This window comes from Neisseria elongata subsp. elongata (genome assembly GCF_900113545.1).
Classification (GTDB): Bacteria; Pseudomonadota; Gammaproteobacteria; order Burkholderiales; family Neisseriaceae; genus Neisseria; species Neisseria elongata.
The window spans coordinates 57672-170228 of the sequence record NZ_FOPS01000003.1 but is presented as its reverse complement, the minus strand read 5'-3'; the positions used below and the strand labels follow the sequence as shown (position 1 = coordinate 170228).

Annotated in this window: 110 protein-coding genes, 7 tRNA genes and 7 pseudogenes (2 of these 124 running past the window's edge); 72 read left to right on the top strand and 52 right to left on the bottom strand. The window is 53.9% G+C overall.

Annotation, left to right across the window (positions count from 1 at the left end; translation table 11 throughout):
• The 5 genes from mutY to BM261_RS04375 all read right to left on the bottom strand — a co-directional run.
• Positions 1 to 725, bottom strand: the 5' portion of a protein-coding gene (mutY, locus tag BM261_RS04395; protein ID WP_074895701.1) for an A/G-specific adenine glycosylase. 379 nt of this gene lie to the left of the window's left edge; the window shows 725 of its 1104 coding nt (coding positions 1–725); it begins with the start codon at positions 723 to 725; the stop codon falls past the left edge of the window.
• Between the two features lie 103 nt (positions 726 to 828).
• On the bottom strand, positions 829 to 1473 hold the full coding sequence (gene nth, locus BM261_RS04390) for an endonuclease III (protein WP_074895495.1): 645 nt from the start codon (positions 1471 to 1473) through the stop codon (positions 829 to 831).
• Positions 1470 to 2066 (bottom strand): thermonuclease family protein, encoded by a 597-nt coding sequence (locus BM261_RS04385; RefSeq protein ID WP_074895493.1) that lies wholly within the window; start codon positions 2064 to 2066, stop codon positions 1470 to 1472. The genes nth and BM261_RS04385 overlap by 4 nt, the downstream gene beginning before the upstream one ends.
• 162 nt (positions 2067 to 2228) lie before the next feature.
• Entirely contained in the window at positions 2229 to 2897 is a 669-nt protein-coding gene (gene rpiA, locus BM261_RS04380) for a ribose-5-phosphate isomerase RpiA (protein ID WP_049254703.1), read from the bottom strand.
• Between the two features lie 211 nt (positions 2898 to 3108).
• Positions 3109 to 5049 (bottom strand): PEP/pyruvate-binding domain-containing protein, encoded by a 1941-nt coding sequence (locus BM261_RS04375; protein ID WP_074895491.1) that lies wholly within the window; start codon positions 5047 to 5049, stop codon positions 3109 to 3111.
• Positions 5050 to 5127: 78 nt separating this feature from the next.
• Between BM261_RS04375 and BM261_RS12345 the strand changes: the two are divergent.
• Both BM261_RS12345 and BM261_RS04370 read left to right on the top strand, forming a co-directional pair.
• A pseudogene (locus tag BM261_RS12345) lies at positions 5128 to 5235 on the top strand (IS5/IS1182 family transposase); the annotation flags it as partial.
• An 80-nt stretch (positions 5236 to 5315) separates the two neighbouring features.
• Positions 5316 to 6260, top strand: coding sequence for a hypothetical protein (locus BM261_RS04370; RefSeq protein ID WP_074895489.1), 945 nt, complete (start codon positions 5316 to 5318; stop codon positions 6258 to 6260).
• A 222-nt stretch (positions 6261 to 6482) separates the two neighbouring features.
• Here BM261_RS04370 and BM261_RS04365 read toward each other — a convergent pair whose 3' ends face one another.
• A complete protein-coding gene (locus tag BM261_RS04365; protein ID WP_370446643.1) occupies positions 6483 to 7892 on the bottom strand; it encodes a DEAD/DEAH box helicase in 1410 nt (469 codons plus the stop codon).
• Positions 7893 to 8083: 191 nt separating this feature from the next.
• Between BM261_RS04365 and BM261_RS12640 the strand changes: the two genes are divergently transcribed.
• From BM261_RS12640 to dnaK, 4 genes are all read left to right on the top strand, one after another.
• Positions 8084 to 8251 carry a hypothetical protein gene (locus BM261_RS12640; RefSeq protein ID WP_162817036.1) on the top strand — a complete coding sequence of 56 codons (168 nt, stop codon included), beginning with the start codon at positions 8084 to 8086 and terminating at the stop codon, positions 8249 to 8251.
• A gap of 57 nt (positions 8252 to 8308) precedes the next feature.
• The gene (locus BM261_RS04360; RefSeq protein WP_074895485.1) at positions 8309 to 9475 is read left to right on the top strand and encodes a cytochrome-c peroxidase; all 1167 of its coding nucleotides are present in this window, start codon (positions 8309 to 8311) and stop codon (positions 9473 to 9475) included.
• Positions 9476 to 9602: 127 nt separating this feature from the next.
• On the top strand, positions 9603 to 10154 hold the full coding sequence (gene grpE, locus BM261_RS04355) for a nucleotide exchange factor GrpE (protein WP_074895699.1): 552 nt from the start codon (positions 9603 to 9605) through the stop codon (positions 10152 to 10154).
• A gap of 240 nt (positions 10155 to 10394) precedes the next feature.
• Positions 10395 to 12326 (top strand): molecular chaperone DnaK, encoded by a 1932-nt coding sequence (gene dnaK, locus BM261_RS04350; RefSeq protein ID WP_009311595.1) that lies wholly within the window; start codon positions 10395 to 10397, stop codon positions 12324 to 12326.
• A 120-nt stretch (positions 12327 to 12446) separates the two neighbouring features.
• Here the strand turns inward: dnaK and BM261_RS04345 are convergent, their stop codons facing one another.
• Positions 12447 to 12854: a hypothetical protein gene (locus BM261_RS04345; protein WP_074895483.1), complete on the bottom strand. Its 408-nt coding sequence runs from the start codon at positions 12852 to 12854 to the stop codon at positions 12447 to 12449.
• Positions 12855 to 12978: 124 nt separating this feature from the next.
• Complete coding sequence (aceK, locus tag BM261_RS04340) at positions 12979 to 14751, bottom strand: bifunctional isocitrate dehydrogenase kinase/phosphatase (RefSeq protein WP_074895481.1); 1773 nt, start codon at positions 14749 to 14751, stop codon at positions 12979 to 12981.
• Positions 14752 to 14909: 158 nt separating this feature from the next.
• On the opposite strand from aceK, the pseudogene BM261_RS12340 reads away from it, so the two are divergent.
• A pseudogene (locus BM261_RS12340) lies at positions 14910 to 15020 on the top strand (IS5/IS1182 family transposase); the annotation flags it as partial.
• 91 nt (positions 15021 to 15111) lie between these two features.
• Here the strand turns inward: BM261_RS12340 and BM261_RS04335 are convergent.
• On the bottom strand, positions 15112 to 15948 hold the full coding sequence (locus BM261_RS04335) for a DUF937 domain-containing protein (RefSeq protein WP_070452043.1): 837 nt from the start codon (positions 15946 to 15948) through the stop codon (positions 15112 to 15114).
• 100 nt (positions 15949 to 16048) lie between these two features.
• Positions 16049 to 16684, bottom strand: a complete 636-nt coding sequence (locus BM261_RS04330; RefSeq protein WP_074895479.1) for an MBL fold metallo-hydrolase — start codon at positions 16682 to 16684, stop codon at positions 16049 to 16051.
• A gap of 99 nt (positions 16685 to 16783) precedes the next feature.
• On the opposite strand from BM261_RS04330, the gene BM261_RS04325 reads away from it, so the two are divergent.
• Complete coding sequence (locus BM261_RS04325; RefSeq protein WP_074895477.1) at positions 16784 to 17590, top strand: DNA ligase; 807 nt, start codon at positions 16784 to 16786, stop codon at positions 17588 to 17590.
• A gap of 98 nt (positions 17591 to 17688) precedes the next feature.
• Here BM261_RS04325 and BM261_RS04320 read toward each other — a convergent pair whose 3' ends face one another.
• Positions 17689 to 18408, bottom strand: a complete 720-nt coding sequence (locus BM261_RS04320) for a DUF4190 domain-containing protein (RefSeq protein ID WP_074895697.1) — start codon at positions 18406 to 18408, stop codon at positions 17689 to 17691.
• A gap of 208 nt (positions 18409 to 18616) precedes the next feature.
• Here BM261_RS04320 and gmhB point away from each other — a divergent pair, with 208 nt between their 5' ends.
• Together gmhB and BM261_RS04310 are read left to right on the top strand one after the other, a co-directional pair.
• Positions 18617 to 19198, top strand: a complete 582-nt coding sequence (gmhB, locus tag BM261_RS04315; RefSeq protein ID WP_049248765.1) for a D-glycero-beta-D-manno-heptose 1,7-bisphosphate 7-phosphatase — start codon at positions 18617 to 18619, stop codon at positions 19196 to 19198.
• A complete protein-coding gene (locus BM261_RS04310; RefSeq protein WP_074895475.1) occupies positions 19182 to 19913 on the top strand; it encodes a lysophospholipid acyltransferase family protein in 732 nt (243 codons plus the stop codon). Before gmhB ends, BM261_RS04310 begins: the two co-directional genes overlap by 17 nt.
• Before the next feature lie 110 nt (positions 19914 to 20023).
• Here the strand turns inward: BM261_RS04310 and rng are convergent, their stop codons facing one another.
• From rng to BM261_RS04275, 7 genes and pseudogenes are all read right to left on the bottom strand, one after another.
• On the bottom strand, positions 20024 to 21517 hold the full coding sequence (gene rng, locus BM261_RS04305) for a ribonuclease G (RefSeq protein ID WP_049248764.1): 1494 nt from the start codon (positions 21515 to 21517) through the stop codon (positions 20024 to 20026).
• Positions 21518 to 21702: 185 nt separating this feature from the next.
• Positions 21703 to 22562, bottom strand: a pseudogene (locus tag BM261_RS04300) (EamA family transporter).
• Between the two features lie 64 nt (positions 22563 to 22626).
• Positions 22627 to 25278 (bottom strand): aminopeptidase N, encoded by a 2652-nt coding sequence (pepN, locus tag BM261_RS04295; RefSeq protein WP_074895473.1) that lies wholly within the window; start codon positions 25276 to 25278, stop codon positions 22627 to 22629.
• Positions 25279 to 25283: 5 nt separating this feature from the next.
• Positions 25284 to 25586: a hypothetical protein gene (locus BM261_RS04290; protein WP_074895471.1), complete on the bottom strand. Its 303-nt coding sequence runs from the start codon at positions 25584 to 25586 to the stop codon at positions 25284 to 25286.
• An 84-nt stretch (positions 25587 to 25670) separates the two neighbouring features.
• Positions 25671 to 27710: a hypothetical protein gene (locus tag BM261_RS04285; protein ID WP_143095750.1), complete on the bottom strand. Its 2040-nt coding sequence runs from the start codon at positions 27708 to 27710 to the stop codon at positions 25671 to 25673.
• A 139-nt stretch (positions 27711 to 27849) separates the two neighbouring features.
• Positions 27850 to 28746 (bottom strand): EamA family transporter RarD, encoded by an 897-nt coding sequence (rarD, locus tag BM261_RS04280; protein WP_074895466.1) that lies wholly within the window; start codon positions 28744 to 28746, stop codon positions 27850 to 27852.
• Between the two features lie 182 nt (positions 28747 to 28928).
• On the bottom strand, positions 28929 to 29417 hold the full coding sequence (locus BM261_RS04275; RefSeq protein ID WP_049254725.1) for a GNAT family N-acetyltransferase: 489 nt from the start codon (positions 29415 to 29417) through the stop codon (positions 28929 to 28931).
• 330 nt (positions 29418 to 29747) lie between these two features.
• On the opposite strand from BM261_RS04275, the gene coaD reads away from it, so the two are divergent.
• The 4 genes from coaD (at position 29748) to BM261_RS04250 (ending at position 32877) form a co-directional block, all read left to right on the top strand.
• A complete protein-coding gene (gene coaD, locus BM261_RS04265) occupies positions 29748 to 30260 on the top strand; it encodes a pantetheine-phosphate adenylyltransferase (protein ID WP_074895464.1) in 513 nt (170 codons plus the stop codon).
• 106 nt (positions 30261 to 30366) lie between these two features.
• Positions 30367 to 31656, top strand: coding sequence for an adenosylmethionine--8-amino-7-oxononanoate transaminase (gene bioA, locus BM261_RS04260; RefSeq protein ID WP_074895462.1), 1290 nt, complete (start codon positions 30367 to 30369; stop codon positions 31654 to 31656).
• Entirely contained in the window at positions 31646 to 32329 is a 684-nt protein-coding gene (gene bioD / locus BM261_RS04255; protein WP_074895460.1) for a dethiobiotin synthase, read from the top strand. The genes bioA and bioD overlap by 11 nt, the downstream gene beginning before the upstream one ends.
• Positions 32326 to 32877 carry a DNA-3-methyladenine glycosylase I gene (locus BM261_RS04250; RefSeq protein ID WP_074895457.1) on the top strand — a complete coding sequence of 184 codons (552 nt, stop codon included), beginning with the start codon at positions 32326 to 32328 and terminating at the stop codon, positions 32875 to 32877. Before bioD ends, BM261_RS04250 begins: the two co-directional genes overlap by 4 nt.
• A gap of 53 nt (positions 32878 to 32930) precedes the next feature.
• Here BM261_RS04250 and glmS read toward each other — a convergent pair whose 3' ends face one another.
• From glmS to BM261_RS04230, 4 genes are all read right to left on the bottom strand, one after another.
• A complete protein-coding gene (glmS, locus tag BM261_RS04245) occupies positions 32931 to 34769 on the bottom strand; it encodes a glutamine--fructose-6-phosphate transaminase (isomerizing) (protein WP_074895455.1) in 1839 nt (612 codons plus the stop codon).
• 165 nt (positions 34770 to 34934) lie between these two features.
• A complete protein-coding gene (gene glmU / locus BM261_RS04240) occupies positions 34935 to 36308 on the bottom strand; it encodes a bifunctional UDP-N-acetylglucosamine diphosphorylase/glucosamine-1-phosphate N-acetyltransferase GlmU (RefSeq protein ID WP_074895454.1) in 1374 nt (457 codons plus the stop codon).
• Positions 36309 to 36404: 96 nt separating this feature from the next.
• Entirely contained in the window at positions 36405 to 36662 is a 258-nt protein-coding gene (locus tag BM261_RS04235) for a hypothetical protein (protein WP_049248746.1), read from the bottom strand.
• A 110-nt stretch (positions 36663 to 36772) separates the two neighbouring features.
• Positions 36773 to 37588, bottom strand: a complete 816-nt coding sequence (locus BM261_RS04230) for a LysM peptidoglycan-binding domain-containing M23 family metallopeptidase (protein ID WP_143095749.1) — start codon at positions 37586 to 37588, stop codon at positions 36773 to 36775.
• Between the two features lie 236 nt (positions 37589 to 37824).
• On the opposite strand from BM261_RS04230, the gene BM261_RS04225 reads away from it, so the two are divergent.
• From BM261_RS04225 to BM261_RS04195, 7 genes are all read left to right on the top strand, one after another.
• The gene (locus tag BM261_RS04225) at positions 37825 to 38313 is read left to right on the top strand and encodes an FxsA family protein (RefSeq protein ID WP_074895452.1); all 489 of its coding nucleotides are present in this window, start codon (positions 37825 to 37827) and stop codon (positions 38311 to 38313) included.
• 140 nt (positions 38314 to 38453) lie between these two features.
• The gene (gene dnaJ, locus BM261_RS04220) at positions 38454 to 39569 is read left to right on the top strand and encodes a molecular chaperone DnaJ (RefSeq protein WP_074895449.1); all 1116 of its coding nucleotides are present in this window, start codon (positions 38454 to 38456) and stop codon (positions 39567 to 39569) included.
• A gap of 165 nt (positions 39570 to 39734) precedes the next feature.
• Positions 39735 to 41288 carry a class I adenylate-forming enzyme family protein gene (locus BM261_RS04215; RefSeq protein WP_074895447.1) on the top strand — a complete coding sequence of 518 codons (1554 nt, stop codon included), beginning with the start codon at positions 39735 to 39737 and terminating at the stop codon, positions 41286 to 41288.
• A gap of 143 nt (positions 41289 to 41431) precedes the next feature.
• Positions 41432 to 42169, top strand: coding sequence for a UDP-2,3-diacylglucosamine diphosphatase (locus tag BM261_RS04210; RefSeq protein WP_172459037.1), 738 nt, complete (start codon positions 41432 to 41434; stop codon positions 42167 to 42169).
• A 148-nt stretch (positions 42170 to 42317) separates the two neighbouring features.
• Positions 42318 to 42551, top strand: a complete 234-nt coding sequence (gene rpmB / locus BM261_RS04205) for a 50S ribosomal protein L28 (protein ID WP_040665570.1) — start codon at positions 42318 to 42320, stop codon at positions 42549 to 42551.
• A gap of 31 nt (positions 42552 to 42582) precedes the next feature.
• Positions 42583 to 42738 (top strand): 50S ribosomal protein L33, encoded by a 156-nt coding sequence (gene rpmG / locus BM261_RS04200; RefSeq protein WP_003684373.1) that lies wholly within the window; start codon positions 42583 to 42585, stop codon positions 42736 to 42738.
• A 401-nt stretch (positions 42739 to 43139) separates the two neighbouring features.
• Positions 43140 to 43349 (top strand): TOBE domain-containing protein, encoded by a 210-nt coding sequence (locus BM261_RS04195; RefSeq protein WP_003769892.1) that lies wholly within the window; start codon positions 43140 to 43142, stop codon positions 43347 to 43349.
• 351 nt (positions 43350 to 43700) lie between these two features.
• On the opposite strand, the gene BM261_RS04190 is transcribed toward BM261_RS04195, so the two are convergent.
• A complete protein-coding gene (locus BM261_RS04190) occupies positions 43701 to 44600 on the bottom strand; it encodes a LysR family transcriptional regulator (protein WP_074895691.1) in 900 nt (299 codons plus the stop codon).
• A 188-nt stretch (positions 44601 to 44788) separates the two neighbouring features.
• Between BM261_RS04190 and BM261_RS04185 the strand changes: the two genes are divergently transcribed.
• The 5 genes from BM261_RS04185 to BM261_RS04160 all read left to right on the top strand — a co-directional run bounded on the left by BM261_RS04185 (position 44789) and on the right by BM261_RS04160 (position 48748).
• On the top strand, positions 44789 to 45445 hold the full coding sequence (locus BM261_RS04185; RefSeq protein ID WP_074895445.1) for an NAD(P)-dependent oxidoreductase: 657 nt from the start codon (positions 44789 to 44791) through the stop codon (positions 45443 to 45445).
• A gap of 306 nt (positions 45446 to 45751) precedes the next feature.
• Positions 45752 to 47314 (top strand): TerC family protein, encoded by a 1563-nt coding sequence (locus BM261_RS04175; protein ID WP_074895441.1) that lies wholly within the window; start codon positions 45752 to 45754, stop codon positions 47312 to 47314.
• Positions 47315 to 47492: 178 nt separating this feature from the next.
• A tRNA-Asn gene (locus tag BM261_RS04170) sits at positions 47493 to 47568 on the top strand.
• Positions 47569 to 47770: 202 nt separating this feature from the next.
• Positions 47771 to 47989, top strand: coding sequence for a cell division protein (locus BM261_RS04165; protein WP_074895438.1), 219 nt, complete (start codon positions 47771 to 47773; stop codon positions 47987 to 47989).
• Positions 47990 to 48058: 69 nt separating this feature from the next.
• Positions 48059 to 48748: a M48 family metallopeptidase gene (locus BM261_RS04160; RefSeq protein ID WP_074895436.1), complete on the top strand. Its 690-nt coding sequence runs from the start codon at positions 48059 to 48061 to the stop codon at positions 48746 to 48748.
• A gap of 170 nt (positions 48749 to 48918) precedes the next feature.
• On the opposite strand, the gene BM261_RS04155 is transcribed toward BM261_RS04160, so the two are convergent.
• The 5 genes from BM261_RS04155 to pgsA all read right to left on the bottom strand — a co-directional run bounded on the left by BM261_RS04155 (position 48919) and on the right by pgsA (position 50070).
• Positions 48919 to 49008, bottom strand: a tRNA-Leu gene (locus BM261_RS04155).
• Positions 49009 to 49138: 130 nt separating this feature from the next.
• A tRNA-Cys gene (locus BM261_RS04150) sits at positions 49139 to 49212 on the bottom strand.
• A gap of 40 nt (positions 49213 to 49252) precedes the next feature.
• Positions 49253 to 49328: transfer RNA gene (locus BM261_RS04145), tRNA-Gly, on the bottom strand.
• A gap of 21 nt (positions 49329 to 49349) precedes the next feature.
• Positions 49350 to 49425, bottom strand: a tRNA-Gly gene (locus tag BM261_RS04140).
• Positions 49426 to 49506: 81 nt separating this feature from the next.
• Positions 49507 to 50070, bottom strand: a complete 564-nt coding sequence (gene pgsA, locus BM261_RS04135) for a CDP-diacylglycerol--glycerol-3-phosphate 3-phosphatidyltransferase (protein WP_003769911.1) — start codon at positions 50068 to 50070, stop codon at positions 49507 to 49509.
• Positions 50071 to 50282: 212 nt separating this feature from the next.
• Between pgsA and hpnC the strand changes: the two genes are divergently transcribed.
• Together hpnC and BM261_RS04125 are read left to right on the top strand one after the other, a co-directional pair.
• A complete protein-coding gene (gene hpnC, locus BM261_RS04130; RefSeq protein WP_074895434.1) occupies positions 50283 to 51098 on the top strand; it encodes a squalene synthase HpnC in 816 nt (271 codons plus the stop codon).
• Between the two features lie 74 nt (positions 51099 to 51172).
• Positions 51173 to 52705, top strand: a complete 1533-nt coding sequence (locus BM261_RS04125) for a phospholipase D family protein (protein WP_305728884.1) — start codon at positions 51173 to 51175, stop codon at positions 52703 to 52705.
• A 169-nt stretch (positions 52706 to 52874) separates the two neighbouring features.
• Here BM261_RS04125 and recG read toward each other — a convergent pair whose 3' ends face one another.
• Complete coding sequence (gene recG, locus BM261_RS04120; RefSeq protein WP_114910536.1) at positions 52875 to 54917, bottom strand: ATP-dependent DNA helicase RecG; 2043 nt, start codon at positions 54915 to 54917, stop codon at positions 52875 to 52877.
• A 14-nt stretch (positions 54918 to 54931) separates the two neighbouring features.
• Between recG and BM261_RS12635 the strand changes: the two genes are divergently transcribed.
• Both BM261_RS12635 and tldD read left to right on the top strand, forming a co-directional pair.
• On the top strand, positions 54932 to 55105 hold the full coding sequence (locus BM261_RS12635) for a hypothetical protein (protein WP_162817037.1): 174 nt from the start codon (positions 54932 to 54934) through the stop codon (positions 55103 to 55105).
• Between the two features lie 225 nt (positions 55106 to 55330).
• Entirely contained in the window at positions 55331 to 56776 is a 1446-nt protein-coding gene (gene tldD / locus BM261_RS04115) for a metalloprotease TldD (RefSeq protein ID WP_074895431.1), read from the top strand.
• Positions 56777 to 56863: 87 nt separating this feature from the next.
• On the opposite strand, the gene BM261_RS04110 is transcribed toward tldD, so the two are convergent.
• The 3 genes from BM261_RS04110 to BM261_RS04100 all read right to left on the bottom strand — a co-directional run bounded on the left by BM261_RS04110 (position 56864) and on the right by BM261_RS04100 (position 59214).
• Positions 56864 to 57466 (bottom strand): DUF4112 domain-containing protein, encoded by a 603-nt coding sequence (locus tag BM261_RS04110; RefSeq protein WP_074895429.1) that lies wholly within the window; start codon positions 57464 to 57466, stop codon positions 56864 to 56866.
• Between the two features lie 192 nt (positions 57467 to 57658).
• Positions 57659 to 58090: an acyl-CoA thioesterase gene (locus BM261_RS04105; RefSeq protein WP_074895427.1), complete on the bottom strand. Its 432-nt coding sequence runs from the start codon at positions 58088 to 58090 to the stop codon at positions 57659 to 57661.
• Positions 58091 to 58254: 164 nt separating this feature from the next.
• A complete protein-coding gene (locus tag BM261_RS04100) occupies positions 58255 to 59214 on the bottom strand; it encodes a L,D-transpeptidase (protein WP_074895425.1) in 960 nt (319 codons plus the stop codon).
• A 119-nt stretch (positions 59215 to 59333) separates the two neighbouring features.
• Between BM261_RS04100 and BM261_RS04095 the strand changes: the two genes are divergently transcribed.
• The 7 genes from BM261_RS04095 to carA all read left to right on the top strand — a co-directional run bounded on the left by BM261_RS04095 (position 59334) and on the right by carA (position 66464).
• Positions 59334 to 60662 (top strand): TRAM domain-containing protein, encoded by a 1329-nt coding sequence (locus BM261_RS04095; protein WP_240317857.1) that lies wholly within the window; start codon positions 59334 to 59336, stop codon positions 60660 to 60662.
• Between the two features lie 221 nt (positions 60663 to 60883).
• On the top strand, positions 60884 to 62287 hold the full coding sequence (locus BM261_RS04090; RefSeq protein ID WP_370446642.1) for a 23S rRNA methyltransferase: 1404 nt from the start codon (positions 60884 to 60886) through the stop codon (positions 62285 to 62287).
• 14 nt (positions 62288 to 62301) lie between these two features.
• Positions 62302 to 63411: a response regulator transcription factor gene (locus tag BM261_RS04085; protein ID WP_074895421.1), complete on the top strand. Its 1110-nt coding sequence runs from the start codon at positions 62302 to 62304 to the stop codon at positions 63409 to 63411.
• A 12-nt stretch (positions 63412 to 63423) separates the two neighbouring features.
• Complete coding sequence (locus tag BM261_RS04080; RefSeq protein WP_041961284.1) at positions 63424 to 63960, top strand: GTP-binding protein; 537 nt, start codon at positions 63424 to 63426, stop codon at positions 63958 to 63960.
• A gap of 1 nt (position 63961) precedes the next feature.
• Positions 63962 to 64597, top strand: a complete 636-nt coding sequence (locus tag BM261_RS04075; protein ID WP_074895419.1) for a peptidase M23 — start codon at positions 63962 to 63964, stop codon at positions 64595 to 64597.
• 125 nt (positions 64598 to 64722) lie between these two features.
• Positions 64723 to 65085, top strand: coding sequence for a roadblock/LC7 domain-containing protein (locus BM261_RS04070; protein ID WP_003769955.1), 363 nt, complete (start codon positions 64723 to 64725; stop codon positions 65083 to 65085).
• Between the two features lie 251 nt (positions 65086 to 65336).
• Positions 65337 to 66464, top strand: a complete 1128-nt coding sequence (gene carA / locus BM261_RS04065) for a glutamine-hydrolyzing carbamoyl-phosphate synthase small subunit (protein ID WP_074895417.1) — start codon at positions 65337 to 65339, stop codon at positions 66462 to 66464.
• A gap of 213 nt (positions 66465 to 66677) precedes the next feature.
• Here carA and BM261_RS04060 read toward each other — a convergent pair.
• The 3 genes from BM261_RS04060 to BM261_RS04050 form a co-directional block, all read right to left on the bottom strand.
• A tRNA-Pro gene (locus BM261_RS04060) sits at positions 66678 to 66754 on the bottom strand.
• A gap of 52 nt (positions 66755 to 66806) precedes the next feature.
• Complete coding sequence (locus tag BM261_RS04055) at positions 66807 to 67514, bottom strand: SAM-dependent methyltransferase (RefSeq protein ID WP_074895415.1); 708 nt, start codon at positions 67512 to 67514, stop codon at positions 66807 to 66809.
• Between the two features lie 51 nt (positions 67515 to 67565).
• Positions 67566 to 68171 (bottom strand): Maf family protein, encoded by a 606-nt coding sequence (locus tag BM261_RS04050; protein ID WP_074895413.1) that lies wholly within the window; start codon positions 68169 to 68171, stop codon positions 67566 to 67568.
• A 37-nt stretch (positions 68172 to 68208) separates the two neighbouring features.
• Between BM261_RS04050 and BM261_RS04045 the strand changes: the two genes are divergently transcribed.
• From BM261_RS04045 to BM261_RS04020, 6 genes are all read left to right on the top strand, one after another.
• The gene (locus tag BM261_RS04045) at positions 68209 to 68712 is read left to right on the top strand and encodes a YceD family protein (RefSeq protein ID WP_074895411.1); all 504 of its coding nucleotides are present in this window, start codon (positions 68209 to 68211) and stop codon (positions 68710 to 68712) included.
• A gap of 29 nt (positions 68713 to 68741) precedes the next feature.
• Entirely contained in the window at positions 68742 to 68921 is a 180-nt protein-coding gene (rpmF, locus tag BM261_RS04040) for a 50S ribosomal protein L32 (protein WP_003773931.1), read from the top strand.
• 77 nt (positions 68922 to 68998) lie between these two features.
• Positions 68999 to 69532 carry a phosphoribosyltransferase gene (locus tag BM261_RS04035; protein WP_070454935.1) on the top strand — a complete coding sequence of 178 codons (534 nt, stop codon included), beginning with the start codon at positions 68999 to 69001 and terminating at the stop codon, positions 69530 to 69532.
• Positions 69533 to 69645: 113 nt separating this feature from the next.
• On the top strand, positions 69646 to 70704 hold the full coding sequence (gene plsX, locus BM261_RS04030) for a phosphate acyltransferase PlsX (protein ID WP_074895409.1): 1059 nt from the start codon (positions 69646 to 69648) through the stop codon (positions 70702 to 70704).
• Positions 70705 to 70862: 158 nt separating this feature from the next.
• Positions 70863 to 71822, top strand: a complete 960-nt coding sequence (locus tag BM261_RS04025) for a beta-ketoacyl-ACP synthase III (protein ID WP_074895407.1) — start codon at positions 70863 to 70865, stop codon at positions 71820 to 71822.
• 143 nt (positions 71823 to 71965) lie between these two features.
• Entirely contained in the window at positions 71966 to 72451 is a 486-nt protein-coding gene (locus BM261_RS04020) for a hypothetical protein (RefSeq protein WP_240317858.1), read from the top strand.
• A gap of 5 nt (positions 72452 to 72456) precedes the next feature.
• On the opposite strand, the gene BM261_RS12630 is transcribed toward BM261_RS04020, so the two are convergent.
• Positions 72457 to 72600, bottom strand: coding sequence for a hypothetical protein (locus BM261_RS12630; RefSeq protein WP_159070391.1), 144 nt, complete (start codon positions 72598 to 72600; stop codon positions 72457 to 72459).
• A gap of 80 nt (positions 72601 to 72680) precedes the next feature.
• On the opposite strand from BM261_RS12630, the gene fabD reads away from it, so the two are divergent.
• From fabD to BM261_RS13045, 5 genes and pseudogenes are all read left to right on the top strand, one after another.
• Positions 72681 to 73610 (top strand): ACP S-malonyltransferase, encoded by a 930-nt coding sequence (fabD, locus tag BM261_RS04015; protein ID WP_074895403.1) that lies wholly within the window; start codon positions 72681 to 72683, stop codon positions 73608 to 73610.
• A 109-nt stretch (positions 73611 to 73719) separates the two neighbouring features.
• A complete protein-coding gene (locus BM261_RS04010) occupies positions 73720 to 74295 on the top strand; it encodes a YhcB family protein (protein WP_074895401.1) in 576 nt (191 codons plus the stop codon).
• A 211-nt stretch (positions 74296 to 74506) separates the two neighbouring features.
• Positions 74507 to 75703 carry an acetate kinase gene (locus BM261_RS04005; protein ID WP_074895398.1) on the top strand — a complete coding sequence of 399 codons (1197 nt, stop codon included), beginning with the start codon at positions 74507 to 74509 and terminating at the stop codon, positions 75701 to 75703.
• A gap of 98 nt (positions 75704 to 75801) precedes the next feature.
• Complete coding sequence (gene dapD / locus BM261_RS04000; protein ID WP_074895396.1) at positions 75802 to 76623, top strand: 2,3,4,5-tetrahydropyridine-2,6-dicarboxylate N-succinyltransferase; 822 nt, start codon at positions 75802 to 75804, stop codon at positions 76621 to 76623.
• Between the two features lie 95 nt (positions 76624 to 76718).
• Positions 76719 to 76781 (top strand): annotated as a pseudogene (locus tag BM261_RS13045) (transposase); the annotation flags it as partial.
• Between the two features lie 139 nt (positions 76782 to 76920).
• On the opposite strand, the gene BM261_RS03995 reads toward BM261_RS13045, so the two are convergent.
• Positions 76921 to 77202: a hypothetical protein gene (locus BM261_RS03995; RefSeq protein ID WP_074895393.1), complete on the bottom strand. Its 282-nt coding sequence runs from the start codon at positions 77200 to 77202 to the stop codon at positions 76921 to 76923.
• A 183-nt stretch (positions 77203 to 77385) separates the two neighbouring features.
• Between BM261_RS03995 and BM261_RS03990 the strand changes: the two genes are divergently transcribed.
• From BM261_RS03990 to BM261_RS12335, 8 genes and pseudogenes are all read left to right on the top strand, one after another.
• Entirely contained in the window at positions 77386 to 77937 is a 552-nt protein-coding gene (locus BM261_RS03990; RefSeq protein WP_074895391.1) for a CreA family protein, read from the top strand.
• Positions 77938 to 77979: 42 nt separating this feature from the next.
• Positions 77980 to 78378: a phosphoribosyl-AMP cyclohydrolase gene (gene hisI / locus BM261_RS03985; protein ID WP_074895389.1), complete on the top strand. Its 399-nt coding sequence runs from the start codon at positions 77980 to 77982 to the stop codon at positions 78376 to 78378.
• Between the two features lie 75 nt (positions 78379 to 78453).
• Entirely contained in the window at positions 78454 to 78777 is a 324-nt protein-coding gene (locus BM261_RS03980; RefSeq protein ID WP_074895387.1) for a phosphoribosyl-ATP diphosphatase, read from the top strand.
• Positions 78778 to 78878: 101 nt separating this feature from the next.
• Positions 78879 to 79202: a histidine triad nucleotide-binding protein gene (locus BM261_RS03975; protein WP_070454955.1), complete on the top strand. Its 324-nt coding sequence runs from the start codon at positions 78879 to 78881 to the stop codon at positions 79200 to 79202.
• Between the two features lie 60 nt (positions 79203 to 79262).
• A complete protein-coding gene (gene tatA, locus BM261_RS03970; protein ID WP_003773961.1) occupies positions 79263 to 79469 on the top strand; it encodes a Sec-independent protein translocase subunit TatA in 207 nt (68 codons plus the stop codon).
• Between the two features lie 3 nt (positions 79470 to 79472).
• The gene (tatB, locus tag BM261_RS03965) at positions 79473 to 79976 is read left to right on the top strand and encodes a Sec-independent protein translocase protein TatB (RefSeq protein WP_074895384.1); all 504 of its coding nucleotides are present in this window, start codon (positions 79473 to 79475) and stop codon (positions 79974 to 79976) included.
• Between the two features lie 143 nt (positions 79977 to 80119).
• Positions 80120 to 80860, top strand: a complete 741-nt coding sequence (gene tatC / locus BM261_RS03960) for a twin-arginine translocase subunit TatC (RefSeq protein ID WP_074895382.1) — start codon at positions 80120 to 80122, stop codon at positions 80858 to 80860.
• A pseudogene (locus BM261_RS12335) lies at positions 80859 to 81020 on the top strand (IS5/IS1182 family transposase); the annotation flags it as partial. The gene tatC and the pseudogene BM261_RS12335, both read left to right, overlap by 2 nt.
• A 41-nt stretch (positions 81021 to 81061) precedes the next feature.
• Here BM261_RS12335 and infB read toward each other — a convergent pair.
• Genes infB through rimP form a run of 3 tightly spaced genes read right to left on the bottom strand, consistent with a single transcriptional unit; the run spans position 81062 to position 85823 of the window.
• Complete coding sequence (infB, locus tag BM261_RS03950; RefSeq protein WP_074895378.1) at positions 81062 to 83836, bottom strand: translation initiation factor IF-2; 2775 nt, start codon at positions 83834 to 83836, stop codon at positions 81062 to 81064.
• Positions 83837 to 83850: 14 nt separating this feature from the next.
• Positions 83851 to 85353 (bottom strand): transcription termination factor NusA, encoded by a 1503-nt coding sequence (gene nusA, locus BM261_RS03945; protein ID WP_074895376.1) that lies wholly within the window; start codon positions 85351 to 85353, stop codon positions 83851 to 83853.
• A 38-nt stretch (positions 85354 to 85391) separates the two neighbouring features.
• Positions 85392 to 85823: a ribosome maturation factor RimP gene (gene rimP, locus BM261_RS03940; RefSeq protein ID WP_074895681.1), complete on the bottom strand. Its 432-nt coding sequence runs from the start codon at positions 85821 to 85823 to the stop codon at positions 85392 to 85394.
• A gap of 290 nt (positions 85824 to 86113) precedes the next feature.
• On the opposite strand from rimP, the gene serC reads away from it, so the two are divergent.
• Positions 86114 to 87214: a 3-phosphoserine/phosphohydroxythreonine transaminase gene (serC, locus tag BM261_RS03935; protein WP_074895374.1), complete on the top strand. Its 1101-nt coding sequence runs from the start codon at positions 86114 to 86116 to the stop codon at positions 87212 to 87214.
• 484 nt (positions 87215 to 87698) lie between these two features.
• Here serC and lnt read toward each other — a convergent pair whose 3' ends face one another.
• A complete protein-coding gene (gene lnt / locus BM261_RS03930; protein WP_074895678.1) occupies positions 87699 to 89246 on the bottom strand; it encodes an apolipoprotein N-acyltransferase in 1548 nt (515 codons plus the stop codon).
• A gap of 443 nt (positions 89247 to 89689) precedes the next feature.
• On the opposite strand from lnt, the gene BM261_RS03925 reads away from it, so the two are divergent.
• Both BM261_RS03925 and dapC read left to right on the top strand, forming a co-directional pair.
• On the top strand, positions 89690 to 89893 hold the full coding sequence (locus BM261_RS03925) for a heavy-metal-associated domain-containing protein (protein WP_074895372.1): 204 nt from the start codon (positions 89690 to 89692) through the stop codon (positions 89891 to 89893).
• A 98-nt stretch (positions 89894 to 89991) separates the two neighbouring features.
• Positions 89992 to 91182, top strand: coding sequence for a succinyldiaminopimelate transaminase (gene dapC / locus BM261_RS03920; protein WP_074895675.1), 1191 nt, complete (start codon positions 89992 to 89994; stop codon positions 91180 to 91182).
• Positions 91183 to 91266: 84 nt separating this feature from the next.
• On the opposite strand, the gene BM261_RS03915 is transcribed toward dapC, so the two are convergent.
• The 6 genes from BM261_RS03915 to BM261_RS03890 form a co-directional block, all read right to left on the bottom strand.
• Positions 91267 to 91707 carry a hypothetical protein gene (locus BM261_RS03915; RefSeq protein ID WP_074895370.1) on the bottom strand — a complete coding sequence of 147 codons (441 nt, stop codon included), beginning with the start codon at positions 91705 to 91707 and terminating at the stop codon, positions 91267 to 91269.
• Between the two features lie 136 nt (positions 91708 to 91843).
• Entirely contained in the window at positions 91844 to 92194 is a 351-nt protein-coding gene (locus BM261_RS03910; RefSeq protein WP_074895368.1) for a hypothetical protein, read from the bottom strand.
• 179 nt (positions 92195 to 92373) lie between these two features.
• On the bottom strand, positions 92374 to 93537 hold the full coding sequence (locus BM261_RS03905) for an NnrS family protein (protein WP_074895366.1): 1164 nt from the start codon (positions 93535 to 93537) through the stop codon (positions 92374 to 92376).
• A gap of 93 nt (positions 93538 to 93630) precedes the next feature.
• A complete protein-coding gene (locus BM261_RS03900) occupies positions 93631 to 94323 on the bottom strand; it encodes a hypothetical protein (RefSeq protein ID WP_074895364.1) in 693 nt (230 codons plus the stop codon).
• Positions 94324 to 94363: 40 nt separating this feature from the next.
• Complete coding sequence (gene hisG / locus BM261_RS03895) at positions 94364 to 95014, bottom strand: ATP phosphoribosyltransferase (RefSeq protein WP_070454901.1); 651 nt, start codon at positions 95012 to 95014, stop codon at positions 94364 to 94366.
• An 84-nt stretch (positions 95015 to 95098) separates the two neighbouring features.
• Positions 95099 to 95785: an SCO family protein gene (locus BM261_RS03890; protein WP_074895361.1), complete on the bottom strand. Its 687-nt coding sequence runs from the start codon at positions 95783 to 95785 to the stop codon at positions 95099 to 95101.
• Between the two features lie 222 nt (positions 95786 to 96007).
• Here BM261_RS03890 and BM261_RS03885 point away from each other — a divergent pair.
• The 4 genes from BM261_RS03885 (at position 96008) to fic (ending at position 99708) form a co-directional block, all read left to right on the top strand.
• Positions 96008 to 96092, top strand: a tRNA-Leu gene (locus tag BM261_RS03885).
• A 219-nt stretch (positions 96093 to 96311) separates the two neighbouring features.
• A complete protein-coding gene (locus tag BM261_RS03880) occupies positions 96312 to 97535 on the top strand; it encodes a tyrosine-type recombinase/integrase (RefSeq protein ID WP_074895359.1) in 1224 nt (407 codons plus the stop codon).
• Between the two features lie 117 nt (positions 97536 to 97652).
• A complete protein-coding gene (locus BM261_RS03875) occupies positions 97653 to 97856 on the top strand; it encodes a hypothetical protein (RefSeq protein ID WP_074895357.1) in 204 nt (67 codons plus the stop codon).
• Between the two features lie 742 nt (positions 97857 to 98598).
• Positions 98599 to 99708, top strand: coding sequence for a protein adenylyltransferase Fic (fic, locus tag BM261_RS03870; RefSeq protein WP_074895355.1), 1110 nt, complete (start codon positions 98599 to 98601; stop codon positions 99706 to 99708).
• Between the two features lie 447 nt (positions 99709 to 100155).
• On the opposite strand, the gene folB is transcribed toward fic, so the two are convergent.
• Positions 100156 to 100512 carry a dihydroneopterin aldolase gene (folB, locus tag BM261_RS03865; protein WP_074895353.1) on the bottom strand — a complete coding sequence of 119 codons (357 nt, stop codon included), beginning with the start codon at positions 100510 to 100512 and terminating at the stop codon, positions 100156 to 100158.
• 60 nt (positions 100513 to 100572) lie between these two features.
• Here folB and plsY point away from each other — a divergent pair, with 60 nt between their 5' ends.
• The 4 genes from plsY to BM261_RS03845 all read left to right on the top strand — a co-directional run bounded on the left by plsY (position 100573) and on the right by BM261_RS03845 (position 103867).
• Positions 100573 to 101178: a glycerol-3-phosphate 1-O-acyltransferase PlsY gene (gene plsY, locus BM261_RS03860; protein WP_074895350.1), complete on the top strand. Its 606-nt coding sequence runs from the start codon at positions 100573 to 100575 to the stop codon at positions 101176 to 101178.
• Between the two features lie 92 nt (positions 101179 to 101270).
• A complete protein-coding gene (locus BM261_RS03855; protein ID WP_074895348.1) occupies positions 101271 to 102755 on the top strand; it encodes a patatin-like phospholipase family protein in 1485 nt (494 codons plus the stop codon).
• A gap of 125 nt (positions 102756 to 102880) precedes the next feature.
• Positions 102881 to 103399 carry a thioredoxin family protein gene (locus tag BM261_RS03850; RefSeq protein ID WP_003774021.1) on the top strand — a complete coding sequence of 173 codons (519 nt, stop codon included), beginning with the start codon at positions 102881 to 102883 and terminating at the stop codon, positions 103397 to 103399.
• 39 nt (positions 103400 to 103438) lie between these two features.
• Positions 103439 to 103867 (top strand): EamA family transporter, encoded by a 429-nt coding sequence (locus BM261_RS03845; protein WP_074895346.1) that lies wholly within the window; start codon positions 103439 to 103441, stop codon positions 103865 to 103867.
• Between the two features lie 78 nt (positions 103868 to 103945).
• Here BM261_RS03845 and BM261_RS03840 read toward each other — a convergent pair whose 3' ends face one another.
• A complete protein-coding gene (locus tag BM261_RS03840; protein WP_074895672.1) occupies positions 103946 to 105169 on the bottom strand; it encodes an aspartate kinase in 1224 nt (407 codons plus the stop codon).
• 231 nt (positions 105170 to 105400) lie between these two features.
• On the opposite strand from BM261_RS03840, the gene BM261_RS03835 reads away from it, so the two are divergent.
• Together BM261_RS03835 and BM261_RS03830 are read left to right on the top strand one after the other, a co-directional pair.
• A complete protein-coding gene (locus BM261_RS03835) occupies positions 105401 to 106093 on the top strand; it encodes a tetratricopeptide repeat protein (protein ID WP_074895344.1) in 693 nt (230 codons plus the stop codon).
• Between the two features lie 170 nt (positions 106094 to 106263).
• Positions 106264 to 106917, top strand: coding sequence for a hypothetical protein (locus BM261_RS03830; RefSeq protein ID WP_074895342.1), 654 nt, complete (start codon positions 106264 to 106266; stop codon positions 106915 to 106917).
• Between the two features lie 225 nt (positions 106918 to 107142).
• On the opposite strand, the gene BM261_RS03825 is transcribed toward BM261_RS03830, so the two are convergent.
• Together BM261_RS03825 and BM261_RS03820 are read right to left on the bottom strand one after the other, a co-directional pair.
• Complete coding sequence (locus BM261_RS03825) at positions 107143 to 107841, bottom strand: thiol:disulfide interchange protein DsbA/DsbL (protein ID WP_074895340.1); 699 nt, start codon at positions 107839 to 107841, stop codon at positions 107143 to 107145.
• 26 nt (positions 107842 to 107867) lie between these two features.
• Positions 107868 to 108644 carry an SPOR domain-containing protein gene (locus BM261_RS03820; protein ID WP_074895338.1) on the bottom strand — a complete coding sequence of 259 codons (777 nt, stop codon included), beginning with the start codon at positions 108642 to 108644 and terminating at the stop codon, positions 107868 to 107870.
• 230 nt (positions 108645 to 108874) lie between these two features.
• Between BM261_RS03820 and BM261_RS03815 the strand changes: the two are divergent.
• The 3 genes and pseudogenes from BM261_RS03815 to BM261_RS03805 all read left to right on the top strand — a co-directional run.
• A pseudogene (locus tag BM261_RS03815) lies at positions 108875 to 109729 on the top strand (YifB family Mg chelatase-like AAA ATPase); the annotation flags it as partial.
• Between the two features lie 51 nt (positions 109730 to 109780).
• Positions 109781 to 111472, top strand: a complete 1692-nt coding sequence (locus BM261_RS03810; protein WP_074895334.1) for a hypothetical protein — start codon at positions 109781 to 109783, stop codon at positions 111470 to 111472.
• 133 nt (positions 111473 to 111605) lie between these two features.
• Positions 111606 to 112289: pseudogene (locus tag BM261_RS03805) on the top strand (IS5 family transposase); the annotation flags it as partial.
• A 219-nt stretch (positions 112290 to 112508) separates the two neighbouring features.
• Here BM261_RS03805 and BM261_RS03795 read toward each other — a convergent pair.
• Positions 112509 to 112557, bottom strand: partial view of a metallophosphoesterase family protein gene (locus BM261_RS03795; RefSeq protein WP_240317936.1) — the end only. 551 nt of this gene lie beyond the right edge of the window; the window shows 49 of its 600 coding nt (coding positions 552–600); its start codon lies beyond the right edge, outside the window; it ends in the stop codon at positions 112509 to 112511.

Here is a 112557-nt window from a genome sequence, read left to right as displayed (position 1 = left end):
TTTTTGCGCGGCAGTTCGGCAGTACGGCCTTGGGCTTTGGCTTGGCAGATGTCGCTCATGGGGCAGGCGGTGCAGGCGGGGTTGCTGCGTTTGCATACGGTCGCGCCCAGGTCCATCAGGCCTTGCGTGTAGGCGGGCATGTCGGCGTTTTCGGGCGGCAGCAGGCTTTCGGCCAGTGTCCAGAGGGTGTGTTCGAACTTTTTGTCCTGCGGGTCGCCGTCTTGGACGAAGACGCGGCAGAGTACGCGTTTGACGTTGCCGTCGAGTATGGTTTCGCGTTTGAGGAAGGCAAAGGCGGCAACGGCGGCGGCGGTGCTGCGGCCGACTCCGCACAGCTTTTCCAATTCGGTGCGTTCGGTCGGGAATTGTCCGCCGAAGTCGGCCATGATTTGTTTGGCGGCTTTGTGCAGGTTGCGCGCCCGGCTGTAGTAGCCCAAGCCCTGCCAGAGTGCGAGTATGTCGTCTTCGGCTGCGGCGGCGAGGGCGGATACGGTGGGAAAGGCGGCGAGGAAGCGCGGGTAGTAGCCGGCCACGGTGGCGACTTGGGTTTGCTGGAGCATGATTTCCGACAGCCAGACGCGGTAGGGGTCGCGGCTGTGCCAGGGCAGGTTGTGGCGGCCGTGCTCTTTCTGCCAGTGTATCAGGCGGTCGGCAAAGGAGGGGGGGGAGCCGTCTGAAAGGGCGGTTGCGGGGTTTTCAGACGGCCTATCGGGTGTGTGTGTCATGGTCGGATGTTTTTTGGTTGTCGGGCGGCAAATCGGGTTGGAAGCATTGCCGCTTTGTCGATGGTGCGGGGGCTGCGTTTCAGCTACGCGGAAGCCCATGTTTTCAGACGGCCTGTTCTATGGTTTTGCCTTTGTATTCGCACAGGTCGTTGACGATGCATCGGTGGCAGAGGGGTTTTTGCGCCTTGCAGGTGTAGCGGCCGTGGAGGATGAGCCAGTGGTGGGCATCGAGGATGAATTCTTTCGGGATGACTTTGATCAGTTTGTCTTCCACTTCGCGCACGTTTTTGCCCGGGGCGAGGTTCATGCGGTTGGCGACGCGGAAGATGTGGGTGTCCACGGCCATCGCGGGTTGGCCGAAGGCGGTGTTGAGGACGACGTTGGCGGTTTTCCGCCCTACGCCGGGTAGGGCTTCGAGTGCTTCGCGCGTTTGCGGTACTTCGCCGCCGTGTTTGTCCAATAGGATGCGGCAGGTTTCGATGATGTGTTTGGACTTGGTTTTGTAGAGGCCTATGGTTTTGGTGTATTCCATCACGCCTTCCAAGCCCAAGTCCAGCATGGCCTGCGGGGTGTTGGCCACGGGGAAGAGTTTGGCGGTGGCTTTGTTCACGCCTTTGTCGGTGGCCTGCGCGGAGAGTAGGACGGCAATCAAGAGTTCGAAGGGTGTGGTGTAGTTCAGTTCGGTTTGCGGGTGCGGGTTTTCGGCGCGCCAGCGTTTGAACATTTCTTGGCGGGTTTGTTTGTTCATTGCGGTTGTGCGGTGTGTTGTTGTTTGCGGAACAGCCAGGGCGCGAGGGGTTCGCGCTTCGCCCAAAGGCCGGTGTGTCCGGCTCGGGCGTAGGCTTCGGCGGCGGCGTAGGCGGCGAAATCGGCTTTGGGCTGTTGTTTTTTTGCGATGGAGGTGTAGTGCCAGGCCGCGCCGTTTTCGATTTGGCTCAGGTTGATGTCGAGGCCGTCTGAAAAGAGGTAGGCCACTTCGCGGCCGTAGCGGTCGGTATCGGTTACCTGTACGTCTACGGTTTCATCCGACAGGATGCGGCGCAGGCGGTCGCGTGATTCGATGCCGTGGGCCTGGCCGATTTCGGGTGCGTCGATGTAGGCGAGGCGGACTTTGTGCCTGCGGCCGTCGGTGTCGGTGATGCGGACGGTGTCGCCGTCGTGCACGGACGTTACCCGCCCCCGGTAATGCGTGCCTTGCGGCGCGGGCCGGGAGGATGTGCTGCTGCGGCCGCGTATGGTTTCGGCGGCCGGCGGGGTTTTGAGCCGGGAAAGGATGTCGGACGGTTCGATAAACGCCAGGGCGGCAACGAGGCACAGGGCGGGGATTTTCCAATCGGGCATGGCGCGGGATGCTGGTTCAAAATCAAAGGGGGTATTTTAACCGATATAGCGGGAAACTTCGGCGTCCGGCAGAGGGGTGGGTTTGCGCCCTGTATGTGAAAGGCCGTCTGAAAACCGGATTGCGGGTTTTCAGACGGCCTTTGATGCCTGAATAACGCCTTATCAGCCGCCGACTTTAATCACTTCCACGCCGCCGGCGCGCGCCAGAATCAGCACGTCGGCCGCATCGCGCGCGAACAGGCCGTTTTCGACCACGCCGGTGATTTTGTTCAGCTCGTCTTCCAGTGTCAGCGGGCGCGACAAATCCATGTCGGCCACGTCGAGGATTTCGTTGCCGCTGTCGGTGATGAAGCCGACGCGCAGTTGCGGTTCGCCGCCCAGTTTCAGCAGTTGGCGCGCCACCAGCGAGCGGGCAGAGGGGATGACTTCCACGGGCAGCGGGAATTTGCCCAGGCGCGAAACGTATTTGCTTTCGTCGGCGATGCAGACGAATTTGTCCGACGCGCTGGCGACGATTTTTTCGCGCAACAGTGCGCCGCCGCCGCCTTTAATCATTTGCAGGCTGTGGTTGATTTCGTCGGCACCGTCGATATACACCGCCAGGCGGATGACGTCGGACAGGGTAACTTCGGGGATTTCGTATTGTTCCAGCAGCGCGGAGGTGGCGTTGGAGCTGCTGACCGCGCCTTTGATTTGTTTGCCGCTGGCGGCCAGGGCTTTGATGAAATAATTGACGGTGGAGCCTGTGCCGATGCCGATGTATTCGTTTTCGGGCACAAATTCCACCGCTTTTTCACCTGCCATGCGTTTCAGATCGTCTTGTGTCGCCATGTTTCGCTCCTTTTGTTAACGTTTGGTTGTTCGTGTTTCAAACGGAATCATAACCGAAGGCGCAGGGGCTTGGAAGGCCGTCTGAAAACATATGTTTGAATTGGGTTAAAACTGTTTCGTCCGATGTTCGGCGGCGTTTGCTTCCCGCATTGGAAACGGACAATGCCGAATCGGTTTATTTGCGTTTTCAGACGGCCTCTTCCTTTCCGTGTTACCGCCTGCCGTTTAAATAAGGCCTTGCCTGAAGGATGACGAGTTTTCCGCCCGCGAAAGCCCATTCGATGTCTTGTTCGCCGTTGCCGAAAAGCTGTTTGATTTGCTGGCCGGCTTGGTCGAGGCGGCGGATTTGGTCGTGGTTCATGACGTTGCCGGCGGTTATCGGCACTTCCCTGACGCCGCCGTTTTCATCCAGTTGCAGCGCGGTGGTTTCGTTGGAGGAGCTGAGGCGTTGTACGGCGTCGTTGCGACGGTTGTAAACGGCTTGTTCCGCCACCCGTTTTCCTTCGACCACGCGAATACCCAGCCCGCGTTTGGCGGCGATGTAGGAAGTGTTTTTCTGCGCGGTATCGTAGGGATTGACGGTAACGAGTACGCCGGAGAGGTCGGCATTGATGCTTTGCTGGACGAAGACGCTCATTTTCACGCTGTCGTGCGGCAGTCCGGCGATGCGGCGGGCTTCGTACGCGCTGTAATTGAAGACGGAAGCCCAAGACTGTTTCACTGCTTCTGCCAGCGCGTTTTCGCCGGTTACGTTCGGCACGGTGGTGTACAGTCCCGCGCCGCTGAAATTCGGCAGGTCTTCGGAATTGGACGAGCTGCGGACGAACACGCCTTTGCTGTTTAATTGGCTGCGCCATTGTTCCGCCCATGTACGTTTCCATTCGGACGGGATTTCGGCATCGGTGATTTTTTTCTGCAAGGCGAGCAGGGCGGTGCGGCGTTTGCGGTTGTCGCCGCCGCTTTGTGTTTCAATTTGCGCCAGTGTTGCCGCGTTGATGCCGAGTTTGTCCATCATGGCGCGGTAGTAGGCGAAGGGGATGCAGAATCCGTCGGGGACGTTGCTGCCTGCGATATGGGCGCGGATATGGCCGAGGTTGGCGGCTTTGCTGCCGCAGTAACGGCTGTCTTCACGGCGCAAGTTGGCAAGCGGCCGCAGGCTGTAATCGGAAGTGTCGGGCTGCGGCAGGGAGAGGTCGTCTGAAAATGTTTTGGCGGCTGTGTTTCGGTTGGTTTGGGCGACCCGGTATTGTTTTGCGTCTGCCTCCAATTCGATACGGCGGCCGATATAGGGGGCGAGGATTTTTTCCGCGTCTTTGAGGTAGATGTTGGGAATGCCCCAGCCGCGCGCCAAGACGTTCACATGCGACAGAGCGGTGGACGGTTTTTCGCTGATGATGCCTGCTACGGGCGGCAACACCAGCGGCACTTCTTTCAAGATGATGATGTCGTCCGCACCGACATCGTAAAGGTCATCTTCCTGAGTGATGACGCGCAATGTGCCTACCGCCTTCCCCCTGTGCAACGGTAAATAAGGGAAATTCTGTATCAGGCTTTCTTGGGTTACGAAGGGGACTTTGCTTTGCGCAGCAACGGTTTCCTGCCACAGGGAATTGGTTTTGTAACGCAGCGGGGCGAAGAAACTGTCTTTCAGACGACCTTCTGCCAATTTCAGCAATTCGGGCGTGATTTTGTCGCCTTCCCAAAATTCGTAAACGTATTCTTGAGTGCTGTTCTGCCAACTGATGGTGCCGAACAGGAAGCGGCGGTTCGGGCTGCGGTATTGTTCGAACAATTCTTTGCGCGTCGGCATCGGCTTCAAAATCTCGGCGAGATAGGTTTCGTGCAGGCGGTATTTCGGCGTGTTGATGTAGTCGGTGCGGTTGTTGTCTTCGCGATCGATAAGGAAGAGGACGTGCGGAATTTCGTATTCGCTATCTTGTTCGTAAACGCGCGAAAGCAGGTCGAAATCGGCGCGGCTGCGGATGGCGGACAGCGCGGGCGTTTGCGTTTTAACCGGCGTGGCGGCTTGGCGTTTGTCAGACTCAAAATAAGAAGGCTTGCGCGCAGTCGGCGCGGCGGTATCGGCGACTTCGGCATTGGGATGACAGGCGGCGAGCAGGAACAATAGGGAGAGGCAGACGCTGGTTTTCATGATAATGGCAACGAGAAAAAACGGATTGTAGCAAGAAAAGGTCGTCTGAAAATCAAGCCTGACTCTTTTTTCAGTTTGTATAGTGGATTAAATTTAAATCAGGACAAGGCGACGAAGCCGCAGACAGTACAGATAGTACGGCAAGGCGAGGCAACGCCGTACTGGTTTAAAGTTAATTCACTATACTGCTAGAATCCCGACTTCATTTCCAGCCTGTCGTTTTCAGACGACCCGCCACATTTCTTCGAACAAGCAGGATACAAAACATGAATAAAACCGGATTATTTCTCTCCTTGGCGTTCTTCGCCGCCACCCCGCTTTCCACGGCGGAAACCTCACACTCATCCGGCAAAGGGCGGACACAGGTCAAAAATACGGAAATCATGCAGCGGCATACAAAACAAACGGATGGCAAGCCGCTTGCCGACGGCTTCGGCAGCCTGTCGCGCCAAGATGCGCGCGTACGCGAAATCCTGAGTTTGGTTGCACCTGACGCAGACGTGGAAAAACTGAATATGATGTCGCTGCGGCCTTGGAAAAACGGCCTCCAAGTCGCGCTGGTGTGCCTGAATAAGCATCCGCTTGGCGATTTTTACCGCGAAAACCCGAATCACTACGCGCAATGCGGAGCCGACTCGGGCAACCCCGTCGCTCAAATGACCCTTGCCGTGCTGACAAAGGATGCCAGTGGCAAATTCGCCCTTGCCGCCACGCCTTATACCGAACGTTATGAATATGAAGAAAAAGACGAATTTTATCCGTCCCCCAAACCTGCTATGGAAGGGAAGCGGCAGTTTGTCGTGCAAATCCCCGATGGCGGTTTGCAAATCGTGCTGCCCGCCCGTCTCGATTTTGCCGCTTATCGCCTGAACGATAAAACCGATGCCTTCGGCCTGCGCTTGCAGAACACGGTCGGTTATGCAGGAGGCGGCAGCTTGGAAGAGTTTATGGTGTTGTTTGCCGTTATTGAAGGTCGTCTGAAACCCGTTTTGAACGCCAACACCTTTACGCTTGAGAACATTGCCGGCAGCTGGAATAAGGACGGCACACGCCAGCATGATGTATATACCGACACATACATCCTGAAAATGTCGCCGCAGCAGCATAATGGATTTTACGACATCATTTGGCGAGTGAAGGGCATGAAAAACGGCGAACGGAAAGTCTACCGCTGGGATGTGGAAAAACAGGAGTATGGCAGTTTGGAATAGCAGCGTTGCCGGTTTCCATACAGGATGGCGTATCGGCGGCAGGCATCATGCGAAAGCAGTTGGTATGGTGTTTTGCCTGATTGGGAATCCAATCGCTTTCGGTTTTTGAGGTACGCTGCCGCTTATATATTCTGTTCGTCATGATGGGAATAACAACAAAAGGTCGTCTGAAAACCCTGTTCGGGGTGTTTCAGACGGCCTTTTACTATGGGTGATTTCGGGTTATTTCACGCCGAAATTGGGCTGGACCAATGCACATTTGGCACGTTCGCCGCGCCGGTTGCGGTGGCTGCGGCCGGCAATTTTGCCGCAGGATTCGCCCGGGTCTTTGGGGCGGGATTCTTGCTCGGCGCGGCTGTCGCCGCGTGTGCGCCTTTCGCCGCGGCTGCCTGCCCCGCGTTCCGCACGTTCGCCGCGATGCGGCCTTCCGTTTTCAGACGGCCTTTCTTCCGTACCGCCGTTGTCCCACCAGCGCGGTTCGAAACCTTCGATGCGTTCGATAGGGATGTTGTTGCCGGTGAGCTCTTTGATGGCTTCGAACATTTTTTGTTCGGTTTCGTCCATCAGCGAAATGGCGACGCCGTCCGCCCCCGCGCGGCCGGTGCGGCCGATGCGGTGGACGTAGTCTTCGGGCTGGGTGGGCATTTCGTAGTTGATGACGAAGGGCAGTTCGGCAATATCCAGCCCGCGTGCCGCGACGTCGGTGGCGACGAGGACGCGCAGGTTGCCCTCTTTGAAGGCGGAAAGGGTTTCGAGGCGGGTTTGCTGCGATTTGTCGCCGTGGATGGCCTGGGCGGAGATTTCGCGCCGTTGCAGGTCGCGCGTGACTTGGTCGACGCTTTGTTTGGTTTTGCAGAATACGATGACTTGGTTCATGTCCAAATCGACAATCAGGCGTTCGAGCAGGCGGCGTTTTTGGAAGGTGTCTACGGCAATGACGTGTTGTTCGACGTTGGCGTTGGTGGTGTTTTGCGCCGCCACTTCGATTTGTTCGGGGCTGTTCATGAAGTCGCGCGCCAATTTGCGTATCGGATCGGCGAAGGTGGCGGAAAAGAGCAGGGTTTGGCGTTGTTTGGGCAGCATCTGCATGATGGTGCGGATGTCGTCGATAAAGCCCATGTCGAGCATGCGGTCGGCTTCGTCGAGGACGACGATTTCGACTTTGGAGAAGTTGATGTTCTTTTGTTTGACATGGTCGAGCAGGCGGCCGACGGTGGCGACGACGATTTCGCAGCCGGCACGCAAATCGGCGGTTTGTTTGTCCATGTTTACGCCGCCGAAGAGTACGGTGTGCCGCAGGGGCAGGTTTTTGATGTAGGCCTGCACGTTTTGGTCGATTTGGTCGGCCAGTTCGCGGGTAGGGGTGAGCACCAGCATCCGAACGGGGTGCATGGCGGGGGAGGTGGAAGCGGTGGCGAAGCGTTTGAGCCGCTCGAGGCTGGGCAGCATGAAGGCGGCGGTTTTGCCGGTGCCGGTTTGCGCGGCGGCCAGGAGGTCGTGTCCGGCAAGGGCTTTGGGAATGGCGGCGGCCTGAATCGGCGTGGGGTTTTCGTAGCCTTGCTCGGTGAGGGCGGAAACGATTTCCTGTCCGAGGCCTAAGGAGGAAAAGGGGTTCATTGTTTGTTCCTTCATGGTATTCAGACGGCCTCGGGCTTTCGCGCGGCGGCGGAAAGGGCAAGGCCGTCTGAAAATAATCTGCGGTATTCGGTTGCGGCGGTGCCGCCCTGTGGGACGGACGGGGAACGGCTGCCGGAAGGCTGTCATTATGCCATAAAAGCCGTTGCTGCGTTTTGAGGCCTCGGCAGGGTCGTGCCGCACCGGCAATGGCAGAGATTGCCTGCGGCTATGGCGGTGAAAAAGTTGATTTTACGCAAAAGTATATTGTCGGGCCGTTACTATACTTTTGTAAAAAAGCACAAGCCGGTTTGCCGGTGAATGCGGGAAAAACAGGAGAAACGCTTCCTCAAGGACGTTCAACCTATAAAACCTAAAAGGAACATATGATGAACTACCAAAATCCTCGCCGTCTGGTTCTGCCCTGAGCCGTATTGTTTGCCCTTGCCGCCTGCGGCGGTCAGAGTAACGAAGCACCGAAAGCGGCTCCGGGTGCTTCCGAGGCCGCCGTTCAGACGGCCTCTCCTGCTGTTGCCGAAAATGCCGCTTCGAATGCGGCTTCTGCGGCTTCCGCCGTGGTTGCCGACAGCAATGCCTCACCTGAAGACCAAGAGCTGCTCAAACGCGCGCAAGGCATCTTCAAACCGCTGCCGAGTGCCGAAGAAATGCAGAAGCTGCGCCCGTTTACCGAAGAGCAGGTCAAACTCGGCCATCAATTATGGTATGAACCGCGCCTCTCCAAAGGCAACACCGTAAGCTGCAACTCCTGCCACAACCTCGCTTCCGCAGGTGTGGACAATATGCCGACCAGCCAAGGCCATAAAGGACAGTTTGGCGGACGCAACTCCCCGACCGCTTTAAACGCCGCCTTACTCGGCATGCAGTTCTGGGACGGCCGCGCGGCCGACGTTGAAGAACAAGCCGGCGGACCTTTGGTGAACCCTGTGGAAATGGCAAACGACTCGCAAGAGGCAGCCGCGGCCAAAATCGCCAAAATCCCCGAATACCAAGAACTGTTTAAAACCGCCTTCCCCGAAGACGGCGCGGTTTCCTTCAAAAACATCACCACCGCCTTGGGCGCATTTGAACGCACCCTGCTGACGCCGACCCGTTGGGACGAATACCTCAAAGGCAACGTTTCCGCCTTGAGTGAGCAGGAACGCAAAGGCGTGCGCGCCTTTATGGACAACGGCTGTATCGCCTGCCACAGCGGCGTCAACCTCGGCGGCAACAGCTTCCAGAAATTCGGTTTGGTCAAAGGCCCGTATTGGAAGTTTATCGAAGATCCGAAACGCGACAAAGGCCGTGCCGACGTAACCAAAAAAACAGAAGACGAATTCTTCTTCCGCGTGCCCGGTTTGCGCAATGTGGCCAAAACCTATCCGTATTTCCACAACGGCAGCGTTTGGGAGTTGGATAAGGCGGTCAATATCATGGGCATGGCGCAGTTGGGCAAAGAATTGTCTAAAGAGGATACGGACAATATCGTCGCCTTCCTGAACACCCTGTCCGGCAGCGTATCCGACTCCGCCCGCACCATGCCCGAGCTACCGCTTTCCGCACCGTTGGAATCCCAGTCCAACAATAAATACAGCCACTGATGGATAGAGGCCGTCTGAAAGCACAAAAAACGCCGGAGAAACCTTCCGCGCGCTTGAAACTGCTTCAGACGGCCTTATATTGCCGCCCATGAAAAATCCATTCCGTCACTTTAAAAAGGGCAAATCCATGAGCGAAAAAAACACAGCACCCGAAGAAGAACAAAACATCCCGGCCGAACAGGAAGCTGCCGCAGCCGAAGCCGCCGCACCCACTTACGAAGAATTGCAGGCACAAGTGGAAGAACTGCAAGGACAGTTGAAAGACGAACAGCTGCGCGGTTTGGCGAACGAGCAAAACCTGCGCCGCCGCCATCAGCAGGAAATCGCCGACACACACAAATTCGCCGGACAAAAATTCGCCGCCGAAATGCTGCCGGTCAAAGACTATCTTGAAATGGCACTGCTTGACCAAAGCGGTAATTTCGACGCGTTGAAAATGGGCGTGCAGATGACGCTGAACGAATTGCAAAAAGCGTTTGATGCCACGCACATCAAAGAAATCAACCCGCAGCCCGGCGACAAACTCGATCCTAACCAGCATCAGGCGATGCAGGCGGAGGAGAGCGGGCAAGAGCCCAATTCCATCATCCGCGTCTTGAAAAAAGGCTATATGCTGAATGACCGCATCTTGCGCCCGGCAATGGTGGTCGTGGCCAAAAGTGCGGAAAACGCCGAATAGGCGCAGTTCACGCAGCATTCCGCATTTTGTTTTCAGACGGCCCCGGAGGCCGTCTGAAACATAAGGGAAAACGGAAAAATCAAATTAACATTTTGATTTTAAATTTCAAAAAGTTGTCATTTTTTTGCAACACAACACTTGAAAACTGCCGTCTGTCCCCTATTTTGCATGTCAAGCAACAGCGGTCGGACACAAAACAGGCCGTCTGAAAATTCCATTATTTGAAGGAGTATTAACACTATGGCAAAAGTAATCGGTATCGACTTAGGTACAACCAACTCTTGTGTATCCATCTCTGAAAACGGTCAAACCAAAGTTATTGAAAACGCAGAAGGCGCACGCACTACGCCGTCTGTCGTCGCTTATCTGGACGGTGGCGAAGTCCTCGTCGGCGCACCCGCCAAACGCCAAGCCGTAACCAACGCTAAAAACACCATCTACGCTGTAAAACGTTTGATCGGTCATAAATTTGAAGACAAAGAAGTCCAACGCGACATCGAATCCATGCCTTTCGAAATCATCAAAGCCAACAACGGCGACGCATGGGTGAAAGCGCAAGGCAAAGAGCTGTCTCCGCCGCAAGTTTCCGCAGAAGTCCTGCGTAAAATGAAAGAAGCCGCCGAATCTTATTTGGGCGAAAAAGTAACCGAAGCCGTGATTACCGTTCCGGCCTACTTCAACGACAGCCAACGTCAAGCCACCAAAGACGCAGGCCGCATCGCCGGTTTGGACGTAAAACGCATCATTAACGAGCCGACCGCAGCCGCGTTGGCATTCGGTATGGACAAAGGCGACAACAAAGACCGCAAAGTAGCCGTATATGACTTGGGCGGCGGTACCTTCGATATTTCCATCATCGAAATCGCCAACCTCGACGGCGACAAACAATTCGAAGTATTGGCAACCAACGGCGACACCTTCTTGGGTGGTGAAGACTTCGACCAACGCCTCATCGACTACATCATCGCCGAGTTCAAAAAAGACCAAGGCATTGATTTGAAACAAGACGTGATGGCATTGCAACGCCTGAAAGAAGCTGCCGAAAAAGCCAAAATCGAATTGTCCAGCGGCCAGCAAACCGAAATCAACCTGCCGTACATCACCATGGACGCAACCGGCCCGAAACACTTGGCAATGAAAATTACCCGCGCCAAATTCGAGAGCCTGGTTGAAGACCTGATTGCCCGCTCTATCGAGCCTTGCCGCACCGCATTGAAAGATGCCGGCTTGAGCACCAGCGACATCGACGACGTGATTTTGGTCGGCGGTCAGTCCCGTATGCCGAAAGTACAAGAAGCCGTGAGAGACTTCTTCGGCAAAGAGCCGCGCAAAGACGTGAACCCTGACGAAGCCGTTGCCGTAGGCGCAGCGATTCAAGGCGAAGTATTGAGCGGCGGCCGCAGCGACGTATTGCTGCTGGACGTAACCCCTCTGTCTTTGGGTATCGAAACCATGGGCGGCGTGATGACCAAGCTGATTCAGAAGAACACCACCATCCCGACCAAAGCGTCGCAAGTGTTCTCTACCGCCGAAGACAACCAAAGCGCAGTAACCATCCATGTACTGCAAGGCGAACGCGAACGCGCCTCCGCCAACAAATCTTTGGGTCAGTTCAACTTGGGCGACATTGCACCTGCACCGCGCGGCATGCCGCAAATCGAAGTAACCTTCGACATTGACGCCAACGGCATCCTGCACGTTTCCGCCAAAGACAAAGGCACCGGCAAAGCCGCCAACATCACCATCCAAGGCTCTTCAGGCTTGAGCGAAGAAGAAATCGAACGCATGGTGAAAGATGCCGAAGCCAACGCTGAAGAAGATAAAAAACTGACTGAATTGGTCGCTTCCCGCAACCAAGCCGAAGCCCTGATTCACTCCGTGAAAAAATCTTTGGCCGACTACGGCGACAAACTCGACGCAGCCGAAAAAGAAAAAATCGAAGCCGCGTTGAAAGAAGCCGAAGAAGCTGTGAAAGGCGACGACAAAGCCGCCATCGATGCCAAAGCCGAAGCACTGGGCGCAGCCAGCCAAAAACTGGGTGAAATGGTTTACGCCCAAGCGCAAGCCGAAGCCCAAGCAGGCGAAAGCGCACAAGCCGAACCGTCTTCCGCCAAGAAAGACGACGACGTGGTAGATGCCGACTTTGAAGAAGTAAAAGACGACAAGAAATAATTGAGACCGTCTGAAAAAAGCGCGAATCGCAAGGTTCGCGCTTTTTGTTATGGTTCGAATGATTGCCGGCAAACTGCATTGCTAGCTGTTGTTTTTGGTTTTTTGAAATATTCCTGTGTTTTAAATGGCGTTCGTAAAGATATATTTATTTTCTCCCGCCACCTCTTCATCTTCATAAACTTGAATCGGAGTCGGACTGCTTCCCGTTAGCAAATATCCGTTCCAGTTATCATTGGGAACATAGCAAGCGATTTGCTTTGTTTGCGAGGCGGCGATAATCCTCTTTTCGATTTCGTCATCCGTTGCCTCAATCCGATATAGATTCAAAAGCCAAGCGGCATCGCCTTCCACTTGTGTACCAATACAAAGGCAGCACAGCTTATCCAATTCTTCAGCGGCAATTTCCAGGTCGGCATTCTCTTCAGAGGAAACGACAAAGATTTTATCGAAAGGACAATTTAGTACTGCAGCAAGAAACTCTCTGATTTCAAAAATAGAAATCGGATATTTAATCAAAAAATCGAACATAGGGTACCTATATCGTCCAAGCCTGCAAGTAGCATTTAATCATGCCGAAATATATCAAACCCACAAGAGGCCGTCTGAAAAATCAAGTTTCAGACGGCCTCTTGCCGGGGCAACGGTTATCCAATCAAACATCCGTATCCTCTGCCAAGCCTTCGGCCGTTTGTTCCGGATTGAAGCGGACGGATTGCGGGTAGGGATAGAAATCGTCAAACAAACCCTGTTGCAGCCGCTCTTTTTTGCCCTGCCAGAATTCGGGGGTCAGCAAATCGCGGTGGTGTTTGAGGAAAACCTGCCGTACGTCGGGTTCGCCGAGCAGGAAGGGGGCGAATTCTTCGGGGAATACGTCGCCTTTATGCACGGGATACCATACCTCGCCCGACATTTCCATTTCCGGATTCGGTGCTTCCGGGATTTTGCGGAAATTGCAGTCGGTCATGTATTCGATTTCGTCGTAGTCATAGAAAATCACCCGTCCGAAGCGCGTCATGCCGAAATTTTTGTACAGCATATCGCCGGGAAAGATATTGGCCGATGCGAGTTCTTTCAGCGCGAAGCCGTAGTCGATGACTGCCGCCGCTTTTTCTTCCGGCGAAGCCTTCTGCATAAACAGGTTTAACGGTGTGAGACGGTATTCGATATAGGCGTGTTTGATGATGACCATATCGTCGGTTTCCTCGATTTGGCTCGGTGCCAAGGTGCGCATTTCGTTGAGGAAGGCTTCGTCGCAGCGGACTTTGGGTAGCGGGATGTCGGAAAATTCCAGCGTATCGGCCATCCTGCCGACGCGGTCGTGCTTTTTCACCAGCAGGTATTTCTGCTGTACATATTCGCGGTCAAAGTCTTTGTTTGGCCCGAAGGTGTCTTTAATCACTTTGAACACATAGGGGAAGGAGGGCAGGGTAAACACGCTCATCACCAAGCCTTTGATGCCGGGCGCGAGGATGAATTTGTCGTCGGAATAGCGCAGGTGCTGCGTGAACTCGCGCCAGAAAATGTTTTTCCCCTGTTTGTGCAGGCCGAGCAGGGTGTAAAAATCGCCGTCCGAGCGCATCGGCAGCATTTCGCGCAGGAAGCGCACATAGCCGCTGGGAACGGGCATATCCACCAGGAAATAGGCGCGGGCGAAAGAGAAGAGTACGGAAATCTGTTTCGGGTCAAACAGCGCGGCATCGATTTTCAGACGGCCTTCGGTGTCGTGTACCACCGCCAGTGCAAAGGGATGCCTGCTGCTGCCGTTGATAATCTGCCCGAAGATATAGGCCGATTTGTTGCGGTAAAAAGCCGAATTCAACACTTGAACGTGCAGGTTTAGCTCGCGCGGCGGCCACTCCTTGTCGAAATGCCGACGCGCCGCACGCAGGATGTCGGCCACGTCGGCGGCGGCGTGGGCAAACGGCACCTGCCAGCCGAAATGCCGCAATATCCGTTGCAGGCAGCCGCGCAAACCGGCATTGGCAGGGTAGAAAGTGCAGAACACGGGTGGGTCGGAGTCGATAAATTCCGTGCTGGCGGCCGGTTTGACGAAGATAAACCGGTTATTGAAATATTCTTTGGCCAACACTTTGGTGGATACGGAATTGAAAAAGGTTTCCGCCAGTTCGGGCTGTTTGTGATCCACCAAGAGGGCGATGTATTCTTTTTTTGCCTCCGCCCACAATTGGTCGGACGAGCCGCCTTCCAGACGTTCGGTCAAAATGTCGGCCGCTTCCGACACGCGGCGGTCGTACATCTGGATGCGGTAGGCCACCAAATCCTGTATGCCTTTCCAGTCGCGCCGTTCAAACAGGGCTTTGGCTTGGGCGGATTTTTCGCGGAACAGGCGGTAGTGCTTGTCGAATCCGGCCAACATGGTTTCGGCAATTTCGCGGGCAGACGGGGTGTTTGCCGTTTTTTCCATTGTAGTTTCTCCTTTATAGCTATAGCGGCTTCAGTTTCAAACAGAGCAAGGCGGAAGCGTGCGGGAATAATGTTTTAAAGCGCAGAAACGCATCAATTAAGCCGCTCCGTACTGTTTGCGGCAGACTATTCAGCATTAACGCCGTTTAATCCGCCATATATAGTGGATTAAATTTAAATCAGGACAAGGCGACGAAGCCGCAGACAGTACAGATAGTACGGCAAGGCAAGGCAACGCTGTACTGGTTTAAAGTTAATCCACTATATTTGTAGTTTTATGTAACCTTATGTTGCTTTAGATAAAAAAGCAAGCAGGCCGTCTGAAAATTTCAGACGGCCTGCTTGCAGGGGAAAGATTTGACTATTGCCCGCTGATGGCTGATGCGGATTCGGCTACCGGCCCGTTCGGCGTGGTAACCGCTTCGTCGGGCAAGGGTAGGGCGGGTAAAGATTGATCGGCGGCGGGATGCGGCTGAACCACGTCGGTCTCGAAAGGTCGGTCCTGACCTTGTTCCACCACTTTGGTGCTGCAACCTTTAAACGCCATGACAGCCAATACTACCGCCAGCAGCAATACCGGCAGGCTTCCGACAATTGATGATTTGCCCGATACGGCAGGCAGTCCGTCATCCGATAATTGCAAGGAAGCGGCATGGTCGGACAGCTTATGGGCAACGGCTGATACGGCGGCAACATTGCTGATGCCCAAAGCCGAAAGCAGTCCGCCGTTCAGATTTTCCGCCAGATGATCGGATTGACCGGCCAGCAATTTCAAAAAGTCGGACAGGCTGCCGCTGCTGCGGCCCAAATGCGACAAAACCAAAGGCAGTGCCATGGCCAGCAGGCGGGCGGCAGACGCTTTGGCAATCCCGCTCTGCCGTGCCAATTCGGCAGCCGCATCGGCGGCGTTACCGTCAAACACGGCAGGCAGCAGACTGTTGCCCAAATCAATCAGGCGTTCGGATTGTGCCTGAACTTCGTCCGCAGACAGGCCGCTTTCCGCGCCGGCCTGCCGGTAAAGGGCGGACGCATAATCGGGATTGCCGGCCGTGCTCTTCAATACGCCGGCCAAAACGGCGGGTAAAACCAATTTTGCCGCCTGCGTACCCGTTTCGGCGTTTTCGCCGGCGGCGGTCAAAAATCGGCTGAGGACGGGGACGAGTTCTTCTTGCAGCAAGGTGCCGAAGCGGGTAGTCATGGCGGGGTTCCTTGTATTTGTGCATTCAAAATGTTTTCAGACGGCTTGGCCGTCTGAAAAGACGGTTCGGAAGGAAGGTTCGAACCGGGCACATTGTAGCTTAAAGATAGGGGTTATGCTGTTTTTCGTAGCCGACCGTCGTCATCCTGCCGTGTCCGGTAACGATTTGGGTGTCTTCAGGCAGAGTGAAGATTTTTTCACGGATGTTGCGGATTAAGTCGTCGTGGTTGCTGCGTTCGAAATCGGTGCGCCCCACGCTTTCATAGAAAATCACGTCGCCCGCCACCAACAAGTCGGCCTCGGCGCAGTAGAAAACGATATGACCGGGCGTATGGCCCGGGATATGCAGCACTTTGAAGGCATATTGTCCGACTTTCAATTCGTCGCCTTCTTCCAGCCAGCGCGTCGGCATAAAGGGTTTGGTTGGCGGAAAATTGTATTGTTTGGTGATTTCGGTGAGGTTTGCCAGCAGGAAGCGGTCGGCTTCGTGCGGACCCAAAACTTCGATTTTGGGATTGCCCGCCGTCATTTCCGCCACGCCGCCGACATGGTCGAGATGGCCGTGTGTCAGCCAAATCTCCTTAACGTGCAAACCGCGTTTTTCCGCTTCTTCCAGCAGGCGCGGAACGTTGCCGCCGACATCGGTAAAAACCGCTTCGTTGGTTTCGTCGTCCCACATCAGTGTGCAGTTCTGGCGGAACAGGGTAACCGCAATAATTTCAACATGTAGCGACATCGTTTTCCTTAAGATATTTATTTTGAATAACCGGCTGTACCAAGATAATGAATTATATGTGATAATCCCGACCAAACCAATCACTTGGGCAAAACAGTCATGAAAAACCCTATTTTTTGTGTGCTTTTTTCCATAACCGCCTCTGCTTGGGCCGCGCCGCCGCTGATGTTGGCGGAAGAATATAGCAACCAAAACGTGCAGGGCTGGGCGGCCAGCGAGAAATTGGACGGCGTACGCGCCTATTGGGACGGCAAAAAGCTGATCAGCCGCCAAGGTTATGCCTTCACGCCGCCGCCGGGGTTTACCCGCAATTTTCCGTCCTATCCGCTGGATGGCGAGCTTTACAGTTCGCGCGGGCAGTTTGAGCGGATTTCCGCCGCCACACGTTCGGCCGACGGAGATTGGGGCGGCATTAAGTTGTACGTTTTCGACTTGCCGGAAGCAGAGGGGAACCTTTACCAAAGGCTGGCCGTATTGGAAGGCCGTCTGAAAAAATATCCGGCGAACATTGTCGTTGTCAAACAAACGCCGGTCAAAAATATTGAAGAAGCGCGTGCGATGATGGAAAAAATTGTGAAGGCGGGAGGAGAGGGCGTGATTTTGCGCGATCCGCAACTGCCGTACCGTGCAGGCCGCAGCAGCGGTTATCTGAAACTGAAACCGCAGCAGGATGCCGAATGTACGGTAACGCGCCATTACGAAGGCAAAGGGAAATATGCGGGCAAACTCGGCGCGGTCGGCTGCCGCAACGATTTGGGCGAATTCCGTATCGGAAGCGGGTTTAAAGATGCCGAGCGTGCCAACCCGCCGCCGGTCGGCTCGGTCATTACCTACCGTTACCGAGGTTTCACGCAAAAGGGCAAACCCCGTTTCGCCACCTTCCTGCGTATCCGCAAAGACAAATAAAAGCAGAATCAAACGTTGGAAAATAAAAGCATCAAGGCCGTCTGAAAACCGGAAAACGGTTTTACAGACGGCCTTTCAATACAAGATGGCCCGACGGGTCAGCGGCAAACGGTTTCTTCCACCGTTTTGTCCAATTCGCCGACACAAGTCCAAGACAAGCCGCCGTTTTCACGGGTGGAGAACAGCATAATCTGTGCGGACAGGCCGTAAATATTCGGCTTCGGCGTGATGACGATATTGCCTTGCTTGATTTCAATCCGTTGCCAATAGCGCAGGCTGGGATCGTCTTCCCCCGCTTCTTCGTGGGTTTCATTGATTTCGTCCAATGGCGTGCCTTCATTCAAGGCTTCTTCCACCCGTTGCTGGGCGGACAAAATCGGCACGGCTGCCGGCGGAATTACAGGGGGGAGCGGTTTGACGTTTTTTTCCGGTACGGCGGGGGCGGCCTGGTTTTCCGAACCGCGCGGCTGCGGTGCGGCGGGTTTGGCCTGAACGGCCGAAGCGGCTTGTTCGGCCGGCGCGGCGGCCTCCTGCGGCCACAGCGATTTGCCTTCCGGCATGCCGACCCAGATACCGATCAGCATCATCGCCGCGCCCAAACCGCTGTAACCCAGCACCAGCCCTGTTAATGCCATACCCTTGCCGCCGACTTTCAACCGCTTGTTTTTGGCATAGGCGATATGGCCGGTGAGGATGGCGGCCAGTGCGGCGACAATGGGCAACAGCGTCCACGCCAGCAGCCCGCAAACCAAACTGACCGGTGCCAGGATGTTTTGATGTTTGCCCGAAGCGGCAGAAGATGAGGTTTTCGGAGTCATGGCTGACCACGCACTGTTCATAACGGATTATTGGGAAACGACATTATACCCGCTTTTGATTATCTTACCGCAACCGTATCTTCAGGCCGTCTGAAAATATCCAGCCGTACCGCAACACATGATGGGACAGGCTTTCTGCCGTCATACATAAAACCTTGACAGGCACGCGCCAGGCCCTACAATGCCGCAGCCTTTTTGGAAAACCGATATGAAACTGATAATTCTCGACCGCGACGGCGTCATCAACCAAGACCGGGACGACTTTGTAAAGTCGGCCGATGAATGGGTTCCCCTGCCCGGCAGCATGGATGCCGTCGCCTTCCTCTCCGAGGCGGGCTACACCGTGGCCGTGGCCACCAACCAGTCCGGCATTGGGCGCGGCCTGTTCACCATGCAGGAACTGACCGAAATGCACAACAAAATGCACAAAATGGTTCAGCAGGCGGGCGGCGTGATAGACGGTGTTTGGTTCTGCCCGCACACCGCCGCCGCCGACTGCGGCTGCCGCAAGCCGAAAAGCGGCATGGTGTTGGACATTCTCGACCGTTTCAACGCCAAAGCCGAAAACACCTATATGGTGGGCGACAGCCTGCGCGATTTGCAGGCCGTGGCCGGGGCGGGCGGCAAACCCGTGCTGGTGCTGACCGGTAAAGGAAAGAAAACGTTGGCGGAACACGCCGCCGAACTGCCCGAAGGCACGCAGGTTTTCGACGACCTGATGGCGTTTTCGCAATACCTGATGGGACAGGACGAAGCCGAAACGGAGGCAGGCCATGCTGTTGTTGCGTAACCTTATCTACTGGCTGATATTGGTGGTCAGCCTGATTACCATGTTCCCCTTCATCCTATTGGCTGCAGTCGTTCCCAACGGCGCGCACACGGTAGCCCGGCAGTGGGTGAAAATCCTGATGTGGTCGCTGAAAAACATCGTCGGTTTGAAATACCGGCTAGTCGGTGCGGAGAACATCCCCGACAAACCGTCCATCATCTGCGCCAAACACCAAAGCGGCTGGGAAACGCTCGCCCTGCAGGAAATTTTCCCGCCGCAGGTATTCGTGGCCAAGCGCGAACTGTTTAAAATCCCCTTCTTCGGCTGGGGGCTGAAAATCGTCAAAACCATAGGCATCGAACGCGGCAGCGCGCAGGCCAACGCCCAATTGGCCAAACAGGGCAGGGAGCGGCGCGACGAAGGCTATTGGATTACCATTTTTCCCGAAGGCACGCGGGTCGCACCGGGCAGCAAGGGACGTTACAAAAGCGGCGCGGCGCGGATGGCGAAGCTGTTTGAAATGGACATTGTCCCCGTCGCCCTCAACAGCGGAGAATTTTGGCCGAAAGATTCGTTTTTGAAATACCCCGGGACGGTGGACGTCATCATCGGCCCCGTCATCCGCCATGAAGACGGCAGCGAGGCCGAACTGACCGCCCGCTGCGAAGAGTGGATTGAAACGCAGCAGCAGCACATTAACGGCAAAGGCCCGCGTGCCGCCGCGCACCGTCATTGACGGCGGGATTCCGTTTCTCCAGATTGGTCAAAGGCCGTCTGAAAACGAAGTTTCCGAAGGAAGCCGAGTTTTCAGACGGCCTTTTGCTTTCTTGCCGACAGGCTTTCCACTTACATCAGTACTACGTCGAACTGCTCCTGCGTATAACTGTTTTCCACCGCCAGCGACACTGGTTTGCCGATAAAGTCGATCAGCATCGCCAACGACTGCGACTCTTCGTCCAAAAACAAATCGATCACTTCCGGCGAGGCGAGGATGCGGAACTGGCGTACGTCGAAGCGGCGGCTTTCGCGCACGATTTCGCGCTGGATTTCATAGCAGACGGTCTGCGGGGTTTTCAGACGGCCTCTGCCCTGACAGGCGGGGCAGGGTTCGCACAATACATGGCTGAGGTTTTCGCGCGTGCGTTTGCGCGTCAGCTCTACCAGGCCGAGGCTGGTGAAGCCGTTGAGGGTAACGCGGGTGCGGTCGAAGCTGAGGGCTTTGGCCAGCTCCTGCAGCACGGCTTCACGGTGCACGTCGGAAGACATGTCGATAAAGTCGATGATGATGATACCGCCCAAATTGCGCAGGCGCAGTTCGCGCGCGATGGCGTGGCAGGCTTCGAGGTTGGTTTTGAAAATGGTTTCGTCGAAATTGCGCGCGCCGACGAAGCCGCCGGTGTTCACGTCTATCGTCGTCATGGCTTCGGTGGCTTCGATGATCAGGTAGCTGCCGAAATTGAGATTGACGCGCGGCTGGAGGGCGCGGTTGATTTCGGCTTCGACGTTGTGGGTTTCAAACAGCGGCCGCTCGCCGGTGAAGAGCTTGATTTTTTCCGCCGCGCCTTGAACGTATTGGGTGGCGAAATGCTGCATTTTGGCGAAGTTTTCTTTTGAATCGACCAGGATTTCGCGCGTGTTGTCGCTGAACATGTCGCGCAGCACGCGCAGGCTGAGGGGCAAATCCTGATACAGCAGGCTTTCTGCCGGACAGGTTTTGGCCTGTTGGCGGATGTTGGCCCACACTTTGGTCAGGTAGTCGATGTCGGCCTGCAGTTCGGCATCGCCGGCGGTTTCCGCGCTGGTGCGGATGATGTAGCCGTGCGCGGCATCCGGCGGTAGCAGGTTTTGCAGGCGGTCGCGCAGGTTGTGGCGGTCTTCGTGGTCTTCGATGCGTTGGGAAACGCCGATGTGTTCTTCCTGCGGCAGGTGGACGAGGAAGCGTCCGGCCAGCGAAATCTGGGTGGAAAGCCGCGCCCCTTTGCTGTTGATCGGGTCTTTGATGACCTGCACCAGCACGGTTTGCCCTTCGAACAGCATGTGTTCGATGCGCTGGGTTTCGTCGGGGTTTTGCCGCTGTTCCAATACGTCGACGATGTGCAGGAAGGCCGCGCGTTCCAAGCCGATGTCGATAAACGCGCTCTGCATACCGGGCAGGACGCGCCGCACCACGCCCAGGTAAATGTTGCCCACCAGGCCGTGTCCGGAATTGCGCTCGATGTGCAGTTCGCAGATGTTGTTTTCTTCGAGCACGGCCACGCGCGTTTCCTGCGGTGTGATATTGACCAACACGGTTTCCGGCGGTCGGACGATGTCTTTATGGAGGGGGATGCTGGGTAACATAATCGGCTTTCGGATTTCAAGCACGCCATGATACAGAAAGCAGAGGCCGTCTGAAAAGTTTATGTGCGGTGAGGAGGGTGTTTTGTTTCCGCCGCAACCCGATGGTCCGGCGGAAACCCCGTTTAGCTTCGCAGAAACTCGGCTTCCTTCGGAAACTTCGTTTTAGCTTCGTTGAAGCTGCGCTTTTAGGTAGCCTTCCCCACCGCCCGCTGCACCCCGAAAATCGAAGCCAGCACCAACACAAAGCCTGCCATCGATTTCGCGTCCATGCCCTGGCCGAGAAACAGCCAGCCCAGCACGAAGGCGCAGACGGGGCTGAGCAATCCCAGCGACGATACGGCGGCGGGCGGCACAGTTTGGCGATGCCGTCGAACCACAGCACATAAGCCAGCACCGCGCCGAACAGGCACAGATACAGGTAGCCGCCGAGGTTGGCCGCGCTTAACGCTTCCAGCGGCGGTTCGGCCAGCAGGGCGACGGGCAGCAGGCACAGTCCGCCGATAAACAGCTGCCAGCCGGTGAACGCCAGCACGGGCAGTGAAGTGCGGCGGTGTTTCGACAAATACACGCCCAAGGCCATTGCCGCCGCGCCCGCCAGTGCCGCCAAAATGCCCAGCGTGCCATAGCGCGCCTGCGGCGACAGCACCAACAGTGCAATCCCTGCCACGCCCGCCGCCGCCCAGCCCCAAGCCGCTTTCGGCGGCATGGTTTTGCCGATTAACCAAGTGAACACCAGCACCATCAGCGTCTGCGTGGAACTCAGCACCGCCGCCAAACCGCCCGGCAAACGGTACGCCGCCACAAACAGCATGGCCTGAAAAAAGCCGATGTTTAAAAAACCGAGCAGGGCGACAAAGCCCCATTCACCGCGCCGAGGCAGCCTGCGCGTCCACGCCAACAGCAAAAGCCCGGCGGGCAGCACGCGGATTAAAGCGGCAGTAAACGGCCGGTTTGGCGGCAGAAATTCGGTGGTCACGAGATAGGTGCTGCCCCAAATCAGCGGGGCGAGCGCGGTGGCGAGGATGGCGGCGGTGCGGTTGGGCATGGGGATTCCTTGTGTGCAGCGTTTTAGCTTCGCAGAAACTCGGCTTCCTTCGGAAACTTCGTTTTCAGACGGCCTGTAGGATTTTGCCGACGATTTCCCCCGTTTCCCCCGACAGGCCTTCGGTGCCGTTGATGCGGCGCAGCTGTTCCGCCATCAGGTTGCGGCGGATGGGTTCGAGGCGGCGGCAGATGTTGAAGGCGTGCACCAGCCGCGCGGCCAGCGACGGATTGAAGCGGTCGGCTTCGAGGATTTTGTCGGCCAAGAAGCGGTAGCCCCGGCCGTCGGCGGCATGGAAGTGCGGGACGTTGCGGCTGAATGTGCCGAGCAGGGCGCGGGCTTTGTTGGGGTTTTGCAGGTTGAACGCGGGGTGTTGCAGGGCGGCCTGTATCTGCTGCGGGGTGTCGGCGCGGCGGCAGGACGCAATCAGGACGAAGTATTTGTCCATCACCAGCGGATCGTCGGCGAATTTTTCGGTAAATTGCGCCAGCAGGCGGTCGCGTTCGGGACGACCGATGTGGTTGACGGCGTTGAGTATGCCCCATTCGTGTGTCATGTTTTGCGCCATTTCGCCGTATTTTTCGGCGACGGCGGCGATGTGCGCGGGGTCGGCGCGTAGGATGTAGGCGCGGCAGGTGTTGCGCAGGGCGCGCCAGCCGGCCAAATCGGGACTGTATTCGTAACGCGTTGCGGCGGGGGCGGCCTGCTCTTGGGCGGCGGCTTCGTTGTTCAGGCTGCGGAATTGCGGCAGGAAGCGGGCGGCGACGGCGTCGAGCAGGGCTTCGCGCGCGCGGTGGACGAGCAGCGGGTCGATGTTATCGTCTTCCGCCCACAGGTCGGCTTCGGGCGGCAGTTGCAGCAGCAGGGCTTGGAAGGCGGGGTTGAAGTCGGCGTTTAAGACGTATTCGAGTGCCTGCATGAGTGCGTTGTGTTCCGGCGCGGGCAGGCCGTCTGAAAGTGCGGTTTGGTTGGCGCGGACGGCGCGGCGGTATAGGGTTTGGGCAGCTTCCCATTTGGCGAAGGGGTCGTCGTCGGCGGAAAGGAGGATGCCGAGTTCCTGGTCGGTGTAGGGGTAGTTCAGAATGACGGGTGCGGAAAAGCTACGCAGCAGGGACGGTACGGCGGGGCGGTTTGCGCCGTAGAGCGTGATTTGCTGTTCGGCGGCGGTAATGTGCAGCACGGCTTCGGTTTGCGGCGCGCCGTCCGGTGTCAGACGGAAGGGTATTTTTTCGCCGAAGCTGTCTTCTTCCGGACTGAACAGGGCGACGGCAAGGGGCATGGACATGGGCTGTTTGTCGACCATGTCGGGGGTGGGCGGGATGCTTTGTCTGATGTTCAGGACGTAGTCGCCTTGGTCGTTCAGACGGCCTGTGATGTCGAGCGCGGGCGTGCCCGCCTGGCTGTACCATAGGGCGAATTGTTCGAAATCGAAGCCGTTGGCGTCGGCCATGGCGGCGCGGAAGTCGTCGCAGGTAACGGCTTGGCCGTCGTGGCGTTCGAAATAGAGCTTCATACCTTTTTGGAAGCCTTCTTCGCCTAGGAAGGTGTGATACATGCGGACGACTTCCGCACCTTTTTCGTACACGGTCATGGTGTAGAAGTTGTTCATGTCTTCGTAGCTGGCGGGGCGCACGGGGTGGGCGGTGGGGCCTGCGTCTTCGGGGAACTGGTGGGCGCGCAGCAGGGCGACGTTTTCGATGCGGCAGACGGCGGCGTTGGCGCGGTCGGCGGAAAATTCCTGGTCGCGGAAGACGGTCAGCCCTTCTTTGAGCGAGAGCTGGAACCAGTCGCGGCAGGTAACGCGGTTGCCCGTCCAGTTGTGGAAATATTCGTGGGCGATGACGGCTTCGACGCGGGCGAAGTCGGCATCGGTGGCGGTGCGGGAGTCCGCCAGCACGCAGGATGTGTTGAAGATGTTCAGGCCTTTGTTTTCCATCGCGCCCATGTTGAAGTCGCCCACGGCCACGACCATGTAAATGTCCAGGTCGTATTCCAGCCCGAAGCGGGTTTCGTCCCATTTCATGGCGTTTTTCAGGGCTTCTATGGCAAAGGCGGTTTTGCCCGCGTCTTCTTTGCGGGTGTAGAAGGCGATGGCGACTTCGCGGCCGCTGCGGGTGGTGAAGGTGTCGCGGCTGACGGCCAAGTCGCCCGCCACAAGTGCGAACAGGTAGCTCGGTTTTTTAAACGGGTCGTGCCATTTTGCCCAGTGGCGGCCGTCTGAAAGTTCGCCGCCGCCTATTTGGTTGCCGTTGGACAGCAGGACGGGATAACGCGCTTTGTCGGCGGTGATGGTGGTGGTGAAGACGGACATCACGTCGGGGCGGTCGGGATAGTAGGTGATTTTGCGGAAGCCTTCGGGTTCGCATTGGGTGTAAAGGTTGCCGCCGCTTTCGTACAGCCCCATCAGGGTTTTGTTTTCAGACGGCCTGACACGGGTGGCGGTTGTCAGCGTGAAGGGGGCTGACAGCGGGTTGGCGATGGTCAGCCTGCCGTTTTTTTCGTCCAATTCGTATTGCACCGCTTCGCCGTCCAGCGCAACCGACAGCAGTTCGGCCGAACCGTCCAGCACTAGCGGTTCGTCCGCGCGCTGCGGCAGGAAACGCACGGCGGCGGTGATGTCGGTGTGGCCGTCGTAAATATCGAAAGACAGGTCGGTTTGCGATACCAAATAGGCGGGTGCTTGATAGTCTTTGAGATGGTGTACGGTTTTTTCGGTCATTTTGTTTATCCTGAGTGTGAAGGGGCAATAACGGTGCAGCGGCCGACTGTGTGGCCGCCGCTCATGAAGTCGAAGGTGAAACCCGGTTGCAATAATTCGTGCGGTGCGGATTCTACGAGGAAATAAACCTTTTCGGCCATATTCTCGCCGGACGGCAGCGCAGGCGGTGTGTCGGAAAATTCAAGCACGACGCTCCAGCCGCCGTCGGGCAGGTGGAGCTGGGTGTAGAGCGTGCAGGCAACTGGGTTGGGACACGGCCTCCCCTTGTCCGCAAACCATGTTTTATCCCAAACGATATGGCACTGCATGGGTTTGTCCTTTCTTTACAGATTGGTTTTCAGACGGCCTGAAGGTGCGGTTTCAAGAAATTGGAAAGGTTGGCGCGGATACGGCTATTTTATGTACTTTCTTTCTGCTCCGCCGGTTGCTGCCACTCTGATGAAGCGTTCGATGTCCCGCATCATGGTTTCGCGGTTGAGCGGATAGTCGGGCATGGGGTCGGACTGTTCGGGTTTCCAGTTTACGGGATTGCCTTGCAGGTTAAACGCCCATTTCTGCTCCACATAGTAGTCATCTTGGTTCGAACCTTTTGGGGTCGGGCGGTAGGTGTTGGCTTCGGCCAAATAAACTTTACCGTTTTTAAGATAATAGTTTTGACTGTGTGACGTACCGTTCTTGCCGAAACTCCAGAAAACGTTCCGCACCTGTCCGGATGCGTCATAGCCGACGGTAAGGCGGTTTTCGGTCATGCCTTCAGGCATCAGTTCGGGCAGGTTTTTATATTCGACATAAGATGAAATAAATTTGAGGGATGCGTCGCTTTCGCTTTCCGCATCACTCAGCGTCCATATGGCGCGTACGCGTTGTTCCAGTGTTGCCCGAGTATGAATGATATTGCTGTAAATTTGACGGCAGTATTGTTTGATGTCGGTTTTTTGCTCTTTTCCTGCCATATGGTAACGTCCCCTCCACAGTTTGCCATCGGGCTGGAAGACGCAAATGCCGTACCCCGCTATCTGCTGGTTTTTTTTCAAGCTAATCTGTTGGACGGCTTGGAAGGGTTTGTCGTTGCGGTACAAAACGCTCATGTAGGTTGACCGGCCCGTCGCCGCATTGTTGTTTTCAGGCCATTCCAACTCTACCGTTTCGTCGCCGTAGGCCCAAAGTTTGTTCTCTCCCCGAAAAAAGAATGCGGTATTTTCTTCGGCAACTAGGATTTCGGTCAGTAGGCGCAGGTAACTTTTTTGATCGGTGAGTACGGCATCGTTCTGCGGCAGACGTCTGTCAGCGGCAAGGCGGCGGGCGAAATCGGTTTTGTAGGAACGCATTTCCGATATCAGTTCGGCAGACTCTTTCGATTGAATAGTTTTATCGTTACTCAGCAGGTCTGCGTAGTCGGCCAAAGCCTGCACCGCAAATATTGGCGATTCATTATCTTGTACTCTGCTCTGCAATTCCGCGGGTTGGATATTGTCGCCGATGGCGGTTTGGGGGGATGTGCGGTTTTCAGACGGCCTGAATGCCTGTTTCCAATAAACTGTTCCCGCATCCGCACCCGTAGCCAAAACGAGCAGTACGCCCAACCCGAGCCGGCTGCCGCCTTCCAGCGGCGAATCGGTGAAAACGTTGCGGTAAAACACATAGCCCGTCAGCGGGACGGCGAACGCCAGTACCATCAAAACCAGCCAGAACATCAGCCAAAACAAAATGTTTCCGTATAACGGCAGGATGGCTCCCGTTTTCAGGGAACTCATTTGCGCGCCAAAAAACAGGTTGAATGCACCCAGCAGTAACAGCATGCCCACCGTATGGCACAGTACGGGCAGGATGTTTTTTACCACCGCCATAAGCGACATCAGGACGGCGCGTAACGGCGGGATGCCGTGCAGCACCATCAGCGGCAGCGGCACAATCCATAATGCAAATACGCCGGCTAAGGTCAACATCATCATCAGGATGACGGGCCAATCCGAAGGATGCATACCCGCACGGGTCATGATTGTTAAGCCGTAAACTGCCGCAGTCATCGGCACGCAGCCCAGCAGCATCAGCTTGATAATCGGCCAAAACGCCCCATTGAAGCCGTCGAATACCTGCCATATCGAACAATTTCCCCGTTCTGCCAGCGAAGTCACCGCCGACATCAATCCGCCCGCGAACAGCAGCGGCAGAGAACAGATGAATACAATCACGGCAAACACCAGTGCCGCCAGTACATATTGTCCGAGCTGGAAATGAGCCGCGCCACCGAAGATTGGTGCAAGTATCGACAAACCCGTTCCCGCCGTCGCTACGGCAACCACGCCCGCCACGATGGTCAGTACATAGCCGATGAGCAATACGGGCATCATCATCATAAACGGCACAATGCCGCGCATTAAGAGCAGGACAGCCTGAATAGGCCAGCCCAACCCGGACCAGGGCGCGCGCATGGCGGAAGTTTCAAGTAGAAAAACAGGTTTATACATATGATACATAAAATTGCCTCGAAATTTTAGGGTTGCCAAATATTATGGGATTTTGTTGTTTTTTCATAGGTTATGATGGATGGCGTCGAAGTTGATCGGTCTTTCAGGCGGCCTCTTTAGGCCGTCTGAAAGCCAACCAGCCGTTTAGGCACAACAGCAGCAGGCCGGTCCAAATCAGGCCGTAAGTGATATAGGCCGAATCGGCCACCGGCGTGTGCAGTACGAACACTGCCGCCAAAAACAGCAGAGCGGGTTCGGCATAGCTCAACATGCCGAACAGGCTGACCGGCAGTAGCTGCCCCGATTTCAAATTGGCCGACATGGCCAGCGCGCTGAACAGTCCCAGCAGCGGCAGCAGCAGCCAGTAGCGCGGCTCCTGCCACACCACCGCCAACGATTCGTGCCGCCACAGCAGGTATGCGGCGGCAAAGGGCAGAATCAGGGTCAAATCCAGCGTCAGCCCCTGAAGGGCGGGAACATTCATTTTGCGGCGGCCTAAGTAATAAACGGGATACATGCCGCACACCCACAGCGTTGTCCACGAAAAAGAACGCACGGTCCAGATTTCGTGCGCCACGCCGGCCGCCGCCAATATCAGCGCGGCCAGTTGGAGGCGGTTCGGCCGCTCTTTCAGCCACAACATCCCCGCCAGCATCATCACCAGCGGGAACAGGAAATAGCCCGTGGCCACATTCACCCCTTCGCCGTTCACCGGCGCCCACATAAACAGCCAAAACTGGCTGCCGATATTGGCGGTGCCGATTGCAAACCACAGCCTGTCGCGCCAAATGCCCAGCCGTTCGCGGGCAAAACGCCAAAGCGCGGGCAGGCCGATGGAATACAGCATCATCAGCCATATCCCCGCCGCCATAACCAGCATCCGCAGGGCGAACACGTCCGTGCCGCCCAAGGGTTTCATCCAATGGCTGAACAGGTAGAGTACGCCGAATAAGAGTTGGGAAAACAGGCACAGCAGGATGCCTTGGGATAACGGGGTCATGGGTTGCAAATCGCTTTCGTTGAAAAGCCGCTAGGATACAGGCCGTCTGAAACCGCAGCCTGATTGTCATGATTTCGGGTTTTTCCGCTATGTTGCCAAACCCAACATTTGGCAAGAGATTTAATCATGTTGTTGGGTCGCGACCCAACCTACCCGCTTGATTTATTGTTTCAGACGGCCTTTTACCGAATCGTTTTGCTGTAAATATATTGCAGCCCCTTTGTGCCCATAAAGGTTCGCCCCGTATCGGCAAATCCGCAGCTTTGGTACAGGCCGATGGCGGCGCGGTTGGCGTGGTGTACGCCGAACACGATTTCGTCGCAGTCGGGCAATATGCTGCGGATGAGCGGCGCCAATTTATCGTCAGCCAGCGCCGCGCGGGCGCAGCCTTGACCCTGATATGCGGGGTTGACCGACATCGAGCGCAGCAATACGGCGCGGGGGTTGGTGCTGTAAGTAAGGCGGTCGCTGCCTTTATCAAGGATGAAAAATCCGATGGGGCGGTTTTGGCACAAAATGGTTACGGCCAAACAGTCGGGCGCGGCGAACCGGCCGTTTTGCAGCCGCTCTTGGGGCGAAACCGAGTATTGTGCTTGCTCTCCGTGCAGACGGTAGTCCAAATCGGCGGCGTGTGCGGGGTCGTACGGCACAAGGGTAACGGTTTGGGGCATGGCGTGTTTTCCTGTTTGGCGGGCACTTGGCTTGTTTTCAGGCTGCTTTGAGGCCGTCTGAAAGCAAGGTGTCGGATACAAGTATCCGACTTGCGGCTGTTGCAATAAAGGCAGCCTGAAAACCGCAAAAGCCGTTTTATAGTGGATTAACTTTAAACCAGTACGGCGTTGCCTTGCCGTACTATCTGTACTGTCTGCGGCTTCGTTGCCTTGTCCTGATTTTTGTTAATCCACTATATTTTACCGCCGTATTGTTTCAGACGGCCTTTTTGACATTTCTTCACAATCCCGTTATTCTGCCGCTTTACATGCCGAAGCATCAAACCAACCATGTCCCCACAGCCCATGCGCCGCGCCGTTTATGCCGGCAGTTTTGATCCGCCCACCAACGGCCATTTATGGATGATACGCGAGGCGCAAGCCCTGTTTGACGAGTTGATTGTCGCCATCGGCAGCAATCCCGACAAAAAATCCACCTACACGGTGGCCGAACGCCGCCGGATGCTGGAAGACATCACCGCATGCTTCCCCAATGTCCGCATCGATTCCTTTGAAAACCGTTTCCTGGTCGATTATGCCCACAGCGTCAAGGCGGGCTACATCGTGCGCGGCATCCGCAGCGCGTCGGACTACGAATACGAGCGCACCATCCGCTACATCAATTCCGATTTGCAGCCGGAAGTGTCCACCGTGCTGCTGATTCCGCCGCGCGAGTTTGCCGAAGTGTCGTCCACTTTGGTGAAAGGGCTGGTCGGGCCTGAGGGTTGGCGCGACATCATCCGCCGTTATGTGCCCGACGCGGTGTACGAAAAAATTTTGAAAGACCATAAAAACATCGGTTGAAACCGCCATGCCGCCTTTGTCGTACCGGGAGGCCGTCTGAAAACCCCCTGCGGCATTTTCAGACGGCCTCTTGTTTGAACGGGCGCGGAAAAAGGAGAAATCATACATGGACATACACACCCTGACCGAACTCGACCGCAGCCATATCTGGCATCCGTATTCCTCCACCGCCGATCCCGCGCCGGTTTATCCGGTCGAGCGGGCCGACGGGGTAACGATTACCCTGAAAGACGGCCGGCGGCTGCTTGACGGCATGTCGTCGTGGTGGGCGGCGGTGCACGGCTACAACCATCCGCGTCTGAACCGCGCCGCCGTCCTCCAGCTTGAAAAGATGAGCCATGTCATGTTCGGCGGTTTCACCCACGATGCGGCGGCAAAGCTGACGCAGACGCTGCTGGGTATCCTGCCTTCGGGTTTGGACACAGTGTTTTACGCCGACAGCGGTTCGGTGGCGGTGGAAGTGGCGATGAAGATGGCGGTGCAATACCAGCACGCGCGCGGAGAAACGCAGCGCAGCAAGTTTGCCGCGCTGCGGGCGGGCTATCACGGCGACACTTGGCACGCGATGTCGGTGTGCGACCCCGTTACCGGAATGCACAGCCTGTTTGCCGAGCGTCTGCCGGTGCAGTTTTTCCTGCCACAGCCTCCGGTTAAATTCGGCGAGCCGTGGCGCGAAGAGGCGGTTGCGCCGTTGGCGGATTTGCTGGACAAACACGGCGGAGAAATCGCCGCGCTGATTGTGGAACCTGTCGTGCAGGGGGCGGGCGGGATGTATTTTTACACGCCCGAATATCTGAAGCGGGCGCAGGCCTTGTGCCGCGAACACGGTGTGCTGTTGATTTTCGACGAAATCGCCACCGGTTTCGGGCGCACGGGTAAGCTGTTTGCCTGCGAACACGCAGACGTCGTGCCTGACATCATGTGTCTGGGCAAAGCCCTGACTGGCGGCTACCTCACGCTTTCCGCCGCGGTAACGCACAAAAATATCGCCGATACCGTCAGCAACGGCGCGGCGGGCTGCTTTATGCACGGGCCGACGTTTATGGCCAACCCGCTGGCCTGCGCCGTGGCCGACGAATCGGTCAGGCTGCTGCTGGAAGGCGGCTGGCGTGAAAATGTGGCGCGGATTGAGGCGCAACTGCGCGAAACCCTTGCGCCCGCGCGCGATATCGCGACGGTGAAAGAGGTGCGCGTGCTGGGCGCCATCGGCGTGGTCGAAATGCGGGAACCCGTAAACCTGCGCCGCCTCCAGCCCAAATTCGTCGAACGCGGCGTGTGGCTGCGCCCCTTCGGCAGGCTGGTGTACACCATGCCGCCGTTTATCATGCAGCCGCATGAGTTGGACAAACTTTCAGACGGCCTCATTGCCGCATTGAGGGAAGAATATGGCGGATAAACTGTTTTCAGATGGCCTCCAAACCCGCAAGCAGGGCAAAATCCTGTTTGTCGGCGGCATCGATACAGACATCGGCAAAACCGTCGCCACCGGCTGGTTGGCGGCCAAGCTGATGCGGCAGGGCTTTTCCGTCATTACCCAGAAAATCGTACAGACCGGCTGCACGGGCATCTCCGACGACATCCTTGTCCACCGCCGCCTGCAAAACCTGCCGCTGCTGCCGGAAGACACCGACGGCACCACCTGCCCCTACCTGTTCGGCTATCCCTGCTCGCCCCATCTGGCCGCGCGCATGGCGGGAGCGCGCATCGACCCCGCCGTTATCAACCGCGCCACCGCCACACTTGCCGAACGTTACGATTACGTCCTGCTCGAAGGCGCGGGCGGGCTGGCCGTGCCGCTGGACGACACCCTGACCACGCTCGATTTCATCCGCGCCCAAGCTTATCCCGCTGTGCTGGTTACATCGGGCAGGCTCGGCAGCATCAACCACACCCTGTTAAGCCTGGCGGCCTGCCGACAGCAGGGGATAGCCGTCGAAATGCTGATATACAACCGCTTCCCGCCGGCAGACCCGCTGATTGAACAGGAAACCGCCGAATACCTGCAACGCTACCTGCGGCAACATTTTCCGCAGACCGCGTTTGAATACATGGACGGACAAAAACCATGAATTATTGCGACTTTGCCAACAACCTGCCCGAAGACAGCGACAATCCGAACAAACAGTATCATGCGGAACAATACGGTTTCCCGATTGAAGACGACAACGGACTGTTTGAGCGGCTGGTGTTGGAAATCAATCAGGCGGGCCTGAGCTGGACCTTGATTTTGAAGAAGCGGCAGGCGTTTCAGACGGCCTATAAAGGCTTCGACATCGATACCGTCGCCGCTTTCGGTGATGCCGACCACGAACGGCTGCTTGCCGACGCAGGCATCGTCCGCAACCGTTTGAAAATCAACGCCGCCATTTACAACGCGCAACAAATCCGGCGGATACGGCAGGAATGCGGTTCGTTCAAAAACTGGCTCGATATGCACCATCCGCGCACCAAAGAAGAATGGGTGGCGCTGTTTAAAAAACACTTCAAATTCATGGGCGGCGAAATCGTCGGCGAATTTTTGATGAGCACCGGCTACCTGCCCGGCGCGCACACCGAAGACTGCAAGGTTTATCGGGAAGTTTTGAAACGCAGGCCGAAATGGATCGAGGCCGTCTGAAAAGTTTCAGACGGCCTTTTTGTTGTTAAAGCACCGGTTTTTTCAGACGGCCTTTATTCGACCGTAACCGATTTCGCCAGGTTGCGCGGTTTGTCCACGTCCGTGCCACGTGCGAGGGCGGCGTGGTAAGACAAGAGCTGCACGGGGATGGTGTGTACGATCGGCGAGAGTACGCCGACATGACGCGGGGCGCGGATGACGTGCACACCGTCGGTGGCGTTGAAATTGCTGTCCAAATCGGCGAAGACGAAGAGTTCGCCGCCGCGTGCGCCGACTTCCTGCATATTGGCTTTTACTTTGTCCAACAGGCTGTCGTTCGGGGCAATCACGACAACTGGCATGTTCTCGTCCACCAAAGCCAACGGGCCGTGTTTCAACTCACCCGCAGGATACGCTTCGGCGTGGATGTAGGTGATTTCTTTCAGCTTCAACGCGCCTTCGAGGGCAATCGGGAAGTGGATGCCGCGGCCTAAAAACAGTGCGCTGTTTTTCTTGGCGAATTTTTGCGCCCACGCGGCGATTTGCGGCTCAAGGTTGAGGGCGTGTTGGATGCTGCCGGGCAGTTGGCGCAGCTCTTCAACGTATTCATGCGCCCTTTCTGCAGAAACAAAGCCGCGCTGTTTGCCCAAGGTAACCGCTAAGCCGAAGAGGGCGACCAGTTGCGTGGTGAACGCTTTGGTGGAGGCGACGCCGATTTCTGCGCCGGCGCGGGTATACAGCACCAATTCGCTTTCGCGCGGTAGGGCGGATTCCATGACGTTGCAGATGGACAGGCTGTGTTTGTGTCCCAAAGACTGCGCGTATTTCAGGGCTTCCATCGTGTCCAAGGTTTCGCCGGATTGGGAAATGGTGATGACCAATTGTTTTGGATCGGCAATCACGTCGCGGTAGCGGTATTCGCTGGCAATTTCCACGTCGGTCGGGATTTTGGCGATGGATTCGAGCCAGTATTTGGCGGTCAGCGCGGCGTAGTAGGATGTGCCGCAGGCGAGGATTTTGATGCTGTGAATATCGTCGAACACTTCGCGTGCGTTCGCGCCGAAGTTTTCGGGTTCGAAGCCGCCGTCAAGGAACACTTCGGCGGTATCGGCGATGGCGCGCGGTTGTTCGTGGATTTCTTTTTGCATGAAGTGGCTGTACGGGCCCAACTCCAGCGAAGCGAGCGACAACTCGGATACTTTGATTTTGCGTTGGGTGTCGGCACCGGTTTTGTCGATCAGTTTTTCGATGCCGTTCGCGCTCAATACGGCGATGTCGCCGTCTTCCAAATAGGTGATGCGGCGGGTAAAGGCGATGACGGCGGATACGTCGGAGGCGATGAAGGTTTCTTGATCGCCCAATGCCACTAAGAGCGGGCAGCCCATGCGTGCGACCACCATTTCTTCGGGTTTGTCCTGCGCCATCACGGCGATGGCGTATGCGCCGTGGAAACGGGCGGTGGCTGCGCGGACGGCTTCAAACAGTTTGCCGCCGTTTTGGGTGTATTCGTGATTGACGCTGTGGGCGATGACTTCGGTGTCGGTTTGCGATTCGAAGGTGTAGCCTAAGGATTGGAGGCGTTCGCGTTCGGCTTCGAAGTTTTCGATGATGCCGTTGTGGACGACGGCAATCATGCCGCCGGAAATGTGGGGGTGGGCGTTGGGTTCGGTTACGCCGCCGTGGGTCGCCCAGCGGGTATGGCCGATGCCGATGTGTCCGAACACGCCTTTTTCGCGCGCGGCGTCTTCCATCAGCTGCACGCGGCCGACACGGCGCACGCGCTTGATTTTGCCGTCTGTGTTCACGGCGATACCCGACGAGTCGTAGCCCCGATATTCAAGGCGTTTGAGACCGTCGGTCAGAAAATCGACTACATTGTGATTGGCGCGGATGGCGCCGACGATACCGCACATATAAGTTCCTTAGTATCTAAAGATTAACGAAATGACTGCCGTTCCGGCTCCCGGAAGCGGCAGCGGTAAAAAGCCGTTTTACATCATCCGAACGGCGCGGATTTGGGTTTCAGACGGCCTCTTGATGGAAAGGCCGTCTGAAAAAAGAGTGGAATCGGCCGAACCTTATTTCTTATCGCCTTTTTCCGGACGCACCCAGCCTTCGATGACGGTTTGGCGGGCGCGGGCGAGGGCGAGTTTGTTGTCTTCGACGTTGCGGGTAATCGCGCTGCCTGCGCCTGTCGTGACTTTGTTGCCGAGGGTGACGGGGGCGACTAGGACGCAGTTGGAGCCGATGCGGACTTCGTCGCCGATGACGGTTTTGTATTTGTTCACGCCGTCGTAGTTGGCGATGATCGTGCCTGCGCCGAAGTTGGTTTTGCTACCGACTTCGGCGTCGCCGATGTAGGTGAGGTGGTTGGCTTTGGTACCTTTGCCGATGGCGGCGTTTTTGATTTCGACGAAGTTGCCGACGTGTACGTCGTCTGACAGGCGGGCTTGCGGACGCAGGCGGGCGTAGGGGCCGATTTGGTTGTTTTGTCCGACTTCGCAGTCTTCGAGGTGGGAGAAGGGGGCGATTTTGCTGTTTGCGCCGATTTTGGCATTTTTGATGACGCAGTTTGCGCCGATTTCGACGTTGTCGCCGATTTCGATGTCGCCTTCGAGGACGACGTTGACGTCAATTACGACGTCTTGTCCGTGTTTCAGACGACCCCTTAAGTCGAAGCGGGCGGGGTCGCGCAGGGTAACGCCTGCTTTGAGCAAGGCTTGCACCTGTTCGGTTTGGAAGATGCGTTCGAGTTCGGCGAGCTGGAGTTTGTTGTTTACGCCGGCGGCGAGGTGGGAGGCGCGCACTTGGACGGGATGGACTTTGATGCCGTCGGCAACGGCTTTGGCGATGAGGTCGGTCAGGTAGTATTCGCCTTGGGCATTGTTGCTGGAGAGGCTGTTCAGCCAGTTTTCGAGTTTGGCGTTGGGCAGGACGAGGATGCCCGTGTTGATTTCGCGGACGGCTTTTTGGGCAGCGTCGGCGTCTTTTTCTTCGACGATGGCGGTTACGCTGCCTTGGCTGTCGCGGATGATGCGGCCCAAGCCTGTCGGGTCGGCGGGGACGTCGGTCAACAGGCCGACTTCGCTGCCGGCGGCTTCGAGCAGGGTTTCGAGGGTGGCGGTGTCAATCAGGGGAACGTCGCCGTACAGCACCAGCGTGCGGCCTTCGGCGGCAAGGTGTGGCAGGGCGGTTTTGACGGCGTGGCCGGTGCCGAGCTGTTCGGTTTGTTCGACCCAGACGACGTCGCGTTTGACGGTGTCCAAAACTTGGTCTTTGCCGTGTCCGATGACGACGCAGATGTTTTGCGGATGGAGTGCGGCGGCGGTGTCGATAACGCGTTCGACCATGGGCTTGCCGCCGATGCGGTGCAGCACTTTGGGCATTTTGGAATACATGCGCGTGCCTTTGCCGGCGGCGAGGATGACGATGTTGAGGGGTGTTGTGGACATGGGGATTCTTTCGGCGGGGAAGGCGGTTTTAAAATGGAAAAAGGCCGTCTGAAAAGGCGTTTGGCGCGTGCCTTGCGTTTTCAGACGGCCTTCTGCTTATTTGGGCTGGATTTTTTCCCAATGCGTGCCGCGGACTTCTTGCTCTTCGGCGGAGCGGGCGGGCAGGATGGCATGTTGTTCGGGGCGGTATTGGTTGTTGCGCATGTTGCGGGAGTAAGTGCCGTCTTCGTAGCTGACGGCGGTGCCGGTCGGGTATTTTTGGCGCAGGGTGGTTTGGCCTTGGCTGTTTTTGTAGGTTTCCCAAGAGCAGCCGGTCAATACGGCCATGACGGTAAAGAGGGCGAAGTAGCGCATTTCGTTTTCCTTTCAGGTAAAACGTTATTTTAGCCGATTTGACGCAGACGGCATATACGGCACATTAAGGTGCGATAAGGCCGTCTGAAATTTTCAGACGGCCTTTATTGTCAGCCGGAAACGGTTTCGGCGGTGGCCGGAGCGGTTTCAACGGCGGGCGTTGCCGGTGCGGGCGTCGGTGTTGGTGCGGGTGCGGCTGAAACGGACGGTACGACCGGCGGCAGGGCGGGCAGCAGCGGTTCGGGATTGACCGCTTTGCCGTTAATTCGCACTTCGAAGTGGAGTTTGACGCGGTCGGCATCGCTGCTGCCCATGGTGGCGATGGTGTCGCCCGCCCGCACGGTCTGGCCTTTTTTGACCAGCAGTTTGTCGTTGTGGGCGTAGGCGGTCAGCGTGCCGGGGTTGTGGCTGATGAGGATTAGGTTGCCGTAACCGCGCACGCCGTTGCCTGCATACATAATTTTTCCGTCGGCCGCGGCTTTCACCGGGTCGCCCGGTTTGCCGTCGAAATCGATGCCTTTGTTGCGGCCGTCGTAGCGTGTCAGGACGGCGTTGTCCGACGGCAGGTTGAATTGCAGCCGTTTGTGCGGAACGGTCTGTTCGCCTGCGGTGCCCGCGCCGCCTTTGCCGCCGGCGTTTTGGCGCACGCGCAGCAGTTGGCCGACGGAGATTTTCGACGGGTCGGACAGGTTGTTCCATTTGGCCAGGACGGCGGGTGTTTGGTTGAAACGCATGGCGATGCGGTTCAGGGTGTCGCCGCTTTGGACGCGGTAGTAGCCGTCGGGCGTGCCGGAGGGATTGGAGGAGGCGCAGGCGGCCAGCAGTGAGACGGCGACGGCGCAGGAGAGGGTTTTGAGCGGGGTGAATAATGTTTTCATGGGGGTAAGGATAGCAAAAGCGGCGGGTGTCGTGAATCGGGAAAGCACGGTGCGGGCGGTGCGGCGTTTTCAGACGGCCTGACGGGCGGGGCGGGGAAAACGCGCTTTTGCCGACGGCGGCGGGATGCGCGCCGTTCGGGCTGTGCGGGCCGTGCGGTACGGCTTTACTTTTTTTTACCCCGAAACGGGTGCCCCGCCGCGTTGAAATTGCGGGCGGCAGGCTGTATTTTGCCGTCTCGCGCAGGATGGATTGCGGTTACGGTTGTAGAGGAAAGGATACGGTTATGCGTTATTTCGGTTTCGGTTTGTTGGGCTTTGGCGTGTTGGAGGTGATGTCCGTCTTTTGGATGGTCGGGAGGATAGGCGGCGGCATGACTTTCGTGCTGATGGTGCTCAGCGCGATGGCCGGTGTGTTTATGCTGCGCCGCATGGGTTTGTCGGGCGTCCTGCTTGCGGCTTCGGCGGCACGCGGCGGCGGGAAGGTGTCGGCCTATCAGATGCTGTGGCCGGTGCGTTATGCCGTGGCCGGGCTTTTGCTGCTCAGTCCCGGCTTTGTGTCCACGGCGGCGGCCGTTTTGCTAATGCTGCCGTTTAAGGGCGGACGGGCGGCGGAGATGGCGCAGGAACATATGTCGTTTACGGCCTATTCTTCCGGCGTGCGCGGCGGCCGCAGCCGTGACGGCGATGATGTCATCGAGGGCGAATACAGTACGGTGGACGGCAACGGAAGGCCGTCTGAAAAACTATTGCCGGAAGACAAACCTCCGCGTTAGACAGATATATTAAGGCCGTCTGAAAATAATCCGCCGCACTTGTTTGAGCGGCAATAATTTTCAGACGGCCTCTTTAATTTTCAGACGGCCGCCCCTATTTGGCGCGGCATTCGTTTATTTATTCAGACAAGAACACTACCATGAGCGATCAAGATTTTTACACCACATTGGGCGTGTCCAGAACTGCGAGTGAGGACGAAATCAAAAAAGCCTACCGCAAGCTGGCCATGAAATACCATCCCGACCGCAATCAGGGCAATAAGGAAGCCGAGGAAAAATTTAAAGAGGTTCAGAAGGCCTACGACACCCTGTCCGACAAACAAAAACGGGCGATGTACGACCAATACGGCCATGCCGCGTTCGAACAGGGCGCAGGTGCGGGCGCGGGCGGCTTCGGCGGCGCGCAGGGTTTCGATTTCAGCGATATTTTCAGCCAGATGTTCGGCGGCGGGGGCGGTGCGCGGCAGCAGAATTACCAAGGTGCCGATTTGCAGTATTCGGTGGAAATCAGCCTTGAGGAAGCCGCCAAGGGCGTGAAGAAACGCCTGACCATCCCGACTTACGAAGAATGCGACGTGTGCCACGGCAGCGGTGCCAAGCCCGGTACCTCCGCCACCACCTGTTCCACCTGCCGGGGTTCGGGTACGGTACACATCCGCCAGGCGATTTTTCAAATGCAGCAAACCTGTCACGTCTGTCACGGTTCGGGCAAGGAAATCAAAGACCCGTGCCTGAAATGCCGCGGCGAGGGCAGGGTGAAGGCCGGCAAAACGGTGGAAGTGGATATTCCGGCCGGTATCGACGACGGCCAGCGCATCCGTCTGAGCGGCGAGGGCGAACCCGGCCGCAACGGCGCGCCGGCGGGCGATTTGTATATTTCCGTGCATGTGAAGGCGCACAAAATTTTCGAGCGCAACGGCCTCGACCTGCATTGCGAACTGCCGATCAGCTTTACCGTCGCGGCATTGGGCGGCGAAGTGGAAGTGCCGACTTTGGACGGGAAGGTAAAACTGAATATCCCGAAAGAAACCCAAACCGGCCGCCGCATGCGCGTGAAAGGCAAAGGCATCAAATCGCTGCGCTCCAGCGCGACCGGCGATTTATACTGCCACGTCCTGGTGGAAACGCCGGTCAATCTGACCGACCGCCAGAAAGAGCTGTTGGAAGAATTTGAAAAAATCTCCACCGGCATGGAACGCAGTCAAACACCGCGCAAAAAATCCTTCTGGGACAAAGTGGGCGACCTCTTCGACTGACCCGTCCGGCCAAACGGCAGGAAAGGCCGTCTGAAAACCGTATTGCCGTTTTCAGACGGCCTTTTGCCCGTATGGGCCGAACCGCCGCAAAGCCGTAACACCCAAACATGGCGGTTTTTCGGCGATACCGTTATATTCGCGTTTTCACATTAAAAGGCGACCGCAGTGTCCGCACCCTTCAAACCTTTTTCAGACGGCCTCAAGCTGCTTTATCAGGCAGGATTCCTGCATCCGCGCAACATGAGCGCGCTCGCCTTCGGTATGCTGCGGCACGGCTTCAACCTCCAAGCCCTGCTTTATCAGGCCGCCCGGCTGCATCCTTTTCAGACGGCCGTCTGCGGCAACGACAGCCGTACGGACTGGCAAACCCTGTATCTCGACAGCCGCCGTTACGCCTCCGTATTGTCCGAATACCCCGCTTGGCGGCAACGGCGGAAAACGGCCGTCCTCTGCCGCAACACGCCCGAATCCGTTGCCGTCTTGAGTGCGCTGTCGGCGGGCGGAATGCCCGTACTCCTGTTCAATGCCGACATGAGCACCGAACAGCTGCACACACTGCTTCGGCAATACGATCCCGGCCTGCTGCTGACCGACGACGGCCTGTCCGCCAAAGTCGGCGGCCTGCCGTTTGATACCGTATCGTTCGGCGAACTGGCCGCCGCCGCGCAACGCATTGAAACGCCGAAGCCGCTTCCTCGGCGCACCGCAGGCGAAATGCTGGTGCTGACGGGCGGTACGGGCGGCAACAGCCGCATCGTCCGGCGGAAAACCAGCGCGCGCATCAGCGTCCTGCCGATGCTGGTGTTGCTGAAAACGCTGCGGCTCCACGAAAGGCACAACGTTTACATCGGCCCGCCGTTCTATCACGGCTACGGCATCGCCGCGCTGTATTTCAGCCTTGCCCTGCGCCGCACCATGCTGCTGACCGAACGTTTTGACGCCCGCCGTGCAGCCGAACTGATAACGCGCGAACAGGCGGAAATAGCCGTACTTGTGCCGACCATGCTTTATCGGCTGCTGGATACCATGCCGCAAAAAGGCCGTCTGAAAACCGTCCTGACCGGCAGCGCGATGCTTTCGGCCGAAGCCGCGCGCCGCACGCTCGGGCAATGGGGGAACGTGCTGTACAACCTGTTCGGCACTACGGAAACAGGCTTCGCCCTGATGGCCGCGCCGGAACAGCTGGCGGCCAAACCCGACAGCATCGGCCGGCCGTTTCCCGGCGTTACCGTCGAAATCCGCCGCGCCGACGGCAGCCTCTGCGGTATCGGCGAAACCGGCAGCCTGTGGCTGAAAACGGGCTGGTCGGCGCAAAGCCGCAACCACGATGTCTGCACCGGCGACCTGGCGAAAACCGATGCCGACGGCGACATCTTCCTGCAAGGGCGTGCGGATGATATGGCCGTTTGCGGCGGGGAAAACGTCTATCCGCAAGATGTCTGCCGCATGACCGAACAACATCCGAAAGTCAGGCAGGCGGCTGTGTTGGTTATCGAACACGCCGAATACGGGCAGGCGCTGGCACTGTTTGCCGAAGCCGAAAAAGGACTGGACACGGCAGCATTGCGCCTATGGCTGGCCGGACGGCTGGCGCGCTACCAAATGCCGCAACGCATCGGCATCACCCGCGAACTGCCGATTAGCGAAGCGGGAAAAATCGACCGCTGCCAATTGAACGAATGGCTGTCGGCACATTGCGAACGCGACTTCCTGCTGTGAGAATGCCGTCCGCGGTTTCCTGAACCGCATTTGCCTGCCAAGCTTTGAACCCCCGTTTTCAGACGGCCTCATACCGTTGCCGTCATCACATACCGTCCGCCGACGCGGTTATAATCTGCCCAAACACACAAATCTTCCCCATCATGCGCCAAACCGTCTTTATCGCCGACCTCCACCTCTCCGACGACACGCCCGACCTGAACCGCTTGTTCTTACAGGCCTTGAAAGGCTGGCGGGGCAAAGTGGATGCTCTGTATATCCTCGGCGACCTGTTCGAAGTCTGGCTGGGGGACGACATGCCCGACCATGCCGCCGTACAGGTTGCCGAAGCCCTGCGCGATTTTTCCGCCCATGCACCCGTTTACTTCATCTGCGGCAACCGCGACTTCCTGCTTGGCGCGCATTATGCCGCCGCCGCAGGCATGACCCTTCTGCCCGAAGTCCGGACGCTGAATCTGTACGGCCGGCATTACCTCATTTCCCACGGCGACGAAATGTGCACCGAAGATGCCGCCTACCAACGTTTCCGCCGCATCATCCGCCTGCCGTGGCTGAAAAAAATCCTGCTTGCCCTGCCGCAAAAATGGCGCCGCAAAATCGCCGCCGATATGCGCGCCGCCAGCAAACGGCGCAAACGCGAAATCGGCCTGAGCCCGATTTCCGACGTTTCCGAATACGGCGTTCAGACGGCCTTAAAGCAATACCCGCAAACGGAAATCCTCATCCACGGCCACACACACCGCCCCGCCGTCCACAGCCACACCTTCGGCGGCCGGACCATCAGCCGCTACGTTTTGCCCGACTGGCACGGGAAAGAGGGCGGATATTTGTCTGTTTCCGAACGGGGCTGCACCCTGCACGGCCTGCCGGCGGAAAAATAAGCAGAAACCGGAAAGGCATTGGGTAAAAAGCCACAGATTCGGCGGCATGATGGGAAAACGGATAAGCAGAACAAAAGCCTGCTTGATAGGGAAGGCGGGTTTGTGGTATAAACCGCGTTTTACTTTTTCAGAAGTTTGGAGTTAAACCATGGCACGAGTTTGTAAAGTGACCGGAAAACGCCCGATGAGTGGCAATAACGTGTCGCACGCCAATAATAAAACCAAACGTCGTTTTTTGCCTAACTTGCAAACACGCCGTTTTTGGGTTGAGAGTGAAAACCGCTGGGTTCGCCTGCGCGTATCCAATGCCGCATTGCGCACCATCGACAAATTGGGCATCGATGTCGTTTTGGCCGATTTGCGTGCACGCGGCGAAGCCTGATTTGAAACAGCCGATTTAAGGAATTACTGCAATGCGCGATAAAATCAAACTGGAGTCGAGTGCGGGTACTGGTCATTTCTACACCACTACCAAAAACAAACGCACTATGCCTGGCAAACTGGAAATCAAAAAATTTGATCCGGTTGCCCGCAAACACGTTATCTATAAAGAAACCAAATTGAAATAATCAGGTTTCGAAAGTAGCCGCACAGTATTGCGAATCATTGATTGGCAATACGGTGCGGTTTTTGTATGGTGAGGCCGTCTGAAAATCGATAATCCGTTTTCAGACGGCCTCATCTTTGTCTGGAAACTGCTGCCGTCTATAGTGAGTAGAGGGTGTTTGTAGAATAGATTTGATACAAAGCAGTATAAGGGACGTTGTAATTTTGCGGCGGCAACGATTCTATCCGCATCGCCCCGGTTATTCGACCGTTAAGCAAAGTATAGATTTTTAAAGAGAATATTGTAGTTAGATTTTAAGAAGAAAGTTCATCCTACTTATTAAGTATGAATGTTTTTTTGAATTGGTTTATGTACAATGCCGCCTCTTTTCCCCTGTTTTAAAATTATTATAAGGAAATATGTATGAAAATCAGCGCAAGAAATCAATTGAAAGGTAAAGTCGTTTCAATCGAAACCGGTTCTGTAAACGCCATCATTCACCTTGATATCGGTGGTGGCAATGTGATTTCTTCAACCATCTCCATTGAGTCCGTTAAAGAATTGGATTTGGCTGTAGGCAAAGAAGCTTACGCAATCATTAAAGCCACTTCCGTTATGGTTGGCGTAGAATAATTCGTTCTTCTTTGAAAAAAACAACCGCGCTTGGAGAAGTGCGGTTGTTTTTTATGTGTGTGTCGGTCTCAATGAAAGATATGCCGAAAGATAATCTTCACTTCGTATTGAATCAATTGTTTTCAGCTTTGTGGTGCGTGCGCAGTGAAGTGATGCCTGCGTCGGCGGAAGAGAAGGTACAGTCCGAATCAACATAAATTACGGGATACCTCATCGCGGCAGTCAAAGCAAAGCGCGGCCATCAGCGGTTGGCCGCATACAGGGCGGGCAAGCCTTCCGCACAAAAGCTTGGATTGCGAAGTGGCAGATAAAGTGCCCTTGTCCGGGTTGTTAAGTTGTTTTGGGTTGTGTTTAAAATTGGCATGAAACAGCCTCAAACCTGCCGAACTCTTCCAGCAGAATCCGCAAAACCGTCCCCGTCGTTGCCGATTGTACGCGATAGGGCGTTACCGCATATACGTCTATTTCGGGCAGCCGCCAGTCGGGCAGTACGGCTTTCAGACGGCCTGAGGCCAAGTCGGCTGCGACGTCGCCATCGAGGAAAATTGCCACGCCCAATCCTGCTTTGACCAGTTCGGTCAATGCGCCCAGCTGGCTGCAATGCAGGCCCTGCCCGATATGCAGTGTGAAAAAATCCGTGCCGCGATGCATGGGCAGGTTGGCCGGTGCGTAATACAGCCAGTCCAGCGTGGCCAAATCCTGCGGCTTTTCAACAGTGTGTGCCGCCAAATAGGCGGGAGACGCGCAAATCCGCCATTGTTGGCGGGTAAGGAAACGGGCGACCAGATTTTCATCGTCCAAAGCATGTTCTCCGCCGCGCAGGGCGATGTCCACCGTATCGCGCTGTAAATCCAGCAGCGAATCGCCGAATAAAAGCAGCGGCCTGATGGCGGGATGTTCTGCCTTCAAATGCCGCAGGCTGTTATGCAGTGCGGGATGGGCGGCGATGCCGGAGGGCAAGGCGATTTTGATTTCACCGCCGATTTCGGTTTTCACATTTTCCAGCATGGCAAACGCATCGTCCGCACAGGCCAGCAGGCGGGTGCAGGAAGCGGCCAGCGCGCGCCCCGCCTCGGTGGGGGCCATCCTCCGTGTGCTGCGGTTAAGCAGTTTTACACCGTATTGACGTTCCAGCCGCCCGACATGTTGGCTGACGGCAGACGGGGTTATGCCCAGCGCGGCAGCGGCGGCGTTCATGCTGCCGTGTTCGAGGACGGCGGCGAAAACGAGCAGGGGTTTGATGTCTTGCATTCTTCCTTCCATGATGAGGCCGTCTGAAAGTTTGATTTTAACGAAGTCCAAACGCTTTCAGACGGCCTTCTATTTTGATTATTTAGTTTAACTTCACAATAATAACAGCTAAACGGGGATTGTCAAGCGTTTCAGACGGCCTTACAATGCGCTCATCTAATTAATCTCATCCCAACAAGGAGTCAAACATGAAAATCGCAGTTATCGGTTCAACAGGTTATGTCGGCAACGCAGTGGTTCGAGAATTGGCAGGTCGCGGTCATGAAGTAACCGCTTTCGCCCGCAACACGGACAAAGTGTTCCAAGCGCAAAATGTTGCCGCCGTCTCCGCAGACGTGAACGCGGCGGACTTTGCCGGCAAGCTGGCAGGCTTTGACGCCGTGGTCAGCGCGTTTAATCCTGGCTGGAGCAATCCCAATATCGGCGCGGATTTTACACGCGGCGCAAACAGCATCGTCGAAGCGGCAAAAGCGGCGCAAGTGCCGTATCTCTTAATCGTCGGCGGCGCGGGCAGCCTGTATGTCGCACCTGGTTTGCAAGTTATCGATACGCCCGACTTCCCCAAAGAAATTTACGACGGTGCGAATGCCGCACGCCATCTTTTGGCGGCACTCCTGCCGCGTCGCGATGTGAACTGGTCTTTCGTTTCCCCTCCTGCACGACTGGGCATTACCGGCGGTTTCAGCGAAGACAAAATCGGCAAATACCGCTTGGGCAAAGACGATTTGCTGATGGACGGTGAAATTCCGGCAGGCATCAGCGTAGCAGATTTGGCGATTGCCATCGCCGACGACGCGGAAAACAAAGCGCATTTGTTTGAACGCTTCACCGTTGCCGCCGTCTAGTCGGATAAGGTAAAAGGCCGTCTGAAAACCGTCGCTGTCAACATAACTCCGCCTCATCCGAAAAGTGCGGGTTCATGGTAATCAAACAGGCTCATCGGCGGATAGGCCTGCCCCGCTACAATGTTGCCGCATCGGGCCGCCTTGTAGCGAAAGCGTGCCAATCCGCCGTGTTGCTTGCATTCCCCGACCAAGCTGCTTAAACTGCCGCCTTTCGAATTCCGGCCGTCGCGCAAACAAAACAAACATGGAAGACCCCTTCCGTTTTTTTCAGACGGCCTCACCCTACCCGAAAGGATTAACGACGCAATGGACTTCAGCTGGTTGGCCGAACCGCAAACCTGGATCGGTTTTGCCACTTTATTACTCTTGGAAGTGGTGCTCGGCATAGACAATCTGGTTTTCGTGGCAATCCTTGCCAACAAAGTCAAACCCAAATCCCGCGATCGCGCCCGACTGACCGGCCTCTCGCTTGCCGTCTTAATCCGCATCATCATGCTCGGCTTCATGGCGCACATCATGACGCTGACCAAGCCCTTCCTCCACCTCGGCAGCCTCAGCGTTTCAGGCAAAGATCTGATTATGCTCGCAGGCGGACTCTTCCTGCTCTATAAAGCCACCACCGAGCTGCACGAACGCCTCGAAGGGGCCAACCACTTCGCCGTAGCGGATACGCAGAAAAAGCATGCCCCTTTTTGGAGCGTTGTTGCCCAAATATTGATTCTCGATGCCGTTTTCTCCATCGATTCCGTCATTACCGCCGTGGCCATGGTCGACCACATCGTCGTCGCCATGGCTGCCGTCGTCGTCGCCATGACCGTGATGATATGGGCCAGCAAGGCCCTGACCGATTTTGTGGACCGCCATCCCACCGTCGTCATGCTCTGTTTGGGATTCCTGCTCATGATAGGCTTCAGCCTGATTGCGGAAGCCTTCCACTTCCAAATCCCCAAAGGCTATCTCTATGCCGCCATCGGTTTCTCCGTCCTGATTGAAATCTTCAACCAGGTATCGATGAAGAACACCAAGAAAAAAGACTACATCGGCAGTTCCTGGCGGCAACGCACCGCAGAAAACGTCCTCGGCATGATGGGCATACGCGAAAGCGTCCTGGCCAACGCGGGCGAAGAAGCGGAAAACAGCGAACATTTCGAAGAAAACGAAAAATCCATGATACGCAGCGTTCTGACCTTGGCCGAACGCCCGATACTCGGCGTGATGATTCCCCGCCGCGACATCGAACGGCTCGACATTTCGCAAAGCAAAGAAGAACAACGCCGCCAGTTGCAAAGCACGCCTTACTCCCGCCTGCTCGTCGTCGGCAAGGCCGGCGTGGACGAACCATTGGGCTATATCAACAAAAAAGACCTGCTCAACCAACTGCTTGCCGATGGCGAACTCAATATTCAGACGGCCTTGCGCCAGCCGTTGATATTGCCCGACAGCACCACCGCCTTGAATGCCATCGAACTGTTCCGCCAACAAAGCGCGGATTACTCGTTGGTTGTAGATGAGTTCGGCGCCGTGCTCGGCATGGTTACCATGAAAGACCTGCTTGAAACCATCGCCGGCGAATTTCCGGAAGAGTTCGAACGCGCCGAAGAACCTGTTTTGCAGGCCGACGGGCAAGCCGACAGCTTCACCGTAGACGGTGCGCTCGAATATGTCGAACTCGCCCCCCAGCTCAACCTGCCGCCGCAGGAAGAAGATGCCGCCTTCCACACCGTAGCCGGCCTGATTATGGAAGAACTGGAAAACCTACCCGAAATCGGCGAAAGCGTCGATTTCCACGGCTGGCGTTTCGAAGTATTGGAAAAAGCAGGCCAGCGCATCGAACGGGTGAAAATCAGCAAAATCCCTGAAGAAGAATAAGCTGCCTCCCATTGCCCGTTGCTTATGAAGGCCGTCTGAAACTATCAATTTTCAGACGGCCTTTCTAAATTGCAATAAACAAAATATTCATAATAAACAATCATGAAAATCAGGATGGTCTGTGTTCGGATAAAATTCGTTGACAAAGTTTCGGGTTCGGAATAGAATGCGCGTCTCTTCCCCGATAGCTCAGTCGGTAGAGCGACGGACTGTTAATCCGCAGGTCCCTGGTTCGAGCCCAGGTCGGGGAGCCAAATTTAGGAAAAGCCAAGTTTTAAAGCTTGGCTTTTCCTTCGTCTAAAATCTAATCAAATAAAAGAGGCCGTTTGAAAACATCCCCCGATTTCAGACGGCTTTTTAACGGAAATGATGATGTTCGGGCAAACCTCGTGCTGTTATAATAACCATTCTTTACATTTTATCTCACAACCTTGATTCACACTGAAAGGAAGATTGATGAAAAGTTTTGGCAGCACGCTGTTTATTCTGGGTCTTTTAGCGTTTGGTTTGAACTATATGAATGCCGTGCCTAAAGTATTGGCATGGATTTATACATGGGGTGAAGACACGGCTATGTGGATTAAGGCCGGGATTACGGGCGGCGGCGCACTGATTTGGCTCTTGGGTCATTTCGCGGAAAAAGGTGCGGAAGAAACCGAGGCAGAAGAAGAGTAAGTTTAATCAAAGGCCGTCTGAAAACGGGTTTTCCGTTTTTTCAGACGGCCTTTCTTGCTTCAGGGCAATATGGATACCATTGTTCATTCTTTATCTGACGGGCGTCGGATTACCGTCCGCATCAAGCGCAACGCAAGGAAAAATATCATCCTGCGTCCGATGGCGGCAGATGCGGTCAGTGCAACGATACCGCCTTGGTTGGGGCGGAGGCAGTTGTCGACGTGGCTGTCGGAGCGGGAAGATTTACTGTTGTCGGTGTTGTCGCGTGCGGCCGTATTGCCGGTTGAAGGAAGCCTGCCGTCTAAGCTTTGGCTGCATGGGGAGCAGTTGGATTTGGTGTCGGGCGGGCATGAGGGCGTATTGTTGCTGCCTTCGCGTGTCAGTGTGGCGGAAGCTGGAGCGGAGGAGCAGAAGGAGTTGTTGCGGAGAGAGTGGCGGCGGCGTGCTGCCGAGACATTGCTGCCGCGCCTGGTTGGCCATGCGGGCCGTTTGGAATTCCAACCTGCGGCAGTGGCTTTGTCGAATGCCAAAACTTTCTGGGGCATTTGCCGCCGTACCACGGGGATACGCCTCAACTGGCGGCTGGTTGGCGCGCCTGATTTTGTGGTGGACTATGTTTGCGTGCATGAGCTTTGCCATCTTCCACATCCGAACCACAGCCGCGATTTTTGGAGTTTGGTCAATCGGCATACGCCGCACACGCAGGCAGCCAAGTTGTGGTTGAAACAGTATGGGCGGGAGTTGTTTGTTTTGGGATAGGTGGGAAATCTGTTGCCTGCTTGTTTGAGGCCGTCTGAAAGTGGCAATCGGGATAAGGATGGAAACCGATAATCAAATGATTTGGCAGTTTAAATATAAGCTATGCCGTAAGCAGTTAGCTAAAAATTTAGAACTAGGAAAGGGAAGAGAGTATTGAGACAGCTTGTTAGTGGTGCCCGGGACCGGAATCGAACCGGTACGTCCGTATTAGGGACGACGGATTTTAAGTCCGTTGTGTCTACCAATTTCACCACCCGGGCTTTATCTTTTCCCGGAAGGGTAAAGATAAACTTTTGGAGGCGGGGGCACGGACTTTAACCGGCCTGTATAGAGGTTGCACCCCCTATCGCATAAACGCTCTGCCACCCCGCCGTGAAGGCTGTTGTCTATTGGAGGCGGGAGTCGGAATCGAACCGGCGTAGACGGATTTGCAATCCGCTGCATAACCACTTTGCTATCCCGCCATAAAGAAAAAAGTTGTTTTGAAAACAACTTAATCTTAAATGGAGCGGGAAACGAGTCTCGAACTCGCGACCTCAACCTTGGCAAGGTTGCGCTCTACCAACTGAGCTATTCCCGCATAATTAAAATTTTTTTTTTTTGGAGCGGGAAACGAGTCTCGAACTCGCGACCTCAACCTTGGCAAGGTTGCGCTCTACCAACTGAGCTATTCCCGCATTTCGGAAGTCTCTTTGCCGGAAGCAAAGAAGCCGCCATTATAGCGGCTTCTTTAAGGCTGTCAAGCGTTGTGTCGGAATTTATTTAAACTCGCGCCAAGCCATTTTTAAGTAGTAGAACATCGACCAGATGGTTAGGACGGCGGCGATTGTCATCAATATGTTGCCGATAAAAATAAAATTCAGGCCGTGATAGTCGTTCATGCCTGCCAGCAGCAGCATGATGGCGGCCATTTGGGCGGTGGTTTTCAATTTGCCGATTTGGGCGACGGCCACGCTGCCGCGTTTGCCCATTTGTGCCATCCATTCGCGCAGTGCGGAGATGGTGATTTCGCGGCCGATGATGATCATGGCGAAGATGGCGTGGGTCCGGTGCAGGCTGACCAGCAGGATGAGGGCGACGGCCACCATGAGTTTGTCGGCAACGGGGTCGAGAAAGGCGCCGAAGTCGGAAGTCTGTTTCCAGCGGCGGGCGAGAAAGCCGTCAAACCAGTCGGTTACGGCGGCGGCGGCGAAGATGAATACCGCCGTCCAGTTGACGGTTTGGGGGTCTAGCCAGCCTTTTGGCAGGTAGAACAGCAGGGTGAAGACGGGAATCAGCAGAACGCGCATCCAGGTGAGCAAGATTGGTATGTTCCACGGCATGGGTATTTCTTTCCGGCGGGTTTGTTGTTTTTAAAGGAGTGGTTTGCTGTGTGGTTTTCAGACGGCCTTGAGGCCGTCTGAAAAGGGGCGGGGGGGCATTATAGCGGATTTGACGGCCGCTTCGGTTTTCATGGGGAAGGCTTTGTTTTAGAATGTTGCGCCGTTTGGACAGGCCGTCCGAAAGGTGCGGTTTGGTTTATTAGGATACACACATGTCTGTCAATCATTATGAAAATTTTCCGGTCGGCTCGATTATGCTGCCGCGCCGCCTCCGCAAACCGGTTCATGCGGTTTATGCGGTTGCCCGTTATGCGGACGATGTTGCCGACGAGGGCGATGCGGACAATGAGGCGCGTTTGGCGGCTTTGGCGGCTTTGCGCGCGGAGCTTGACCTTATCGGAGCGGGCGGGGTGCCGCAGACGGCTTTGATGCGCCGTTTGTATGAGGAGGCGGTGTTGCCGTTCGGTTTGGATTTGCAGCCGTTTTACGATTTGTTGTCGGCTTTTGCACAGGATGTGGTGAAAACGCGTTATCAGAATTTTGCCGAGCTTGCGGATTATTGCCGCCGTTCGGCCAATCCGGTGGGGCGAATTTTGTTGCAGCTTTACGGTGAAACGGATACCCGCAGCCTAGCGCGGAGCGATGGTATTTGTACGGCGTTGCAGCTAATTAATTTTTGGCAGGATGTGGCGGTGGATTGGCGCAAGGGCAGGATCTATATCCCGCAGGACGATTTGGCCAAATTCGGCGTTACCGAAGCGCAGATTGCGGAGGGTAGGGCGGATTTTGCCTTTCAGCGGCTGATGGCGTATCAATGCGGGCGGGCGTTTAAGATGCTCAAGGCCGGTGCGCCTTTGGGCCGGACGTTGAAAGGGCGGATCGGTTTCGAGTTGCGGATGATTGTGGTCGGCGGGCAGATTATTTTGCAGAAGCTCGACGGCTGTCGTTACAACGTTTTCGAGCAGCGGCCGGTGTTGGGTAAGAAAGACTGGTGGCTGATTGTGAAACGCGCCTTCCTTAAAAAGTAGGCCGTCTGAAAACGAATCCTGTAAAAAATTAAGGCGAGATTTTGAACCGAATATGGAAAATACCGGCGCGGCGTTTGCCGTCCGGATGCTTGGCGGCTGCCGCGGCGTTGCTGCTGTCGGCCTGTGCGGGTTTGCCGGATTTGGCCGACCGCAGCGTTTCCGGCTATATCGATACGGACAGCGCGCCGCGTTTGGAAGCCGCGCTGCCGTCCGAGAGGCCGTCTGAAAAACAGGCGGGGCAGAGCGGTGTTTATTTGCTGGCCGACCCGCGTGATGCTTTTGTCGCCCGTGCCATGCTGATTGAGCATGCCGACCGTTCGCTGGATATTGCCTATTACATCTGGCATGACGATGTATCGGGCAAAATGCTGTTCCAAATGCTGCAACGCGCCGCCCAAAGGGGCGTCCGCGTGCGCCTGCTGCTCGACGACAATAATACGCGCGGTATGGATGACGTGCTGGCGGCATTGGATGCCGAAGACAACATCGAAATCCGCCTGTTCAATCCGTTTCCCCACCGCAAAGTCCGCGCATTGGGCTATCTGACCGATTTCCCCCGCCTCAACCGCAGGATGCACAATAAATCGCTGACGGCCGACAATCAATACACCATTGTCGGCGGCCGCAATATCGGCGACGAATATTTCAATGTAACCACCGACATCGGTTTTGCCGATTTGGACGTGCTGGCCAAAGGCGAGGTGGCGGAAGACGTTTCGCGCGATTTCGACCGTTATTGGGCCAGCGGCTCCAGCTATCCGTTTTTCAGCATCGCGCCGCGTGCCGATGCCGAAAAAGGCCGTCTGAAACTGCACCGTTCCCGCCGCGACGATGCGGAAATCCGTGCCAGCTACCTCGACGAGCTTGCCGCTTCGCCGTTGGCCGCCGCCATATCGGAAGGCAATGTGCCGTGGCAGTACGCCGATGCCCGCCTCATCAGCGACGATCCCGCCAAAGGGCTGGCGCGCGATAAGGAGCTTCCCGCGATTGCCGACAGCCTGCTCGAGGCTTTGGGCAAGCCGGAAAAAGATGTCTTTATCGTGTCGCCTTATTTTGTACCCAGCAAATGGGGGATGGCGGCCTTGCGCGATTTGACGGCCAATAATGTGAAGGTAACGGTTTTAACCAACTCCCTGCGCGCCACCGACGTGGCCGCCGTGCATTCGGGCTATGCGCGTTACCGCAAAGACCTGCTGAATGTGGGCGTCGAACTGTATGAAGTCAAACCGGATTTCGCCCCGCCCAAGATTAGGGACAAAGGCCTGACCGGCAGTTCGACCACCAGCCTGCACGCCAAAACCTTTGTGGTGGACGGCAAGCGGGTGTTTATCGGTTCGCTCAACTTCGACCCCCGTTCCGCCCGTTTGAACACTGAAATGGGCATGGTTATCGACCATGCCGGAATCGCCGGCGACATGCGGCAGGAGCTGGAAAAAATCACGCCGCAATACGCCTACAAGGTGGTGATGGACAAACAGCGCAAACGCCTGCGCTGGCAAGACCCGGACCGGCCCGACGTGTTGTTGAAAAACGAGCCCGACGCTGGGATTTGGAAGCGGATTATTTCCAATATTTTTTCGATATTGCCGATTGAAAAATTGTTGTAAGGATGAAGCACATAAAGGCCGTCTGAAAGTTTGCCGCTTTCAGACGGCCTTTAAATTACGGGGCGGATGCACGGCATCAGTCATGCCGGACGGCCATGCGTTCGATGAAAATCGGCATGAGTGGTTGTTATCCTGTTGAAAAAAATGAATAATTATATTTCAGACGGCCTCACACACCCAAATAGCCTTCCCTGCTGGCAAGCCACCTTGCCAGATGCGCTTCGACGATTTCGGGGTTTTGTTCAATCAGCAAGGGGGCAATTTCGCGCGCTTGTTCCAAGAGGTGCAGGTCTTCTTCGAGGTTGGCGAAGCGCAGCATGGGGACGCCGCTTTGGCGCGCGCCGAGAAATTCGCCGGGGCCGCGGATGTTGAGGTCTTGGCGGGCGATTTCGAAGCCGTCGGTGTGTTCGTAGATGACTTTCAGCCGCGCCTTGGCAAGTTCGCTCAAGGGTTCTGCAAACAGGAGGACGCACACGCTTTCTGCCGCGCCGCGCCCTACCCGTCCGCGTAATTGATGAAGCTGCGCCAAGCCCATGCGCTCGGCGTGTTCGATCACCATCAGGGCGGCATTGGGCACATCTACGCCGACTTCGATGACGGTGGTGGCGACCAAGACGTTCAGACGGCCTGCGGCAAACTGAGCCATGACTTCGGCTTTTTCAGCGGCCTTCATGCGCCCGTGCACCAAGCCGATGTTGAGTTCGGGCAATGCCGCCTGAAGCTGCTCTAGGGTTTCGGTGGCGGTTTGCAGTTGCAGGGTTTCGCTTTCTTCAATCAGCGGGCAGACCCAGTATGCCTGCTGCCCTTTGCGGCAGATGTTGAGGACGAAGCCTTCGACTTCGGCGCGGCGGACGTTGTTGACGAGGCGGGTTTTAATCGGGGTGCGCCCGGGAGGCAATTCGTCGATGACGGACACGTCCAAGTCGGCGAAGAAACTCATGGCGAGCGTGCGCGGGATAGGGGTGGCGGACATCATCAGCTGGTGGACGTCGCGCCCTTTGTTTTTGAGGGCGAGGCGTTGGGCGACGCCGAAGCGGTGTTGTTCGTCCACAATCACCAAGCCCAGATTTTGAAACTCGACGTCGTCTGAAAACAGGGTGTGCGTGCCGACGGCGATTTTGACGGTGCCGTCGGCGAGTTTGGCTTTGGCTTCGTCTTTGGCTTTTTTGCGCTGGCTGCCGGAGAGCCAGACGACTTCGAGTCCTAACGGCTCGAGCCATTGTTTGAACTTGATGAAATGCTGTTCGGCAAGGATTTCAGTCGGCGCCATCACGGCCGCCTGCGCGCCGGATTCGATGGCGGTTAAGGCGGACAAGGCGGCGACGATGGTTTTGCCGCTGCCGACATCGCCTTGCAGCAGGCGGTGCATGGGGTGGGTTTGCGCCATGTCGCGGCGGATTTCGGACACGACTCTTTCTTGCGCATCAGTCAGGGCAAACGGCAAGGCGTGGCGCAGAGTTTGGGTCAATGTGCCGTCGCCGCCCAATGCCGCCGCCGTACCGCTGACACGCTTCTGTCGTGCCAGCCGCATGGAAAGCTGTTGCGCCAAAAGTTCGTCGAATTTAAGCCGCTGCCATGCGGGCAGCGCGCCATCGGAAAGCTGGTGGATGGTGAAGCTCGGCGGCGGCGAATGCAAAAGACGCAGGCTTTCAGCAAGGTGCGGCAGTTTCAGACGACCCAATAAGGCATCGGGCAGCGTGTCGTGCAGCGGCGTAACGTCCAACGCCGTCTGAATGATGCGGCGCAAAGTGGGCTGGTTCAAACCGTTTACTGTCGGATAAATCGGCGTGAGGCTTTCCGCCAAACCGCCGCTCTCGGCATCGCGGATTTTGGGATGAATCATCTCGTCGCCGTGAAACCCGTGTTTGATTTCGCCCACGGCGCGGATGCGTTTGCCGACCGCCATCTGTTTCTGATGGCTGGCGTAAAAGTGGATGAAGCGCAGAAAAAGAACGCTGCCGGAACCGTCGGCGATTTGGACAATCAACTGCTTGCGCGGTTTGAACGTTACTTCCTGATGGATGACCTCGCCCTCAACCTGACACGGCACGCCGATCGGCGCATCCTTAATCGGCATGATGTGCGTCTCGTCCTCGTAACGCAGCGGCAGGTGCAAAACTAAATCCCACGCGGTATGGAGGTTGAGTTTGTCGAGCTTCTTGGCGGAAACGTCGGTGATTTTGAGCTGTTTCTGGGTTTCGGGCGTCATCATGGCTTTGTCCTTTAATGGCGCGTATTTTAGCTGAAAGGCCGTCTGAAAATGTTTTTTCAGACGGCCTCAATGCACGAACCCGCAGTTTCGGGCTGCGGGTTCGTGCGTTGGTTCGGTTTTTGAGTATCGATGAAAAGGCCTATATCGTATATGAAGTCTCCATGAAACGGATTGATTGGGATAACTGAAATGCAGGTGTTTAATGACCCGACTGCTTAGTCGGTATGGGTATTATAGAGTAATGATAATAATTATCAAGATTTATTTTAAGAATATTTTTGATATGCGTATAATAATATGATTTTTAAAAGAATAAAATTTAATAAAATACAACGGGAGCAGTATCCGCGTATCGGAAAAAAGCCGTTTCGCGTATAATCCGCCCCTTTCGTACCGCAAACCGTTATCAAAAAATGCACAACGATATTTCACAAACCGTCCGCCGCGACCTGCTCGCCGCCAACGGCCTGTCGCCCGAAGACCTTTCCCGCAGCCTGTCCGCCATCGGCACGCACCACGTCGATTATGCCGACATCTACTGCCAACGCACCGCCTTCGAAAGCTGGCACTTGGAAGAAGGCATGGTCAAATCGGGCAGTTTCCAAATCGACCAAGGCGTGGGCGTGCGCGCGGTGTCGGGCGAGAAAACCGCCTTTGCTTACGCCGACAGCCTGAACGCCGACAGCATCCGCCGTTCCGCCGAAACCGTGCGCGTCATCGGTGCGGCCGGACGTGAGGCGCACATCAGAACGCCGTCTGAAAAATACGGCAAAGCGGTGCACCAAACCGCCAATCCGATACACAGCCTGGATTCCGCCGCCAAAGTCGTCCTGCTTCACCGCGTGGAAGAGTTGGCCAAGGCGGCCGATCCGCGCATCGTGCAGGTGATGGCGGGGCTGACCTGCGAATACGACCTGATTTACATCGCCCGTTTGGACGGACGCCACGCCGCCGATATCCGCCCTTTGGTGCGCTTGAGTATTACCGTCATCGCCAAGCAGGGCGAACGGCGCGAAATGGGCAGCGCGGGCGGCGGCGGACGTTTCGACCTGTCTTATTTCAGCGACAAATTAGTAACGGAATATGTAAACGCCGCCGTGCAGCAGGCACTGACCAATCTCGAAGCGCGCCCCGCGCCGGCAGGTTTGATGAAAGTCGTTTTGGGCAGCGGCTGGCCGGGCGTATTGCTGCACGAAGCCGTCGGGCACGGCTTGGAAGGCGATTTCAACCGCAAGCAAACCAGCGCGTTTTCCGGAAAAATCGGACAGCGGGTGGCCGCCAAAGGCGTTACCGTCGTTGACCAGGGCGACATCTCCGACCGTCGCGGTTCGCTCAATATCGACGACGAAGGCAACGAAACCGGCCGCACCGTACTCATTGAAGACGGTATTTTGGCCGGCTATATGCATGACGAAACCAACGCCCGACTGATGGGCGTGCAATCCACCGGCAACGGCCGCCGCGAAAGCTACGCCTCCGCCCCTATGCCGCGCATGACCAACACCTTTATGGAAAACGGCGGCCACGACCCCGAAGAAATCATCGCCTCGCTCGATAAAGGCATTTACGCCGTCAATTTCGGCGGCGGTCAGGTGGATATTACCAGCGGCAAATTCGTGTTCAGCGCGTCGGAAGCGTGGTGGGTGGAAAACGGCAAACTGCAATATCCCGTTAAAGGCGCGACCATAGTCGGCAACGGCCCGGAAGTGTTGAAACACGTTTCCATGATAGGCAACGACAGCGCGCTGGATAAAGGCGTGGGCGTGTGCGGTAAAGACGGGCAGAGCGTGCCGGTCGGCGTCGGCCAGCCTACTTTGCGGATTGATGCCGGTCTGACCGTGGGCGGCAGCGAGGCTTAGGCTAAGGGTCGGTTAAAATCTAAAGAGGCCGTCTGAAAAACAGTTTTCAGACGGCCTCTTGTTTGTGCCGGTGCAACGGCACGGACTTTAAAACCAAGCGGAAACAGTGGCGAACAGCCAGGAAAGGCCGCTCCAAGTCCATTTTGCCAACGCGATGGTTCCCCAAGTCATCAAAACCAGCATGACGAGGCCGAAGAAATCGGGCAGGTGCAGATAAAGCCAAGCGGCGGCAGGTTTGCGCCAAAAGGCGGATTGTGCCTGTTTCTTTTCCAGCCCCGCGTGCATGAACGGGCGTTCCAGATGCAGGCTGGTGTCGATGCCGTATTCGCTGCGGACATGCTCGTTGACGATTTTCATTGTGCGGAAGGTCGGTTGCAAAAAGATGTCGATCAGCGTGCCGACAACCGGAATCATGCCCAGCAGCATATCGGCCAAAGCAAGATAAACCGCCGGCCGCATTTTTTCTTCCGGTACGCCCAGTTCCCTGCCCATGCGGAAGGCTTTGAGCGTCAGCAGCAGGCCGGCGATGTCGCCGACAAATGGGATGAGCGACAAAAGCGCGTCTATGCCGATACCTTGTTTCGTAAACGGGATGCAGAACAGGCTGTCCATGGTGTTGGCGTATTTGGCCAGATGTCGTTCGCGGCGGATGATTTCCTGCCGATCAAACGGGGCGGGGGTGTTGTTCATGATGTATTCCTTATGTGATGCGGTGTGTCGTGCGGCAGGGCAGTGAGGCCGTGTATTTTATTTCATTGTGCGGATTTTGAGGTACGGCGGCATTTGGGATGTGAAACGCTTGTCGCATGCTTTTCCGGCGCGGCCGCAAGCGGTTTTCAAGATGCCGTCTGAAAGGTATTTCTATTTTTCAGACGGCCTTTTTTATTCTTTGCCGTGCAGTATGGCGGCAAATTTTTCGGGCAGTCTGCGGACGCGTTGCGCGGTGTAGTCGAAAGCGGCCAGATGGCATTGGACGGTGGCAATCAGTGTTTGGTCGTGCAGGCGGAGCAGGGAGGCATCGCAGCGGAAACCGCCCGCACTGATTTCGGCCGTGCCGAGGCCGATTTGCAGTTGGTCGCCGTGCATGGCCTGTGCCCGATATTGGATGGAGGCACCGGTCATGATCAGGCCGCAGCCGCCGATGTCGAATTCGCTGTATCCATGTTCTGCCAGCCAGCGGATGCGCGCTTCGTGAACCATGCGTAAGACGGCATCGTTGGAGAGATGGTTGCCGTAGTTCAAATCGCCGATTTGCACGCTGAGGCCGGCTTGATAGAGGATGGATTCGGGTGGGGAGATGTTGAGGCGGGACATGTGGTTTATTTGGAAGGTTGTGAAAGGTTGAGGGGCGGTTGCTTCCGGATGGCGTTCTGCCGTTTGACTTCGGATTTTATCGTCCGGTTGTATTTTGTAGAGAGGCCGTCTGAAAAGAGTCCGCTTTTAAATAGGGCGGAATCTTTCAGACGGCCTTCGGATGCTTAGAACAGGTTGTCGTCGCTTCCGTTGTCGTTGGCTGTGCCGCCGTTGTATTGCGGCATGTTGCCGACGGGAGGTACGGGGGTGCCGTTCTGCGGAATGTCGGCATCGATTTCGATCTCGCTGCCTTCAGGCAGGATTTGTTCGGCAGGCGGAGGAGTTTGCGGTTTCGGTGCAGCCGCTTTCGGTTTGCTTAGACTGCCTGAGCCGGAAGTCCATGCCAGCGAGGTCAGATTGCCGCTGATTTTGCCTTTTCCTGCGCCGCAGGTCAGACAGTTCAGCGTGCCGGTCCGCGCTTTCAATATGGCATTTATGCGTTTGTCCGATACGGTTTTGCCGTTGGCCTGCGCCCATGCGTTGATGCTTTTGCGCAAGGCGGCCGTATTCAGGTTTTTCTTGTTATAAGGATCGCGGTAGGCGGCCAGCCAGAGGTTGCCGGCACCGTCTACATTGAGGGCGGCCATTTGATAAATGACATCGGCCGGCGAGCCCGTGGTAATGGTTTTGGCAAATTGGAGGGCGTCGGGGGATTTCATCCGCACGCAGCCGTGGCTGCGTACGCCGGGGACGCTTGCCGGGGCGTTTGTACCGTGGATGCCGAGGCCGAGTTTGGGATCGCCCAGGCGGACAAATACAGGGCCGAGCGGATTTTTCGGTCCGGGCGGGATGGAGGTTACGCCGTTGTTCAGTTCTTTTTGAATCGATTTCGGGATGTGCCAGGTGGGGTTGAAGGCTTTGGCGCCGATTTTGTGCGAACCGAGGTTGGTTTGCGTCATCGCTTTACCCACTGCGACAGGATAAATTTTCGCCAATTTGCCGTCTGTGTAGAGGAAAAGGCGTTGCTGAGGGATATTGATAACGACGTGGTGGCCTTGTGAAACAGGCGCGACATCGGGAACGGACGTGTTGGCCAAAGCCGGGACAGCCGCCAGTAGAAATAGACTGAATCCTAATTTTTTCATGATGTTGTTTGCCGACAGTGTTTGTGAGGTGCGGCATCATACCGCAACTGTCGGCAATTTGTGGGAAAATGTCGTTTTTTTGTTCGGTTTTGGTGTGTGAGCGTGGCATTATGGCAATAATGATGAAAAAGCAGGCTGATTCACAAGGTGGCAAGGGTGAGGTGTTTGAGGCCGATGTGGTTGGTTTGGATCATGAAGGGCGCGGCATTGTCAGGCGGTCGGGGAAGGCTGTGTTCGTTCACAACGCGCTTCCGGGGGAGCGGGTTGCCTGCCGTGTTGTTCGGACGGACAAGCGTTTCGATGTGGCAGATGCTGTGGAAATTCTGCGTCCGTCGGGATATAGGCAGGATGCACCATGCCCGGATTATGGGGAGTGTGGCGGCTGCTCCATGCAGCATATTGAATTTTCGGCGCAGGTGTCGTTTAAGCAGAGGGTGGTGGAAGAGCAATGTGCGCGGCTCGGCAAGATATCGCCCGATCAGATCTTGGCACCGATTTACGGTCTGCCGTGGCATTATCGTGAACGCGGCAGGTTGGGCGTTCAAGTAGACGAACAAGGCCGTCTGAAAATAGGATTCCGTTCGAAAAAGAGTAATCGTATTGTTGCTTTGAAACAGTGTGCCGTTTTACCTCAACATCTTTCGACGGCTTTGCCCAAGCTGCATATGGGCTTGCAGCCATTTTCAGGGAATTTGGAAGGTATAGAGTTCTCGGTGGCGGAAGGGAAAACGGCCCTGTGCCTGATTGTGCTCCACGGGCCGTCTGAAAAAGAAATGAAATGTTTGCAGGCATTGGTTGAGGCATTCGGGGATGCATGGCTGTGGAGTTGGAGAAGTAAAAACGGGATGCGCCAGGCATTGCGGCCGGAAGGGGGCGGGCTGATTTACAAGCTTCCCGATTTTAATTTGAAAATGTCGTTTGAAGTAGGCGGGTTCACTCAGGTCAATGCGAAATTGAATAATTTGATGGTGAAAAGGGCAATGGATTTGCTTCAGCCGTCGCCGGGAGAGAGGCTTGCCGATTTGTTTTGTGGTTTGGGTAACTTCACTCTGCCGATTGCCCGTAGCGGTGCCCAAGTATTGGGAGTTGAAGGGTTGCCCGATTTAGTGAATCGGGCCAAACAGAATGCCATGGCTAATCATTGTCAAGGATATGTCGATTTCAGAGTGGCGGATTTATTCAAGGTGAATCCCAGTGCATTGGATGATTGGTGTAATGTGGATAAAGTGTTATTGGATCCGCCGCGTGCTGGTGCTCATGCCGTGATTGAAATGCTTACGCAGGCACGGCGGCTGCAACGGATAGTGTATGTTTCATGCAATCCGGCTACTTTTGTAAGGGATGCTGCGCTATTGGTTGGAAAAGGTTATAGATTCAAGTTATTAGGAGTGATGAATTTGTTTTCGCAGACTGCACATATTGAATCAATCGGTTGCTTTGATAGATAAGCGGCGTGTTTAATTAAGTAAAACGTTGAAATAAAGGTTCGGTTTTTTGTAAGTCATGCTATTATGACAAGCTAAGGGATTAACAATCCGTAACAAAAAAATATCTAGTTTGTATTTTTAAGGTTGCAAGGGTTGTTTTCGAATATGCCATATGTTGGGAGATATTCTTGGATTACGCGCTTATATTGGGAGTGCTCGCAGTTGTTGTACTAATCTTTATTATGCTGAAACAGCGTAGTAAAGAGAAAGCATCAGTCAAAAATAACCAGTCATCAACTAGGCGGGCGAATAATAACGATGATACTGAGGAGCAGGCTGATTCAGATGTTTGGGTCAGTCAGGTGAATACCTCAGTTTCTGATGCGGATCAGAGTTGGGAGTGGGATACCAATAACACTGATTTGTCTACTGCTTCAGTATCTGCTCAGGAAGTGGATCCTCTTACTGAATACCAAGTCTATAAGCAGTTCGGTTATGAGGATAAGGCAGCAGCTTCTTTGGCAAGTTATTTGAACAATCTAAAATCCGATGCACCTGAAAAATTGGTTAGCGAGTTGGCTGGCCTTTGTTTAAATATCGGGGATGTCGACTTGTTGTCTTCAACCTTGGAGCGGCATGCTTCAGTTCTACCGCAAACGGCTTTGGCTGAATATATTAAAGCTGGTTTGGGTCTTGATTCCAACCACTTAGGCTTGCGTGTGTTGGCAGAATCGAAGTTGAATTGGGGTATGCAGGAGGTGGCTCGCCAGATAGGTGAGCAGACAGGCCTTGATGTTTCTGATTCCGATGGCAGTTCATATAATGTGTCCTCGACTGTAGAGGTTACAGTTAATAATGATGGTCGTGAAGTTAAACGCTTAACTAAGCGGAGTCCGTTGATTATCGGTAAGGCTGAAGTTGGTGATATGACCGAGGAAGAAATGAGTGCGGTTATTGGTTTTGTGAAGCCTGAAAAGTCAGCAAAATTGATAAAAGATCAGGTTGATTACGAAACTGCGTTACAGCAATACAATAAAGCAATTCAAAAGGCAGAGAAACCTGCAGGGCTAATTATCGATGCCTTAAAATTAGACTATCAAAATTCTGATGTTAATGAATTTGCGGCTCATTTGTGGAAACTGTATTACTCCTTGGGTTCTAACGGACGCCAGGTAAAAGAACGTATGTTAGGTTGGGGTTACAGTTTGGGTCAGCATGAGGTGTTCGATAATTTAGAGAAAGCACCCACTGAGCAACAAATTCGTGAAATTGGATTGAAGCAAGGATATTTGCAAGCCGCATCACGTCAGGCAAAAATTAAGTATCGAGAATTGGTTCAGAGGAATGATTCTATTCTAAATGAAAGCACTTCTCCTGCTGAGCTGGCATTGAAAGAAGTTGAGTCTTTGTTAATGTATGGCCAGCTTGAACAAGCAATATCTACATTGGAGCAGGCTGTTCTACAATACCCTCAAGAATCCCAGTTGTACATAATGTTGTTTGATTTATATGAACGATCAGAGGATTGGGTAAGATTAGAGCAGTTCCTAAGATTGCTGCGAGAAAGGGAAGCTAATCTGCCAGAGGAAGTTGTTTTGGCAATTAGTCAGTTACAGCAGCGCATTCATCGTAATTCAAACAAATAAAAGAGTGCAGAATAATGGATAATTTAATACCGAAAGTAAAGACAGTACGGGTTAGTCTGCAGGAAATGGGTGAGCAGCAACATGCTGTTTTTAGAATGGCATTTAAAATGCATAACACAACTAATTATGAAATTGTGGATGCAAGCTCTACTGTTAAAGCGGACATGGTATTAGTTGACGTTGATGGTAGCAAGGGGATGTTGGCTTGGCATGAGGCAAAGAAAAATCATCCAGATATACCTGTAGTTGTATTTTCAGTTAATGAGCCGATTGTAACTGCTCCTTATCTACCTAAACCTGTAAAATTTGACACATTATTTCCGATTCTGAGAAGTTTAGCCCAGGGTGGTAATGTTGTTGAACCCAAACAGCAGGAAGTGATTAATTCGCAGCAGCCAGAAAAAATGTTAGCCCCCTCTGGGCATAATGATAAAAAGACAACAATTCGCCGTTTTAATCCTCAGCGTGGTTTATTAGGTGCATTAAGGGCGTCTAGTGAGCGACAGCAAGATACGGCAGTATTGGTTGATGGTAAACCAGTCCTCATTGTATTCCCTAGTATTCAACGTGTACTCTTAACCGTTAGTGCAGAAGAACTGGAAAAAATGTGCCGTGATGATCATCTTACGGTTATTTGTAAAACAGTTCCTGATAATCCTCAGTGGAAAGAGAAGGCTAAAGTTACCATTATGTCTTGTTTGTGGCAGATGGCAATCTGGACTGCCCAAGGCAGATTGGTATTTCCGATGACTCCGCAAACAGTATTTACTTTAAAACGTTGGCCTAATTTAACTCGGTTAGCTCCAGTTCCTGAGTCTATGCGACTATCTGCATTTTTGACCAAAACATCAGTTAACTTAAATATTTTATATAAAGTAATGCCGCTAGATATGGCAGATATTTTGAATTATTTGGCAGCTACATATGTTACAGGATATTTAGCAACAGATAATGAATTTTCTGTTCAAGGAAATAGAGAATTAACGACTGATACTGTAAATGTTAATACTCATGTTCCTGATAATAAAATGTCTAAAGATGCGCTAACTGCTGTAACACCGTCTCAAAATCAGCCTCGTGGATTACTCCAGAGATTGATGCGAAAATTATCAGGTGGCAAATAAGGATTAAATATAATGAAGGAAAATAAAATCATATTTACTGGGCCTGTCGGCGTTGGTAAAACTACAGCAATTGCTGCTTTGTCTGATGATCCTCCTGTAAAAACAGATGCACGGGCATCCGATATGACTTTGGTCCGTAAGGGACATACGACAGTTGCAATGGATTATGGCGTTATTCGGCTAGATGGGGATACTAAAGTTCATTTATATGGCACTCCCGGGCAAGAACGATTTAATTTTATGTGGGAAATTTTAAGCAAAGGAAGCATGGGGTTAATTCTGTTATTGGATAATACTCGGGCTAATCCTTTAAAAGATTTAACTTTTTTTCTAGACGCATTCAAAGATTTATTAAAAACAGCACCATTGGTAGTAGGTGTGACCAAGATGGACGTCCGGTCATTGCCAGGTATTGATGTTTATCAAAAATATTTGGCTCAACATAATTTTAATGTTCCTGTTTTTGAAGTGGATGCGCGCCAAGAAGAAGATGTGAAACAATTGGTTAGTGCGATGTTATTCTCAATTGATCCTGGGTTAGAGGCATAAGATGGATTCAACACTTTCTTTACAATCAAATTTATACCCACATGTGACTCCTGCTGGTGCTTACTATGCTGTATCTAGCAATATTCCAAGTGCCAGTAGAACGTTGTTGCATGGATTATTACGAGCTTCATATAATGAAACAGCCAGTACTGAAAATTTGCTTGCTTGGGCTCAAACAAATGATGCGGATTCAGCATTAAATTTGTTGTATCGGTTACAAAGATTGGAATTTTTATATGGTGATGAGTCTCCATCTATTAAAGAGTCCAGTATGACAGATGAGCAGTTACCTGAATTATTAGCACAATTATCCAGTACAGGAAGGGCACTATTGGCTGATGGTAATGGGCTCTATTTTGCGAATGCGGGTTTTCACCACGAAACAGCTGAAGAAGTGGGTTTAATGTCCAGTGAGGTTGCAGCATTAGGTGAAAAACATCAGTTATTAGTGAAAAATAACTTAAATATTCATCACAATGCGTGGGGGATTTGTGATCCTTCAGGTCAAACAGAACTTACTTTTTTTCCATTATATGCGGGAAAAGTCAAGTTAGTATTAGTGGTAGCCGGTGTGCCTGATTTAAATAAAGAGGCTTTTGTTTCATTGATTAAAGTGCTTTGTAATCGGTATGCCTAATTTTATGGGACTTGGGATTTATCAAAAATATCAAGCTGGCTAATACAGCGTGAAGAGATGACTGATTATAACAAGTTTAAATAGCAAATATTTAATAATATATTGATTTTATTGGGTTTTAAGATATGCGTGAACAACTTTTAATTTCTGTGTTGAGCGATTTAAATGCGACATCGGCAGATATTATTGCTTCAGCTGTAATATCCAGTGATGGATTACCAATTGCAACTTTAATTCCTCAAGGATTGGATGCTGACCGTGTAGGGGCAATGTCTGCAACTTTATTGGCATTAGGTAGTCATGCTGCACATGAGCTTAATTGTGGTGATTTGGATCAAGTGATGGTTAAGGGCAAAAGTGGTTATATTTTATTGAACCAAGCTGGTGCGGATGCGGTTTTGGCTCTGATTGCTAATGAGAGTGGCAAGTTAGGCTTGATTCTGTTAGATGCTAAACGTGCTGCAAAACATATTGCTGATATCATCTAAAAGATTTTGAAAAGTGGCGAGTTGTACGTTACTTTAAATGAGGTATTAAGGGTCTGGAAAATATTCTTTTCGAAGGAAGGTTTATTTTCTTATTATAGTGCTGGTTAGTAAACTTGAATTAGATGGTTTAGTGATTTAGAATCGCCCACGTATCTCAAATTTTGTATGGCTTTATTAGACGAGCACGCAATATGCTACAACAGTGGCATATGCGTGTTTTTTTGCGGATAAAATGACAGATAGGATGTTTTATGGAAATTCCAGCTCTTCTTGTGCTTGCGGATGGTAGCTTATTCCGAGGGAAGTCAATCGGTTATAAGGGTGTTACGTCTGGGGAGGTTGTATTTAATACATCAATGACTGGATATCAGGAGATATTGACGGATCCGTCATATTGCCGGCAGATTGTAACTTTGACTTATCCCCACATTGGAAATACAGGAGTTAATCCTGAAGATGTCGAGGGTAAGCAAGTGTATGCGGCGGGATTGATTATTCGTGATTTGCCTCTTTTGGAAAGCAGTTTTCGTTCAAAAGAGAGTTTGCAAGAGTATTTAACTCGGAATAAGACGGTTGCGATTGCAGATATTGATACCCGCCGTTTAACTCAAATATTAAGAATCAAAGGTGCGCAAGCTGGTGCGATTCTGACAGGTGAAGATGCTACGGAAGAGAAAGCAAGAGAGTTAATCAATGCTTTCGGTAGCATGGTAGGTAAAGATTTAGCTAAAGAAGTAAGCTGTACGCAACCTTATGAGTGGACAGAAGGTGAGTGGGTGCTTGGTCAGGGTTTTGTAACTCCTGAGTATCAACCCTATCATGTCGTGGCTTATGATTATGGTGTAAAAACTAATATTTTGCGTATGCTTGCAGCTAGGGGGTGTCGATTGACAGTTGTGCCGGCACAGACTCCGGCAGAAGAAGTCTTGGCGATGAATCCCGATGGTATTTTCTTATCAAATGGTCCCGGGGATCCGCAAAGCTGCGATTATGCGATTACAGCTGTCCAGAAGCTTTTGGATAGTAAAAAACCGTTATTTGGTATCTGCCTGGGTCATCAGTTACTTGGTTTGGCTTTAGGAGGGAAAACCCGCAAGATGCCGTTCGGGCATCATGGAGCCAATCATCCTGTACAGGATTTATTGACCGGAAAAGTAATGATTACTAGCCAAAATCATGGTTTTGAGGTGGATGCAGAGACTCTTCCTGATACAGTAACAATTACCCACCGTTCCTTATTTGATGGTTCTTTGCAGGGGATTGAGTTGAAGGGGCAGCCGGTATTTAGTTTTCAAGGACACCCTGAAGCAAGTCCTGGACCGCATGATGTCGCTTATCTATTTGATAAGTTTATAAATAGCATGCAGAAGACTGTTTAAAAAGATTTTCAGACGGCCAAGATTGATTTTATTTTTGGCCGCCTGAAAGAATTATGAATAGATGTAATTGTTGTTAAGACGCAGTGCTTTTTCGTTTTCAGCTTATGCTGTCGGCTATTTGGTATTGAAATTAGCCGAATTTTATTACAGTGATGCATCCATCATACTAAATAGTAAAAAGCAGCTTTTAAAGCTGCTTTTTACTATTTAGTTTGGTCGGAATGAGAGGATTCGAACCTCCGACCCCTTCGTCCCGAACGAAGTGCGCTACCGGGCTGCGCTACATTCCGAAATGATTAAAACACGGATTATAGTCTGATATTTTTAGACTGACAAGCGCGTTTAAGCATGTAAAACAAAAATTGTCGGACGTTTTTTTAAATCGGGTAACGGAGATAAAGTGTGCCAGATATCAATGGTTTGGCTGATAATTTGTTGGGTGGGTAGTGTTAAATCACAGGCGATACATAAGCGGGTTCGTGGATGCAGGATGTTGATTGCGTCAGATAGTAATGCATTGTTTCTGTATGGTGTTTCTATGAATAAGATGGTTGAATTTTGCTGTTTCGATTGTTGTTCGAGTAGTTTAAGAGATTGGATGCGTTCGGTTTTGTCAGATGGGAGATACCCTTTGAATGTGAAATTTTGGCCGTTTGCACCAGATGCCATCAGAGCCAGCATAATACTGGATGGTCCGATTAACGGGCGTACTTCAAAACCGGATTGGTGGGCAAGTGCAACCAAGTCGGCCCCTGGGTCTGCTACGGCAGGGCAACCTGCTTCGCTGAGTAGCCCCATGTTTCGGCCTTCTTGCAAAGGTCGGAGCAGCTCAGGTAATTTTGTACGGTCGGTGTGCTCATTGAGTGTATGTAGGTTGAGTTCGCGGATGAGGGTGGTGATCCCTAGATGCTTGAGGTGCGCTCGGGCAGTTTTTTCGGCTTCAACCACAAAATCGGTCAGGCCCACGATTTGCTGTTGCTCGTGGGGTAATAGGCAAGGCGTGTCGGGTGTACCGAGAGGTGTGGGGATAAGGTAAAGGATTGCAGGCATATTTTGAGGATGATGAAAAATTAAGGGTTAGCTTGATAGGCAGTAATAAGGTTAAAGAATATCTACACCCTCGGCCTGTAAAAAGTCGATTAAACGGAAAATAGGTAGGCCGATCAGTGCATTTGGGTCGCAGGTTTCAACTTTTTCCAGTAAGGCGGCTCCCAAGCTCTCACTTTTGGCTGCTCCGGCACAATATATGGCATCGGGTTCGCGTCGTAAATATGCTGCAATCTGTTCCGAAGTCAATTCCCGCATGGTAACGACGGTTTTGTCTACATGATGATGCAGGCCGTCTGAAAATGTGTTGAGCAGACAGACGGCACTGTAAAATGTAATCTGTTTGCCACTTAATTCCTGTAGCATTTGTTGTGCATTTGCTACGCTCATCGGCTTGCCGAGTTGCCGGCCTTCACACCATGCGACTTGATCGGCACCTATAATCAATGCGGCAGGGAAACGTGTTTTCAGTGACTGTACTTTACCGATGACAAGGCGTAAAGCCGTGTCCCCGCCTATTTCACCGGAATGGGGCGTTTCGTCGAAATCAGGTGAGGCCGTCTGAAAATGCAAACCGAGCCGTGCCAGTTGCTGTTGCCGGAATATCGAACTTGATCCCAAGATAAGGGGGAGTGTGGTTTTCATTTTGTGTAAAAACATTGACGTTCTATTGTTGGAATTATATCATGCGCAGTTTATGTTAGAGCCTGATTTGATTGCCCCCGGTGAGTTTGCCGGCAAAAAGCAGAGCCTGCGAGGCGAGGTCTTTTTGCATGAGCTGGACGAACGGGTATGGTCGCACGAATATTTTGCGGATAAAGACAGCCCGCTGCATGTGGTTTTGCAGGGGGGGATTGATCGCTTCCAGCGTCCTTTTTTGGATTTGAAAGTGCAGGGATGTCTGCATTTACTTTGTCAACGGTGCATGCAGCCCATGAGTTTTGATTTGGATGAGGATGCGCGTATTGTTCTGTTTGCCGATGAATCCGAGTTGGATGAAGCCATGCTTTCCGATGAGGAATTGGAAGGTATGCCGATGGATAGCGAATTGTCGGTTCGGACGTTGGTGGAAGATCAAATTTTGATGGCGATGCCATACTCGCCGCGGCATGAGCACTGTGCCGGGGAAAATATGGCAGCAGTCAATCGAGATAGACCCAATCCGTTTGCGGTATTGGCAGGGCTGAAAAGCAGCAAATAACTTTTTGTAAATATTTTTAGGAGTTTGAAATGGCCGTTCAACAAAACAAAAAATCCCCTTCTAAACGCGGTATGCACCGTTCGCACGATGCTTTGACTGCACCCGCCCTGTCTGTAGACAGCGCAACCGGTGAAGTTCATCGTCCGCATCACATTTCGCCCAACGGTATGTACCGTGGCCGCAAAGTGATGAAAGCCAAAGGCGAATAAGCCTGAGGCGGATGTAAAACGGAAATCCGTCTGCGGGTTTCCGTTTTTGTTTCTGTTAAAACAGCGGATGTACGATTATGGTTAAAAAAATTTGGTATACCTATGATGATATACATCGGGTATTAAAAGAATTGGCAGGTAAAATTCAATCGGGCGGTGTGAAATATGATGCAATGATTGCCATTGGCGGCGGGGGATTTATTCCCGCGCGTATTCTGCGCTGCTTTTTGAATATTCCGATTTATGCGGTTACTACAGCCTACTATGCCAATGATTTTGGTTACCAGACCAATGACGAAATCAAGAAAATCCAGTGGCTGGATCCTATTCCGGAAAGCTTGGTTGGAAAAAATATCTTGGTGGTGGACGAGGTAGATGATTCCCGCGTAACCTTGGAATTCGTGCTGAATGAGTTGCAAAAGGAAAAATTTGCCGAAATCGGCGTAGCCGTGCTGCACGAAAAAATCAAAGAGAAAAAAGGCATCCTGCCTCAAGGCATTCATTATTACAGCGGTATTACCGTCAAAGATTGGTGGATTAACTATCCGTGGGACGCCGACGATATTACTGCGCATAATATGCTGGCTGCGGAAAGCAGTGCGGAACGATAAGGCCGTCTGAAAATACGGAGCGGCTTTTGCGGATTGATTCGATTGATGCTTTATCGATTTCAGAATCATAATCTGCCGGATGGCCAACCGATATTTTAGCGAATGGAGCAATTATGATTACCTTGGCTGTAGATGCGATGGGAGGCGATGCCGGTTTGGCGGTTACCATCCCCGGAGCATTGTTGTTTTTACGCCAGCAGACCGATGTCCGCTTATTGATGGTGGGCAACGAGGTGCAGGTTCGGCAGGCATTGGAAGCTGCCAATGCACCGATGGACCGCATTCAAATCGTCCATGCCGCACAAGTGGTCGAGATGGATGAGCAGCCCCAGTCTGCCCTGAAAAACAAAAAAGATTCCTCCATGCGGATAGCCGTGAATCAAGTGAAGGAAGGTTTGGCGCAGGCAGCGGTGTCTGCGGGCAATACGGGTGCATTGATGGCAACCGCACGCTTTGTGTTGAAAACCATACAAGGCATCGAGAGGCCGGCAATTGCCAAATTCATCCCCTCTCAAAACGGCCACATGACGCTGGTGCTTGATTTGGGCGCAAACGTGGACTGCACACCCGAGCAATTGGTGCAGTTTGCCGTTATCGGCAGCGAATTGGTGCACGCACTGTATCCGAATGCGGGCGCGCCGCGTGTCGGTTTGCTGAATGTCGGTACCGAAGATATCAAAGGCACGGATACCGTCAAACAAGTTTTCAAACTCCTCAGCGGCAGCAAGCTGAACTTTGTCGGTAATGTCGAGGGCGGCAGCATTTTTAGCGGCGATGTGGATGTCGTGGTGGCCGACGGCTTTGTCGGCAACATCGTATTGAAAACCATAGAAGGTGCGGTGCGTTTTATGGGTTCGGCAATCAAGCAGGAATTTCAAGCCAATCTGCTGACCAAATTGGGTGCGCTGGCCGCCATGCCAGCCCTGAAAGGTTTCAAAAACAAACTGGATCCGCGCAAATTCAACGGCGCCATATTCCTCGGCCTGCGCGGTGTGGTGATTAAAAGCCACGGCGGTACCGATGCGGTCGGCTTCAGTTATGCATTGGAAGAAGCCTTTCATGAAGCCAAGGCCGACAGCCTGACCCGCATCCAGCAAGGCGTGGCTGACCAACTGGCTCATTTGGCAGACAAAAAACTGGAAGTGGAACAGGCAGCCATCAACATTGATTAAACCCTTCGGCATAGTTTCGAAATATGCCGTGATACAGGCCGTCTGAAACCGGAAATCCTTTCAGACGGCCTGTTGCCCGATTGAGAAAACGGCAGACATTCCCTACAATGCCGAATCTTTTATCCAGCCATTACAAATAATTTAGAAAGGGACGCGCCATGCAATATGCAAAAATCCTCGGTTCCGGCAGCTATCTGCCTGAAAAGCGTGTCAGCAATGATGATCTTGCCGAGTTTGTCGATACATCGGACGAATGGATTGTCAGCCGTACCGGCATCAAATTCCGCCACTTGGCCGTCGAAAACGAAAGAACCAGCGATTTGGCCGTGATTGCCGCACAGCGTGCGTTGGCCGATGCGGGCGTGGCGGCGGAAGAAATCGACCTGATTGTTTTGGCTACGGCAACCCCCGATATGCAGTTTCCGTCTACGGCCACCATCGTGCAGAACAAACTCGGCATTGCCGGTTGTGCGGCATTCGACGTTCAGGCGGTTTGCGCCGGCTTTATGTATGCCATCGTCACCGCCAATGCCTACATCAAAAGCGGTATGGCCAAGAAAGTGCTGGTTATCGGCGCGGAAACATTCAGCCATATTTTGGACTGGAAAGACCGTACAACCTGCGTGCTGTTCGGAGACGGTGCGGGCGCGGTCGTTTTGGGCGCGTCTGACGAAGAAGGCATCATCCACGGCAAACTGCAAGCTGACGGCGGCTATTTGGACTTGCTGAAAGTGCCTGCGCAGATGGCCGGCGGACAGATTTGCGGCAACCCGTATGTGGAAATGGACGGACCGGGCGTATTCAAATTTGCCGTTAAAACCCTCGCAAAAGTGGCGGAAGAAGTATTGGAAGAAGCGGGCTATCATGCAGAACAAATCGACTGGCTTGTGCCGCATCAGGCAAACAAGCGCATTATCGACAGCACCGCCAAACATCTGGGCCTGAGCTTGGACAAAGTTATCCTGACCGTGCAAAACCACGGCAATACTTCGGCCGCATCCGTTCCGTTGGCATTGGACGAGGGCATCAAAAGCGGCCGCATCAAGCGCGGCCAGATATTGCTGCTGGAAGGCATAGGCGGCGGTTTTACTTGGGGGGCGGTATTGTTAAGATACTGATTGGGAAAATTTAACACAAATTCGTAAAAAGATTTATTGCAACCGTTCGGTGGATGAGTATAATGCGCACATCTGCCGAACGGTTGTTTTTACAGACAAGCGGTGCAGAAATAATAATTCACTATTCGTTACGGGGTATCATCATGCAAGCAATCCAACATTACGGCATTATCATTTCTTGGTTTCAAGACAAACAGTTAGGCGTTGTCCGTGATAAAGACGACACGACCGCCAGCCTGTTGCTTCTGGCGGCAGACCTGCCGGCTGGTTACCGCGAACCGAAAGTCGGCGACGAAATCACCTATATCGCCGGCATGGACGACCAAAACCGTCCTTGCGCGCTTTCTCCCGCACCGGTGGGGATGCAGGCGGCCGAGCCGTTTGCCGAAAGCGGTGCGACAGTAAAAGAAGGCGATATCGTACGCATCAAAGTCAGTGCTTGGGACATTAAGAAAAACGGCGGTTTCGGCATGTTGTCCAGCGAGCCGGCCGTTCCGGTGTTCGCCTTGGGCCAGCACCTCAACCAATTTTATGTGCCGCAAGAAGGCGACGTACTGAAAGGCCGTCTGAAACGCCACAGCAACGGCCAATGGCTGCTGACCGACATCGACATCCAGATTGCCGAATAAAGCCTTCAGGCCGTCTGAAAATGTACCTCTTTGTTTTCAGACGGCCTGCCGCCGAATGCGGCAGCATAGAACGGAGTATCTCTTTCTGTTACACTTTCCGCCATCCCGCTTTTGCCGCAGATGGCGGTTTGTGCATTTTGCGGCGGCAATTTTTTCAACCGACAGACACACAGGCGGCCATAACGGTGTATCCATTGTTATCCCGGCCTGAGCATGAGAAAGGAATCCCATGTCTTTTGCATTTTTATTCCCCGGCCAAGGCTCGCAGAGCCTGCACATGATGGACGGTTTCGACGGCGTAAGCGTGGTTAAAAATACTTTTGACGAAGCATCCTCCGCCCTCGGCCAAGACCTGTGGGCGATGATGAACGGCGAAGACAGCGACTTAATCGGCCAAACCGTCAATACACAACCCCTGATGCTGGCTGCCGGCGTCGCCACATACCGCGCCTACCTCGAAGCCGGCGGCAAACTGCCGCAAGTCGTGGCCGGACACAGCTTGGGCGAATACAGCGCGCTGGTAGCTGCCGAAGCACTGGCCTTTGCCGATGCGGTCAAACTCGTCCGCCTGCGTGCGGAATTGATGCAGAACGCCGTGCCGCAAGGCGTCGGCGCGATGGCGGCGATTTTGGGTTTGGAGGACGGGCAGGTTAAAGAACTGTGTGCCGCCGCCGCGCAGGGCGAAGTGGTGGAAGCGGTAAACTTCAATTCGCCGGGGCAGGTCGTGATTGCCGGCCATACCGCCGCCGTCGAACGTGCCATGAACGCCGCCAAAGAAGCAGGTGCGAAACGCGCCCTGCCGTTGCCCGTATCCGTTCCTTCGCACTGCAGCCTGATGAAGCCTGCCGCCGACAAATTGGCCGAGGCACTGCAAAACATCAACATCGCCACACCGAAAATCCGCGTCATCCACAACGCCGACGTCGCCTCCTACGACAACTCCGCGCAAATCAAAGACGCACTGGTCCGCCAGCTCTACAGCCCCGTACGTTGGACGGAAACCGTAAACAGCCTGGTTGATGAAGGCATTACCGAATCCGCCGAATGCGGGCCGGGCAAAGTTTTGGCCGGACTGGCCAAACGTATCCGCAAAGAAGCAGTGTGCGGCGCGCTGACCGGTCAGGAACAAGTGGCCGCCTTTATTGCCGCCCATCCGTAAGGGAGAATGACAACCGGAGGCCGTCTGAAAGCAAGACGAACTGTTTAGTGTATTTTCAGACGGCCTGCTGTCGGTAAAACTTTCCAAACAACCCGAAAGGACAAACGAAATGAATGCACCTACCGTTTCCATGTTGGTTTTGGCCTCAACGGCCGGTTTGGCCGCCGGCTTCCTGCTGGCGTGGCTGTTCCTGCGCGGCAAACAGTCGCGGCAGGCAAGCGAGCGGGAAGCCTTGAAACAGGAACTGGACGACTACCGCAGTCGCGTGGACCAACATTTTGCCGACACCGCAGAAGCGGTGGACGCGTTGAACCGCAGCTACCAAAACGTCATCCGCCACCTGAGCAACGGCGCGCAAACCCTGATGGGCAAAGAAGCGCTGCAAGAACAACTGGCCAAGCGCAGCGATAAAGCCGTTACGCTGGGCTATCTGGCCGGATCGGTGCTGCCCGCCGCAGAGTCGGACGGACAGCAAAGCGCGGCGGAGCAAATCCAAGCCGAAACCGTCGAACCGGCAAGCCAAACCGGTTTGCAAACCGAAGCGGCGGAAGAAGCGGTAAGGCCGTCTGAAAACGCCGCAAGCGAAGCGGCGGCCGAAGATAAGGCCGAAGCCGAAACTGAAATTGCAGAAGCTGCGGATGCGGAAACGCCGGAACAAGAACAGGCCAAGCCGGAAGACAAATAGCGTTTGCCGGGCAGATGCCGCCGCACACAGGAAGGCCGTCTGAAAACATATTCCCGACCGATATGTTTTCAGACGGCCTCAAAACATTACCGCATAACCGCAGCCGGCCAAATCCGCGCCGAAGTTTCCACATATCCCGCCAGACTGTCTGTATAATGCACGCCGTCTGAAACACAAGTTTCCCCATTTACCGACAAGAAGGAAAAATACAATGTCCAAAAACCTGATTTTAGTATTGAACTGCGGCAGCTCGTCTTTGAAAGGCGCAGTGCTCGACAACGACAACGGCGAAGTGCTGCTGAGCTGCCTGGGTGAAAAACTGACCACTCCGGATGCCTACATCACCTTCAAAAAAGACGGCCAAAAACACCGCGTGGAACTGGCCGGCCGCCACGACCACACCGGCGCGGTGGGTGCGCTTTTGGACGAACTGAAAAAATACGGCCTGGATGCCGATGTGAAAGCCATCGGCCACCGCGTCGTGCACGGCGGCGAAAAATACAGCGCGTCCGTCCTGATTAACGACGAAGTCATCGCCCAACTGGAAGCCTGCATCCCGCTCGCTCCGCTGCACAATCCGGCCAACCTGACCGGCATCCGCGCCGCACAAGCCATTTTTGCCGGCCTGCCCAACGTCGCCGTGTTCGACACCGCCTTCCACCAAACCATGCCGGAACACGCCTACACCTATGCCGTACCGCGCGCCCTGTATAAAAAATACGCCTTCCGCCGCTACGGTTTCCACGGCACCAGCTTCCGCTTCGTGGCCCCCGAAGCCGCCCGCATCATCGGCAAAGACGTGAAAGACTGCCGCCTGGTCATCGCCCACTTGGGCAACGGCGCATCCATCACCGCCGTGAAAAACGGCGAATCCCAAGATACCAGCATGGGCTTCACCCCGCTGGAAGGCTTGGTGATGGGTACGCGCAGCGGCGACGTCGATGCCGGCATTTACCCGTTCTTGGCCGCCAATGCAGGCATGAGCGTGGAAGAAGTCAGCGACCTCTTGAACAAAAAATCCGGCCTGCTGGGCATCTCCGAGCTGTCCAACGACTGCCGCATCGTGGAAGAAGCCGCAGCCGAAGGCCATGAAGGCGCGAAATTGGCCATGGCCGTTACCACCTACCGCTTGGCCAAATACATTGCCGCCATGACCGTAGCCGCTGGCGGTATCGACGCGCTGGTGTTCACCGGCGGCATCGGTGAAAACTCCGATGCCGTCCGCGCCCAAACCGTCGCCCATTTGGCCTTCCTGGGATTGAAACTCGATGAGCAGGCCAATGTGGACGTACGCTTCGGCAAAGAAGGCATCATCAGCCCGAAAGGCCAAACGCCTGCCGTCGTCGTGGTGCCGACCAACGAAGAACTGATGATCGCGCACGACACCGCCGCCCTGTCCGGCCTGTAAGCAGCGCACCATGAAAAAGGCCGTCTGAAAGCATCAAAACCGCGCTTTCAGACGGCCTTTTGCACTGAAATCCCATTTCACACCCGAAAGGAAAAAACATGTCATTGCAAAACATCATCGAAACCGCCTTTGAAAACCGCGCCGACATCACGCCGGCCACCGTTACCCCCGAAGTCAAAGAAGCCGTGTTGGAAACCCTGCGCCAACTCGATTCCGGCAGCCTGCGCGTGGCCGAACGCCTGGGCGTGGGGCAATGGAAAGTCAACGAATGGGCGAAAAAAGCCGTACTGCTTTCCTTCCGCATTCAAGACAACGAAGTGCAAAACGACGGCGTAAACAAATACTTCGACAAAGTGCCGACTAAATTTGCCGATTGGAGCGAAGAAGAATTCCGCGCCGCCGGTTTCCGTGCCGTACCCGGTGCCGTGGCGCGCCGCGGCAGCTTCATCGGCAAAAACACTGTTTTGATGCCGTCTTACGTCAATATCGGCGCGTATGTGGACGAAGGCGCGATGGTTGATACCTGGGCGACCGTCGGTTCATGCGCCCAAATCGGCAAAAATGTCCACCTGAGCGGCGGCGTCGGTATCGGCGGCGTACTCGAACCCTTGCAGGCCGCCCCGACCATTATTGAAGACAACTGCTTCATCGGCGCGCGTTCCGAAATCGTCGAAGGCGTGATTGTCGAAGAAGGCAGCGTGATTTCCATGGGCGTGTATATCGGCCAGTCCACCAAAATCTACGACCGCGAAACCGGCGAAATCCACTACGGCCGCGTACCGGCAGGTTCGGTGGTTGTGTCCGGAAGCCTGCCCGCGAAAGACGGCAGCCACAGCCTGTATTGCGCGGTTATCGTGAAAAAAGTGGACGCGCAAACCCGTGCCAAAACCAGCGTGAACGAATTGTTGCGCGGCGTGTAAGCCGGACAAGACAAAAAGGCCGTCTGAAAAACCTGTTGCCAAGGTTTTCAGACGGCCTTTTTGTTTGATGGTGGATTGCTTGGAGGGTGTCCTGGTATAGTGGATTAAATTTGAATCAGGACAAGGAGACGAAGCCGCAGACGTTACGGATAGTATGGTAAGGCGAGGCAACGCCGTACCGGTTTAAATTTAATTCACTACAGCGGGGAGGGGCGTTTCCGTTTTCACTTACGATAATCCGCGATATGGCGCGGGAGATGCCGCAGGGCGGGCCGGGTTTGCCTGCGATGCATTTGGTTAGACGAATGCCACAACCAAGCCGTAAAGGCAGAAAAACAATACCGCTAAAGCCACCCGTTCGAACGGGTTTTGCCGCAGCAGCACCGTGGCGGCCGTGCCTGCCGCCCAGGCGGACAATACGGCGTACATCCTGCGTTCCAGCCACCATGCGGCGGACAGGCCGTTTGAAGCTTCCGGCGGCAGGTGTGCGGGTTGGGCGGCCTGATGGCTGCAATAAACTGTGAATAAGGTCAGCAAGAATGTAATCAGGTAGAGCAGGGTAGATATTTTGCGTTTCATTTTTCAGACGGCCTTTTGCAAGGGCTGCGGTGGGGATGGGCATTATACGGCGGTTGGAGGCGGTTTGCTCCGCCGCCGTTTGTGTTTTCATGCCGGAAGGCGCGGTTTTTGCAACGTTGGTTTTAAAACCGCGCCGCCGTGTGGCAAAATAGCGTACCTACACACATCAATTAAGGAAAATCCATGCACATCATCAAAGCCGTTTGTTTGGGTCTGGCCGTTTCGGCCTTGGCCGCCTGTGATTCCGAAACCGACAAAATCGGCAATGCCAGCACCGTATTCCGCGTGCTGGGCAAAAACGACCGTATCGAAATAGAAGGTTTCGACGATGCCGATGTGAAGGGCATCACCTGTTATTTGTCGTATGCGAAAAAGGGCGGCTTGAAAGAGGCGGTAAATTTGGAAGAGGATGCCAGCGACGCATCGGTGTCATGCGTGCAGACCGGCAATGCGATTGAATTCAACGAACAGGCGGTGGCCAAGCCGCAGCAGGTGTTTAAGCGCAGTGCGAGCTTTGCCTTTAAGAGCCTGCAAATCATGCGGTATTACGATGCCAAGCGCAAAACTTTCGCCTATATGATTTACAGCGACAAAATCATCGACGGTTCGCCGAAAAATTCGCTCAGCGCGATTTCATGTTATGGAGGCGCGTCTGCGGACGAAAAACAGATAGTCGGCCTGCCCAACAAGCAAATCGCCGGTTCCTGCATTATCGACACGGCGGCGAAGAAATAGCAGGCCGTCTGAACAGCACGGAAGGGTAAAGGACGAAACGGCATGTATGAAGAATTGCTGGGCGCGGTGAAATTCGACGACAAAGGCTTGTTGTGCGCCATCGCGCAAGACAGGCACAGCGGCCGCGTGCTGATGGTGGCATGGATGAATGCCGAGGCGCTGCAAAAAACGGTGGAAACCGGTTTTGCCCATTATTACAGCCGTTCACGGCAGAAACAGTGGATGAAGGGCGAGGAGTCGGGGCATGTGCAGAAAGTGTACGAACTGCGGCTTGATTGCGACGGCGACGCATTGGTAATGCAGATTGAACAGCAGGGCGGCATTGCCTGCCACACCGGGCGGGAAAGCTGCTTCTACCGCGTTTGGCAGGCAGACGGCGGCTGGCGGGCGGTTGATGCGGTGCTGAAGGACGAAAAGGCCATCTACGGCACAACAACTTAAAGTTGCAGGCCGTCTGAAACGGAAAGGCGGTTTTCAGACGGCCTCCGTCTGCGGCAATTCATTGGGAGAAGGATGATGGACGACAGGATATTGTCTGAAATTCAAAATGTGATCGATTCGCGCAAGGGCGGCAATCCGGACGAATCATATGTGGCCGGACTGCTTGCCAAAGGCGGCGACAAAATCTTGAAAAAAGTAATCGAGGAGGCCGGCGAGGTGCTGATGGCCTCCAAAGACGGCGGCGGCGAGCACCTTGTTTACGAAACCGCCGATTTGTGGTTTCACTGCATGGTGCTGCTGGCGCATCACGGTTTGCGGGCGGAAGACGTGGTTCGCGAGCTGGCGCGGCGGCAAGGTTTGTCGGGGCTGGCGGAAAAGGCCGCGCGCACTCGGGGCTAATCTCAGGCCGTCTGAAAGGCGCGGACGGTGTTTTTGTATTACAATCCGACCTCTTTGCCCCAAGCGGAAATACCGCAAGGCGGCTTACCGGAGAATTCATGATGACCGACTGCATCTTCTGCAAAATCGCAGACAAACAAATCCCCGCTTCGGTGGTGTACGAAGACGACGAGATGCTCTGTTTCAAAGACATACGCCCCGCCGCGCCCGTCCATCTGCTGCTGATTCCGAAAGAACATTTCGATTCGCTGGCACACGCGGGGCCGCAACACGGGGCCCTGCTGGGCAAAATGATGCTGAAAGTGCCGCAGTTGGCCGCCGAACACGGTCTGCGCAACGGGTTTAAAACCCAAATCAATACCGGCAGCGGCGGCGGTCAGGAAGTGTTCCACCTCCATGTGCATATCATGGGTACGCCGGTTTGAATATCAGGCCGTCTGAAAGCGGGTTTCCGCATTGAATAGATTTAACGTAAGGATTTTAAAATGGGTTTGAGCGGAATTTCTCATTGGCTGATTGTGCTGCTGATTGTAGTGTTGGTATTCGGTACCAAAAAATTACGCAACATCGGCAAAGACTTGGGCGGCGCGGTGCACGACTTCAAAAAAGGCCTGAACGAGGGGTCGGAAGAGGCAGATGCCCGCCCGGCCGAGAAGCAGGCCGAGGCCGACAAAGACGATAAGCAAGCCTAAGCCATGTTCGACCTCGGTTTCAGCGAGATGCTGCTGACCGGCGTTGTTGCGCTCGTGGTGCTGGGGCCGGAGCGGCTGCCGAAGGTGGCGCGTGCGGCCGGATTGTGGCTGGGGCGTTTGCAGCGTTTCGTCAGCGGTGTGAAAAACGAACTCAGCCGCCAAATGGATGCTGAAGGGCTGTCGGAAGTCAAAGAAGATTTTCAGGCGGCCGTCCGTGAAGCGCAGGAAGGTTGGCGTGATGCACGCCATGCATTGCAAAGTCAGGCGGACGGCATAGACCCCGAACTCCCCGCTTGGGAGCGGCTGCCGCCGCAGCGCACGCCTGCCGATTTCGGCATAGGGACGGACGACGGCCTGCACGCCGGCGGGGCGCGGTACGATGATGCCGTCCCTTTCCATATGGTTACCCTGCGCCGTCAGGCAATGGGCCGCCGCCGCGATTTGCGCCCGCGTTTTCATCCGAGGCCGCAACTCCGCGTCCGCCGCCAAGGCCGTCTGAAAAGATAGGCGGAGTCGGTCGGCTTCGCTTTCCGATGTTTTCCATATTCCCCATATTTTCGATTTTATAGTGATTAAGCTCCAATCGGGACAGGGCGGTGTAACGCCGTCTTGCTTTAAAGCGGATTCACCGTAATGTCGGCGAGATTGAGATGACAGAGCAAACTCAAACCCTGATTGAACATTTGGTCGAACTGCGCCGGCGTTTGGTGTGGATTATGCTGGTGATGCTGGCCGCTTTTTTTGCCGTCATCCCGTTTGCCCAGCCGCTTTATACGTTTGTCGCCCAGCCGTTGATGGCGTCTCTGCCTCAGGGGACGCAGATGATTGCCACCGATGTGATTGCGCCGTTTTTCGTGCCGATTAAAGTCGCCCTGATGACGGCGTTTTTGGCCACGCTGCCGCATACGCTGTATCAGATTTGGGCTTTCGTCGCTCCCGCGCTGTATCAAAACGAAAAACGCCTGATTGTGCCGCTGGTGTTGTCCAGCCTGATTCTGTTTGCCTGCGGCATGGCTTTTGCCTATTTTGCAGTTTTTCCGATTGTGTTCCGGTTTTTAACAAGCGTTACCCCGCAGGGGGTCAGCATGGCAACCGATATCGACAAATATCTGTCGTTTGTGCTGGGTATGTTTGTGGCCTTCGGTGCGACGTTTGAGGTGCCGATTGTCGTGGTGCTGCTGCACAGGATGGGCGTGGTGTCGTTGGCGCAACTGAAAAGTGCGCGGCCTTATGTGATTGTGGGCGCGTTTGTCGTGGCGGCGGTTATCACTCCGCCGGATGTGCTGTCGCAAGTTTTGATGGCTGTCCCGTTGGTTATTTTGTACGAACTCGGTTTGCTGGCGGCAAGATTGTTCAAGCCTGTAACGAGGGATGGGGAAGAAGGGGAATAATCGCTATTCGTTTCGCTTTTATAGTGGATTAAATTTAAATCAGGACAAGGCGACGAAGCCGCAGACAGTACAGATAGTACGGCAAGGCGAGGCAACGCCGTACTGGTTTAAATTTAATCCACTATACATCATTGAAAAATGTTTGTCGGATATAAAAAGGCCGTCTGAAAAGTTTTCAGACGGCCTTTGGTATGTGTGTGTTTACAGCGAACGGGCAACTTCGACGATGTCGAAACATTCCAGTACGTCGCCTTCCATGATGTCGTTGTAGCCTTTGATCATCAGGCCGCATTCGAAGCCCATGCGGACTTCTTTGACATCGTCTTTATAGCGTTTGAGCGAGGACAGTTCGCCGCTGTGGACAACTACGTTGTTGCGGATGAGGCGGATATGGGAATCGCGTTTGACCACGCCGTCGGTAACCATACAGCCGCCGATGTTGCCGACTTTCGATACGCTGATGACTTGGCGGATTTCCACCGTACCGGTAACTTGCTCTTTTTCTTCCGGAGACAGCATGCCGCTCATGGCCGCTTTCACATCGTCGATGGCATCGTAGATGATGTTGTAGTAGCGGATTTCCACGTCTTCATTTTCGGCCAGTTTGCGGGCGGATGCATCCGCGCGCACGTTGAAGCCGATGATGAACGCACCCGAAGCAATCGCCAAATTGACGTCGCTTTCGGTAATGCCGCCCACGCCGCTGTGCAGGACTTGCACACGTACTTCGTCGGTAGACAATTTTTGCAGGCTGCCCGCGAGTGCTTCGTAGGAACCCTGTACGTCTGCCTTGATGATGACCGATAGGTTCTGCACTTGGCCTTCGCCCATGTTACTGAACATGTTCTCCAGCTTGGCGGCCTGTTGTTTGGCCAGACGCACGTCGCGGAATTTGCCTTGGCGGAAGAGGGCGATTTCGCGTGCTTTTTTCTCGTCGGCCAACACGATGGCGTCTTCGCCGGCATTGGGTACATCCGACAAACCGAGGATTTCCACCGGGATGGACGGGCCGGCTTCGGTAATGGCTTTACCGTTTTCGTCCATCATGGCGCGGATTTTGCCGAAGGCTGTTCCGGCCAGCAGCATATCGCCTTTTTTCAATGTGCCGCTTTGTACCAACAAAGTGGCTACCGCGCCGCGTCCTTTGTCCAGACGGGCTTCGACGATGATGCCTTTGGCGGGTGCTTCCACCGGTGCAGTTAGTTCCAATACTTCGGCTTCAAGCAAGACGGCTTCGAGCAATGCGTCGATATTGATGCCTTTTTTGGCCGATACATCGATAAACTGTGTAGTGCCGCCCCAATCGTCGGGAATGACTTCGTGTTGGGTCAGCTCTTGACGGATGCGTTCGGGATTGGCGGCTTCCTTATCGATTTTGTTCACTGCAACCACAATCGGCACTCCTGCCGCTTTGGCGTGGGCAATCGCCTCTACGGTTTGCGGCATCACGCCGTCGTCGGCGGCAACCACCAGAATCACGATGTCGGTGGCTTTGGCACCGCGTGCACGCATGGCGGTAAACGCTTCGTGACCCGGGGTATCCAAGAAGGTAACTACGCCGCGCGGGGTTTGAACGTGGTATGCGCCGATGTGCTGGGTAATGCCGCCCGCTTCGCCTTGAACCACTTTGGCGCGGCGGATGTAGTCGAGCAGCGAGGTTTTACCGTGGTCGACGTGGCCCATCACGGTAACGACGGGCGGACGGGGCAGGGCTTCTGCTTCGATGAGTTCCTCTCCTTCGTCCAAGAAGGCTTCAGGGTCGTCGGCAGCGGCGGGTTTGCCGATGTGGCCGAGTTCTTCCACCACAATCAGGGCGGTATCCTGGTCTATGGATTGGTTGATGGTTACCATCATGCCCATTTTCATCAGGGCTTTGACCACTTCCACGCCTTTGACGGCCATTTTGTGTGCCAAATCGGCGACAGTGATGGTTTCCGGAACCAAGACTTCGTGAACGACGGGTTCGGTAGGTGCTTGGAAGGCGTGTTGGTTCGGCTCGAGTTTGAGTTTTTTGCCTTTTTTGCCACCGCGTACGCGCTCTTCATCACCGCTGCCGCGCGCATTGCGGTCGCGTCCGCCTTTGCCGCCTTTGCCTTTGGCATTTCGGCTTTGACCTTCATCATCGTGATGATTGCGGCGTTCGTCTTTTTTACGGCTGCCGCTGCTCGGATTGGGCTCTGATGCCGCAGCATGTGCGGAAGCCGGTTTGTTTGCCGATGCCGACAGGGGTTTTTTCTCGCTCGGTTTGGCGGTGCGCTGTTCGCCGGCTTTGCTTGCACGCGCTTCTTCCGCCGCCTGTTTTTTGGCGGCTTCACGCCGTTCCTGGCGTTCTTGGCGCTCCTGTTTTTCTCTCAACAGCGCAGCCTGGTGTTCGCGGAAGGCTTGGGCGCGGCGTTCTTCTTCGGCACGGCGCTCGGCTTCGGCGGCATTGACGACTTCTACCGGTTGCGGTGGGGTTTTGGCTTTTTTCTCCCGGCCTTTTTTGGCCGGTTTGGTTTCCTGTTCGGTTTTTTCTTCTTTCGGCTCGGCCGGTTCGGGTGAGGCCGTCTGAAGGTCCGCTGTTGCCGCTTTTTCAGCCTCTTGAGCTTTACGCTGTTCGGCTGCGGCGCGTACTTTGGCTGCTTCGGCTTCAGCCGCCGCTTTGGCCGCCTCGGCTTCGGCTGCGGCAGCGGCTTCTTGCGCCGCTTTTTCCTGCGCGGCTTTGGCGGCAGCGAGTTGTTCGTCGGCGGAAGGGACGACTACTTTCCGGCTGCGTCGGCGTTCGACCGCTACGCCGTCAACCGTGGTTTTTTCGACCTTGGTGCGGTTGATGCGGATGGTGCCGACGGTTTGCGCGCTTAATTGTGCTTTGTCGGCATCGGTCAGCATGTCGCTGCCGCTGTTTTTGTTGATGCCGTGCTTCTTCAGGTGCTCCAGCATCCGCTCCACCGACATTTTCGATTCGGCTGCAAATTGTTCTACTGTGCTGTTACTCATACGACAGCCCCTCCTTATTGTTCGTCTGTTTCAAACCAGTGTGCCCGGGCGGCAAGAATGATTTTTTCTGCTTCGCCGGGTTCTACGCCGGTAATTTCACGCAATTCGTCTATCGACAGTTCTGCCAGACCGTCGCGCGTTGTGATGCCGGCCTGTGCCAGGTCGCGCAGCAGGTCTTCGTCTATACCGTCCAGTGTGCGGAGGTCTTCGGCGATTTCTTCCAGTTTTTCTTCTTGCGCCATCGCCTGGGTGAGGATGGCGTCGCGGGCGCGGTTGCGCAATGTATCGACGGTGGTGGCATCGAAACCGATTTCTTCCAGTTCTTCAGACGGCACATAGGCGATTTCCTCCAATGAGGCAAAGCCTTCCTGTACCAAAACATCGGCCGTTTCTTCATCGACATCCAGGTGTTCGGTAAACAGGCTGCGCAGCGCGGCGTCTTCGGCGGCATGACGCTCTTCGGCTTCCGTAACGGTCATGATGTTGAGCTGCCAGCCGGTGAGGTCGGCGGCCAGGCGGACGTTTTGTCCGCCTCGGCCGATGGCCAATGCCAATTGGTCTTCGGCAACGATGACATCGACTGCATGATGGTCCTCATCAATCACAATGCGGCTGACTTCTGCAGGCGACAGTGCGTTGATGACGAATTGCGCCGTATCCGGCGACCACAGTACTACGTCAATGCGTTCGCCGCCGATTTCGTTGGTAACGGCATTGACGCGGCTGCCGCGTACGCCGATACAGGTTCCCTGGGGATCGATGCGCTGGTCGTTGGCTTTGACGGCGATTTTGGCGCGATGGCCGGGATCGCGTGCGGCTTCGCGGATTTCCAGCAGGCCGTCTGCAATTTCCGGTACTTCCTGTTCAAACAGTTTGGCCAGGAATTCGCGCGAGGTACGGCTGAGGATGACTTGTTTGCGTCCGGATTGGCCGATTTCTTCAACACGCAAAAACAGGGCGCGGATGCGGTCGCCGCTGCGGAAATTTTCGCGCGGAATGGATTGGTCGCGCGGGATGAGCGCGTCCAGTTTGCCCGGAACGAGTTCCACGATGATGCCGTGGCGTTCGACCCTTTTCACTGTTCCGATAACGATGTCTTCCCGGGTGGCGAGGAAGTCGTTCAGGACTTTTTCGCGTTCGGCATCGCGGATGCGTTGCAGGATAATCTGCTTGGCCGTCATTGCGGCTTGGCGGCCGAAGCCTTCGTTTTCGATTTGCTCTTCGTAGTATTCACCGATTTGGATGGTGGTGCCGGGGATTTCTTCTTGGATTTCCTCAATGGTTTTTTCCACATCGGGATAGGTGTAATCCTCATCGGCCACAATCAGCCAGCGGCGGAAGGTGCGGTGTTCGCCGGTATTCCGGTCGATTTCGACGCGCACGTCCATGTGCTCTCGGCCGGCTTTTTTCTTTGCAGCCGTGGATAGGGCGAATTCCAGTGCGTCAAACACTACGTCGGTGTCTACATTCTTTTCGCTGGCCAATGCTTCGGCCAGTTGCAGCATTTCGCGACTCATGTTTTATCTCCTAAAAATGTTTCCGATTAATCGTGTTATTAAAATTTAAATTCCGGTTTTAAACGGGCTTTGTCGATATTGTTGATTTCGATGGAGGCGGTCTTGCCGTCGAAAGAGAGTGTAACGATATCGTTTTCGCACGCCTCGATACGGCCGATAAAGTTTTTCTGTCCGTCTATCGGCAGGCGGGTTTTGATTTTTGCCTGCTGTCCGGCAAAGCGGACGAAATCTGCCGCTTTTTTTAGCGGGCGGTCGAGGCCCGGGCTGGAGATTTCGAGGTTTTTGTAGTCTATGTCTTCCACCATAAACAGGCGGCTGAGGTGGTTGCTGACTGTAGCGCAGTCTTCGACGGTAATTCCGCCTTCCTTATCAATAAAGACCCGCAAGATGCCTTGTGCCGTCAGTTCGAAATCCACCAGTTCGTAACCCAAACCCGGCAGGGTTTTATCCAATATTTGTTGAATGTCCATTTTTCCTTCCGGAGAAAATAAAAAAATGGCCCGATGGCCATTTCTCAGTTTGACTTGAAAAATTTTGCGAATTATATCGTGTTTGGACAGAAAAGAAAAGCGGTTAAATTTCAGCGGTTTCAGACGGCCTTGATTTTTTGCGCGGTGGTCGGGTTTCTTGCCGAAACTGTTTGCCGGGCATAAAATCAGGCGCTTTACGAGGCCGTCTGAAAGCATAGTTTCAATATGGTTCAAACAGGCGGCGGAAACGCCATCCCGTAAACGGGAAAGTCAGAATAGAGAGTCCGAACATGAATACCGTCTACAATTTTTCCGCCGGTCCCGCCGTGCTGCCGGCTGCCGTATTGCACACCGCGCAACAGGAAATGCTCGATTACAACGGTACCGGCATCCCGGTGATGAGTATGAGTCATCGTTCCGCCGAGTTTCAAAGCATCCTTTATCATGCCGAACAGGATTTGCGCCTGCTTTTAAATGTGCCGGACCATTACAAAATATTGTTCCTGCAAGGGGGGGCGAGTGCGCAATTCAGTCAGGTGGCAATGAACTTCTCCTACGGTTTCAAACGGATAGATTCGGTGGTTACCGGGAATTGGTCGCAAACCGCGCATCGGCAGATGGAAAAATCCACGGCGGCGGAAATCCATTTGGCTGCGCACGGCGGTACGCAATATGATTACTGCGACCTGCCGCCCGTAAGCGAGTGGGATATAAGCAAGGATTCGGCTTTTGTCCATTTTGTCGCCAACGAAACCGTACACGGCCTGCAATACAGGCAGATGCCCAAGCTTTCAGACGGCCTTCCTCCTTTGATATGCGATATGTCTTCCGAAATCTTGTCCCGGCCGATTGATGTCGCCGATTTCGGCGTGATTTATGCGGGTGCGCAAAAAAATCTCGGTCCGGCAGGCGTAACCATCGTCATCATTCGCGAGGATTTGCTGGAACGCTGTCCGGATTCGGTACCGGCGGTGTGGAATTACAAGGCACATGTTGAAAAGCAAGGTATGTACAACACGCCGGCGACCTATCCGATTTATATTGCGGGATTGGTACTGCGCTGGTTGCAGACTCAGGGCGGCGTTGGGCAAATGGCGTTTATCAACCGCCGCAAGGCCGATATGTTGTACCGTGCGATAGACGGCAGCGGCGGTTTTTATCGAAATGCAATACATCCGGATGCACGTTCGCAGATGAACGTTATCTTCAGTACAGGAGATGCGGGATTGGACGAACGTTTCGCGCAGGAAGCGGCATTGTGCGGATTGCGCCACCTGAAAGGCTATAAAACGTTGGGCGGTGTGCGCGCCAGCATTTATAACGCCATGCCGATAGAAGGCGTGGCCGCGCTGGTGGAATTTATGGCCGATTTCCAAAGAAAGAATGGCTAATCGGTTTATAGGCGGCATGAGGCCGTCTGAACAGGAACTTTCATAGGAAATAAGGTGAATTTCCGTTTGAAACGATTTTTAGGGTGAAGTCGCAATCGCTTTCTATACTTGATATTGGAGGGCGTGCTTATTTTGGAATACTCTGTTTTGATTATTTGTTGCAAAACGAACAGAAAAGAATATGGCAGGGTGTGGCTAAAAAGAGGCAGATTATTTTTTATAGGCGGCAGAAAATTTGACGGCAGATGGTTTTTTCCCTATAATTCGCTTTGTTAAGTCGCTGGTTGCGGCTTAACTAGTTTCTCCTCTATTTCTCCTTTGTAGACTTGGCACACATTTGAAAAAATGTGTGCATTTTTTTTTTTGCCTAAAATTTCAGTGTGCTATAAAAAACTGTTGAGGCAAAGTTTTTGTAACGACTATAAAAATACCGGAACCATCAAGCGGTTCCGGTATTTTTGTCTGCTTCATTTTAAGGCTTTCTTTATCTGCTTCGTTTGAGTCCGACAGCCAGAAAAACCGCCGCGAATACGGACAATAGGCCGATGAACGGCAAAGAGCCGTCCAAACGCATATAAGGGGTTTCTCCCTGATAGCCTTGAATTTCTTCTTTCAATACGGTTGCGGTATTGGTGGGCGCCATGGCAACGATGCGTCCTTTGTTGTCTACGATGGCGGTCGCGCCGGTATTGGTGGCTCTGGCCATGTAGCGGCCCAGTTCCAATGCGCGCGCTTGCGATTGCTGCAGATGTTGGAACATGGCATTGGAATCGCCGTACCAAGCCAGGTTGCTGGCGTTGGCGAGCAGGGTGGATTGTTTGGCGGAGGCGATTAAATCGTCGCCGAAACCGTCTTCATAACAAATATTGAATGCTACCTGTTGGTTTTTCATGGGAAACGGTTTTTGCGCCTCTCCTCCGTGCAGAATATCGGACAAGGGCATATCCATCATTTGATATAGCGGGGCGGTTAAGGACGGCAGGGGTTTGTATTCGCCGAACGGAACCAAGTGGTTTTTGGCGTAAAACGGAATATTGGCCGCTCCTATGCGGTAATCGGTCAGATTGACGACGGCATTTTGATAATTCATACCGTCAGCCGTGTATTGCATGGTGCCGACAGCTAAGGCACTGCCGTTTTGACGGGCCTGTTCGGCAAATTCTGCAATGATGTGGTCAGGCAGTTCTTGCAGCATCACGGGGAATGCTGTTTCGGGCAGGATGACGATGTCGGCATGCGTGGCGGCGATTTGTCGGAAATAACGATCCAAAGTCGGCAGGACTTGGTCGTTGCGAAATTTTAAGTGTTGTTCGATATTGCCTTGAGCCAGGGCGACGGTGGCGGTTTGTCCTGTGGGTTGGGTGAAATCGGTTTGCTTGGCGATATGGCCGCCGAATAATAATGCCGCAACGGCGCAGGCAAGGGCCAAGCGTTTTTTCAGACGGCCTTTGTTGTCCACCAGTAAAACCAGCCATGCACCGAATAACGCGGTGGCGAATGTAACCAAATGAATGCCGCCCAAAGGAGCGAAACCGGCCAGTGGGGCGTGGTCGGCAATTTGGGAATAACCCAATGCCCCCCAGCCGAATCCGGTCAGCAAACGTTCGCGGGCAAATTCCGCCAATGTCCAAAAAACCGGCAGTGCAAGGCCGGTATGCAGCCAACGGTTTAAACGGATGCGGTTCCAGAGCCAAACGGCGGTGGCGGGGAACAATGCCAGATAGGCCGGCAGCAGCATGGTGAGGGGGAGGGCATAGAGATTGGGCAGGCCGGAAACGTCGTGCAGGGCGGTATGTATCCAATAAAACTGAACGGTGTAGGCAACCAGGCCAAACAGGTAGGCACTGCGGACACGGACATCGGGACGGAGCTCCAGCAGGCGGATGAAGGCCGCGAACAACAAAGGCATCAGCCAGAAATGGTAGTAGGGGGCGAAAGTGAGCGGCGTGGCGGCGGCCAGCAGGGGAATCAGCAGCCAATATACGGGCGGGCGGCACCAGAAAGCTTCGAGTTTGGAAAAGATACCGGTCATGATGTGTTTAATGGAGTTGTTTGGAAAACGGTGCCGCATTGTACAGAAAATTACTTGAGAGGGTGGCGTATCGCCGGACGGTTGCCTGCCGCTTTGCCAAGCGGATTTCGGCAAGTGCAGTAAAGATTCGTATGGTTATGAAAATATTATATCTTCGGCTGATTCGGGGAAATCAAATATTATTTATGACAAATAATGCCTTATATGTTTTTGAACGTGGAATATTGTGCCTGCCTGCATGAAATATGTTTAAACAAAATAGACAAAGCCTGCAATTAAAGGCAAAATCAAAGACATGCTTTCCAAGCGCATCTGCCAAGCTGTGAGTGACAGGGAATACAGATTACACCGCAGCACTCAAATTTTCCGAGACAATAACAATGATGTCGGGAAAGCTGATGGATTACTCATTTTTATTGGATATCTTTTAAAGAGGTAAAAATATGCCGCAAATGAAATTGGATGTAACCGGGATGAGCAGCAAGGAAGATTCCCGCAAACTGATTACCCAAGCCGAAGCCGTGCCGAATGTCCGCATGGTGAACGCAAATTTTGAAACTGGTGTGGTGGTGATTACCCACGGCGAAGGTTTGGATGTGGATGCCGTGAAAAAAGCCATTGCCGATGCGGGCTTTAGCGTAGCCTAAGGCAATAACCGATTGAAGGCCGTCTGAAAACAGTTTTTCAGACGGCCTTTTCCTTCTGTTAGAATCCCTCCGGATTACAACCAGCCATTTTGATGATTATGAATTCCCTGTTGAAACAACTCAAACCCTATCCTTTCGCCCGTTTGCGCGAGGCTTTGCAAGGCATCAATCCGCCCGACGGCCTGGTGCCGATTATGTTGCAGATCGGCGAGCCGAAACATCCCACGCCCGCCGTGATCACCGATGCCTTACAGGCGGCGGGCGCGGAGTTTGCCAAATATCCGCTGACCGCGGGCCTGCCCGAATTGCGCCAAGCATGCGCCCGTTGGCTGGCACGCCGCTATGACGGCCTGCAATTGGATGCGGAAACGGAAATCCTGCCCGTGTTGGGCAGCCGCGAGGCATTGTTTTCCTTCGCCCAAGTGGTACTCGACCCTGTTGCAGATGATACCGGCGTGGTGGTTTGCCCGAATCCGTTTTATCAGATTTACGAAGGTGCCGCCCTGCTGGGTGGCGGCGAAGTCTGCTTTGCCAACAGCAGCCCGCCGCGCCACCTGCCCGACTGGCGTTGCGTTCCCGACGACGTTTGGCCGCGCGTGAAGCTGCTTTTGGTTTGTTCTCCAGACAATCCGAGCGGCAGCGTGATGAATCTTGACGACTGGCGCGAATTGTTTGCGTTGCAAGACCGATTCGGCTTTGTCATCGCTTCAGACGAATGCTATTCCGAAATTTATTTCGACGACCGCAAACCGCTGGGGGCTTTGCAGGCGGCTGAAATGTTGGGGCGCGGCCGCAAAGGGATCGTGATGTTTACCAGCCTGTCGAAACGTTCCAACGTGCCCGGCCTGCGTTCCGGCTTTGTGGCGGGTGATGCCGAACTGCTGCAATCCTTCCTGCTCTACCGCACTTACCACGGCAGCGCGATGAGTGTTCCGGTGCAGCGCGCCAGCATTGCCGCATGGGACGATGAAGCCCATGTGGCGGAAAACCGCCGCCTTTATCAGGCCAAATTCGAGCAGGTGGTGCCTGTATTGCAGCAGGTGTTCGACGTGAAAATACCGGATGCTTCGTTTTATATCTGGCTGAAAGTGCCGGACGGGGACGATTTGGCGTTTGCGCAAAAACTATGGCGCGAGGCGGCGATACAGGTGCTGCCGGGACGCTTTTTGGCGCGGGATACGCCGAACGGCAATCCGGGCAAAGGTTATGTGCGCATCGCCCTGGTGGCGGGCGTGGAAGAATGCGTGGAAGGTGCGCGGCGGATGGTTGCGCTATTCCGGCACGCTTGAATATAAGAGTTTGAGGCCGTCTGAAAACCGCCCGGAGCTTCGGGTTGCATGTTTTCAGACGGCCTTTGCAAGCCTTCCTTGAAATTAGCCCGCTGCGTTCTCTTTTCCTTCGGAAATTTCGTAAACCGCCAGCGCAGGTAGGGCTAAATACACAATATTCGCAATCAGTTTAAGGTAAGGGTTTATATTTGGCAGGGAGACCACGGTCATCACACAGGCCACATGCACGATACCCAAAACAATTACTGCCGCATTAAGGGTTTCGTTCCTTTCGTGCCATTTTGTCAGCATCCAAAGAAGAAGCATGGTTGCTGCACACATGCATATGCCGAATAGAATGTTGTGAAGACAGCTAAGAGCATCACTGGCCATTATTACAGATATTTCCAAGCAAATCAGAATGAACACCAAAGCAGAAAAACTCCCATATTGCCAACCCAATTTACAGAAGCCTTTACGCAAAGGAAATAATAATAATAAAAATGTTGCAGCAAAAATAATGCCGACCACTATCCATCCGTTCATTTTTTAGTCCCCTCAAATCCAGCCGTGTTAGGAGTAGCATCAAATGATTTGTATTTCCTGTTCAGTCCGAAGAAGCATTTACAGATTTGCAACCAGCCATACATCTGAGGATGTATGGCTGATGGCATTGGTATTTTCAATGTTTTCGGTGCTGAACAGCATCAATACATTCTTCCCTACTCTTTTTGTATAGAGACGCAAAATCTGACTCATCCCGACCCACACCCAATCCTTTGCGTACACGGTTTTCAAATTTTCTACCCTGGCATTCACACACTTTTTTTGCAAATGGCGCTAGAGCTAGCTTTTGCTTTAGGTCTTCATCCAGCCCCATTTTAGCTGTGCCATCCTCTACATCTCTGTGGCAAAGTTCTATTATCATTTGTTTGACTTTAGCTGCCTTTGCCGTTAGGCTTAGGTTGTCAGAGTCGGCGGCTACGGCAGTTCCGATCGACAATAATACAACTGCCAATAAAAAATTCTTCATAACATTTCCTTTAAATAAATAGTTTCAGGAGGTGTTATTTTATGTTTTGCGGGTGGAAGGTCAAGTGTTTTTTGTATGCTTTGGTTATTTGTTGTAAGCCATATTGTGTCGGGAGGCCGGGTGAAGAAAGTTGAGGCCGTCTGAAAACATTTTCAGACGGCCTATCCGCATTTAAATCATTATCCGGGTTTGCCGTCCAAGCGCGGACGCGTCAGCCACGGGATGTAACGCCATGCGTACAGCAGCAGCGAGGCGGCGAACAATACGCCCGAACAGCGCAGGCTGTGCAGGTAGGCAGTCGGATGTACGGTCATCAGCATGATCGCAGCCAGCGTGCGGAAAAACAGTGCGCCAACCATTAGGCAGAAGGCGGTAGGCATCAGTTTCGGCGCGGGGTAGAGCTGGCGGCCGGTGTGGCCCAGGGCGGTTCGGGTCATCATGCTGACGGTCAGCAGGCCGATGCCGCCGACGGCGATGAAGTGCACGCCGGGACTCATCAGTTTCGGTATCCATTGGCCGAAACCCATGATAATCAAGCCCATGGCTGTGGCGGCATAGCCGATGTGCAGCGTCCACAACAGCGGCTCTTTGGCCGTGCCTTTCGCCCACCAGCGCACGGTTTGAACCAGTCCGAGCAGGCCGCAGGCGATGCCGCACAATGCCGCCAACGGCAGGGCGAGGCGCAGCGTCATCAAAGCCGCCATCAGCATCGGCAAGACCAGCGGCGCCATCAACGCCCATTGCGGCGAGGCCGGTTGCGGCGTGCCTAAACGGCGGGATGTGAAGAAGCCGATGATGCGCGAACCGATCAGGCCGATAAAGCCGGCCACCATGACCAGTCCGGCAAACAGGTTGTCTTGCAGCGATGCGGTGTTGCCGATCGATAGGCGCGTGTGGAAGACGGCCAGCGTGATGCCCATCAGGATAAGGGCGTATACGGCGATATAGTTGCGTTTGCTTTCGGCGGCAAAAACCGACTGGCCCATATAGAAGGCCGCCAGCCAGTAGAAGGCCGTTCCGGCCACGCCGGAAAGCAGGGCCGCATTCGGAATGAAGGCGAACAGGCGCGCCAGCAGCCAGAGGCCGACCAGCAGGGCCAGCCGTTGCCCGCTAACGGGCGGCTTGCCCGTCCAAGTGGCGACGGCGGTCAGCAGGAAGGCGACGACCACGCCGCCCGCGTAGCCCCAAATCATTTCATGGGCGTGCCAAAGGAATCCGGGCAGCTGCGGCGTGCCTTGATAGCCGAAGCTCCAGAGTAGGACGGAAAGCGCGCCGTAAACGGCGGTCAGCGAATAGAGCGGGCGGAAGGCCATCGCCCAAACGGGATGTTGGAAGAATTTCATTTTTTTTAATGGATTGGGTAGTGGTGGAAAGATGGTTGTGCGGCTGCGGTTTGGTTTTCAGACGGCCTGTTGGTGATAGTGGCCGTCTGAAAGTCAGCGGTAACGGACGTTTTCCGCCGCATCGATTTTAATCAGGTTTTGCTCCAGCAGTGCGTCCAAATACTGTTGAGCTTCACTGCCGTGTTGCTGTGTCAGCAGGTGCAGCAGCGCGTTTTTCTTCTTCGGCTGGTTTCTCCTGATTTGCCGCAGGGTGTCGGACAATCCGGGCAGTGCGGTCTCTTCCGTGTGCGGCGGCAGGGTGAGGCCGACGGTGATTTCTATTTCTTCGGCCACGCGTTTGATCAATTCGTTTTCTTCTTCTGCGGAAAGCGGCTGCAGCGGGTTTTCAGACGGCCTCTCGTCGTGATACAGGAAGCTGCGGGCTTTTTTGCCCAGTTTGGAACTGCTGATAATCTGTGCCGCCGGATATTTTTGCTGCAAACGCTCCAGTTTTTTTTGTAGTTTTCCGCGCGGGCTGATGACGGCGATTTTGGCTTCGGGATGGCCGGACAAAATGACTTTGACCGTTTTCAGTATGGTACGGGTGAATTTGTCTTTGGGCGGGATGACCAAGTGCAATGCGGCGTTGTCTCCGCATTCAGGGCAGGTTCCGTCGGCAGAGGCGGCCAGCTTGCAGAACGGACGGGCGGTTTTCTTGTCGGCAAACAACCGGACATCATGCCTGCCGAAGGGTAGGTATTTTTTTCCGGCATCGGTTTTTACGGTATCAATCAGCAGATGTGCCATATTGCTTCCTTTCTAAAGGATGCGGCGCGGGAAGTGCCGCCTATTGTCCGATTGCGGCGGCAAATGCTTCGATAATCGGTTGCAGCCGCGCGTGTTTCACTTTCAATGCCGCCTTATTGACCACCAGGCGGCTGGAAATGTCGCAAATATGTTCCACCGCTTCGAGACGGTTGGCTTTTAGCGTGTTGCCGGTGGAGACCAGATCGACAATGGCATCCGACAGGCCGACCAGCGGTGCAAGCTCCATCGAGCCGTACAGCTTGATAATATCCACATGAACGCCTTTGGCGGCAAAGTGTTCCGCCGCAATATCGGGGTATTTGGTGGCGATGCGCAGGCGGCAGCCGGGCTGTGATGCGGCAGCGTAATCGAAGCCTTGGGGAACGGCCACCATCATGCGGCATTTGGCGATTTGCAAATCCAAAGGCTGGTACAGCCCCTCGCCGCCGTTTTCAATCAACACGTCGCGGCCGGCAATGCCGAAATCAGCAGCACCGTATCGGACATACGTCGGAACGTCGCTGGCGCGGACGATGACCAAACGGATGTCGGCATGGTTTGTGCCGATAATCAGCTTGCGCGATTGTTCGGGGTCTTCAACCGGTTCGATGCCCGCAGCCGCAAGCAGCGGCAGGGTTTCATCGAAAATGCGCCCTTTTGACAAGGCGATGGTCAGATTTTGCTCGGACATGGTGTGTTCCTGTGGATAAGGCCGTCTGAAAATGCGATGCCGGCAACAATACGGCAGGCGTTTCAGACGGCCCGGTGCAACTGGTTAGGATTGCAGCAGTTTTTTGATGTCGGCGGCAATTTCGGTTGAAGTGCGGCCGTAATTTTCCATCAAAACGGTGTTGCCTTCTTTATCCAAAACATAAGTGCCGGCAGTGTGGTCGATCAAATAAATATCGTCCGACTGCTCCTGCGATTTGGACGACACCACGCGGTATTGCTGTTTGACGACCGGAATGCTTTGATTGCCCGTCGCAGTCAGGCCGATAAAGTTTTTGTTGAAGGTTTTTACATATTTGTCAATTACTTCGGGCGTATCGCGGTGGGGGTCGACGCTGACAAATACGACGGACACGTCTTTGGCCTGCTCACCCAGCTGATCGATCACCTCGCTGTAAGTCAGCAGGCTGGCAGGGCAGACATCCGGACAGTTGGTATAACCGAAAGTCAGCAGAACGATTTTTCCTTTCAGGCTGCTGATGGCAAACGGCTTGCCGTCGCCCGAAGTCAGCGTGAAATCACCGCCGATATCGTCTTTCCTCATGTCGGTACCGAAAAATTCACCGTGTTTGGGCGCGATTGCAGATGTGCTTGAAGCGGCAGATGCGGCAGGTTCGCCGGTGGAAGACGCGGTCGGCGAAGCAGGTTGCTGCCCGCCGTTATTCTGAGCGGCTTCCTGCGAACAGGCGGCGAGCGCAAGGGCCATTAACAGGGCTAAAGGACGGTATTTCATGACAACTCCTTTGTTCGGTTAAGAAGGAAACAGATATCGAATATTACCCTGTTTTAACAGTCAGTGGAATGAAGATGCAGGGAAAAAGGCAGTAAATTTGACGTGGGGAAAAGTTTCTACATTCTTTTACTTAATTTCTTTTATTTTCAACAGAATAAATATTATTGGAAAAATTCACTTTACAAGTATGATTTTCACGCTATAATGGCGGCTTTCCTACCTGCCCAGGTGGTGAAATTGGTAGACACAGGAGACTCAAAATCTCCCGCCGCAAGGTGTGTCGGTTCGAGTCCGACCCTGGGCACCACACTGTAAAAATCAACCGCTTTCGAGCGGTTATTTTTTGTCTAATACCGTCCAATGCCATAAACTAAATCCAATAACCACGGGGCTTGCAGGCCGATTGCCATCCTGCTTGCCCCTTCCTGATTGTCCAATCCCGCCCATTGCCGTGTAATTGAGTAAAGCGAAAACTGGGGGTATATTTGGGGGCATCTGAAAATACCCCCGAAAACATACCCCAAAAATGCCGCTAAACGACCGCCAAATCAGGAACGCCAAGCCGACCGAAGCAGGAAAGAAAGCCAAACTGTTTGACGGCGGCGGCCTGTATCTCGAAGTTACCCCCGCAGGCGGCAAAATCTTCCGCCTGAAGTACCGCATAGACGGCAAAGAAAAAACACTGACTATCGGCAAATATCCCGCCGTTTCCCTTTCCGAAGCCCACCAAGCCGCCGAGAACGCCCGCCGCCTGCTTTCAGACGGCCAAGACCCCGGCGCGGCCAAGCAACAGGAAAAGGAAGAACGCAAAGCCGCCGCCCTAAACACCTTTGAACATTTATCCCGACAATGGCACGCCGCCAACCTGCGCCGCTGGAAAGAGAACCACGCCGCCCGCGTGCTACGGTATTTGGAAGCCGAAGTATTCCCCGCCATCGGCGCAATGCCGATACAGGAAATCAGGGTAACCCATATCAAAGCCCTGTTGGATGGCATCATGACGCGGGGCGTGCATAACACCGCCGAAAAAATCAGGGAATGGACGGCGGCGGTTTTCGACTATGCCGCCATGCTTGAAATCACGGAATCAAACCCCGCCCGCATATTGCGGCAGTACATCCCGCCCAAACCCGCAACCAACCGCCCCGCCCTGCCGCGCGAAGAACTGACCGAGTTTTACCGCCGCCTAATACCGGCAGACGTGGAGCATTCAAACAGAATTGGCCTGCTGTTAATCATGCTGGTGTTTGTCCGCAATACCGAGCTAAGGGGCGGCAAATGGGAGGAAATAGACTTTCAGGCGGGCACGTGGACGATACCCGCCGAACGCATGAAGCACGAAAAGACCGCCCCGAAACCGCAGCACGTGATACCGCTGGCAGACTGGCCGCTTGAACTGCTGGCCGAACTGCGGGAGATTACGGGACATACCCCCTACCTCTTTCCGAGCCGCACCAAGGCGGAAGGCTTTATCAGTGAAAACACACTGGGCAAAATCATGAACGGTATGGGCTACAAGGGCAGGGCTACCCCGCACGGCTTCCGCGCCCTTGCGAGCAGTATCTTGAACGAGCAGGGCTTCAATCCCGACGCAAGCGAACGGCAATTAGCCCATGTGGAAGAAGACCGTATCAGGGCGGCATACAACAGGGCGGACTACATGGACGAACGGCGGGAGATGATGCAGTGGTACAGCGACTATTTGCGCGAACGATACCGCCAAGCTCTGAAACAGATACAGACCCCGTAACCCCCTTGACCTTGATTTTTTACTAATAGGCCGCCCGATTTTTCAGGCGGCTTTTTTCTGCTTGTCAATATGTTTTACGAAAGGATTTAATAATATAATTCAGTGCAATGCCGTGTAATGCGATACTGGATAAACCCGCCCACGTTTGAAATCGAAATATGCGGCAGCTACGACAAAGCCAAAACGTGCGAGGTACTGCACGCCGTCGGCTGGCTGCTGAAAGCCGAAAACGGCAGATGGCAACACCAGCGCAAACGCAACGGCACGGCATCCCGCTACTACGTCCTCATCAACGAAGCCCCGCCCGAAACGGAGGAATAGCCAAAAGCAACCACACTGACAAAACCAATAGCATAAACAAAGGCCGTCTGAAACAACAGGCGGCCTTTCCCACATCCAAACACCCCGAAACGCACGGCAGGCAGCCCGCACGCCTCACAAACGGCGTTTCTGCCTTCCAGTCATACAACCCACACAAAAGCACTAACCCCGCCTAAAACCGCAGCCACGGCGCAGGAAACGGCATACCCCAAAAACAGCCGATTCAGCCGCCGCCCGTGAAAAAAAACCTATATGCGCGCGAGAAAACTACTGGGTACTCTGGGTACCACAAAACTTTACATTTACAACCTAATGAATATAAATAATAAAAACAAGAAAAAGCGGTACCCAGCTAACACAAATTTACTGGGTACCGACTGGGTACCATTGGGTACCCTTTTATTTTCATGTGCTTATGCCCGAAATGAAAGGGCGGTAACCAGCGGTAACCATGTAAAGATTTGTGTGTGGTTACCGACAAACCCAATAACCACGGGGCTTACAGGCGCGGTAACCACGGTAACCACGGTAACCAGCGTTTTTTTGTATATATACGGTTTTTTTTGGGGAGCGGGCAGATGACGGGCGGGCGGATTTTGAATTAACCTCATGCAAATTGACTTTTACGGGCGGCTTCCCGCCCATATATTTACAAAAGCCAAATTTTTAAACATATATCCTTGATATGTACGCGGCGTAAACATATACTGAAAACATCTTTAAATTTTCCGAAATTTTAAACATGAGCAACTGGAAGCCCGATATTCCCTATAACGATTTGCCACCCCTGCCGCCAAAGCAGGATATTGAAAGCAAAACCATTCTGAAACGTTGTATAGCCGCCCGTGCATCCCTTGCCCGTTTAAAGCAGGCGGCAGAACTGATACCGAATCAAGCCATGCTGATTAACACCCTTCCCGTTATGGAAGCCCGCGCAAGTTCGGAAATTGAAAACATCGTAACCACTACGGACAAGCTTTTTCAATCCCTGCAAATGGACACGGAACGGCAAGACCCTGCCACGAAAGAAGCCCTGCAATATCGCGCCGCCCTGTTTGCAGGCTATGAATCACTGACGAGCCGCCCTTTATGCACACAAACCGCCATCATGGTTTGCAACGCCATCAAGCACCCCTATGAAATGGCCATCCGCAAAACAGGCGGCACAGCCCTAAAAGGAGGCAACAGCGGAAATGTTGTCTATACCCCGCCCGAAGGAGAAGAAACCATACGCGGCAAGCTGGCAAATTGGGAGCGGTTTATTCACGAAAGCGGCGATTTAGACCCGCTTATCATCATGGCGGCGGCACATTACCAATTTGAAGCCATCCACCCGTTTACGGACGGCAACGGGCGGACGGGGCGCATATTGAACAGCCTGCTATTGATTGAAAAAGGGCTTTTGGATTTGCCTATTTTGTATTTGAGCCGCTACATTATCGAAAACAGGGCGGACTATTACCGCCTGCTTTTAGGCGTAACCGAACGGCAGGACTGGGAAAGCTGGATAATCTACATCTTAGACGGCGTAGCCGACACCGCCGATTGGACGGTATCGAAAATAGATGCGATACGCCGCCTGTTCGAGCAGACACGGCAACACATACGGACACACGCACAAGGAATCTACACGCACGAACTGGTAAATCTTCTGTTTGAGCAGCCATATACACGCATTGCCAACCTAGAAGCGGCAGGGATAGCCAAACGGCAGACGGCCTCTAAGTACCTGAAAGAGCTTTCAGACATAGGCGTACTGCAAGAAATCGCCATCGGCAGAGACAAACTATTTATTCATCCGCGCCTAATGGAACTATTGCGGGGAGAGGGCAACAGCTTTACTTCATTCTAACCCCTCTTCATCCCCCGCATGACTAACACGGAACAGGGATTTTGACACCCGAACCGAGACCCCTTGTATTTCCCCCGCGAAAAGCCGGCATCCGCCCGCGTATCATGGGAGCAACAAAACCCCTGCCTAAAATTTTGACTTGTGCAAATTGGGGGTATATTTGGGGGTATGTTGGAGTATGACGAAAATAAAATGTTTAATAAACATTTAATTAAAAGTCCAGTTCGTGTTTGACCCTGCACCACACTGTAAAAATCAACCGCTTTCAAGCGGTTATTTTTTTGTCTAAACGATGTTTGGATGGCAGGTTCAGTCTAGGTTCCATTGCGATTGACCGGATTGGGATTGTTGGTATCCCCTGATTCCAAGTGGTTTGAAGATAGAAGATAAAGGATGGCCGTCTGAAAATTTGTTTTCAGACGGCCTTCTGCTATTTGTGCGGGTGTTTTATTCGACAGGCTGTCCCCGTTCGATTTCCACGCCTACTTCGCGCACGTCGGGCAGGATGCCGGGTTTGACCAGCCGTACTTTTACCCATGCTGCGGGAAAGTCGTTCAGAATCAGTGAGGCAATGTGTTCGGCCAGGGTTTCGAGCAGATGGAAGCGGCGGGTTTCCAGGCTGTTGCGGACGGTGTCGCAGACTTCTCCGTAGTGGACGGTGCTGCCGATGTCGTCATCGTCGGCTCGGCGCGGGGGAAGGCCGATGTCGAGGTCGATCAGCAGGGTTTGCGGCTGTTGGCGTTCCCATTCATAAACGCCGATCAGGGTATCTGCCTTGAGGCCGTGCAGGAAGATTTTGTCCATTTTCGCGTGGCTCCGTTTTCGGATAGAATGCGCCGCATTCTAAAACAAGATGGATTGACGATGTCTGATTTTTTGGTGGTGGCTGCGGCTTATTTGATCGGCTCGCTGTCGTTTGCGGTGATTGTGTCGAAGTGTTACGGGATGGCCGATCCGCGGACTTACGGTTCGGGAAACCCGGGGGCGACCAATGTGTTGAGGAGCGGCAGGAAAAAGGCGGCGGTGCTGACTTTGTTGGGCGACGCGTTGAAAGGTTTGTTTGCCGTGCTGCTGGCCAAGGGTTTGCAGGGTGTTTTGGGTTTGAGCGATACGGCGGTGGGACTGACTGCGCTGGCGGCTTTGGTCGGGCATATGTGGCCGTTGTTTTTCGGCTTTAAGGGCGGCAAGGGTGTGGCGACGGCTTTGGGCGTGTTGCTGGCTTTGTCGTGGCCGACGGCTTTGGTGTGTGCCTTGGTGTGGCTGGTGATGGCGTTCGGTTTCAAGGTTTCGTCGCTGGCAGCTTTGGTGGCGACCGTAATCAGTGTGCCTGCGGCGTGGTTTTTTATGCCGCACGGGTCGTGGGTGGCGGTAACGGCGGCGGTGGCGGTGTTGGTGTTGTTCCGCCATAAGCAGAATATTCTGAAATTATTGCAGGGTCGGGAAAGTAAAATCGGCGATAAGGCGCAGTAGTGCACGCCTGAGTTTTGACTTTATTGAAGCTTTGTATTCAGACGGCCTGAGTGGATTAAGAGGCCGTCTGAAAGTATGGAGAGAATGTTTTTATGGCTGGACGTTTTTTCGGCCGTCTGAAAAAGGCGGTGTTGCTGGCGGCGTTGTCCGGTTTGTCGGCCTGCGCCCAATTTCAGTATCAGCCGGTGGCGACCATTGATAAGGTGGACCGTTCGCAAGGTTACCGTTTTGATGCCGAGGCGGGCAAACCCCAAGACGACGATATGCTGGTGGTGCTGATGTTTTCCGGCGGCGGTACGCGCGCGGCGGCTTTGGGCTACGGTGTGCTGGAAGAGTTGGACAAGCAGAAAATTTACAGCGGAGGACGGGAGAAAAGCCTGTTGGAATCGGTGGATTTGGTATATGGCGTGTCGGGCGGTTCGGTGTTGGCGGCTTATTTTTCGCTGCACGGCAAGGAAACGATTCCGTCGTTCGAACGCCGTTTTTTGAAGCAGAATTTCCAGCGGCAGGTATCGAAACAGGTTTTTTCGCTGGCGAATGTGCCGCGCCTGACATCGCCCGAGTTCGGCCGGGGCGACCTGTTGCAGGAGCAGTTTGAGAGCACTCTGTTTAAAAATGCTACTTTCGGCGATTTGGCTTCGCACCGCAAAGGGCCGTTTGCGGTGATTACCGCCACGGATATGTCGCTGGGCAACCGTTTCGAGTTCACGCAGGAATATTTCGATATGATGTGTTTGAACCTTTCGGATTTGAAAATCGCCCGTGCCGTGGCCGCTTCCAGTGCCGTGCCGCTGGTGTTCGCACCGCTGACGTTGAACAACAACGGCGGCAATTGCGGCTACCGCCTGCCGGAAAAAATCAGCCGCGCGGTGGTAGATAATTTTTCCGCCGACAAGTTGCAGCTGCAAACCCGTTTGGAAATGTTGGGGCAGGGCGTGGCGGCTTATCAGAACAGCAAAGAGCGGCCGTACATCCACTTGCTCGACGGCGGTTTGACCGACAACCTCGGCCTGCGCAGCCTGCTCGATATGTCCGAACTTTACGGCGATTCGCTCGGCGAACAGATACGGGCAAACCGGGCGCGGCATATCGTCATCATCAATGTGAACGCGCAAAACAATCCGGTTAACGATATCGACCGCTCGGCCAATGTGCCCGGCCTGCGTGCGGTTACCAATGCCGTCATCGACATCCCCATCGACCGTTTCTCGCAAGAAACACTGCGCCGTTTCCGCATGTTGGTGGACCAATGGAACGAAGAGGCCAAAAACAGCGGAAACGCCAACCATGCGAATATGTATTTCGTCAGCCTCAACCTGCGCGACCTGCCCGAATCCGGCCTGCGCAACAGTGTGCTGAATATTCCGACCAGTTTTTATCTGCCTGCAAACGAGGTGAACGATTTGAAGGAGGCAGGCCGTGTATTGCTCAGCCGTTCCGAGGAATACCGCCGCCTGCTGAAAGACCTTTCCTTGCCGCCTCCCGAGGTCAAATCCGTTCCCGAACCCGCACCCAAACACGACGGGAAGGCCGAAACGGAAAAAGTGCCGGAAACTGCCGCATCGGCTGCCGAATAGGCAAACCAAGTATGAGGCCGTCTGAACGTTTTCAGACGGCCTCATCGTCAAAATCAAGCCCTGCGATTGTCGGCAGGAGGCACTGGGATTAAAATAGGTTTTCCAAGCAACGAAAGGAGAACGACATGAAAAAATCGCTGAAAACCATCGCTTTAACCACTGCCGTTTTTGCTTTGGCTGCCTGCGGGAGCAACGGCAAATGGCAGGCGCAACTCAACGAAGCGCAGGTTGCCGCCAAGCTGGCGGCGGAAAATACCAAAAACTATCAGGATACTTACAGCGACATTTATTTCCACCTCGGCAGTCTGACTCCGGCAGATTTCGAGCGGCGTGTGGCGGCAGGCGAGACCCTCTACGTCTACATCGGCCGGCCGAGCTGCGGCGACTGTGCCGCTTTCGAACCATTGTTCAAACGCTATATCGCCCAACACAAATTGGACGGCAAGATTTGGTTCGTCAATGTACACCGCCTGCGCGGGCAGAAGGACGAGTGGGCGGCGTTCAAGCAGCGTTACAACCTTTCAGGCACGCCCGTGTTGGCCAAATACGCCAAAGGCAGGCAGCAGAATAAATTGGACTTTGAAGACAACGGCGGCATCAGTGCGGAAGATTTGCAAAAATGGCTGAAAACGAACGGCTTGTAAGCCGTTGTGCGGCAGAGGCCGTCTGAAAGAGGCAGTTTGATGGGACATACTTGGTTTTATTGGGCGTTGGCATCGGCTTTTTTCGCCGCGCTGACGGCGATTTTTGCTAAGGCGGGTTTGCAGGGCATCGATTCCGATTTTGCCACCTTTATCCGCACGCTGGTCATCATTGCGGCGTTGGCGGCTTTTTTGAGCTATGCGGGCAAATGGCAGGGCGTGGGCGACTTTAGTGTGAAAAACTGGACGTTTCTGATTCTGTCGGGCTTGGCGACGGGCGCATCATGGCTGGCCTACTTCAAAGCCTTGCAAATGGGCGAAGCGTCGAAAGTGGCACCGGTGGATAAGTTCAGTATTGTTTTGGTGGCTTTGTTTGCCGTGGTATTTCTGAAGGAAAGGCCGTCGTCTCAGGAATGGCTGGGTATCGCGCTGATTGCCGGCGGAGTGCTGACCTTGGCCTTAAAGCGTTAGCGCTTGAAAATTCTTGGTATGAGAAAAAAGGCCGTCTGAAAATGGTTTTTCAGACGGCCTTTTGTTTGATTCGGCGGTTTAAACCCGTTCCAAACCGAAGGCTTTGTGCAATACGCGGGTAGCCAGTTCCATGTATTTTTCGTCAATCAACACGGAAACTTTGATTTCGGAAGTGGAAATCATCTGGATGTTGATGCCTTCTTCGGCCAGTGAGCGGAACATGGTTGCCGCCACGCCGGAATGCGAGCGCATACCCACGCCGACGATGGATACTTTGCAAACGGTGTCGTCGCCGTTTACTTCCGCCGCGCCCAAGCTTTCTTTCAGGCCGTTCATCAAATCCAACGTTTGTCTGTAGTCGCCGCGCGGCACGGTGAATGAGAAGTCTGTGGTGCCTTCCGCGCCGACATTCTGGATAATCATGTCCACTTCGATGTTGGCATCGGCAATCGCGCCCAAGATTTGATAGGCGATGCCCGGTTTGTCGGATACGCCGCGCACGTTGATGCGGGCTTGGTTTTTATCGAATGCGATGCCTTTTACAACGGCTTTTTCCATATTCTCATCCTCTTCAAAGGTAATCAGGGTGCCTTCGCCGCCTTCCTGCAGGCTGCTCAAGACGCGCAGGCGGATTTGGTATTTTCCGGCGAATTCCACCGAACGGATTTGTAAGACTTTCGAGCCGAGGCTGGCCAGCTCCAGCATTTCTTCAAACGAAATGGTGCTCATGCGGCGCGCTTCGGGGACGACGCGGGGGTCGGTGGTGTACACGCCGTCGACATCGGTATAAATCTGGCATTCGTCGGCTTTCAGCGCGGCGGCCAGTGCGACGGCGGAAGTATCGGAACCGCCGCGACCCAGTGTGGAAATATCGCCCTCGGCGGTAATGCCTTGAAAACCAGCGACAATCACCACTTTGCCTGCTTTGAGGTCGGCATGGATTTTATCGCCGTCGATATGGTCGATGCGTGCTTTGGTGTGCGCGTTGTCGGTTTGGACGGCGACCTGCCAGCCGGTGTAGCTTTTCGCATCCACGCCGATGTTTTTCAAGGCCATAGCCAAAAGGCCGATGGTTACCTGTTCGCCGGTGGCCAGCACCACATCCATTTCGCGCGGGTCGGGGAATTCCTGCATCTCATGCGCCAGTGCCACCAAGCGGTTGGTTTCGCCGCTCATGGCCGATACCACGACCACTACGTCGTGGCCTTCGGCGCGGGTTTGGGCGACACGTTTGGCCACATTCTTGATGCGCTCGGCGGAGCCTACCGAAGTGCCGCCGTATTTCTGTACGATTAACGCCATTTTTCGTGCTTTCTGTTTGAACAAACCAAAAGGCGGCATTATCACGGCTTTTTACGGCCTAGACAAGATTTTTGCTTTGATTTTGTTATTGTTTTTTAGCTTTTTGTGCAAACCTTTGAATATATTTCCGTTTCATCGCCTATAATTTTTTCGTCGCACGCGCAGGATTTGCAAACGGCAGTCCGGCCGCTACAATGCGGCTTTTCCCACATTGATCAAATGGAGTTCGAGATGAAAAAAACCGCCTTGGCTGCAACCTTGCTGCTGGCCTGTGCAACTGTGTTTGCCAAACCTTATCCGAAGTATGACGTGGTTAAAAGCGTATTGCACGATCAGGGTTTCGACGGTGATGCGGCGGATAAAATCCGTGAGGATTTGGCCGACCATGCGGGGGAGTATCCGCCTAAATTCGATAATGAGGCCGATAGGAAACGTGCCGAAAAAGATGCGGTTACATTGGCCCGCCTTTACAGCGGCCTGATTGAACAAAAAATCGTGACAGAAAAACAGCCTGAGCGATACCGTTCCGTGTTGCACAGCATCGCGCGGTTAAGTTGGATTGCCCACAATCTGGATGTGCCCGGTGCCGCCGCCAAGGCCGACCAACATTATCGGATGCTGCTGGCCGCGTTGCCTCAGAAACAGCGTGCGGGCATACTGGGCGAATATGGCGGTTTCCTTGCCTCGGTAGGCCAAACGGATGCGGCTGTCAAAATGCTGAACGAAGCGGTACAGGGCGGCAGCGAGCGTTCCCGTCTTCCTTTAGGCATGGCTTTGCTGTCTCAAGGTAAAAAGGCGGAATCCCTGAAACAATTGCGCGCTTATGCGAAGAAATATCCTCAGGACGAACGTGCTGCCAAATTTATCGACGCAGTGGAAAACGGCAGGTTTGAAGTGAAACGCACGGAGATGCCGAAACGCTGATGTGTGCAGTTTAAAGGCCGTCTGAAAACAGGGGATGCGGTTTGCCGCCGCTGTTTTTTTCAGACGGCCTTTGCGTAGGGCGGGCATGGCATGGCTGTGTCGTGCTTGTTATTTCAATTTTCAGATGTAGTGAAAACAAGTAAACCTGTTGTCAGTATAAGGAGTTTATAGTGAAGGATGTTTTTCATAACGTTACACAAAAGATTTTAAATTTAAATTTTTATATCTTTATTGCTGTAATTGTGCTTAATTTTTTAATATTTACCAAAGTAATAAATTTCAATTTTAATTATCTTTTAAAAAATGAATTAATTGTTACTCTTGTAAACAATTCTTCATTTCCAAGAATAACCAGTGACTCCTTACAGTTTACTCTTTTAATCAGTTTGTTTTTATTTATTATTAATGTATTTTTAAGTATCTTTCTAGCTTTGTATTATTTAAGCAATAAGGAAAATTCATTTTTTAATAAAATTAAAAATGATAATGAAATTTTATATATACTTGGTTTCACGGTAATAGATCCTATTAGGTTTCATAAATTATCAGATCAGAAATCTATTCTTTTTAAAGTAGCATCGTTGTTTTTTGTTATTTTGACGCTTTTTGCTGCTTTAGAGTGGTTTATTTGGTTTGGCGTTCCGTTTGTACCATTTTGGCTATTCAAGCTTATTTCAAATTATCAATTTTTCTTATTCTTATGGAACATTTTCTTGGTTATAGCGATAGACTTTGTCTGTCCAAGCATGATAGGACTATCAATTGTTCTTATTTATTCAATTTTTAGGCCAACAAGTGATGGGGCATGCGTGGAACAGAAGTGATAATAAAAAAGCTTTCATTGAAGGTTTGTCATGGCTCGGAGAGGCAGCGGGAGTAATTGCTGTGTTGCAGTTGATCCCCTGTTTGGAGGCGTGGGTAGCATAGTTGGTGATGGAACGGGTTATCAGCTGCTTTTTGATGATTGCCGCCGAATGATTGGATATGAAACAAGCCGTCTGAAAACATTTTCAGACGGCTTGTTTGTATGGAAAAGCAAGAAAAGCGGTTTATTTGTTGGCTGCTTTGGCAATGGCGGCGCCGGTGTTGCCGATGGCGGCTTTGGCTGCCGGTGCTTTCATACCGCGTTCTTGGCGTACTTTGGCAATCATTTCGTCTACTTTTTTCATGGAGACGTTCCAGTCGTTGCCTGCAAAACGCATCATGTATTTGCCGCCGACAATTACGGTAGGCGTCCCTTCTATATTCATTTCAACGGTTAGGTCGGCCATTTGTTTGGCTTGAGCCTGGTTGCCGAAAGAATCATAGGCGGCAATCAGTTTCGCACCGTCGAAAGAAGTTTGCGCAGCTGCCCATTTTTTAAAGGTCGCGCTGTCAGCCAAGTTGATTTTTTCTTCGTAGAAGGCGCGGAATATCGGCAGATTGGCCTGATATTTCATGTTGCTGCTGTTTACAGCCGCCGCTACGCGGGCCAAGCCCATCATTTCGGGTTGCCAAACGACGTGCAGCGGGCGCAGGTAGGTGTCGGAAGCCCATTTCTTGCTGTGTTTCTGCATGACGGGTTCGAGGTGGTAGCAGTGGACGCAGAAATAGCCGAAGAATTCGGTTACTTCGATTTTGCTGCTTTGGAGTTGGGGTAAGGGTTTGCTGAGGACGGTGTAGTCTTTGCCTTCAACCAATTCGGCTTGTGCAGAGGCAGCAAATGCTAGAGCCAGTACGCCGGCCAACAGGGTATGTTTTGTTTTCACGATGATGTTTCCTTGGTAAGACGGGTTTATCGGGCGGGGCGGACGAAGCTGTCTATCCCGTTGTTTTGCAGTTTGCCGCGTGCGTCGGCCGCTTGGGCTTTGTCCAGCGGGGCGGTTTGGACGCGGTACATGGTTTTGCCTTGTACGGAAGCTTCGGCAATTTCGGCTTGAACGCCTGCCGCAGCCAATTTGGCGCGTTGGATTTCGGCTTTGTCGCGGCTGCCGTATGCGCCTGCCTGGACGATGACGGATTGGCTGCCGCCTTTACTGTTTTCGGATGGGGCGGGTTTGCCCGCCTGTCCGCTCAGTGCGGCCTGCGCTTTGCGGCGTTCGGCTTCGCGTTGCCTTTTACCCGCCTGGCCGTTCAATATTTGCTCGGGGGTAAGTTTGTCGTTTTGGTTTTTGTCTTTATCCGCCTGTTTGCGGTTGTCAGCTTTGTGTTTGCGCTCCGTTGTGCGATCCGTTGGCGGCGGGGGCGCGGGTTTGTCTTCCGGTTTTTCCGGTTCGTCGACCCGAGTCTGTTTCGGCTCTTCGGGCGGATTGACGGTTTCGGCCGGCTCGATCGGTTCGATTTTTTCTTGGGATGCGGGCTCCTGCTGCGGCGGTGCGGCAGGCGGAGGTGCGGGTTGTTTCGGTGTCAGGACTTCGGGAGGGGGAAGTTCTTTTTCGACAATCGGGTCTTTGAAGTCGCGTTTGCGGTTATTTTCCAGCACGTAAACCAGGCCGCCGATAATCAGTGTGGCCAGGAGGAGGCCGATAATGAAGCCGGTAAAGCCTTTGCCGTATGGTTTCTCTGTTTTCATAAACTACCTTTTTGTTGATGTACGGGCCGTCTGAAAACGGCGGGACGTATTCTAGCAAATATTCAGACGGCCTGTATCCGTCATTTTCCCCAGTTGCGGAAACTTTACCGTAGCGGGATGCAGGCTTGCCCGCCGTGCCGGTTCGGTTTCGCGTTTTGTATCGGTTTCTTATTGATTTCTCTATAATCCCGCCATGTACGCCGCGTTTGCGGATTTCAGGATGTGGATTTATGACTTTTTCCCTTGTAAACAGCCGGGCTTTGTACGGCATGGACGCGCCTTTGGTGGAGGTGGAAACCCATTTGGCCAACGGTTTGCCCGCATTCAATATTGTCGGCTTGCCGGATACCGAGGTAAAGGAAAGCCGCGACCGTGTGCGGGCGGCGATTATTCAGAGCGGGTTTGATTTTCCGGCCAAAAAAATCACCGTCAATCTGGCTCCGGCCGATTTGCCCAAAGAGTCGGGCCGTTTCGATTTGCCGATAGCGGTCGGTATTTTGGCGGCTTCGGGTCAGGTGGCGGCGGATAAGTTGGACGGATACGAATTTGCCGGCGAATTGGCGTTGTCCGGCCTGCTCAGGCCGGTGCGCGGTGCGTTGGCTATGGCTTGGCAGGGAATGAGGGCAGGGCGCGCCTTCGTGCTGCCGGCGGAAAATGCCGCGCAGGCGGCAGCTTTGAAGGGTGTCGGCGCGTTCGGGGCCGTATCGTTGGGGCAGGTGGCCGCGCATTTGAACGGTATCGAAATGCTGCCTCCTGCCAAGTCTTCGGTGTCTTTGAGGCCGTCTAAAAATGCCGCACAACCTGATTTGGCCGATGTCAAAGGGCAGCATACGGCGCGGATGGCATTGGAAATCGCAGCGGCCGGGGGCCACAGCCTTTTGATGACGGGGCCGCCGGGAACGGGCAAGTCGATGCTGGCGCAGCGGCTGCCCGGCATTATGCCGCCCTTGGATGATGAAGAGTTGGTGGCGGTGTGGGCCTTACAGTCGCTGTTGTCCCAACAGGGCGAAGGGCAGTCGGCCAAGAGGCCGTTTAGAAGCCCCCATCACAGCGCGAGTACGGTGGCTTTGGTGGGCGGCGGTAACAGCTGTGGTATTCAGAATAATCTGACACAAATCAGAAATAGGTGACACAAAATGATGCTCACCTATCCCTATACAATCAAAAATCCTGTTACGTCTACCTTCTCACTGGCGAAGCTGTCACCGAACCGGCCCTATCTGCTTTGGTGGTATGCCGCCTTGGTAAAAGGTTCGGAATCGGGTCAAAATAATCTGCAAGTGCTTTTCAGAGAAATTCTGGATCGAACTTATACCGGCTTGGAGTTGGGGAAGATTGTGAAAGAAATTCTCCCGCTTCCCCTTTTAGGGCAGTACCGTATTGGTTCTATCTGGATAAACGGCAAGTCTGTTAAAGAAGTCCATTACCCTGTTGTTGAATTCAAAGTATCATTTACAGAGGGATGCTGGCGTTATAAAACCTTCAATGCCCAGTCTAAGTTGGGCAAGCAAAATGACCCTTTCCCTCTTGATCTTTACCCTTTGCTGTACGGTGCAAATGATTTTAGTCGGCTGATTGAGTTTGATTTGGATAATGGTGGCAAGCTGGTATTGAACGGTACGGATTTCTTCCGGGCAGCTTACGGCCACTCGCCCGAACTCAAACGCATTTTGACAAGCTACCCTTATCAAATCAAACCTCCGAGCCAAGGAGACAGCATCCTGAGTCTGTTATTACCGCCTTTCCCTTCGCATTTGAAGCCTTCGGGAAATTTGGACGTTTTGCAGCCTTCCCACAAGTTTGTGAAGCAAGATGCGGTATTTTTGGCTCACTTGAAGCGAGATGCGCATACGAAACAAGTGGTTCATGAATTTGCAAATAATTGCTTCAAATCTTTTTTCAATCAAAGTAAAAAAGGCTCTATTCCATTTGTTTTCCTCGCTCCTGAGCCGTGGCACACCCATCCCGATGTGACTATTCGGGTGCGTGGTATTCCATTCGATAATCAAAAAAGTTTTCTCGGGCTGAACATTCTCGGTATTTCTGACCCGCCCGGTCCGGACATCATGTGGTGGAAAAAAAGCATGGCTTCCGGAAGCGGCTCAGGGGGCGAACCGGTCATTATTCGCAGGACGGTTAAGCTGTCTGAAGTGCCGGTTAGTGCCACGTTTACAGCAAGTTGGGACGCTGCCAATCTTGCCTTGCCTCTACATAATCAGTTAATCGGGGATAAGCGTAATATCGTGACGGCGAAAGATCAGGATGTCGGTGTCGGTGGCGGAAAGGTTGTTCCAATAGACAACATACCAGGATCAGGCTCTACATTGCCGGCAAAAGGAACCGGCACCAGTGTAGGCGGAATAGTCGGTCAGGGAATGGAAACCAAGCCGCTACGATATGAGCAGATGTGGCTGGAAGCCCAAGAATTGAAGCGACAGGGGCTAATCACAGAAGTCGAATGGCTGAATGGCACGGCATTTGAAACCAGACCAGACATAGGTATTATCAAGATTGCCGGAAATACAGGGACCACTCCACCAGTAGTGGGTGCTTTTGTTATGCGCCTGACGCTATCAGGTGGTAAGCAGCTGGTATGCATTGAACTGATAGGAAGAAACGGTAAAGAAGATTTTACTGGCTTAATGGTTGAAGTAAATGAGATGGTCAGCACTTTACCACGCTGGGTTAACTGGGTATTGCGTGAGGTAGTTAAACATGCCGGTGTATTCAACAAGTTCATAAAGAAAAGCTTATACACTCATTACAAGGTGTACAAGCATGGGGAAGAAGGGCGTAATACGGTGGAGAGAGTCATGAGAGAGCTTTAACTTTAATAATGAATGGGGCTGACGTAGATTAGCAGTTATGCTAGGCTACGAAAATGCAGATAACCAATTGAGACCTTTGCAAAATCCCTCTAAAATCCCCTAAATTACCATCAAGACATTTAGGGGATTTCTCATGAGCACCTTCTTCCGGCAAACCGCCCAAGCCATGATCGCCAAACACATCGATCGCTTCCCACTATTGAAGTTGGATCAGGTGATTGATTGGCAACCGATCGAACAATACCTGAATCGTCAAAGAACCCGTTACCTTAGAGACCACCGCGGCCGTCCCGCCTATTCCCTGTTGTCTATGTTCAAAGCCGTCCTGCTCGGACAATGGCACAGCCTCTCCGATCCCGAACTCGAACACAGCCTCATCACCCGCATCGATTTCAACCTGTTTTACCGTTTTGACGAACTGAGCATCCCCGATTACAGCACCTTATGCCGCTACCGCAACTGGCTGGCGCAAGACGACACCCTGTCCGAATTGCTGGAACTGATTAACCGACAACTGGCCGAAAAAAACCTAAAATTAGAGAAGGCATCCGCCGCCGTCGTTGACGCCACCATTATTCAGACCGCTGGCAGCAAACAACGTCAGGCCATAGAAGTCGATGAAGAAGGACAAGTCAGCGGCCAAACCACACCGAGTAAGGATAAAGATGCCCGCTGGACAAAGAAAAACGGCCTCTACAAACTCGGTTACAAACAACATACTCGTACCGATGAGGAAGGCTATATCGAGAAACTGCATATCACCCCCGCCAATACCCATGAGTGCAACCATCTGTCCCCTTTGTTGGAAGGCATTCCTGCGCGACCTCCCTGCCGTGCAGTATTTCGACGACAAGCAAAATGTTATCGTTGGCAACAGCACGGAAGATGCGGCTGCAAAAGTTCGGGCGAGATTGGCGGCATTGAACCAATGAGCTTTTATTTTAGAAATGAATTTTCAGGTAGCCTAGAACTGTCCAGACTACCTGAAAATAGCCAGTATAACAAAAGGACGGGTTTTCAATCCGTCCTTTCCGCATCAGCAATAACCGCTTTGGCTGTCGGCAGGCTGGTCGTGCGTTATCAAC

Coding starts and splice junctions, on each gene's coding strand:
- BM261_RS03995 (WP_074895393.1), bottom strand. CDS start 77,202: ATGAAACGCAAAATATCTACCCTGCTCTACCTGATTACATTCTTGCTG.
- BM261_RS04095 (WP_240317857.1), top strand. CDS start 59,334: ATGATGAAAAAGCAGGCTGATTCACAAGGTGGCAAGGGTGAGGTGTTT.
- BM261_RS04250 (WP_074895457.1), top strand. CDS start 32,326: ATGAATTATTGCGACTTTGCCAACAACCTGCCCGAAGACAGCGACAAT.
- aceK (WP_074895481.1), bottom strand. CDS start 14,751: ATGGAAAAAACGGCAAACACCCCGTCTGCCCGCGAAATTGCCGAAACC.
- BM261_RS04370 (WP_074895489.1), top strand. CDS start 5,316: ATGAATAAAACCGGATTATTTCTCTCCTTGGCGTTCTTCGCCGCCACC.
- pepN (WP_074895473.1), bottom strand. CDS start 25,278: ATGACCGAAAAAACCGTACACCATCTCAAAGACTATCAAGCACCCGCC.
- BM261_RS03910 (WP_074895368.1), bottom strand. CDS start 92,194: ATGAAGAATTTTTTATTGGCAGTTGTATTATTGTCGATCGGAACTGCC.
- BM261_RS04160 (WP_074895436.1), top strand. CDS start 48,059: ATGGATACCATTGTTCATTCTTTATCTGACGGGCGTCGGATTACCGTC.
- BM261_RS04175 (WP_074895441.1), top strand. CDS start 45,752: ATGGACTTCAGCTGGTTGGCCGAACCGCAAACCTGGATCGGTTTTGCC.
- BM261_RS12635 (WP_162817037.1), top strand. CDS start 54,932: ATGGCGCGTATTTTAGCTGAAAGGCCGTCTGAAAATGTTTTTTCAGAC.
- BM261_RS04050 (WP_074895413.1), bottom strand. CDS start 68,171: ATGTTTTTACACAAAATGAAAACCACACTCCCCCTTATCTTGGGATCA.
- BM261_RS04020 (WP_240317858.1), top strand. CDS start 71,966: ATGCAAGCAATCCAACATTACGGCATTATCATTTCTTGGTTTCAAGAC.
- BM261_RS03875 (WP_074895357.1), top strand. CDS start 97,653: ATGCGATACTGGATAAACCCGCCCACGTTTGAAATCGAAATATGCGGC.
- BM261_RS03840 (WP_074895672.1), bottom strand. CDS start 105,169: ATGGCGTTAATCGTACAGAAATACGGCGGCACTTCGGTAGGCTCCGCC.
- rpmG (WP_003684373.1), top strand. CDS start 42,583: ATGCGCGATAAAATCAAACTGGAGTCGAGTGCGGGTACTGGTCATTTC.
- fic (WP_074895355.1), top strand. CDS start 98,599: ATGAGCAACTGGAAGCCCGATATTCCCTATAACGATTTGCCACCCCTG.
- BM261_RS04055 (WP_074895415.1), bottom strand. CDS start 67,514: ATGCCTGCAATCCTTTACCTTATCCCCACACCTCTCGGTACACCCGAC.
- BM261_RS04385 (WP_074895493.1), bottom strand. CDS start 2,066: ATGCCCGATTGGAAAATCCCCGCCCTGTGCCTCGTTGCCGCCCTGGCG.
- BM261_RS03975 (WP_070454955.1), top strand. CDS start 78,879: ATGACCGACTGCATCTTCTGCAAAATCGCAGACAAACAAATCCCCGCT.
- BM261_RS04335 (WP_070452043.1), bottom strand. CDS start 15,948: ATGACTACCCGCTTCGGCACCTTGCTGCAAGAAGAACTCGTCCCCGTC.
- gmhB (WP_049248765.1), top strand. CDS start 18,617: ATGAAACTGATAATTCTCGACCGCGACGGCGTCATCAACCAAGACCGG.
- BM261_RS04225 (WP_074895452.1), top strand. CDS start 37,825: ATGCGTTATTTCGGTTTCGGTTTGTTGGGCTTTGGCGTGTTGGAGGTG.
- BM261_RS04275 (WP_049254725.1), bottom strand. CDS start 29,417: ATGCCCCAAACCGTTACCCTTGTGCCGTACGACCCCGCACACGCCGCC.
- grpE (WP_074895699.1), top strand. CDS start 9,603: ATGAGCGAAAAAAACACAGCACCCGAAGAAGAACAAAACATCCCGGCC.
- BM261_RS03990 (WP_074895391.1), top strand. CDS start 77,386: ATGCACATCATCAAAGCCGTTTGTTTGGGTCTGGCCGTTTCGGCCTTG.
- BM261_RS04210 (WP_172459037.1), top strand. CDS start 41,432: ATGCGCCAAACCGTCTTTATCGCCGACCTCCACCTCTCCGACGACACG.
- hisI (WP_074895389.1), top strand. CDS start 77,980: ATGTATGAAGAATTGCTGGGCGCGGTGAAATTCGACGACAAAGGCTTG.
- BM261_RS03925 (WP_074895372.1), top strand. CDS start 89,690: ATGCCGCAAATGAAATTGGATGTAACCGGGATGAGCAGCAAGGAAGAT.
- BM261_RS04185 (WP_074895445.1), top strand. CDS start 44,789: ATGAAAATCGCAGTTATCGGTTCAACAGGTTATGTCGGCAACGCAGTG.
- BM261_RS04375 (WP_074895491.1), bottom strand. CDS start 5,049: ATGAAAACCAGCGTCTGCCTCTCCCTATTGTTCCTGCTCGCCGCCTGT.
- BM261_RS04075 (WP_074895419.1), top strand. CDS start 63,962: ATGGATTCAACACTTTCTTTACAATCAAATTTATACCCACATGTGACT.
- BM261_RS04090 (WP_370446642.1), top strand. CDS start 60,884: ATGCTGAAACAGCGTAGTAAAGAGAAAGCATCAGTCAAAAATAACCAG.
- BM261_RS03845 (WP_074895346.1), top strand. CDS start 103,439: ATGGGACATACTTGGTTTTATTGGGCGTTGGCATCGGCTTTTTTCGCC.
- folB (WP_074895353.1), bottom strand. CDS start 100,512: ATGGACAAAATCTTCCTGCACGGCCTCAAGGCAGATACCCTGATCGGC.
- coaD (WP_074895464.1), top strand. CDS start 29,748: ATGTCCCCACAGCCCATGCGCCGCGCCGTTTATGCCGGCAGTTTTGAT.
- BM261_RS04070 (WP_003769955.1), top strand. CDS start 64,723: ATGCGTGAACAACTTTTAATTTCTGTGTTGAGCGATTTAAATGCGACA.
- nth (WP_074895495.1), bottom strand. CDS start 1,473: ATGAACAAACAAACCCGCCAAGAAATGTTCAAACGCTGGCGCGCCGAA.
- rarD (WP_074895466.1), bottom strand. CDS start 28,746: ATGACCCCGTTATCCCAAGGCATCCTGCTGTGCCTGTTTTCCCAACTC.
- BM261_RS04320 (WP_074895697.1), bottom strand. CDS start 18,408: ATGACTCCGAAAACCTCATCTTCTGCCGCTTCGGGCAAACATCAAAAC.
- BM261_RS04365 (WP_370446643.1), bottom strand. CDS start 7,892: ATGAAGGAACAAACAATGAACCCCTTTTCCTCCTTAGGCCTCGGACAG.
- pgsA (WP_003769911.1), bottom strand. CDS start 50,070: ATGCCGTGGAACATACCAATCTTGCTCACCTGGATGCGCGTTCTGCTG.
- rpmB (WP_040665570.1), top strand. CDS start 42,318: ATGGCACGAGTTTGTAAAGTGACCGGAAAACGCCCGATGAGTGGCAAT.
- BM261_RS04025 (WP_074895407.1), top strand. CDS start 70,863: ATGCAATATGCAAAAATCCTCGGTTCCGGCAGCTATCTGCCTGAAAAG.
- BM261_RS04035 (WP_070454935.1), top strand. CDS start 68,999: ATGGTTAAAAAAATTTGGTATACCTATGATGATATACATCGGGTATTA.
- serC (WP_074895374.1), top strand. CDS start 86,114: ATGAATACCGTCTACAATTTTTCCGCCGGTCCCGCCGTGCTGCCGGCT.
- carA (WP_074895417.1), top strand. CDS start 65,337: ATGGAAATTCCAGCTCTTCTTGTGCTTGCGGATGGTAGCTTATTCCGA.
- BM261_RS04010 (WP_074895401.1), top strand. CDS start 73,720: ATGAATGCACCTACCGTTTCCATGTTGGTTTTGGCCTCAACGGCCGGT.
- bioD (WP_074895460.1), top strand. CDS start 31,646: ATGGCGGATAAACTGTTTTCAGATGGCCTCCAAACCCGCAAGCAGGGC.
- BM261_RS04330 (WP_074895479.1), bottom strand. CDS start 16,684: ATGTCGCTACATGTTGAAATTATTGCGGTTACCCTGTTCCGCCAGAAC.
- BM261_RS03905 (WP_074895366.1), bottom strand. CDS start 93,537: ATGAAATTCTTCCAACATCCCGTTTGGGCGATGGCCTTCCGCCCGCTC.
- plsY (WP_074895350.1), top strand. CDS start 100,573: ATGTCTGATTTTTTGGTGGTGGCTGCGGCTTATTTGATCGGCTCGCTG.
- BM261_RS04285 (WP_143095750.1), bottom strand. CDS start 27,710: ATGCGCGCGCCCTGGTCCGGGTTGGGCTGGCCTATTCAGGCTGTCCTG.
- BM261_RS03980 (WP_074895387.1), top strand. CDS start 78,454: ATGGACGACAGGATATTGTCTGAAATTCAAAATGTGATCGATTCGCGC.
- BM261_RS04085 (WP_074895421.1), top strand. CDS start 62,302: ATGGATAATTTAATACCGAAAGTAAAGACAGTACGGGTTAGTCTGCAG.
- BM261_RS03810 (WP_074895334.1), top strand. CDS start 109,781: ATGATGCTCACCTATCCCTATACAATCAAAAATCCTGTTACGTCTACC.
- BM261_RS04080 (WP_041961284.1), top strand. CDS start 63,424: ATGAAGGAAAATAAAATCATATTTACTGGGCCTGTCGGCGTTGGTAAA.
- infB (WP_074895378.1), bottom strand. CDS start 83,836: ATGAGTAACAGCACAGTAGAACAATTTGCAGCCGAATCGAAAATGTCG.
- BM261_RS03820 (WP_074895338.1), bottom strand. CDS start 108,644: ATGAAAACAGAGAAACCATACGGCAAAGGCTTTACCGGCTTCATTATC.
- glmS (WP_074895455.1), bottom strand. CDS start 34,769: ATGTGCGGTATCGTCGGCGCCATCCGCGCCAATCACAATGTAGTCGAT.
- BM261_RS04325 (WP_074895477.1), top strand. CDS start 16,784: ATGAAAAACCCTATTTTTTGTGTGCTTTTTTCCATAACCGCCTCTGCT.
- fabD (WP_074895403.1), top strand. CDS start 72,681: ATGTCTTTTGCATTTTTATTCCCCGGCCAAGGCTCGCAGAGCCTGCAC.
- bioA (WP_074895462.1), top strand. CDS start 30,367: ATGGACATACACACCCTGACCGAACTCGACCGCAGCCATATCTGGCAT.
- rimP (WP_074895681.1), bottom strand. CDS start 85,823: ATGGACATTCAACAAATATTGGATAAAACCCTGCCGGGTTTGGGTTAC.
- rpiA (WP_049254703.1), bottom strand. CDS start 2,897: ATGGCGACACAAGACGATCTGAAACGCATGGCAGGTGAAAAAGCGGTG.
- BM261_RS03855 (WP_074895348.1), top strand. CDS start 101,271: ATGGCTGGACGTTTTTTCGGCCGTCTGAAAAAGGCGGTGTTGCTGGCG.
- nusA (WP_074895376.1), bottom strand. CDS start 85,353: ATGAGTCGCGAAATGCTGCAACTGGCCGAAGCATTGGCCAGCGAAAAG.
- tatC (WP_074895382.1), top strand. CDS start 80,120: ATGACAGAGCAAACTCAAACCCTGATTGAACATTTGGTCGAACTGCGC.
- dapD (WP_074895396.1), top strand. CDS start 75,802: ATGTCATTGCAAAACATCATCGAAACCGCCTTTGAAAACCGCGCCGAC.
- glmU (WP_074895454.1), bottom strand. CDS start 36,308: ATGTCCACAACACCCCTCAACATCGTCATCCTCGCCGCCGGCAAAGGC.
- lnt (WP_074895678.1), bottom strand. CDS start 89,246: ATGACCGGTATCTTTTCCAAACTCGAAGCTTTCTGGTGCCGCCCGCCC.
- BM261_RS04110 (WP_074895429.1), bottom strand. CDS start 57,466: ATGAACAACACCCCCGCCCCGTTTGATCGGCAGGAAATCATCCGCCGC.
- dnaJ (WP_074895449.1), top strand. CDS start 38,454: ATGAGCGATCAAGATTTTTACACCACATTGGGCGTGTCCAGAACTGCG.
- BM261_RS03835 (WP_074895344.1), top strand. CDS start 105,401: ATGAAAAAAACCGCCTTGGCTGCAACCTTGCTGCTGGCCTGTGCAACT.
- tldD (WP_074895431.1), top strand. CDS start 55,331: ATGCACAACGATATTTCACAAACCGTCCGCCGCGACCTGCTCGCCGCC.
- rng (WP_049248764.1), bottom strand. CDS start 21,517: ATGTTACCCAGCATCCCCCTCCATAAAGACATCGTCCGACCGCCGGAA.
- BM261_RS04195 (WP_003769892.1), top strand. CDS start 43,140: ATGAAAATCAGCGCAAGAAATCAATTGAAAGGTAAAGTCGTTTCAATC.
- BM261_RS12640 (WP_162817036.1), top strand. CDS start 8,084: ATGGCAGAGATTGCCTGCGGCTATGGCGGTGAAAAAGTTGATTTTACG.
- BM261_RS04190 (WP_074895691.1), bottom strand. CDS start 44,600: ATGCAAGACATCAAACCCCTGCTCGTTTTCGCCGCCGTCCTCGAACAC.
- BM261_RS04235 (WP_049248746.1), bottom strand. CDS start 36,662: ATGCGCTACTTCGCCCTCTTTACCGTCATGGCCGTATTGACCGGCTGC.
- BM261_RS04105 (WP_074895427.1), bottom strand. CDS start 58,090: ATGTCCCGCCTCAACATCTCCCCACCCGAATCCATCCTCTATCAAGCC.
- BM261_RS04310 (WP_074895475.1), top strand. CDS start 19,182: ATGCTGTTGTTGCGTAACCTTATCTACTGGCTGATATTGGTGGTCAGC.
- BM261_RS04100 (WP_074895425.1), bottom strand. CDS start 59,214: ATGAAAAAATTAGGATTCAGTCTATTTCTACTGGCGGCTGTCCCGGCT.
- BM261_RS03915 (WP_074895370.1), bottom strand. CDS start 91,707: ATGAACGGATGGATAGTGGTCGGCATTATTTTTGCTGCAACATTTTTA.
- BM261_RS03900 (WP_074895364.1), bottom strand. CDS start 94,323: ATGGCACATCTGCTGATTGATACCGTAAAAACCGATGCCGGAAAAAAA.
- BM261_RS03890 (WP_074895361.1), bottom strand. CDS start 95,785: ATGAAATACCGTCCTTTAGCCCTGTTAATGGCCCTTGCGCTCGCCGCC.
- BM261_RS03850 (WP_003774021.1), top strand. CDS start 102,881: ATGAAAAAATCGCTGAAAACCATCGCTTTAACCACTGCCGTTTTTGCT.
- BM261_RS04290 (WP_074895471.1), bottom strand. CDS start 25,586: ATGCAGTGCCATATCGTTTGGGATAAAACATGGTTTGCGGACAAGGGG.
- BM261_RS04045 (WP_074895411.1), top strand. CDS start 68,209: ATGTTAGAGCCTGATTTGATTGCCCCCGGTGAGTTTGCCGGCAAAAAG.
- BM261_RS04005 (WP_074895398.1), top strand. CDS start 74,507: ATGTCCAAAAACCTGATTTTAGTATTGAACTGCGGCAGCTCGTCTTTG.
- dnaK (WP_009311595.1), top strand. CDS start 10,395: ATGGCAAAAGTAATCGGTATCGACTTAGGTACAACCAACTCTTGTGTA.
- rpmF (WP_003773931.1), top strand. CDS start 68,742: ATGGCCGTTCAACAAAACAAAAAATCCCCTTCTAAACGCGGTATGCAC.
- tatA (WP_003773961.1), top strand. CDS start 79,263: ATGGGTTTGAGCGGAATTTCTCATTGGCTGATTGTGCTGCTGATTGTA.
- recG (WP_114910536.1), bottom strand. CDS start 54,917: ATGATGACGCCCGAAACCCAGAAACAGCTCAAAATCACCGACGTTTCC.
- hpnC (WP_074895434.1), top strand. CDS start 50,283: ATGTCTGTCAATCATTATGAAAATTTTCCGGTCGGCTCGATTATGCTG.
- BM261_RS04165 (WP_074895438.1), top strand. CDS start 47,771: ATGAAAAGTTTTGGCAGCACGCTGTTTATTCTGGGTCTTTTAGCGTTT.
- plsX (WP_074895409.1), top strand. CDS start 69,646: ATGATTACCTTGGCTGTAGATGCGATGGGAGGCGATGCCGGTTTGGCG.
- BM261_RS03880 (WP_074895359.1), top strand. CDS start 96,312: ATGCCGCTAAACGACCGCCAAATCAGGAACGCCAAGCCGACCGAAGCA.
- BM261_RS04345 (WP_074895483.1), bottom strand. CDS start 12,854: ATGTTCGATTTTTTGATTAAATATCCGATTTCTATTTTTGAAATCAGA.
- tatB (WP_074895384.1), top strand. CDS start 79,473: ATGTTCGACCTCGGTTTCAGCGAGATGCTGCTGACCGGCGTTGTTGCG.
- dapC (WP_074895675.1), top strand. CDS start 89,992: ATGAATTCCCTGTTGAAACAACTCAAACCCTATCCTTTCGCCCGTTTG.
- hisG (WP_070454901.1), bottom strand. CDS start 95,014: ATGTCCGAGCAAAATCTGACCATCGCCTTGTCAAAAGGGCGCATTTTC.